121 protein-coding genes and 2 pseudogenes (1 of these 123 only partly in view) are annotated in these 109533 nt (G+C 63.8%); 87 read left to right on the forward strand and 36 right to left on the reverse strand.

Features of this window, described 5'->3' with window-relative positions; translation table 11 throughout:
- Positions 1-298 (reverse strand): helix-turn-helix domain-containing protein (locus ACTJLD_RS19735; RefSeq protein WP_440659446.1); only part of this gene is annotated, 298 nt, incomplete at its 3' end.
- A gap of 207 nt (positions 299-505) precedes the next feature.
- On the opposite strand from ACTJLD_RS19735, the gene ACTJLD_RS19740 reads away from it, so the two are divergent.
- Both ACTJLD_RS19740 and ACTJLD_RS19745 read left to right on the forward strand, forming a co-directional pair.
- Positions 506-934, forward strand: coding sequence for a hypothetical protein (locus ACTJLD_RS19740; protein WP_175898880.1), 429 nt, complete (start codon positions 506-508; stop codon positions 932-934).
- A gap of 197 nt (positions 935-1131) precedes the next feature.
- Positions 1132-1485 carry a colicin immunity protein gene (locus ACTJLD_RS19745; RefSeq protein WP_096506446.1) on the forward strand — a complete coding sequence of 118 codons (354 nt, stop codon included), beginning with the start codon at positions 1132-1134 and terminating at the stop codon, positions 1483-1485.
- A 143-nt stretch (positions 1486-1628) separates the two neighbouring features.
- Here the strand turns inward: ACTJLD_RS19745 and ACTJLD_RS19750 are convergent, their stop codons facing one another.
- A complete protein-coding gene (locus tag ACTJLD_RS19750; protein WP_226212314.1) occupies positions 1629-1925 on the reverse strand; it encodes a helix-turn-helix transcriptional regulator in 297 nt (98 codons plus the stop codon).
- A gap of 38 nt (positions 1926-1963) precedes the next feature.
- Between ACTJLD_RS19750 and ACTJLD_RS19755 the strand changes: the two genes are divergently transcribed.
- Entirely contained in the window at positions 1964-2173 is a 210-nt protein-coding gene (locus tag ACTJLD_RS19755; RefSeq protein WP_059707321.1) for a hypothetical protein, read from the forward strand.
- A gap of 121 nt (positions 2174-2294) precedes the next feature.
- Here the strand turns inward: ACTJLD_RS19755 and ACTJLD_RS19760 are convergent, their stop codons facing one another.
- From ACTJLD_RS19760 to ACTJLD_RS19770, 3 genes are read right to left on the reverse strand one after another with little or no spacing between them, the layout of a single operon-like run.
- Positions 2295-2771, reverse strand: a complete 477-nt coding sequence (locus ACTJLD_RS19760; RefSeq protein WP_440659447.1) for a hypothetical protein — start codon at positions 2769-2771, stop codon at positions 2295-2297.
- Positions 2771-3208 carry a hypothetical protein gene (locus tag ACTJLD_RS19765; RefSeq protein WP_440659448.1) on the reverse strand — a complete coding sequence of 146 codons (438 nt, stop codon included), beginning with the start codon at positions 3206-3208 and terminating at the stop codon, positions 2771-2773. Before ACTJLD_RS19765 ends, ACTJLD_RS19760 begins: the two co-directional genes overlap by 1 nt.
- Before the next feature lie 10 nt (positions 3209-3218).
- Positions 3219-3806 carry a hypothetical protein gene (locus ACTJLD_RS19770; protein WP_440659449.1) on the reverse strand — a complete coding sequence of 196 codons (588 nt, stop codon included), beginning with the start codon at positions 3804-3806 and terminating at the stop codon, positions 3219-3221.
- Positions 3807-4047: 241 nt separating this feature from the next.
- Between ACTJLD_RS19770 and ACTJLD_RS19775 the strand changes: the two genes are divergently transcribed.
- The gene (locus tag ACTJLD_RS19775; RefSeq protein WP_440659450.1) at positions 4048-4677 is read left to right on the forward strand and encodes a hypothetical protein; all 630 of its coding nucleotides are present in this window, start codon (positions 4048-4050) and stop codon (positions 4675-4677) included.
- Positions 4678-4701: 24 nt separating this feature from the next.
- Here ACTJLD_RS19775 and ACTJLD_RS19780 read toward each other — a convergent pair whose 3' ends face one another.
- Both ACTJLD_RS19780 and ACTJLD_RS19785 read right to left on the reverse strand, forming a co-directional pair.
- The gene (locus ACTJLD_RS19780) at positions 4702-4824 is read right to left on the reverse strand and encodes a hypothetical protein (protein WP_276322721.1); all 123 of its coding nucleotides are present in this window, start codon (positions 4822-4824) and stop codon (positions 4702-4704) included.
- Positions 4825-4962: 138 nt separating this feature from the next.
- On the reverse strand, positions 4963-5256 hold the full coding sequence (locus ACTJLD_RS19785; protein WP_134256703.1) for a hypothetical protein: 294 nt from the start codon (positions 5254-5256) through the stop codon (positions 4963-4965).
- A gap of 686 nt (positions 5257-5942) precedes the next feature.
- Here ACTJLD_RS19785 and ACTJLD_RS19790 point away from each other — a divergent pair.
- A complete protein-coding gene (locus ACTJLD_RS19790) occupies positions 5943-7115 on the forward strand; it encodes a hypothetical protein (RefSeq protein WP_440659451.1) in 1173 nt (390 codons plus the stop codon).
- Between the two features lie 58 nt (positions 7116-7173).
- Here the strand turns inward: ACTJLD_RS19790 and ACTJLD_RS19795 are convergent, their stop codons facing one another.
- The 3 genes from ACTJLD_RS19795 to ACTJLD_RS19805 form a co-directional block, all read right to left on the reverse strand.
- Positions 7174-8013 carry a hypothetical protein gene (locus ACTJLD_RS19795; protein ID WP_440659452.1) on the reverse strand — a complete coding sequence of 280 codons (840 nt, stop codon included), beginning with the start codon at positions 8011-8013 and terminating at the stop codon, positions 7174-7176.
- On the reverse strand, positions 8010-8735 hold the full coding sequence (locus ACTJLD_RS19800) for a hypothetical protein (RefSeq protein WP_440659453.1): 726 nt from the start codon (positions 8733-8735) through the stop codon (positions 8010-8012). The genes ACTJLD_RS19795 and ACTJLD_RS19800 overlap by 4 nt, the downstream gene beginning before the upstream one ends.
- Before the next feature lie 478 nt (positions 8736-9213).
- Positions 9214-9780, reverse strand: a complete 567-nt coding sequence (locus tag ACTJLD_RS19805) for a hypothetical protein (protein WP_440659454.1) — start codon at positions 9778-9780, stop codon at positions 9214-9216.
- A 34-nt stretch (positions 9781-9814) separates the two neighbouring features.
- Between ACTJLD_RS19805 and ACTJLD_RS19810 the strand changes: the two genes are divergently transcribed.
- Positions 9815-10021 carry a transcriptional regulator gene (locus ACTJLD_RS19810; protein ID WP_440659549.1) on the forward strand — a complete coding sequence of 69 codons (207 nt, stop codon included), beginning with the start codon at positions 9815-9817 and terminating at the stop codon, positions 10019-10021.
- 165 nt (positions 10022-10186) lie between these two features.
- On the opposite strand, the gene ACTJLD_RS19815 is transcribed toward ACTJLD_RS19810, so the two are convergent.
- Positions 10187-10438, reverse strand: a complete 252-nt coding sequence (locus ACTJLD_RS19815; protein WP_060052466.1) for a hypothetical protein — start codon at positions 10436-10438, stop codon at positions 10187-10189.
- A 143-nt stretch (positions 10439-10581) separates the two neighbouring features.
- Here ACTJLD_RS19815 and ACTJLD_RS19820 point away from each other — a divergent pair, with 143 nt between their 5' ends.
- The 40 genes from ACTJLD_RS19820 to ACTJLD_RS20015 all read left to right on the forward strand — a co-directional run bounded on the left by ACTJLD_RS19820 (position 10582) and on the right by ACTJLD_RS20015 (position 43063).
- On the forward strand, positions 10582-10899 hold the full coding sequence (locus tag ACTJLD_RS19820) for a hypothetical protein (RefSeq protein ID WP_063807456.1): 318 nt from the start codon (positions 10582-10584) through the stop codon (positions 10897-10899).
- A gap of 572 nt (positions 10900-11471) precedes the next feature.
- Complete coding sequence (locus ACTJLD_RS19825; protein WP_060052468.1) at positions 11472-12326, forward strand: ParB/RepB/Spo0J family partition protein; 855 nt, start codon at positions 11472-11474, stop codon at positions 12324-12326.
- On the forward strand, positions 12323-13330 hold the full coding sequence (locus tag ACTJLD_RS19830) for a helix-turn-helix domain-containing protein (protein ID WP_440659455.1): 1008 nt from the start codon (positions 12323-12325) through the stop codon (positions 13328-13330). The genes ACTJLD_RS19825 and ACTJLD_RS19830 overlap by 4 nt, the downstream gene beginning before the upstream one ends.
- A gap of 20 nt (positions 13331-13350) precedes the next feature.
- Complete coding sequence (locus tag ACTJLD_RS19835) at positions 13351-13884, forward strand: DUF1064 domain-containing protein (RefSeq protein WP_230962743.1); 534 nt, start codon at positions 13351-13353, stop codon at positions 13882-13884.
- Positions 13884-14285: a hypothetical protein gene (locus ACTJLD_RS19840; RefSeq protein WP_059668027.1), complete on the forward strand. Its 402-nt coding sequence runs from the start codon at positions 13884-13886 to the stop codon at positions 14283-14285. Before ACTJLD_RS19835 ends, ACTJLD_RS19840 begins: the two co-directional genes overlap by 1 nt.
- Entirely contained in the window at positions 14282-14719 is a 438-nt protein-coding gene (locus ACTJLD_RS19845; RefSeq protein WP_440659456.1) for a hypothetical protein, read from the forward strand. Before ACTJLD_RS19840 ends, ACTJLD_RS19845 begins: the two co-directional genes overlap by 4 nt.
- On the forward strand, positions 14605-15054 hold the full coding sequence (locus ACTJLD_RS19850) for a hypothetical protein (protein ID WP_354007049.1): 450 nt from the start codon (positions 14605-14607) through the stop codon (positions 15052-15054). The genes ACTJLD_RS19845 and ACTJLD_RS19850 overlap by 115 nt, the downstream gene beginning before the upstream one ends.
- Complete coding sequence (locus ACTJLD_RS19855; RefSeq protein ID WP_440659457.1) at positions 15051-15569, forward strand: hypothetical protein; 519 nt, start codon at positions 15051-15053, stop codon at positions 15567-15569. Before ACTJLD_RS19850 ends, ACTJLD_RS19855 begins: the two co-directional genes overlap by 4 nt.
- Positions 15566-15814, forward strand: a complete 249-nt coding sequence (locus tag ACTJLD_RS19860; protein ID WP_334070301.1) for a hypothetical protein — start codon at positions 15566-15568, stop codon at positions 15812-15814. Before ACTJLD_RS19855 ends, ACTJLD_RS19860 begins: the two co-directional genes overlap by 4 nt.
- Entirely contained in the window at positions 15811-16059 is a 249-nt protein-coding gene (locus ACTJLD_RS19865) for a phage portal protein (RefSeq protein WP_440659458.1), read from the forward strand. The genes ACTJLD_RS19860 and ACTJLD_RS19865 overlap by 4 nt, the downstream gene beginning before the upstream one ends.
- 45 nt (positions 16060-16104) lie before the next feature.
- Positions 16105-16530 (forward strand): hypothetical protein, encoded by a 426-nt coding sequence (locus tag ACTJLD_RS19870; protein WP_440659459.1) that lies wholly within the window; start codon positions 16105-16107, stop codon positions 16528-16530.
- 312 nt (positions 16531-16842) lie between these two features.
- Positions 16843-18306: a hypothetical protein gene (locus tag ACTJLD_RS19875; RefSeq protein ID WP_440659460.1), complete on the forward strand. Its 1464-nt coding sequence runs from the start codon at positions 16843-16845 to the stop codon at positions 18304-18306.
- Between the two features lie 433 nt (positions 18307-18739).
- Positions 18740-19006: a hypothetical protein gene (locus ACTJLD_RS19880; RefSeq protein ID WP_134256719.1), complete on the forward strand. Its 267-nt coding sequence runs from the start codon at positions 18740-18742 to the stop codon at positions 19004-19006.
- 87 nt (positions 19007-19093) lie between these two features.
- The gene (locus tag ACTJLD_RS19885) at positions 19094-19450 is read left to right on the forward strand and encodes an HNH endonuclease (RefSeq protein WP_081081301.1); all 357 of its coding nucleotides are present in this window, start codon (positions 19094-19096) and stop codon (positions 19448-19450) included.
- A 121-nt stretch (positions 19451-19571) separates the two neighbouring features.
- A complete protein-coding gene (locus tag ACTJLD_RS19890; RefSeq protein WP_059652952.1) occupies positions 19572-20057 on the forward strand; it encodes a phage terminase small subunit P27 family in 486 nt (161 codons plus the stop codon).
- Between the two features lie 9 nt (positions 20058-20066).
- The gene (locus tag ACTJLD_RS19895; RefSeq protein WP_440659461.1) at positions 20067-21779 is read left to right on the forward strand and encodes a terminase large subunit; all 1713 of its coding nucleotides are present in this window, start codon (positions 20067-20069) and stop codon (positions 21777-21779) included.
- A complete protein-coding gene (locus ACTJLD_RS19900) occupies positions 21776-21961 on the forward strand; it encodes a hypothetical protein (RefSeq protein WP_014899207.1) in 186 nt (61 codons plus the stop codon). Before ACTJLD_RS19895 ends, ACTJLD_RS19900 begins: the two co-directional genes overlap by 4 nt.
- 4 nt (positions 21962-21965) lie before the next feature.
- Positions 21966-23225, forward strand: a complete 1260-nt coding sequence (locus ACTJLD_RS19905; RefSeq protein ID WP_440659462.1) for a phage portal protein — start codon at positions 21966-21968, stop codon at positions 23223-23225.
- Positions 23222-24190 (forward strand): S49 family peptidase, encoded by a 969-nt coding sequence (locus ACTJLD_RS19910; protein ID WP_440659463.1) that lies wholly within the window; start codon positions 23222-23224, stop codon positions 24188-24190. Before ACTJLD_RS19905 ends, ACTJLD_RS19910 begins: the two co-directional genes overlap by 4 nt.
- Positions 24191-24293: 103 nt before the next feature.
- On the forward strand, positions 24294-25601 hold the full coding sequence (locus ACTJLD_RS19915) for a phage major capsid protein (RefSeq protein ID WP_134256721.1): 1308 nt from the start codon (positions 24294-24296) through the stop codon (positions 25599-25601).
- Positions 25602-25660: 59 nt separating this feature from the next.
- The gene (locus tag ACTJLD_RS19920) at positions 25661-25843 is read left to right on the forward strand and encodes a hypothetical protein (protein WP_226286483.1); all 183 of its coding nucleotides are present in this window, start codon (positions 25661-25663) and stop codon (positions 25841-25843) included.
- Between the two features lie 6 nt (positions 25844-25849).
- Complete coding sequence (locus ACTJLD_RS19925) at positions 25850-26416, forward strand: head-tail connector protein (RefSeq protein ID WP_440659464.1); 567 nt, start codon at positions 25850-25852, stop codon at positions 26414-26416.
- Positions 26416-26742: a phage head closure protein gene (locus ACTJLD_RS19930; RefSeq protein ID WP_440659465.1), complete on the forward strand. Its 327-nt coding sequence runs from the start codon at positions 26416-26418 to the stop codon at positions 26740-26742. Before ACTJLD_RS19925 ends, ACTJLD_RS19930 begins: the two co-directional genes overlap by 1 nt.
- Positions 26735-27157, forward strand: a complete 423-nt coding sequence (locus ACTJLD_RS19935; protein WP_440659466.1) for an HK97-gp10 family putative phage morphogenesis protein — start codon at positions 26735-26737, stop codon at positions 27155-27157. The genes ACTJLD_RS19930 and ACTJLD_RS19935 overlap by 8 nt, the downstream gene beginning before the upstream one ends.
- Complete coding sequence (locus ACTJLD_RS19940; RefSeq protein WP_134256724.1) at positions 27154-27498, forward strand: DUF3168 domain-containing protein; 345 nt, start codon at positions 27154-27156, stop codon at positions 27496-27498. The genes ACTJLD_RS19935 and ACTJLD_RS19940 overlap by 4 nt, the downstream gene beginning before the upstream one ends.
- A 57-nt stretch (positions 27499-27555) precedes the next feature.
- The gene (locus tag ACTJLD_RS19945; RefSeq protein WP_440659467.1) at positions 27556-28014 is read left to right on the forward strand and encodes a phage tail tube protein; all 459 of its coding nucleotides are present in this window, start codon (positions 27556-27558) and stop codon (positions 28012-28014) included.
- 28 nt (positions 28015-28042) lie between these two features.
- Positions 28043-28510, forward strand: a complete 468-nt coding sequence (locus ACTJLD_RS19950; RefSeq protein WP_440659468.1) for a phage tail assembly chaperone — start codon at positions 28043-28045, stop codon at positions 28508-28510.
- Positions 28511-28557: 47 nt separating this feature from the next.
- On the forward strand, positions 28558-28785 hold the full coding sequence (locus ACTJLD_RS19955; protein ID WP_440659469.1) for a phage tail assembly protein T: 228 nt from the start codon (positions 28558-28560) through the stop codon (positions 28783-28785).
- 13 nt (positions 28786-28798) lie between these two features.
- Positions 28799-32899, forward strand: coding sequence for a tape measure protein (locus ACTJLD_RS19960; RefSeq protein ID WP_440659470.1), 4101 nt, complete (start codon positions 28799-28801; stop codon positions 32897-32899).
- Complete coding sequence (locus ACTJLD_RS19965; RefSeq protein ID WP_059652991.1) at positions 32899-33237, forward strand: phage tail protein; 339 nt, start codon at positions 32899-32901, stop codon at positions 33235-33237. Before ACTJLD_RS19960 ends, ACTJLD_RS19965 begins: the two co-directional genes overlap by 1 nt.
- 8 nt (positions 33238-33245) lie before the next feature.
- On the forward strand, positions 33246-34955 hold the full coding sequence (locus ACTJLD_RS19970) for a tail fiber domain-containing protein (protein ID WP_440659471.1): 1710 nt from the start codon (positions 33246-33248) through the stop codon (positions 34953-34955).
- 7 nt (positions 34956-34962) lie between these two features.
- Positions 34963-35646 carry a phage minor tail protein L gene (locus ACTJLD_RS19975; protein WP_440659472.1) on the forward strand — a complete coding sequence of 228 codons (684 nt, stop codon included), beginning with the start codon at positions 34963-34965 and terminating at the stop codon, positions 35644-35646.
- 49 nt (positions 35647-35695) lie between these two features.
- The gene (locus tag ACTJLD_RS19980; RefSeq protein ID WP_334002380.1) at positions 35696-36448 is read left to right on the forward strand and encodes a C40 family peptidase; all 753 of its coding nucleotides are present in this window, start codon (positions 35696-35698) and stop codon (positions 36446-36448) included.
- Positions 36445-37008, forward strand: coding sequence for a tail assembly protein (locus ACTJLD_RS19985; RefSeq protein WP_440659473.1), 564 nt, complete (start codon positions 36445-36447; stop codon positions 37006-37008). The genes ACTJLD_RS19980 and ACTJLD_RS19985 overlap by 4 nt, the downstream gene beginning before the upstream one ends.
- The gene (locus ACTJLD_RS19990; RefSeq protein WP_440659474.1) at positions 37005-40817 is read left to right on the forward strand and encodes a phage tail protein; all 3813 of its coding nucleotides are present in this window, start codon (positions 37005-37007) and stop codon (positions 40815-40817) included. The genes ACTJLD_RS19985 and ACTJLD_RS19990 overlap by 4 nt, the downstream gene beginning before the upstream one ends.
- Complete coding sequence (locus ACTJLD_RS19995; RefSeq protein ID WP_134256752.1) at positions 40817-41125, forward strand: hypothetical protein; 309 nt, start codon at positions 40817-40819, stop codon at positions 41123-41125. Before ACTJLD_RS19990 ends, ACTJLD_RS19995 begins: the two co-directional genes overlap by 1 nt.
- Positions 41125-41841 (forward strand): hypothetical protein, encoded by a 717-nt coding sequence (locus tag ACTJLD_RS20000; RefSeq protein ID WP_440659475.1) that lies wholly within the window; start codon positions 41125-41127, stop codon positions 41839-41841. The genes ACTJLD_RS19995 and ACTJLD_RS20000 overlap by 1 nt, the downstream gene beginning before the upstream one ends.
- Positions 41842-41884: 43 nt before the next feature.
- Positions 41885-42097, forward strand: coding sequence for an HP1 family phage holin (locus ACTJLD_RS20005; RefSeq protein ID WP_134256734.1), 213 nt, complete (start codon positions 41885-41887; stop codon positions 42095-42097).
- Positions 42090-42587 (forward strand): lysozyme, encoded by a 498-nt coding sequence (locus ACTJLD_RS20010; RefSeq protein ID WP_440659476.1) that lies wholly within the window; start codon positions 42090-42092, stop codon positions 42585-42587. The genes ACTJLD_RS20005 and ACTJLD_RS20010 overlap by 8 nt, the downstream gene beginning before the upstream one ends.
- Positions 42587-43063 carry a DUF2514 family protein gene (locus tag ACTJLD_RS20015; RefSeq protein ID WP_440659477.1) on the forward strand — a complete coding sequence of 159 codons (477 nt, stop codon included), beginning with the start codon at positions 42587-42589 and terminating at the stop codon, positions 43061-43063. Before ACTJLD_RS20010 ends, ACTJLD_RS20015 begins: the two co-directional genes overlap by 1 nt.
- Before the next feature lie 43 nt (positions 43064-43106).
- Here ACTJLD_RS20015 and ACTJLD_RS20020 read toward each other — a convergent pair whose 3' ends face one another.
- Positions 43107-43598 carry a hypothetical protein gene (locus ACTJLD_RS20020; RefSeq protein WP_440659478.1) on the reverse strand — a complete coding sequence of 164 codons (492 nt, stop codon included), beginning with the start codon at positions 43596-43598 and terminating at the stop codon, positions 43107-43109.
- Positions 43599-43651: 53 nt separating this feature from the next.
- On the opposite strand from ACTJLD_RS20020, the gene ACTJLD_RS20025 reads away from it, so the two are divergent.
- A complete protein-coding gene (locus ACTJLD_RS20025) occupies positions 43652-44356 on the forward strand; it encodes an SOS response-associated peptidase family protein (protein ID WP_440659479.1) in 705 nt (234 codons plus the stop codon).
- A gap of 178 nt (positions 44357-44534) precedes the next feature.
- On the opposite strand, the gene ACTJLD_RS20030 is transcribed toward ACTJLD_RS20025, so the two are convergent.
- Together ACTJLD_RS20030 and ACTJLD_RS20035 are read right to left on the reverse strand one after the other, a co-directional pair.
- The gene (locus tag ACTJLD_RS20030) at positions 44535-45008 is read right to left on the reverse strand and encodes a hypothetical protein (RefSeq protein ID WP_440659480.1); all 474 of its coding nucleotides are present in this window, start codon (positions 45006-45008) and stop codon (positions 44535-44537) included.
- A 66-nt stretch (positions 45009-45074) separates the two neighbouring features.
- A complete protein-coding gene (locus tag ACTJLD_RS20035) occupies positions 45075-45719 on the reverse strand; it encodes a hypothetical protein (RefSeq protein WP_440659481.1) in 645 nt (214 codons plus the stop codon).
- 766 nt (positions 45720-46485) lie between these two features.
- Between ACTJLD_RS20035 and ACTJLD_RS20040 the strand changes: the two genes are divergently transcribed.
- The gene (locus ACTJLD_RS20040; protein ID WP_440659482.1) at positions 46486-47052 is read left to right on the forward strand and encodes a GNAT family N-acetyltransferase; all 567 of its coding nucleotides are present in this window, start codon (positions 46486-46488) and stop codon (positions 47050-47052) included.
- 21 nt (positions 47053-47073) lie between these two features.
- Here the strand turns inward: ACTJLD_RS20040 and ACTJLD_RS20045 are convergent, their stop codons facing one another.
- The 4 genes from ACTJLD_RS20045 to ACTJLD_RS20060 form a co-directional block, all read right to left on the reverse strand.
- Entirely contained in the window at positions 47074-47460 is a 387-nt protein-coding gene (locus ACTJLD_RS20045) for a VOC family protein (RefSeq protein ID WP_021162343.1), read from the reverse strand.
- A gap of 257 nt (positions 47461-47717) precedes the next feature.
- A complete protein-coding gene (locus ACTJLD_RS20050) occupies positions 47718-48482 on the reverse strand; it encodes a hypothetical protein (protein ID WP_063807584.1) in 765 nt (254 codons plus the stop codon).
- Positions 48483-48533: 51 nt separating this feature from the next.
- On the reverse strand, positions 48534-49142 hold the full coding sequence (locus ACTJLD_RS20055; RefSeq protein WP_027789397.1) for an acyl-homoserine-lactone synthase: 609 nt from the start codon (positions 49140-49142) through the stop codon (positions 48534-48536).
- A 210-nt stretch (positions 49143-49352) separates the two neighbouring features.
- Positions 49353-49796: a DUF4902 domain-containing protein gene (locus ACTJLD_RS20060; RefSeq protein ID WP_440659483.1), complete on the reverse strand. Its 444-nt coding sequence runs from the start codon at positions 49794-49796 to the stop codon at positions 49353-49355.
- Positions 49797-49869: 73 nt separating this feature from the next.
- On the opposite strand from ACTJLD_RS20060, the gene ACTJLD_RS20065 reads away from it, so the two are divergent.
- Positions 49870-50589: an autoinducer binding domain-containing protein gene (locus tag ACTJLD_RS20065; RefSeq protein ID WP_027789395.1), complete on the forward strand. Its 720-nt coding sequence runs from the start codon at positions 49870-49872 to the stop codon at positions 50587-50589.
- Positions 50590-50639: 50 nt separating this feature from the next.
- Here the strand turns inward: ACTJLD_RS20065 and ACTJLD_RS20070 are convergent, their stop codons facing one another.
- The 5 genes from ACTJLD_RS20070 to ACTJLD_RS20090 form a co-directional block, all read right to left on the reverse strand.
- Complete coding sequence (locus ACTJLD_RS20070) at positions 50640-51347, reverse strand: MgtC/SapB family protein (RefSeq protein WP_021162348.1); 708 nt, start codon at positions 51345-51347, stop codon at positions 50640-50642.
- 305 nt (positions 51348-51652) lie between these two features.
- Complete coding sequence (locus ACTJLD_RS20075; protein ID WP_440659484.1) at positions 51653-53197, reverse strand: TolC family protein; 1545 nt, start codon at positions 53195-53197, stop codon at positions 51653-51655.
- Positions 53184-55256 carry an FUSC family protein gene (locus ACTJLD_RS20080; RefSeq protein WP_440659485.1) on the reverse strand — a complete coding sequence of 691 codons (2073 nt, stop codon included), beginning with the start codon at positions 55254-55256 and terminating at the stop codon, positions 53184-53186. The genes ACTJLD_RS20075 and ACTJLD_RS20080 overlap by 14 nt, the downstream gene beginning before the upstream one ends.
- Positions 55237-56286 carry a multidrug transporter subunit MdtN gene (gene mdtN, locus ACTJLD_RS20085; RefSeq protein WP_124531692.1) on the reverse strand — a complete coding sequence of 350 codons (1050 nt, stop codon included), beginning with the start codon at positions 56284-56286 and terminating at the stop codon, positions 55237-55239. The genes ACTJLD_RS20080 and mdtN overlap by 20 nt, the downstream gene beginning before the upstream one ends.
- A complete protein-coding gene (locus ACTJLD_RS20090) occupies positions 56283-56576 on the reverse strand; it encodes a hypothetical protein (protein ID WP_011354664.1) in 294 nt (97 codons plus the stop codon). The genes mdtN and ACTJLD_RS20090 overlap by 4 nt, the downstream gene beginning before the upstream one ends.
- A 567-nt stretch (positions 56577-57143) precedes the next feature.
- Between ACTJLD_RS20090 and ACTJLD_RS20095 the strand changes: the two genes are divergently transcribed.
- The 7 genes from ACTJLD_RS20095 (at position 57144) to ACTJLD_RS20125 (ending at position 62102) form a co-directional block, all read left to right on the forward strand.
- The gene (locus ACTJLD_RS20095; RefSeq protein ID WP_321838971.1) at positions 57144-58292 is read left to right on the forward strand and encodes a metallophosphoesterase; all 1149 of its coding nucleotides are present in this window, start codon (positions 57144-57146) and stop codon (positions 58290-58292) included.
- A 179-nt stretch (positions 58293-58471) separates the two neighbouring features.
- Positions 58472-59077, forward strand: a complete 606-nt coding sequence (locus ACTJLD_RS20100) for an alpha-ketoglutarate-dependent dioxygenase AlkB family protein (RefSeq protein WP_230948734.1) — start codon at positions 58472-58474, stop codon at positions 59075-59077.
- A 342-nt stretch (positions 59078-59419) separates the two neighbouring features.
- Entirely contained in the window at positions 59420-59626 is a 207-nt protein-coding gene (locus ACTJLD_RS20105) for a hypothetical protein (RefSeq protein WP_027789389.1), read from the forward strand.
- A gap of 319 nt (positions 59627-59945) precedes the next feature.
- Positions 59946-60110, forward strand: coding sequence for a PulJ/GspJ family protein (locus tag ACTJLD_RS20110; protein ID WP_260435251.1), 165 nt, complete (start codon positions 59946-59948; stop codon positions 60108-60110).
- A gap of 27 nt (positions 60111-60137) precedes the next feature.
- On the forward strand, positions 60138-60359 hold the full coding sequence (locus ACTJLD_RS20115) for a hypothetical protein (protein WP_440659486.1): 222 nt from the start codon (positions 60138-60140) through the stop codon (positions 60357-60359).
- A gap of 101 nt (positions 60360-60460) precedes the next feature.
- Positions 60461-60940 carry a type 6 secretion system effector deamidase TecA gene (tecA, locus tag ACTJLD_RS20120; RefSeq protein WP_021161519.1) on the forward strand — a complete coding sequence of 160 codons (480 nt, stop codon included), beginning with the start codon at positions 60461-60463 and terminating at the stop codon, positions 60938-60940.
- A gap of 268 nt (positions 60941-61208) precedes the next feature.
- Complete coding sequence (locus ACTJLD_RS20125) at positions 61209-62102, forward strand: IclR family transcriptional regulator (protein WP_119337281.1); 894 nt, start codon at positions 61209-61211, stop codon at positions 62100-62102.
- A 103-nt stretch (positions 62103-62205) separates the two neighbouring features.
- Here the strand turns inward: ACTJLD_RS20125 and ACTJLD_RS20130 are convergent, their stop codons facing one another.
- On the reverse strand, positions 62206-63285 hold the full coding sequence (locus tag ACTJLD_RS20130; RefSeq protein ID WP_060083660.1) for a porin: 1080 nt from the start codon (positions 63283-63285) through the stop codon (positions 62206-62208).
- Positions 63286-63730: 445 nt separating this feature from the next.
- Between ACTJLD_RS20130 and ACTJLD_RS20135 the strand changes: the two genes are divergently transcribed.
- From ACTJLD_RS20135 to ACTJLD_RS20205, 15 genes are all read left to right on the forward strand, one after another.
- Positions 63731-64048 carry a non-heme iron oxygenase ferredoxin subunit gene (locus ACTJLD_RS20135; protein ID WP_027789384.1) on the forward strand — a complete coding sequence of 106 codons (318 nt, stop codon included), beginning with the start codon at positions 63731-63733 and terminating at the stop codon, positions 64046-64048.
- A gap of 3 nt (positions 64049-64051) precedes the next feature.
- On the forward strand, positions 64052-64363 hold the full coding sequence (locus tag ACTJLD_RS20140; RefSeq protein ID WP_027789383.1) for a recombinase-like helix-turn-helix domain-containing protein: 312 nt from the start codon (positions 64052-64054) through the stop codon (positions 64361-64363).
- 54 nt (positions 64364-64417) lie between these two features.
- Positions 64418-65488 carry an aromatic ring-hydroxylating dioxygenase subunit alpha gene (locus ACTJLD_RS20145; protein ID WP_059697603.1) on the forward strand — a complete coding sequence of 357 codons (1071 nt, stop codon included), beginning with the start codon at positions 64418-64420 and terminating at the stop codon, positions 65486-65488.
- Positions 65481-66251 (forward strand): SDR family oxidoreductase, encoded by a 771-nt coding sequence (locus tag ACTJLD_RS20150; protein WP_440659487.1) that lies wholly within the window; start codon positions 65481-65483, stop codon positions 66249-66251. Before ACTJLD_RS20145 ends, ACTJLD_RS20150 begins: the two co-directional genes overlap by 8 nt.
- A 33-nt stretch (positions 66252-66284) precedes the next feature.
- Entirely contained in the window at positions 66285-66812 is a 528-nt protein-coding gene (locus ACTJLD_RS20155) for a cupin domain-containing protein (RefSeq protein WP_021161513.1), read from the forward strand.
- A gap of 18 nt (positions 66813-66830) precedes the next feature.
- Positions 66831-67727, forward strand: a complete 897-nt coding sequence (locus ACTJLD_RS20160) for an alpha/beta fold hydrolase (protein ID WP_440659488.1) — start codon at positions 66831-66833, stop codon at positions 67725-67727.
- Positions 67724-68581: an IclR family transcriptional regulator gene (locus ACTJLD_RS20165; RefSeq protein ID WP_027789379.1), complete on the forward strand. Its 858-nt coding sequence runs from the start codon at positions 67724-67726 to the stop codon at positions 68579-68581. The genes ACTJLD_RS20160 and ACTJLD_RS20165 overlap by 4 nt, the downstream gene beginning before the upstream one ends.
- Positions 68578-69375 (forward strand): SDR family oxidoreductase, encoded by a 798-nt coding sequence (locus ACTJLD_RS20170; protein ID WP_048022634.1) that lies wholly within the window; start codon positions 68578-68580, stop codon positions 69373-69375. The genes ACTJLD_RS20165 and ACTJLD_RS20170 overlap by 4 nt, the downstream gene beginning before the upstream one ends.
- The gene (locus tag ACTJLD_RS20175) at positions 69368-71035 is read left to right on the forward strand and encodes a thiamine pyrophosphate-binding protein (protein WP_059697595.1); all 1668 of its coding nucleotides are present in this window, start codon (positions 69368-69370) and stop codon (positions 71033-71035) included. The genes ACTJLD_RS20170 and ACTJLD_RS20175 overlap by 8 nt, the downstream gene beginning before the upstream one ends.
- The gene (locus ACTJLD_RS20180; protein WP_440659489.1) at positions 71028-71855 is read left to right on the forward strand and encodes an aspartate dehydrogenase; all 828 of its coding nucleotides are present in this window, start codon (positions 71028-71030) and stop codon (positions 71853-71855) included. Before ACTJLD_RS20175 ends, ACTJLD_RS20180 begins: the two co-directional genes overlap by 8 nt.
- Before the next feature lie 72 nt (positions 71856-71927).
- Positions 71928-73418 carry an aldehyde dehydrogenase gene (locus ACTJLD_RS20185; RefSeq protein WP_440659490.1) on the forward strand — a complete coding sequence of 497 codons (1491 nt, stop codon included), beginning with the start codon at positions 71928-71930 and terminating at the stop codon, positions 73416-73418.
- Positions 73419-73436: 18 nt separating this feature from the next.
- Positions 73437-74399, forward strand: a complete 963-nt coding sequence (locus tag ACTJLD_RS20190) for a VOC family protein (RefSeq protein WP_027789374.1) — start codon at positions 73437-73439, stop codon at positions 74397-74399.
- Positions 74396-75640, forward strand: a complete 1245-nt coding sequence (locus ACTJLD_RS20195) for an NAD(P)/FAD-dependent oxidoreductase (RefSeq protein WP_027789373.1) — start codon at positions 74396-74398, stop codon at positions 75638-75640. The genes ACTJLD_RS20190 and ACTJLD_RS20195 overlap by 4 nt, the downstream gene beginning before the upstream one ends.
- A gap of 30 nt (positions 75641-75670) precedes the next feature.
- Complete coding sequence (locus tag ACTJLD_RS20200) at positions 75671-77071, forward strand: MFS transporter (RefSeq protein ID WP_060173492.1); 1401 nt, start codon at positions 75671-75673, stop codon at positions 77069-77071.
- A 174-nt stretch (positions 77072-77245) separates the two neighbouring features.
- On the forward strand, positions 77246-77797 hold the full coding sequence (locus ACTJLD_RS20205) for a GNAT family N-acetyltransferase (RefSeq protein WP_124673953.1): 552 nt from the start codon (positions 77246-77248) through the stop codon (positions 77795-77797).
- Between the two features lie 142 nt (positions 77798-77939).
- Here ACTJLD_RS20205 and ACTJLD_RS20210 read toward each other — a convergent pair whose 3' ends face one another.
- Positions 77940-78866, reverse strand: coding sequence for an ADP-ribosylglycohydrolase family protein (locus ACTJLD_RS20210; RefSeq protein ID WP_060173490.1), 927 nt, complete (start codon positions 78864-78866; stop codon positions 77940-77942).
- Between the two features lie 180 nt (positions 78867-79046).
- Here ACTJLD_RS20210 and ACTJLD_RS20215 point away from each other — a divergent pair, with 180 nt between their 5' ends.
- Positions 79047-79430 (forward strand): hypothetical protein, encoded by a 384-nt coding sequence (locus tag ACTJLD_RS20215; protein WP_226253642.1) that lies wholly within the window; start codon positions 79047-79049, stop codon positions 79428-79430.
- An 84-nt stretch (positions 79431-79514) separates the two neighbouring features.
- Positions 79515-79928, forward strand: coding sequence for a PPC domain-containing DNA-binding protein (locus tag ACTJLD_RS20220; RefSeq protein WP_027789368.1), 414 nt, complete (start codon positions 79515-79517; stop codon positions 79926-79928).
- 86 nt (positions 79929-80014) lie between these two features.
- Here ACTJLD_RS20220 and acnB read toward each other — a convergent pair whose 3' ends face one another.
- Positions 80015-82600, reverse strand: a complete 2586-nt coding sequence (acnB, locus tag ACTJLD_RS20225; protein WP_027789367.1) for a bifunctional aconitate hydratase 2/2-methylisocitrate dehydratase — start codon at positions 82598-82600, stop codon at positions 80015-80017.
- 597 nt (positions 82601-83197) lie between these two features.
- On the opposite strand from acnB, the gene ACTJLD_RS20230 reads away from it, so the two are divergent.
- On the forward strand, positions 83198-83953 hold the full coding sequence (locus ACTJLD_RS20230) for a BPL-N domain-containing protein (protein ID WP_060313015.1): 756 nt from the start codon (positions 83198-83200) through the stop codon (positions 83951-83953).
- An 11-nt stretch (positions 83954-83964) separates the two neighbouring features.
- Here ACTJLD_RS20230 and ACTJLD_RS20235 read toward each other — a convergent pair whose 3' ends face one another.
- The 3 genes from ACTJLD_RS20235 to ACTJLD_RS20245 all read right to left on the reverse strand — a co-directional run bounded on the left by ACTJLD_RS20235 (position 83965) and on the right by ACTJLD_RS20245 (position 86058).
- Positions 83965-84438, reverse strand: a complete 474-nt coding sequence (locus ACTJLD_RS20235; protein ID WP_048022623.1) for a nuclear transport factor 2 family protein — start codon at positions 84436-84438, stop codon at positions 83965-83967.
- Positions 84439-84742: 304 nt separating this feature from the next.
- Positions 84743-84991: a hypothetical protein gene (locus tag ACTJLD_RS20240; RefSeq protein ID WP_021161497.1), complete on the reverse strand. Its 249-nt coding sequence runs from the start codon at positions 84989-84991 to the stop codon at positions 84743-84745.
- A gap of 632 nt (positions 84992-85623) precedes the next feature.
- Entirely contained in the window at positions 85624-86058 is a 435-nt protein-coding gene (locus ACTJLD_RS20245; RefSeq protein WP_060083682.1) for a universal stress protein, read from the reverse strand.
- A gap of 368 nt (positions 86059-86426) precedes the next feature.
- On the opposite strand from ACTJLD_RS20245, the gene ACTJLD_RS20250 reads away from it, so the two are divergent.
- The 6 genes from ACTJLD_RS20250 to ACTJLD_RS20275 all read left to right on the forward strand — a co-directional run bounded on the left by ACTJLD_RS20250 (position 86427) and on the right by ACTJLD_RS20275 (position 91632).
- A complete protein-coding gene (locus tag ACTJLD_RS20250) occupies positions 86427-87911 on the forward strand; it encodes an amidase (RefSeq protein WP_440659491.1) in 1485 nt (494 codons plus the stop codon).
- Positions 87912-88511: 600 nt separating this feature from the next.
- Positions 88512-89198 carry a hypothetical protein gene (locus ACTJLD_RS20255; protein WP_153489298.1) on the forward strand — a complete coding sequence of 229 codons (687 nt, stop codon included), beginning with the start codon at positions 88512-88514 and terminating at the stop codon, positions 89196-89198.
- A gap of 119 nt (positions 89199-89317) precedes the next feature.
- Complete coding sequence (locus tag ACTJLD_RS20260; protein WP_060349802.1) at positions 89318-90148, forward strand: arylamine N-acetyltransferase family protein; 831 nt, start codon at positions 89318-89320, stop codon at positions 90146-90148.
- An 87-nt stretch (positions 90149-90235) separates the two neighbouring features.
- A complete protein-coding gene (locus tag ACTJLD_RS20265) occupies positions 90236-90412 on the forward strand; it encodes a ribbon-helix-helix protein, CopG family (protein ID WP_021161490.1) in 177 nt (58 codons plus the stop codon).
- A 1-nt stretch (position 90413) separates the two neighbouring features.
- Positions 90414-90764: a VOC family protein gene (locus ACTJLD_RS20270; protein ID WP_027789359.1), complete on the forward strand. Its 351-nt coding sequence runs from the start codon at positions 90414-90416 to the stop codon at positions 90762-90764.
- Positions 90765-90771: 7 nt separating this feature from the next.
- The gene (locus tag ACTJLD_RS20275) at positions 90772-91632 is read left to right on the forward strand and encodes a class I SAM-dependent methyltransferase (protein ID WP_027789358.1); all 861 of its coding nucleotides are present in this window, start codon (positions 90772-90774) and stop codon (positions 91630-91632) included.
- Between the two features lie 65 nt (positions 91633-91697).
- On the opposite strand, the gene ACTJLD_RS20280 is transcribed toward ACTJLD_RS20275, so the two are convergent.
- The 4 genes from ACTJLD_RS20280 to ACTJLD_RS20295 form a co-directional block, all read right to left on the reverse strand.
- On the reverse strand, positions 91698-96539 hold the full coding sequence (locus ACTJLD_RS20280) for an NAD-glutamate dehydrogenase (RefSeq protein WP_440659492.1): 4842 nt from the start codon (positions 96537-96539) through the stop codon (positions 91698-91700).
- Positions 96540-96734: 195 nt separating this feature from the next.
- Complete coding sequence (locus ACTJLD_RS20285; protein ID WP_027789356.1) at positions 96735-96923, reverse strand: 4-oxalocrotonate tautomerase; 189 nt, start codon at positions 96921-96923, stop codon at positions 96735-96737.
- A gap of 59 nt (positions 96924-96982) precedes the next feature.
- The gene (locus tag ACTJLD_RS20290; RefSeq protein ID WP_440659493.1) at positions 96983-97759 is read right to left on the reverse strand and encodes a class II aldolase/adducin family protein; all 777 of its coding nucleotides are present in this window, start codon (positions 97757-97759) and stop codon (positions 96983-96985) included.
- On the reverse strand, positions 97734-98627 hold the full coding sequence (locus ACTJLD_RS20295; RefSeq protein ID WP_124545527.1) for an urea transporter: 894 nt from the start codon (positions 98625-98627) through the stop codon (positions 97734-97736). The genes ACTJLD_RS20290 and ACTJLD_RS20295 overlap by 26 nt, the downstream gene beginning before the upstream one ends.
- Before the next feature lie 257 nt (positions 98628-98884).
- Here ACTJLD_RS20295 and ACTJLD_RS20300 point away from each other — a divergent pair, with 257 nt between their 5' ends.
- The 6 genes and pseudogenes from ACTJLD_RS20300 (at position 98885) to ACTJLD_RS20325 (ending at position 107168) form a co-directional block, all read left to right on the forward strand.
- The gene (locus ACTJLD_RS20300) at positions 98885-99445 is read left to right on the forward strand and encodes a putative glycolipid-binding domain-containing protein (protein ID WP_060173480.1); all 561 of its coding nucleotides are present in this window, start codon (positions 98885-98887) and stop codon (positions 99443-99445) included.
- Between the two features lie 9 nt (positions 99446-99454).
- Positions 99455-99889: pseudogene (locus ACTJLD_RS20305) on the forward strand (sodium:solute symporter family transporter); the annotation flags it as partial.
- Between the two features lie 269 nt (positions 99890-100158).
- Positions 100159-102282 (forward strand): type VI secretion system Vgr family protein, encoded by a 2124-nt coding sequence (locus ACTJLD_RS20310; protein WP_440659494.1) that lies wholly within the window; start codon positions 100159-100161, stop codon positions 102280-102282.
- The gene (locus ACTJLD_RS20315) at positions 102282-103211 is read left to right on the forward strand and encodes a hypothetical protein (RefSeq protein ID WP_334066726.1); all 930 of its coding nucleotides are present in this window, start codon (positions 102282-102284) and stop codon (positions 103209-103211) included. The genes ACTJLD_RS20310 and ACTJLD_RS20315 overlap by 1 nt, the downstream gene beginning before the upstream one ends.
- A 10-nt stretch (positions 103212-103221) precedes the next feature.
- A complete protein-coding gene (locus tag ACTJLD_RS20320; RefSeq protein ID WP_334066727.1) occupies positions 103222-106281 on the forward strand; it encodes a toxin VasX in 3060 nt (1019 codons plus the stop codon).
- Positions 106281-107168: a hypothetical protein gene (locus tag ACTJLD_RS20325; protein WP_143066071.1), complete on the forward strand. Its 888-nt coding sequence runs from the start codon at positions 106281-106283 to the stop codon at positions 107166-107168. Before ACTJLD_RS20320 ends, ACTJLD_RS20325 begins: the two co-directional genes overlap by 1 nt.
- A 110-nt stretch (positions 107169-107278) precedes the next feature.
- Here the strand turns inward: ACTJLD_RS20325 and ACTJLD_RS20330 are convergent, their stop codons facing one another.
- On the reverse strand, positions 107279-107710 hold the full coding sequence (locus ACTJLD_RS20330; protein ID WP_185735754.1) for a hypothetical protein: 432 nt from the start codon (positions 107708-107710) through the stop codon (positions 107279-107281).
- Between ACTJLD_RS20330 and ACTJLD_RS20335 the strand changes: the two are divergent.
- Positions 107676-107777 (forward strand): annotated as a pseudogene (locus ACTJLD_RS20335) (putative glycolipid-binding domain-containing protein); the annotation flags it as partial. The gene ACTJLD_RS20330 and the pseudogene ACTJLD_RS20335 overlap by 35 nt on opposite strands.
- On the opposite strand, the gene ACTJLD_RS20340 reads toward ACTJLD_RS20335, so the two are convergent.
- Entirely contained in the window at positions 107735-108643 is a 909-nt protein-coding gene (locus tag ACTJLD_RS20340) for an alpha/beta fold hydrolase (protein ID WP_440659495.1), read from the reverse strand. The pseudogene ACTJLD_RS20335 and the gene ACTJLD_RS20340 sit on opposite strands and share 43 nt — an antisense overlap.
- 4 nt (positions 108644-108647) lie before the next feature.
- Positions 108648-109533, reverse strand: partial view of a metal-dependent hydrolase gene (locus ACTJLD_RS20345; RefSeq protein ID WP_027789351.1) — the 3' portion only. The gene runs 20 nt beyond the window's last position; only the last 886 of its 906 coding nucleotides appear in the window; the start codon falls outside the window, past its right edge; it ends in the stop codon at positions 108648-108650.

The following is a 109533-nucleotide window of genomic DNA, read 5'->3' on the forward strand; positions in this document are numbered from 1 at the left end:
GCACTTCGCGGCTGATAGTAGATGGCGCACGTCCTAACCGCGCCGCTATCGATCGAATCGACTGGCCGGCGACGACTGCGCGCGAGATTTCCTCGCGTTCGGCAAGCGTCAAGGCCAGCTTTGAACGGTGTCGAGGCGCTGGCTGTATTCCGCCAGTCCTGACGAGAATCCCCTGAATAGAGGAATGGTGGCGATCGAACAGTTGGGCAATCTGATGAAGCGTGTCACCCTTGCGCCACCGCTCCCACATCAGGGCCTTTTGAGTCTCGGTGTAGTAGATCCTGCGTCGCTGTTTCATTTGCAACACCTCCACTGCATACGCAGCGTCTAGTGTGTTGCATCGACCGGTTGAATCCACCGCCAGGAAGGGACACTCGACTGGGCAGCCTACATCGTTGACAATCAAGCACTGCGTATGGACGATTTGCAGGCACGTCGAGGAGAGGAATGGATATCTTATCGACAATCCCAAGCGCACCCTTCGAACGCCCAACTTTGATTAAATATGAGTGAACTCCAGCAAGAAGTGCAACGCCTCGCAGCACAAGCGCTGGCCGATTTCAACGACCGTGCTGAGGGGAAGCTAGATTTTTCGGAAGCAAGCCTACAGGTTGTTGAAGAGATGCTTGCAGAGGCTTCGATGTACCGAAATGACCTGCCATCTGAGACGGTTGAGGGGATCGTGACGCGATTCGGTTGTTACGTTCTGGAGGTCGGTCGCCAGCAGTTCGGCGGCACGTATTCCTGGCTCGAAGAGCGAAATCAGCCCGTGCTTGTTGTCGGTAATCCACAAAATCACACCGCTCTCGGAACTTGGGACAAGGTGCGTGGCCGCTTATCCGGGGACACCGGCGACAACGTTCCTTTTTTCTTTGAAGGCTTTGCAGAACGTGTGCGAACGTCGTCCGGTGGGGGGCGAGCTCTTTACATTTGAAGCCACCGTGGGAATGTCCGCTCGGAGTGAAGTCAAGGACCGCTCCGGGTCGGCTACAGTCGAACGCATCGGGCGGCATCCGGCCAGGAGCGGACTAGTCGACAACCGTTACACAAAGCGGCCATTGGCGTCGTCCGCAATCGCGAAGGACGATCTAAAATGAACTTCTGGCGGTCGGATTGTATTGAAACCACCCAATGAACATCGATCGTTCTCGCGTCTACGATTCGTCGGATGACTTTTTTTCCCTCGATGGAAGCATTGTGATGAAGCTTTCTACCGACGCGGCAATTGCAGTTTGTGAGCGGGCGGCCCAACACGGCTTGGTTGTCGCTCGAATCGAAGGCGGCATATGGCATTTCCCTGGATTCGAAGCGAGGGTCGATTGCATTTGGGATGGCGCTGATCCTCCTATTGATCTGGAGGCTGCGGAACGCAATAACCAAAGGGCAGCCGAGTTCATTAGATCGGAGAGCCCTCCGCACGATGTTTTCTTGATGACGGCCCCGCCGATGACAGGCTGGAAATCCAGACGGCCACGAGGCTTTTGACGCCCCCATGATGCATCTCGACCACCCGGATTTACACCCAGGTCACGGCCCCGCTCATTTCACGGTAAACGTCCGCTTTGCCAAGACGTCAAGGTCCGCAACGGGTCGATGACTGCCCTTGAAGAGGTGACGGCGATGTCAACTTAGATGTGATCTGATGCTGACCGAGAGTTCAGGTGTTGGCTTGCGCAAGTGACCTTGCGGCGCCGGTTGCTATGGCCGGTATTGGGAGGAGGCGCGAGATCCGATTCCGGGCATGCCTCTGCCCAGGCTTCAACCTCGCGCGTCAGCCATGCCACCCGGCGGTCGGAAAGCAGGCGGGGCTTCGGAAATTTTCTCTCGCGTACCAGTTTCTGGACGGTCGCTTCCGATAGCGAAAGCGCGATCGCCACTGCAGGCAAGTCGAGGTAGAGCGGTTTTATGGTGGTTGATGCGGGCATGCTACGATCCCTCAGTCTCAAAAAGATTTACTGATGCGATGCAAAAGAAATTTGTGATGCGTGGGTACGAGATGAACTGCGAACCGCGCGTGACGGAGGACGGCAAATTCGCCGCCCAGGTAGAGGTAACGAAGTTGGGGTACAGCCGGGAAGCAGCATTCCGGAATCTCGGCGAGTTCGACACCGAGTCCGGGGCCGTCGAGTACGCGAAGAAGTTTTCGGGCGAGTGGCTTAGCCGGTACGCGTGATGACTGAAACTCCATGCATCGCCTGCATCGCAATGCATGGTGAATCTGCCGATACTGAGCCGCAACATCTGGAGCTGGTCGGGGTTGTCACGCGGAACGGAAGCCCGTTCGAAGAACACTATCAGTGCCCGGAGTGCGGTGCTTCCCTGGTACGTGCGGTGGCGTCCGTGTCAGAGGCGCGCGTTTGGTTCGTGGTCGATGGTTTGCGGCACTGAGCGCATGTCCCTTCCGCTTCCGTCTCAGTGGCAGATGCGGCGCGGGCCTTGTCTTCCTTGAACGCTTCGGCGTCGCGAAGTAGGTCCTGACAGTGGACGTGCGCCGCACGCATCCGCTTGATGGCGTCAACCACGATTGCCTCTGCACGGTCGAGGAGTGCCGCCCGCTCGTGCGCCGTCTCGCCGACCTTGCTTTCCGCCGGGCTTGTCCTATGGTTCATTTCCTGTCCTTCCGACCGCTCGGGGCCGCTATGAATTGGGTATGCATCAAGTGCCATCGGGAAGTGCCGCTGGAATCGGGTGAGCCGAATGTCGACTCGTTCGGCATCTACTTCATTTGTCCGTACTGCCGCCGCCGCAATCAGCTTGAGAGCCTGGGGCATCAGCGGGGCGCGCTTGTGCTTCGGCAGACGGGGAAGTAGCGGGCGAGCGGGAGAGGATGGCGCCGATTCGCTGCACCGCGTCCTCGATGCCTTCGCCCGGCGGGCGCGAGTTGCGCCGCCGACCAGACTTCGTGCGCGAGCCCGTCCACACCTTCCGCCCGCTCGTCCTCCGGCGCGGGGGCGGCTTCGGTCGGGACGGTGGTGGACCCATCGACGAAGAGCGCACCTTCCTCGGGGTACTCCGTAAGCCAGCAATACATGCCATTGCCCGCGTGGCCTTCGCCGCGCCGGAACGTTAGTTCGCTTTCAAGCTGGTCGCGATCGCGATCTGGCGCCAGGAAGTCGAGCGCTTCGAGCAGCTGCGCGCCGGACAGAGTCAGCGATTCGCCGCGGAATGTGATGGTTTTGTCGCCGCGCGACGCGTTGTCGGTGGTCATGGTGTGGTCCTCAGCTGGTCAGTTGCTTCACGTTCGCCGCGAACACCGCGCGCGCGAACCCCATCGGCGTAGCCGAGCGGATGTCGCCGCGGTCGTCGGATGGGGGGGCAGCGTGGATCCGGTTGTCGGGCACGCCGAGACCTCCCGCGCGGTTCGGCGGCGGCATCGCGAAATCGCCGCCCGCCCAAATGCACGTCTTCTTCGTATAGTTGTCGGACAGCTCGAAGCCGGTGAACTCGTACGGGTGAAACGTGTAGTCCGGCCTGCGCCAATGAGTCGAGATCACGCTCACGGGGTTCTCGATGCCGTACGGCACGCCGAGGCCGCTCAGGAACTCGTCGGCGACTGCTACCATCTCGATCGCTTGGGCGAGCCGGCGCAGTCCCTTGTCCTTGAACCAGCGCGCACCGCTCACCGCGAGATCGGTGCATGGCGGAAACGCGAAACCGAACACCGCGGTCGAGTCAGCCGGAAGCGTTGGCGCACCGAGCAACGCGTCCCAGTGCTGGAAAATGATCCCGTCTCGAACCACGCGGCCGGCGTGCTGCACGTCGAAGCAGATACAGCGGTATCCGGCATCTGCCCATGGCCTAGCCATGTTGCCGGTCCTGTCGAACAGGAAAACTGCGGTGGGTACGCTCATCGCATCCTCAAATCAGAAAAGAAGCGGGCGCCACAGGGGGCGCCCGCAAAGTGCTACTGCCAGGGGAAAAACGAAAAGAGCGGGCGCTATACAAGCCGCCCACAAGAAAAAGCCGCGCGGCCGAGGCAGCGGAATTTGCGCGGCTCGGAGAAGGGGACATGCTAGGATTCGCGCTTCATTTCACAACGAGGACGCGATGAGGCAATGGAATGCGGTGTTCGGAATTCTTGGTGGAATTGCGATCGTGATTATGGTTTCTTTGTTCGGCGCGACATCAGCTGGAACGGAAACCTACAAACCAGATTTCATGGCGTCGTGGGTGCAAGCAACCGGGGGAATAGTTGCTATCTTTGCTTCGGCTGTAATGGTTAAATGGCAGTTCGATAAGCAAAGACTGCAGCAAGAAAACGACCAGAAAGAAAGCATTCGCAAGCGCGCGATGTATCTTCGCCAGGTTGCGAGCGAGGCAAGCGCGATGGCCGATCAGCTCTTGACCAATCTTCGAGATTCCGAGAGCACATTCGAATACCTTCAGAACTTGTACGATCCGAATCGCCTTGAAGTAGTCGGTGTGGCTCTCCGTGAAATTCCTGTATTAGAGCTGCCGTCACCAGAATTCGTTATGCCAATCATCGCGATTCGAACTGCATGCGAGCGCATTGCGGATGCTGCTCGCGTACTTGAGGACGCGAAAGCGCCTGGGTTAAGCGCGTATCCGAATGTCTTTCAGATGCCGGAGCACGCGGTTGTTGTGTTGCAAGCCAGATATATCAAGTATTCGATGGAATTGATCGACAGCTTGATATGGACTCACCACCTGGAATGAAGACGTCGCTGCCACGTGATTTGACTAAGTGCAGTAGGTTGCCGCACAGCGTGCTGTTTCGTCCCATTGTTGCGTGGTGGCGAGAACCAGGATGGAGACAATCAACACGCCAATACTCTTGAGCCACAGGATCAGAAGGGCTTTCACGACCACACTCCTATCAGTGCTTCGATCGGGGGAGCGACGGCGCCGGCAAGCAGGTAGAAGCCGGCGATCACGCACAGCGGAATCCAATCTCGATTCATGGTCATCTCACTTTGCTGTTTTGGCTTGGTGTAACCGGTATCAGAGGATGGCGGTCAGCGTTGTGCTGCCGTCGCTATGCTCAGTGCGAAGCATCAACGGTGCTCCGCCGAAAAGCTCAGGGCGAAGTTCGCGCAACGCGTTGCTGAAGTTCTTCGGAGCCTCGAAGCCGTTGCCGAGCAGTGCGGTCGTGACTGCGAGCTCGGGATCGTCGTCGCTGGGAGTAAAGAACGACGCAACGATCGGGATCTTGTGCTCCTTGCAGATGGCGATGATCTGGGTCATGAGCGGCGAGATCTGCTCGTCATAGATTTGTTCCTTGGTGACGGTGGTCATATGTGCCTCTCCAATATGATTAGAAATCCGAAATGACAACAACGCTCAACGAGCGACACTGATCTCCAATGTCGTCCGATCAACGCTGTCGAAGCATTCAAGGGCGCGCACTCGGTCATAGGATGCGAACAATCCGCGGGCCGAACGCGCGTCGTTCAAAGCTCCGGCATTCCAACAACGTTCAGGGAGGGCGCCTCGATACCACTACGGGGTGTCGAGAGATACGGGCTATTTAGAGCCGCCGCGCCGGCTTGAGGCGCCCTCACTGAAAGCTGTTGAGCGGTGTCGGGCGCTACCCCGTTTCTCGGCTACACCGTTGAGCCGGCCGGTTGCTCCCCGTACTGCGGTCCCGGCGCACTAGCACTCTTAAAGATCGACCGCTAGGAGCGGAGCGCAGCATTAGTTGCGGCGTTGGAGACAATATTACCCGCGGGTAAGTTGGTTTGCAATACCTGCGGGTAAATTCGATGGGGCGGTGTCTTGGGGTGTTCGATCAGTTCGAAGAGTGGACGAGGGAGCGCCATCGTGATAGTCGCGATCTGGCATAATCGGGACACTTCTAAATAAGGACTGTAACGTGATACAGGCGTCGGTCGCGGCTGCACCCGAACTGGGATTGGCGGCGAGGCCTGTACGGCAGTATGCGCTGCACCCGATACGCGATACTGATTGCGAGTAGTGTGAAAATGAAAAAACAGTGGCAACCACCTAAACATTGGCAAGATCTTGAGGAAATGAGCCATCACCTCCTCAGGCGAGAGCATGGGGCAGCTCAAAGCTATCTGTATGGACGCCGTGGACAAGCGCAATTCGGGGTCGACATTGCATTACACAAGCCCGGGGCCAGTCACTGGACGGGGGTTCAGTGCAAACTAAAAACTGAAATCCTGGGAAGTGAATTGTCCGAGCAGGAATTGCTGAGCGCTTATAAGCAATCCTGTCTTTTTTCCGGTGGCCTTGAAGAACTCTTCGTTGTTACTACCTGCGAGCGCGATCGTCAGGTGCAAGATCGTGCGCGCGTGATTTCCGAAAGTTGGCAGGCGCGGCATCCTATCACGGTTCTATTTTGGGATGACGTTGAGGATCTGCTCGAGAAGCATTCGCAAATTGCGAGTTGTTATTATCCTGAAGCCTTTGCGCCAGAAAATTCGTTGAACGAGACCTTGGGCGGTGACCTAAATATCGCTCTTACATCAAGAGATTATTCAAGGCGTCTTGCTTTGTTTTTCGGGCACGAAAATTTCAAGGCTACAACGGGGCTTCACCAACCTGCGGTTATGACGATAGTTTCTGAGATAGTGGATAACTTGTTCGCGGCGGGAAAAGGTGGGGCGCAGCGCGTGCGAGTGGCACTTTCGGGTCGATTTCTGACAATTACGGACGACGGTGTATCGTTTGATAGCTTTGCGGCTCCTTTGCCAGAAGGTGATGGCGGTGGTCTAAAAGCTTTGCGTGGCGCAATCTCAGCATCGGGCAATCAATTGATTGGTCGCTATGTAGCGAAAGATGCAGATGTCGTCTACAACGCAACAACTCTTGAAATTGTGCGAACATTATCTGGCGAGGCGCTACCGTGTAGTGCCGCAGGCCCGGTCGAATACTTGCTAAATCGCGACGATGCAAGTCGCTTTGTCCGCAATCTTCATATTTCAGAAGAATGTGAATCTTTCACTCTGCGCCTTTATTCGACGAATACCTACGCAAATAAATCGGCGGGGTCTCAGTTGATTCGTGATTTGCGGATGCGACTCAATGGTAGGCAACTTATCATAAAGATCGGTCATGACTGTGCTCGTTTCTTGCCGTATCTTGAATATGATGCCAGGTCATACGACGATGTCTCGGTTGAGTACGTTTGACCTTTAATTGCAGCAGTGTGCTGCTGCAATTAAAGAAATGCTTTACTCCTTGGCGTGACTACGCATATTCAAGCACTGTATCTGCGCCTGCTTGAGCCGTTGTCACGGAAAAAAAGCGCATTTGATATGTGTCGGCCTCTTGCTCAAGTTCCTTGAGATTCCTGCGCAATGCGTCGATCTGTCTATTGGAAAGTGTGGGGTCGTCATCGCTTGGAACGCCGAAGATCAACCCGGAGAGTGGGATTTGGGAGTATTGCTGCGCGCGATGTAGTTCCCATAGCCTAGCTCTTGCATCTCGTAGCCCTGACGGTTGTCGCACTGGCGAAAGCACGCCGAAATGAAGGATCGAGCGAGGGCTCACATAGCCAAATCGTGTTTGTTCCCCTCCCTCGATCAACACTGCGGACCGCCCAAAATATTGGGCCAACTCGGGTCTGCTCGCGATAACCTTTTCCCTAACGTCGGTGGTGAATCGACGATTTCCTTCCTCTTGGCTCGGCGCGTCAACCTCTTCGAGGTCGTCGAGTTTGTCGAGATTCGTGAGACTGGAGTAGAGAAGCGCTGCTGTACGCAACGCGTCTGCTAGGTTCTTTGCATGAGTGTGTCGCAACGGACCAACCTCAAGCCCACACAGTGAGGGTATGGAGTCTTGCTTGAGCGCCCCTTGTGAGCTGATTGCGCAAAGTGCCTGCAGCCCCGTTTCTATGAGCGTCTTTGCCCCTGATGCTGCTTTCCCATAGAGGCAGTCCAAAACATCATTGCGGATAAATCGATGCCAACTGGTGCGCCCCTCCCATTCGACCACTGCACCCACCATCAGCCGTTCGCCCGTGCCGGTTACTGGTTCCCAGAATACGGGGCGCCAGTAAACGTTCGGCAAGAGTGCTTCAATGCTCATGATCCGTCGATTCCTGATAGGAGGTCTGTAGGTTTCGGAAAACGCGCGAGCACGCGACCTGCTAGTCCTTGCAATTGTCGCTCAACGTAGGCCACGAAGGTAGAGAAATCAACGTTCTCAGGCGGAGTGATTCTAGTGGGTGCAGAGGCATCGAGCACAAGGGCGGCTGCAACGCCTGCGCGCTCAATCTCGTCTGCCTTTCCGGCGAACTTTGCTAACTCGGCAATGATATTGGCATCTTGAGGGTAAAGACCGAGAGTTCGCTCGTGATCGATGTAGGCGTGGTCGGTTCCGTCCCAAAGGAAATTACCTAGATTGCGGTCAGCGTTTGCAATGGCTTCGTCTGCAGCCATGGCTTGTGCTGAATCCGTCCAGCCACAGACAATGTCCGCACAGAACTTTAAAAGTGCCTGCTGTTGACTCTCTGGGATTTGATCGTTCCATCCCAAGCGCTTTTTCAGATTGGGATATCCGGCGTCCATACTGGCAAACAGCACGTCGCCATTGTCTTGAATCAAAATTGGCTCAGGTGTGGGGAGACCCCAGATACGGAACAGCAACCCACAGAAACATTCCGCGAGAACGGCTTGCAGGGGAATGCGCTTCACGATCGCAAGATGTGAAACCCCGTCAACTCTGATGACAGCTCTCACGGCTGCGTTGACGCCATCCCCGACCGGCGTTTCAGTATTCGGAACCAACGTTCCTGCTCTTAATTTCATTTTTTGCCTCTGATTCGCGATTCCGGGCTGGCGGCTCGCCGGAATCGCTTTCCCCGTCCGTGCGCGCCTTCTACACGGTTGGTCGATTATACCGGTCTGTTTAGATCGTTGTCTCCAGAGGGGCGTGCTCTCTATCTCGAAAAATAGGCTGCCGAATGATGTTGAAAGGATCCTGTTTATGCGGCTAAACTACTGTACATGCATACAGTAGTTCGGTCGATTAGCAACGGGGGCTTGGTGGAACGAGAGACGAGGGGAAACGGACTGCGATGTCAGCCAGGGGATCTTGCGATCGTAACGAAGTGCGGGGTGGAGGAGCGGATTGGGCTATTGGTGCGTGTGTTAGAGCGTTGTCTCGACGGATCTCACGACTGGTTGACTGAGCTTCAGGGACCTGGAATTGTGGCGCGCGGCATGAAGACCGGGACAGTCAGTCGTCGCCGCCGAGCGCTCATGTACGACTGGAACCTCACGCCGATCACTGGGATGGATCTTCAACGTCGAACGGTTCGGTGTCTTGGGGATGAGCACCTTTCCCAAGCAATCGAAGCATTTCCTTTAGCGCGTTGAAGGCCTCGGCAGACAGGCCGCGCTTGTCGGCTTCAAGGACGGCCGCGATTAGTGATTCGGCTGCTATGGAAACTTTGCTCGGCCGCGCGGTAGCTGCGCGGTCGGTTAACGTTCGATGCGAGACGTCGCGCGCAGTCCCGTCAGGGGATTCAAGCAGGGTGAATGACACGGTCGAGTCCATCCATCCTCGAGCGAAGGGAAACGCAGCCTCGATTACGTCGACCATGTCTTCCGCAATACGCTTTTTCCCTGCCTTTCCTTCAGGGTACAACATGCGCGCTACATAGGATGCGCTACGCCCAATCCTATTGGCGAGCGTGGCGATCGACCCGTCGCAATAACGATCGCGAGCCGTGAGAAGCCGCATGCGGCGATGTTCGTACTTGTCCATCTCTGAATTGAACCCCATCGTTACCACTGGGTAAATTCCCCGCAGGTATTGACGCAAATTTACCTGTGGGTAAAATGTGCTCATGAACAAACTTCGTGCTTACCTTAATCGACTGAACATGGCCCAACGGGAGCAGTTTTGCTTCGAGTGTCAGACTTCACTGGGCTACCTACGAAAGGCACTGAGCGCCAAGCATCGTCTTGGTCCCGCATTGTGTACAGCCGTTGAGCGCGCAACGCGCGGTGACGTGACCCGTCGCGACCTCCGCCCTGACGACTGGCATGTGATCTGGCCAGAGCTTGCCCAACAAAAGGAGACCGCATGAAGCGCCTGTACGCACGTCTGATTCGGTGGCTCGCGCTCCGAAATTCGAAACACCGTCAGCAGACTCCCGTCGGGACCATTCGATTCGTTGCGTCAGAAATGTCCGGAATCGACCCGGCAACCGGCCGGGTCATGTGGCGCATCTCGAAGGACGGCTTTCGCGTCTTTACTCCCGACGTAACACTGCCTTCAAAAGATCGGTGCGATCCGCCAGCAGCGCCCTGAGAGGGCTTTCGAACGACTCTTGGTCGCCAGACGACGGCGGAGCTGCCAAGAAGTAGGAAACGCTGTCTTCCAGCGCAGTTTGGTTGAAGCCGGGTGAGTCTTGAATCGACGCCTTGAGCGCCGTCAGTGCGGCGAGTACGCCGTAGCGGAAGCTGTCGAGTTCGTGAAGCAGTTGCTCGTTTGATGTGGTCATGCGAACCCCGTTGTGTGGTTGTTGAAGAAGTCAGAGCCTTCGATTCTCGCATAGTGGTGGTTCGCATTCAGTTGTGATGTACGCAGTCTAGAGATAGTGGTGTTCCGGGGCATTCCCGGATTTTTGAATGACGGGGAATAGCGATGAACGTAGTAGCACAACCGATTTCGTTTTCAGGCTCGCGCAGCACGCCGATCGTCGAGCGTCTGTTGAGGGAGGCGATGGCGGACCCGAAGGCGAAGGCCGCGATCCTCGAGGCGACCGGCTGGGACGCTTCGATGCCGTCGAAGGTGTTGAGCAATGGCGCCGGCATCACGCTCGAGCACCTGAATACTGTTTTCACGGCGCTCGGCCTGGTCGTGACGACGAAGGGTTACATGGACTATCTCGCAAAGGGGAACGTGATCGGCAGCAACTGCCACTGCGCGCGCGAGGGGTTCGGGGAGTGCGGCGGCCGCTAATCTAGAGGGGGGACCTCGCCAAAAGCGTTTTCGACGGAGAGCTCTTTTGTCAGGGTTTAGCAATCCTAAAAATTTACAAATTATGGAAACGAAACAGACCAACCAATCGGCCGATACGCGACAGCGAAATCTGGCCATGTCCGAAGAGGTGAAGCGCATCGTGCGCGACACCAACCAACACCCGACGTATCCGCGCAAGTGCCTGTCGTGCGGTGCAGTCGAATCTCTCGACGGCTCGGTGCCGTGCGGTCACTGAAATGGCCCGCTTCCATTGCCGCTGCCGGCACTGCGAGACGCGCCGGGTGCTGAAGAAGCGTCCTGACGAGTACGTACGGCAGCCGCAATGCAACGTCTGTGGCCGGCGCGATTTCCGAGTTGATGCGTGGATGCAGAAGCGGAATGCGCGCCTGATGGCTTGCACGTGCGCTGGTTACTGGTTCTGGCATCGGCGAGGTTCGCTGTACTGCTGGCACCGAGAGGATGGCTCGACCCGATCACCTGGCGATCCCGATTTTGCGGATCGCAATCCGCCGCCCGACGCGTTGGCGGCCTGAATCTCTTCTGGAGGAAACGTGGCAAAAAGCTCCGTTGAAGCATATGGCGCGAAGAGCAAGGTAACTGCGCTCGCGATGGACCCGAATGACCTCGAGCTCGTTGTCGACTCTTCGCATCCGCTGTACGACCGTCGCGTGCATCAAGAGCCGAACCCGAAGACGGTACTGAACTACCGCGCGATCGGTGTGCGCGAGCCGGTGCTGTTCTACAAGGATCCGGAAACCGGCAAGAACTTGGTTATCGATGGCCGGACGCGCGTTATCAATGCCCGTGAGCTAAATCGACAGCTGATTGCCGCTGGCGAACCGCCGATCACGATTCCTGCGATTCCGCAGAAGGTCATCAACGACGGTGGAAAGTCATTCACTGCCGTGATGGTCAGCGCGAATGAGATCCGCCATGAAGACTCGCCGATCAACCGCGCGGAGAAGATGGCCCGCATGCTCGACGTCGGCCATACGGAAGAAACCGTCGCCGTTCACTTCGGCGTCGAGATCCCGACCGTTCGTCAGCAGTTGAAGCTGCTCGACTGCACGGCTGCAGTGCGTGATGCACTCGAAGCGGATCAGATCACCGTGTCGAACGCGCTGAAGCTCGCGAAGCTTACGCCGGAGCAGCAGCGCGAGAAGGTGAAGGCGGTCATCGCTGCAGCTGACGGCAAGGACGGGCACGAGCGCTCGCGCGCGCAGAAGGCGGCGCTGACGGGCGATGCCGCCCCGCGTATGCGTACTCGCAAGCAGATTGCGGCCGAATTGACGAACGCCACTGGTGAGCGTGCAGAGGCTCTGCGGTGGGTTCTCAACCTGGCAGATAGTGAGCCGGGCGCGGAAGAGGCCGATCCGCGTCAGTTGTCGATCGACGAGGCTGCATGAGCATCAAGGTCCAAACGATGGTGTGGGACCGCTATCCGGGCGAGGACCATGAGCTATTGCTCGCCCTGAAGCTGGCCGACTACTGCGACGACAACGGGGAGCACATCTTCCCGAGCATCGAAACCATGGCCGAAAAGACGCGCAGGTCGGCGCGCGCAGTGCAGTACCAGATCAAGAACATGGTCAAGCGCGGCTGGCTCATTCTCGTTGCGAACGCGAGCGGTGGTCGTGGTCGTGCCTGCGAATACCGCATCAATCCTGACTGGATAAACGGTGCAGAGATTGCACCCATTTCCGCTGGCTCAAAGGGTGCAACGGATGCACCCATCGGAAAGGGTGCAACGAGCAGCAAAAAGGGTGCAACGGACGACGGAAAGGGTGCAATGGGTTTCGCAAAAGGGTGCAATGGGTTGCACCCGATTCACCATGAACCACCACAGGAACCGTCAGAGAACCACCAAGGCGCACGGCGTGCGCCCCGAGTTACGTTGCATGCCGAGCTGCGTTCGATCGAACTGCCGGACTGGCTGGTGTTCGAGGACTGGGACATGTGGTGCGAACACCGCGAGGCGAAGCACAAGGACGCGCCGTGGACTCGCCCGGCGGCAACCGTATCGATCCGGAAGCTGACGAAGCTGCGTTCGCTGGGGCAAGACCCGAAGGCATGTATCGAGGAGGCCGTGCTGCGCGGCTGGACGGGCCTGTTCCCGCTGGAGGGCGATGTGGCTGCAACGTCGTCGGGCTCCGACACCGCGATCGCTCCGGACTGGTGGAAGACGGCACCAGGCATTCGCAAGCTCGGTAAGCAGCTTGGCATCGAAGAGAAGCCGAACCAGGTCTTCGAGCAGTACAAGGCAAAGGTGTTCAAGGCGGCCGGCCCGGGCGAATGGATGGAAGACATGCTGAGCACGGTCAGCCGCGAAAGCGAAGAACGCTACGAGGCGCTGTACGCCTACTTCAACGACATTCCGCGTGATCAGGGCGCGCAGCAGGTGGGCGCATGACGAAACGAACATCTTGGCCAATGCGAATCGACGCAGATGCAACGACCGTGGGAACGGCTCGCGTGCGAGATAGCTGGGCCGTCGGCCGTAGCTCTGCTGCGCGACAAATCGCCGAGCATACGGGCGTTCAGCCGCCGTCGGATTTCGACGACATCGCGAGCGGGTTTAATCCCGGCGCTCCGGTGCCACAGTCGATGCAGAAGCCGAAGCATCCGCCGAAATACCGCAACAGGAAATGCGAGCACGAAGGCATCCGATTCGACAGCGAGAAAGAGCGCGCGCGGTATTTCGATCTCGTTCGAATGCAAGCGGCCAGCCTGATCCGGGATTTGCGGCTTCAGGTGCCGTTCGTACTGACCGAGCGCATGCAGCGCGACGACGGGACATGGGAGCGCGCGTCGAAATACGTGGCGGATTTCGTCTACATCGACTGCAAGACGGGAAAGCAGGTGGTCGAGGACGTGAAGTCGCCGATCACCCGGAAAAACCCAACGTACATCCAGAAGCGGAAAACCATGTTGGCGGTGCGCGGGATCACGATCAAGGAGGTGTGATGGCTGTTGAAAAGGTGGGGAAGGTTGGGCCGGCCTCGAAAAAGATCATCGATTGCGTGAAGGCAAACCCGGGTATCCATGCCGCTCGGGCCGCGCGAACACTGGGCGTCACCCCGGGTGGTGGATTCCGGTCGACCGTTCGGAAGCTGATTTCGGACGGCTATCTCTCCAGGGTAGAAGTGGATGGCGTTCCGCACGGCCTGTTTCACACGGCTCTGCCGCTCAAGTACACCGGCAAGCCCTACGAGGGGATCAACGAAGGTCGCTTCTCGAAGCGTTCGCGGCAAATTCAAGAGCGAATCGCGGCACAGATCGAGAGGGAACAGCGACTGGCCGAATCGACTGCGTGGGCCGGGAAGGCAATTCGCGCAATGGTTGACGCAGGACGAGCGGCAGCATGAAACGATCCGGATTCAAGCCGCGTGCAAAGCCAATGTCGCGCGGATCGTGGTCTCGTAAAAGCTCACCACTTCCCGAGGAGGCCCCACGGAAAGCCGCGATGAGACGTCGCCGAAAGCGACCGACCGTTGCTGAAGGGGCGAAGTATCTGGCCGCCTGCCGAGGCGAGCCGTGCTACCTGCGTGTGCCGACTGTCTGCCGCCTCGATCCGCGCGACGAAACGGTCGTGCCGTGTCACGACAACAGCCTCGCGGCGGGCAAGGGGATGGGAATCAAGGCGAGCCATGAGCGGACGGTGCCCGGTTGTTTCTGGTGCCATGCATGGCTCGATCAGGGGAAGGCTCCACGCTGGCAGAAATCGAACGTGTTTTTCGGGGCATACAACGAATGGGCGCCAGTGCGAGCCCGAAAGATGGGAGAAGCAAATTGCCAGTGAGATTGTGGGTTGAGATCCCGGACGGCGTGTATAGCGCGCCTCGACGCCGTGGCTCGGGCGGAATCGTTTTTCATGAGCACACACGCGAAATCGACGCGACCGTGTTTCGCATCGCCCGAATCGCGACTGTCAAACGCCAACTGATCACGGCCGTCGAGGTGGACGCGTTTATTCCCGAAATGTGGCGGGCGCGTATGCCGAAGGCCGATTGGCGATGGGTGGAACCGGGTGTGTTCAGGACGAAGGCATACGTTTATCGCAACCAGAAGTCGCGCGAGCTGGGGCAGTTCCTGGCGAGCGGTGCGTTGGTACTGGACTTGAGGGAGACGCGATGACGCCGACTGCACAGAGGAAGCGCTTGGAAGGTCAGGCGACGATCGCAAAGAAGGTGTTCGAGGCAGTTCCGATTCGTTCCGCATGGTCGATCCACCAAATGATGTCGCACCTGACGAAGATCACGAAGAGCCACATCGACTACCGGGTGATGCAAGGCTGCTTGAACGCCCTAAAGGATTCCGGGTTGGTCAGGGAGCCGGAGCGGGGATGCTTCCAGCGCGTCGAGGTGCGCGAGGAAGCAGCGAAAACCGAATTGAATGGAGAAATTGAAGTGCCGAACCAGAAGACCGAATCGAAATCGGCCGCACCGGCCACGACGGGATCGCCGATCGACGTACTGGATGGGATTGCAGGCCGCCTGCGCCAGTTGCGAGATGACGCGGACACTCTGGCCTCCGACATCGAGACGGCGGCACTCGTCATCGCGGAGCAAGGGGCGGAGACACAGGCGGCCGTAATGAAGGCTCGCCAACTGCAGCAGCTCTTGCAGGAGTTGGGAGGTATCCGGGTATGAGCGACATCAAGATTAGCGTTGCCCGCTCGAACACGACGACGCATCGGGCGGTGCTGGATGAGCGAGAGATCAAACGGATTCTTGCCGAAAAGGTGTGTGGACTCGTGGGCGTTGCGAGCGTTGCGGATGCTGTGGAGGTGAGGATCTACCTGTCGAGTCGGATGGGTAGCGGTGGGTCGGAGCATTCGGCAACCGTGGAGGTGACGATCGACCACGACAAGATCGCAAGCGCGGGTGAAGCATGAGCGCCGCCGCATGCATCTTGTACAGCGATGTACCCGAACGGCTGTTGATTTCAGCGATTCGCCACCGTGACGGCGTAACCGAAGCGGATCTCATCGCGTTCGACGAATGCCCGTTTTCGGGGGAGATCACCGAGACGGAGCACGGCACGCAGATCGCGTTTCCGTGGCCGCGCAACCGGACGATGCGCCATGCGATCGGCGATTGGCTTACGCACTACGGAATCAACTTCACGGTCGTCATGTAACGACGAAACCCCCGCCTCTCAAGCAAATCGAAAAACAGGAACAACATGACGATCGACGAAAGCAACCAGATCGAAGAACTGCTCGGCGAATGGTACGACTGGCAGGCAGGTTATGTGCCTAGCCTTGGCTATGGGCGCGTCGATCCGTCGTGCCGTGGCTTCTCCGAAGACGAACGGACGCAGACGTCCGACGAGCGCTCGGAAGAGGCGGATCGGAAGGCGGCGAAGAAGCGGGTGGAACAGGTTGACGTGTGCGTTGACGCTCTGACGTGGCAGGAGCGCGCAGCAATCCAGCGACACATGAAGGCGAAGCGAATCGGAACAATGAACGACGCATGCGGCGCAAACGTCTGGAGCAATCCACGCGGATTCGACCAGCCGGACGCACATGCGAGCTATCAGACCGCTAAGGACGCCCTGTATCTGCGCGTGAGGGCGCGTGGTCTGTTGACTTGTCCGCATTCGGCCTAAAGCGCGAGGCTAGACTCGATCGCTCTGTCGGCGGTATATCATTAAGAGCCGAGATTGCTCTTTGCAGACCTTGCAACAGGCATGACTAACGCAGCTCTGAGCCCTACGTTGCGCGATTGTGAGTATGGCGTGGCTTGCGGACACGTAGTATGTGCGCGAGTCCGCTGGTCAGCGGCCTTCCGTATGTCGCACGGCCATTTGCACGTGGTATCCCTAAATCACGGGTTGCGTCAGAATGGCATTTCCGAGCCCGCCAGCAGCCAGACGAGAGCTTGTGATGATCGACAACTCGACTATTGAACCGACCGGTGATTGATGCCGCTTCCATTTATGCCGCCAGCACAAGAGAATCACGCAAACGACATCGACGTCGCGCTCCGACATATCTTGTTTTGCTCCCTTAGAGAAAGGTCGGGCGATGATTTTGCTATCAAGGCTGCGTTTGATAGCGCGATTCGCATCATATTATCAGCGGAATACTTATTCCAACCGGTTCCAGTCCACTTGCATACGGCCGGTGACTGTGAGCCGACCCTAGATTATCCTGGGCATGAGAATGTGGATCGCGATTTTCGGTTGGGTAACATGTTTTTCCCTGAGAAGGGCGTGTTGCTAATCGATAAACTCCGCGCTAAGGCTGGCAAGGCCTTCAGATCAATATACAGGGCTGCGGGGGAGCGTTTATACCTCTTTCAGGACGGGACACTCATACCTCTCTATCCGTATGCCGAGGTCGCACACGGTGAACTCGGTTTGCGATGCGAGCTGTCGCACGGGACTTGGGATTCGTTTAAGGTCGAACCCGACGAACTTCGTCTGTATATTTTTAACATCTTGGGAGACCCGAATCAGCCGACCCACCGTTTTATATGTCGAGATATTATTGCGATGCTATCTGGAATCAAGGAGCCATTTCGACGCGACTACGCGTTAGAGTATTTGATGCTTCCGCCTGATGTTGATTTGCTTTCAAATTTCTCGATCGATATCAAACATCGTTTGTGGAATATTTGCCTTAGTGGCGAGTTTATAAGCGAAGCTGGCGTTGAAGGCCAAGAACAGTGTATGAGCATGTTGCTCGATGCGGGTAGCGCTCCAACCCCCGGGCAATTGGTCGCGTATCTAGCCAATTCAGGTGGTGGAGAAGGCATTGCAGAGGTGCTGCGGCGCATCACGCAACTCGAACATGCCATTGAGGGGTATCACAACGACGTTTCTGGCGTCGTTGAAACCTATGTTAGGCAAACAGCCAATCTCCAACTTCAGCGACCCCTTGATGCAATTTCCCTGTTCAGAACTGTCCAAGTCATTGTTGCGAAATTTCAGGATCTGGTCGAAAAGAATGGCCTATGGAAAGAGTTATGGCATGGTGCAGACGCGCGTGGCGAAAAATCATTGCAGCGACTGTTCTATACCTTCGCCCATAGCTTTTGCGAAGCGCACGACTTAGATCTGACACCCGAGGCCGATGCGGGAAATGGACCTGTTGACTTTAAGCTCTCCGTGGGAGCGCGGGCCAAGGTCCTAGTCGAGTTAAAACTATCTACGAACCCGCAAGTAGTGCATGGATACCGTACGCAACTCGAAATCTATAAGAACGCAGATGCGACCCGGTACGCCATCTATGTCCTTGTCGACGTAGGTAGCTTGGGGGAAAAGCTTCAGAAATTGGAGAGTTTGCGTAACGAAGCTATCCAACAAGGTCGAATTGCATCTGACGTTGTCTATATCGACGGTCGCAAGAAGCTGTCCGCCAGCAGGCGTGAGGGTTCGTGACAGGATTCCGTTGAGCATAGTCTTTGCATAAGGCCCGACCATCTTGGCACAATTATCAATCCGCCCAATTCAGCGGGCTGGCGTCAAACGTCGTTAACTGACATCTTTATAGCGAGCCGCCGAGCGCTGTTCCAAAGTGTTACTCCGGCCTGCGGCTAGTGCCAGAAACTGTGTTGGCCGTCAGTCAATATTGCTAAAAAAAGGAGGCTCAACGATCGACACGGAACCTTTGCCATCAGAGAGCGAATGCCCGTTCCTGGCGAACTGAGCCAGTCGAACTGACGCTGCCTACATGTATTGCCTGATGCAGCTTCATACGCAAAAAGTACTTGTAAACCTTCTCTTGTTTCGCTATATTGACGACGTCGGGCGCGAGGTGCGTCCAAACGAAGCCCGCCGGATGCCCGCGCGGGCTTTTTGATTGGAGTGCACTATGCCAAAATTGGCAATCGCCATTACCGTGCTGGTGTTGCTGGCTGCATGTACCAGCAAAGAAGATGCGGCGTGGTTACTCCGTGGTTATCCAATTCACGACGTTCAGATTGGCGGATACGTGCCCTTTGCATGCGATGGGGCAAAGCGAATGGGGCGCCGCTACTCTGCGACGGACAATGAAACAGGGGCTCGCGTTGAAGGCGTACTATGCGTCAACCTGTTCAACAACATTACCGTAATAACTGAGGTCGAGCAAAGCAAGTGACCGCTCTAGCCATATGATTGCGAGCCCGCAAGGTAAAAACCTTGCGGGCTTTTTCATTTGCTTGCTGCATCTGAAAAGAGGTTTTATATGCCGGCTCGGCCAAAGAAGCCCTGTAAGCACCGCGGCTGTGGGGAGCTCGTCGCGGACGGCAAGACGCACTGTGACCAGCACGCGCACGAGGCTGTTAACTGGAAGCCCGACGCCATTCGCGGCAATCGCCATGCGCGCGGATACGGAAGCGCCTGGGAACGCATCAGATTGCGTATTCTGCGCCGCGACAGGGGCCTCTGTCAGCCCTGTTTGCAAGCCGGACGCGTAACGGTAGCCGTTGCGGTTGACCACGTCATTTCGAAGGCGCGGGGCGGCACCGACCGCGACGAGAACCTGCAAGCGATCTGCCGTGACTGTCACGCGACGAAGACGGCGCGCGAGCGGTTGCGGTGACGCGGGGGCATCCGCGCCGGGCGGGGAGAGGGGGGTAAAAAGTCTGGGAGGCGTCGCCTCCGGGACCGCCCGCTTCGTCGAATTTTTACGCCCGCGAAATTAAAAATTCAGGAGTTGGCCAGTGGGAGGAATCGCGTCAGTGCCGGGGCGGGGCAGAAAACCCAAGCCGACCGCACGGAAAATCGCTGCGGGAAATCCCGGCAAACGTGCGCTGAATAAGGACGAGCCTGATTTCGGCTTGGTCACGAACATCGAGCCACCGGAGTGGATTGCCGGTGAGGCGCGTGACATGTGGGAGCGCGTTGTTCCGCTGCTTTGCGGGCAAAAAATCTTGCAAGTGACCGACCTGCACATTGTCGAAATCTTCTGTGCAGCCTACGGCAACTGGCGCACTGCTCAGGACGAGTTGACTCGCAACGGCCCTGTCGTCGACAGCTCGCAAGGCAGTCCGATGAAGAATCCGGCCGCGACCGTTGTGAAGGAGGCGGCGGCGCAAATGGCGAGCTTCGGCGCAATGCTGGGGCTCGACCCGGCGAGCAGGCAGCGCCTGGTCGGCGCGAAGCCGAAAACACCCGACAACCCTTTCGCGAAGCTGCTCGGCAAATGATTGGAAGACATGGCGACGAATTTCCCGCGCGTAGAGCAGGGGCTCAAGTTCGCGCGAGAAGTCGTTCGTGGCAAGCGCATCGCTTGCCGGTATGTGCAACTTGCTTGCAAGCGCCACCTTGACGACCTTGCGGCGAGCCGAAAGAGGGATTTCCGGTGGAAGTTCGATCCGGAAGCCGCTGAGCGAAAGCTCGCGCTCGTTGAACTGCTGCCGCACACGAAGGGCGAGTGGGCGTTCAAGGGGCAACTGGTAACGCTTGAGCCCTGGCAGAAGTTCGGCCTGATGGCGACCTTCGGATGGGTCAACAAGCGCACCGGCAAGCGCCGGTTTCGCGAGAGCTACTGGGAGGTGCCGAGAAAGAACGGCAAATCGGTGATCGCGGCCGGCGTCGGTATCGGGATGTTCGTGCTCGATGACGAGTTTGGCGCGGAGGTTTATTCGGGCGCGACGTCGGAAAAGCAGGCGTGGGAAGTTTTTCGCCCAGCTCAGTTGATGGTCAAGCGCTCACCGATGCTGGTCGATTCGGCTGGAATCGAGGTCAACGCCTCGAACATGAACAAGCCGGCCGACGGGAGTCGATTCGAGCCGATCATCGGCAACCCCGGCGATGGCGCTTCGCCTTCGTGCGCAATCGTGGACGAGTATCACGAGCACGATAGCGCCGCACTGTACGAAACGATGCTGACCGGTATGGGCGCGCGTCGTCAGCCGCTCATGTTCATCATCACGACGGCAGGCGCGAACATCGAAGGTCCGTGTTTCGACAAGCGCCGGCAGGTGATCGAAATGCTCGAGGGGACGGTTCCCGACGACGAGCTTTTCGGCTGGATCTGGACGATCGACGAAGGGGATGATTGGACTGATCCGCATGTGCTGGCGAAGGCCAATCCGAATATCGGAATCTCGGTCTATCAGGAGTATCTGGAGAGCCAGCAGCAGCGCGCGATCAAGTCGGCACGCTTCACAAACACGTTCAAGACGAAGCACTTGAACGTGTGGACCTCGGCGAAGGCGGGCTATTTCAACCTCGAAGACTGGAAGGCATGCGAGGACCGCTCGCTGACGCTTGAACAGTTCGAGGGGCAAGACAGCGTGCTCGCGCTCGATATGGCGCGCAAGCTCGACTTGAACAGCATGGCTCGCCTTTTTTGGCGCGACATCGACGGGAGACGGCATTACTTCTGCGTTGCGCCGAGATTTTGGGTTCCCGAAGACACGGTGTGCAATACCGAGAACCGCCGTATGGCGGAGCGGTATCAGGCGTGGGTCAATCAGGGCTTTCTGCTTGAAACGGATGGCGCGGAGATTGACTATCGCGACATTCTCGAAGAGGCAAAGGATGCGAACCGAATATGCCCGGTGCAATGCACGCCACTGGACCCGCACGGCGCGACGAACCTCTCGCATCAGCTCGAAGACGAAGGGCTGACGCCAGTCACGATCGTTCAAAACTACACGAACATGTCGGACCCGATGAAGGAGCTCGAGGCGGCGATTACGTCGGGCCGGTTTCATCACGACGGCAACCCGATCATGACCTGGTGCGTTAGCAACGTGATCGGCAAGAATCTGCCGGGAAATGATGACGTGGTACGCCCGATCAAGCAGGGCAACGACAACAAAATCGACGGCGCAGTGGCGCTGATCATGGCGATAGGTCGAGCCATGCTGGCCGATCGAGTCAATTCTGAGTCGATCTACGATCAAGGAGTGGGTGTTTGAAATCAATTGCTATTGCGGCCTGGGTGGCCGGCCTGCTCGGTTTTGCGCTGCTGGTCACGGGGGTAGTGCTGATCAGCCTGCCGATCGGCCTGATTGTTGCGGGTGTCCTGCTTCTGTTGTGGGCGCTCTTGGCGGATATGGCCGCGGCTCGTGCGCAACGAGTCGGGCAGCCGAAGGAGTAGCCCGATGTTCTTCAGTAGGCAATTGCTGTCCAATTCCGGTCAAACCCAAACGGGTTCTGGCGGTTGGTTGTCGGCGCTGTTGGGAAGCGCACGATCGGAAGCAGGTCAGGTCGTTACGCCCGCGAGCGCGCTCTCGCTGACGGTCCTGCAAAACTGCGTCACGCTGCTGTCGGAGAGCATCGCTCAACTGCCGATCGAGCTGTATGAGCGCGCTGGCGACGACAGGAAGCCGGCGACTGACCATCCGCTGTATTCGATCCTGAAATACCAGCCGAATCCGTGGCAGACGCCGTTTGAGTATCAAGAGCAGTCGCAGGTTGCTGTCGGCCTTCGCGGCAACAGCTACAGCTTCATCGATCGCGATCAGGACGGCGTGATTCTCGGGCTGTATCCGCTGGATAACGAGGCAGTGACGGTGATGAAGGGTTCTGACCTCATGCCGGTCTATCGGATCTACGGGGCCGAACCGATGCCGCAACGGTTGGTGCATCACGTTCGCTGGATGTCGATCAATGGCTATACCGGGCTTTCGCCGGTCATGCTTCACGCGAACGCAATCGGGCATGCGCAGGCGATCCAGCAGTACGCCGGGAAGTCATTCATGAATGGCACGGCCCTGTCGGGCGTGATCGAGCGGCCGAAGGATGCTCCGGCGCTGAAGGATCAGGCGAGCGTCGATCGAATCACGGACGGTTGGAATGCGAAATTCGGTGGGTCGGGTAACGCGAAGAAGGTCGCGTTGTTGCAGGAGGGTATGACGTTCAGGCCGTTGTCGATGACGAATGTCGACGCAGCGCTGATTGATGCGCTTCGTCTTTCCTCGCTCGACATCGCGCGAATCTACAAGATTCCGGCTCACATGGTGAACGAGCTGGAGCGGGCGACGTTCAGCAATATCGAGCATCAGTCGCTCCAGTTCGTCATCTACACGCTGTTGCCGTGGGTCAAGCGGCACGAGCAGGCGAAGACGCGCGATCTGCTGTTGCCGTCCGAACGGAAGCAGTACTTCATCGAATACAACCTTTCGGGGCTGCTGCGAGGCGATCAGTCGTCGCGCTACGCCGCTTATGCGGTCGGGCGCCAGTGGGGCTGGCTTTCGATCAACGATATTCGCCGGCTCGAAAACATGCCGCCGGTCAAGGGCGGCGACGTCTACCTGAGTCCGATGAACATGGTTGACGCGTCGAAGCCGCAGCAAGTAGCTGCCGTGAAGACCGAGCCGACGAAAGCCCAAATCGGCGAAATTGAGAGGATCCTATCTTGAAACCGCACCTCAGACTTGCAAGTCTGATTTTCAACCAGCCGCAGCTCGTCACGGACCCGATGATGTCGCTCGCGGTTCAGTGGGCGAACCAGGCGCTGAACCTCAACATCGTCGACCTGACCGTGAACGGCGTACAGCCGAAGATCATGGAGGACGACGAGTTCGACAGTGGTGCACAGATGGCTGCGGCGTCGGAGCGTCGCCGTGTCCTGGTGGCCGATACCGGTATGGACATCATTCCGGTGTCGGGAATCCTGGTGTCCCGCTCGGCGCACATGAATCCATGCGAGCCGATGACCAGCTACGAGAGTTTGCGTACTGCCGTGAATCAGGCGGCTGCGGATCCGGCAGTCGAACATATTGTCCTCGACGTCGACAGCAACGGCGGCAGTGCAACCGGTGCGTTCGAGCTGGCGGATGATATTCGCGCCGTATCGTTGATCAAGCCGATCACTGCGATCGTCAATTTCTCGGCATTTTCGGGGGGCTACTTGATCGCTGCGGCGGCGTCGAACGTGATCGTCAGCCGCACGTCAGGCGTTGGCTCGATCGGGGTGATCGCGAATCACCTGGACGTGTCGAAGCGCGACGAACAGCAGGGCGTGAAGGTGACGTCGGTATTCGCCGGCAATCACAAGAACGACCTCACGCCGCATGAACCGTTGAGCGACCAGTCGATGCGTTTTCTCAAAGACATGGTGCAAAACAGCTACAAGCAGTTTGTCGACGCGATCGCGAACTTCCGTGGCTTGAGCACGCAAGCGGTGAAGGACACGCAGGCGGGCATCTTCTTCGGGCAGCAAGGCGTCGACGCTGGGCTTGCGGACAGCATCGAGACGCCGCAGGCAGCGATCAACCGGATTGCTGCCGAAGTGCGCGCATCGCGAGCCGAGCGTCAGAGCGGGAGCGCTCGACGCAGCGTGTCGGCACGTGCTGCGGCAATGAACATGCAATCCATGATTTAACCAGTCGCAATAAATCGAATTCCCACGATCAACATCAGAGCACGTTCGCGTCTCAGTTGAGCACTGCCACCTCCGGGTGGCATTTTTTTTAGGAGAAGGGTAAGTGAACATCAATGAACTCCGCCGCGAACGCGCTGCCATCAACCAGCGCGTTCAGGCGCTGGCCCAGATCGAGTTGGGCGGTACCGCGTTGTCGGGCGAACAGCAAGCCGAGTTTGACCAGCTCAGCTCGAAATTCAACGATCTGACCGCGCAAATCGAGCGTGCGGAAGCCGCGGAGCGTATGGCTGCCGCCGCCGCAGTGCCGGTCGATCCGGCGCCGGCTGCGGTTACTGCGCCGGCTGCGGCGTCCGTGCCCGCACAGCCGAAGGTTCCGGAAGTGAAGGGCGCGAAGATGGCGCGTATGGTTCGCGCACTCGCGGCAGCGCGTGGTGACACGCAGCTCGCGTCGAAGATCGCGATCGAGCGGGGTTTCGGCGAAGACGTTGCTATGTCGCTCAATACGCTTTCGTCGAGCGCGGGCGGCGTTCTGGTGCCCGAGAACCTGTCGAGCGAGGTCATCGAGCTGCTGCGTCCGAAGTCCGTTGTTCGCAAGCTCGGCGCTCGTACGCTGCCGCTGTCGAACGGAAACATCACCATCCCGCGCCTGAAGGGCGGTGCCATCGTCGGTTACATCGGCGCAGACACCGATATTCCGACGACGCAACAACAGTTCGATGATCTGAAGCTCACGGCGAAGAAGATGGCCGCCCTGGTGCCGATCGCGAACGACCTCATCAAGTATTCCGGCGTGAATCCGAACGTCGATCAGATCGTGGTCGGCGATCTGACAGCCGCGATCGGTGCACGCGAAGACAAGGCGTTCATTCGCGACGATGGCACGGCGAACACCCCGAAGGGCCTGCGCTTTTGGGCGATTCCCAGCAACGTCATCACCGCGAGCGATGGCTCGACGCTGCAGAAGATCGAAACGGATCTCGGCAAGGCCATTCTCGCGCTCGAAAACGCCGACGCGAATCTGACGCAGCCCGGCTGGATCATGGCCCCGCGTACGTTTCGCTTCCTCGAAGGTCTGCGCGACGGGAACGGCAACAAGGTCTATCCGGAACTCGCAAACGGCATGCTCAAGGGCTATCCGGTCGGCAAGACGACGCAGGTGCCGATCAATCTCGGTGACGCCGGCAAGGAGTCGGAAATCTACTTCACCGACTTCGGCGATGTGTTCATCGGCGAGGAAGAAACGCTCGAAATCGACTACAGCAAGGAGGCGACCTACAAGGACGCCGACGGCAACATGATCAGCGCATTCCAGCGAGATCAGACGCTGATTCGTGTGATCGCGAAGAACGACTTCGGTCCGCGTCACGTCGAGTCGATTTCGGTGCTGGCCGGCGTGACCTGGGGCGCGTAAGCGAACTCGTAACCGTGCGGCTCGATCCGTCGTGATCGGGCCGCCGTTCGGAGAAAAACATGAAGGTAGTCAAGTTCAAGCGGCATTACGCGCAATACACGCCTGGCGATATCGCGGGTTTCGAGGACGCGCACGCAGACCGGCTCGTCGACGCCGAAATCGCGGAGGCATCTGTGTCGGAGCCGAAGGAGGCGAAAGCCTCGCAGAAGGTCGACACGGGTAAGCCCGCGGCAAAGGGGTAATGCCAGATGGCCGCTGTTCTCATCGAATACCTGGACGACGCGGAGCCGCTTACCTTCGAGGATGTTGCAATTCAATGTCGAATCGATGGCGACGAAGAACGGGAGTTCATAGAGCACACGGTGATTCCCAGCGCGCGTCAGGCGGCCGAGCGCAAGTCTGGGGCCGCGATCCGAAAGGCGCGCTATTTCGAGCGGCTGGCGGGCTTCCCGAGGGGGGACTTCCCGTTGTCGATCGGGCAAGTTCTGAGCGTCGACAGCATCGAGATTCGCGATGCAACAGGCGCTGCCTCGACACTCGACCCGAAAGGGTATGAGCTCGTCCAACTGGGGCGAGAAGCGTTGTGCGCGGTTCTTGGCTCCGCTGACTGGCCGCACGCTCGAGCAGTGACGATCACGTATCAGGCTGGCGTCGACATCGACAAGCATCCGTCGGTACGGTCGTGGATGTTGCTTGCGGCTGCATGGGCCTACGACCATCGTGAACTTTTCTCGGAGGGGCAAGGAGTCGCGCAGATGCCGGAAGGTTATTCGGACCTCCTGCTCGATTCGATCACCGTTCCGACGAGGTTCTGATGAAGGCCGGAAAACTGAAAGAGCGAATCGTCATCGAGCGGCCCAGCGGGGAAGAAAACGAGAACGGCGAACCGCTGCCGGGGGCGTGGGTGGCGCATGCGCGGCCGTGGGCTGACGTGTTGTTCGTGAACGGAAAGGAGCACGTTGTCTCCGGAGCGATTCGCGGCGCCACTGTCGCCAGCATGCGCATTCGCTATCGGGCAGGGATCGATGAGCAGATGCGAGTGCGTTACGACGGTAGGCTGTACGACATCACGGCGGTGCTGCCCGCTCGGACGCGTGGGTATCTCGACCTGTCGGTAAAGGTGGGAGAGAAGTATGTCTAGTGTCCAGATTCTTGGGCTGGCGGATCTGCTGGCCGATTTCGCCAAGCTCGCGAAGGCACAGTCGACGAAGGCACTTCGACGCGCGACGTTGGTGGGCGCCAAGGTGATCCGAGACGAAGCTCGTGCGCGAGCGCCGAAGAAGACCGGGAAGCTAAAGCGGAACATTGTTTCGGCATCGCTGCGACAGAAGGAATCGCCTGGTGTGGCGACTGCGGGCGTTCGGGTTCGATCGAAGGGCAAGGAAGATTCGCCGACCAACGCGTTTTACTGGCGATTCGTCGAACTTGGCACGCAGAACATGAAGGCTGATCCATTCATGCGTCCGGCCTTCGACGCAGCGATTGCGCAGGCCGAGGGCGCGATTCGAACCGAGATCGCACGTGCGATTGATACGGTGATCGGAGGTGGATTATGAGCGCACTGATCATTCGCGACGCGATCGGGGTTGTGGGTGCCGCGAAGGGCTATGTCACGGTAGCCGGGTCGAAGGCGCAATCGCCGTACTACGTCGTGTCGCGCGTCAGTGGTGGGCGCGATATGGCACTTGGCGGAGCGACCGGCGGCAAGTCGGGCATGTATCAGATCGACGTGTACGCGAGCACCTATACGGAGGCCGATGCGATCGCCGATCAGGTGATCGACAGGGCGTCGTCGAGCGGGAAGTTCGCGGTTGGTGGCATCAGTGAGTTGCCCGACGACTTTTCGAGCGATACCGGAGATTTTCGGGTGAGCCTCGAAATATCCGTCCAGTTCTAACGGATTCCGATGTGTGTGTGGCCCGCCGCGTGCGGGCCTTTTTCATTTGAGGGGCATATGGCTGAGAAAAGCAAGCGCACGAAGGCGCAGGGCACGAAGGTCGAGGTGTCGAAAACCGCTTCGACGGACTACGACGACAAAGCGTTGGTCTTCGTCGACCTGAACACGACGACCAAGCAGGTCCAGTGGCAGGGCGGCCAGTCGGCGGAAATCGACGCGACCACGTTCGCCTGCGACGAGAAGGAAACCGAACTCGGCCTGGCCGATCCGGGCGAATTCTCCGTAGAGGGAAACTATGCGCCGGACGACGACGGGCAATCGCTCCTGTTCGATGCGCATTCGACGAAGGAAAAGCACGTGTTCCGTGTGACGTTCGCCAACGGGTGGCAGTTTCTGTTCATCGGCATGGTGCGGCAGTTCTCGTGGGGCGCGCAGGTCGACGGCCTGGTGACGTCGAGCTACAGCGTGCGCGTCAGCGGCAAGCCGAAGCGCGTTCCGCCGGCTCCGGCAGGCTAATCGCTCGACCGAATAAAGGGGAAAGAGTATGACCGAAAAAGCTAAGGCGGCAGCCTCGTTGCGTGCCGCGATTCTCAACCCGCTCGCCGGCTGGCGGCATGAGCTGGTCCCGATGCCGGAATGGGGCGACGTGACGGTCGCGGTGCGCGAACCGCTGCTCGAAGACCGCGCATTCTGGCTTGAGTCGCTTCGCATCGTTGCCGGCGTCGAGCCGGGCGACGACGAAGAAACGGCCCGAGCCAAGTATGCAGCGGTCCGTCCGGACGAGCACGTGCTCGCATCGGCGCGTCTGTTCGTGCGCGTGCTCTATGTCAAGACGTCGGCTGGCTGGCGCCGTGAATTCAATGACAGTGACGCGCGCGAAGTCGCGTCGGCATTTGGTGCCGCGCACGAGCGCATCGTCAGTACGGCGCTCGAGCTCGGCAACATGAAAGTCGACGCGGAGGACGATGCAAAAAAGCCCTCCGCCGAAACTCCGATCTCCGACTCGAACTGACGCTGGCGCTACGGCTCGGCAGGACGCTTGCCGAGCTGCGCGCGGAAATGTCTACCGCGGAGTTCGCCTTGTGGCAGGCATTCGATGCCGAGTCGCCGATCGCCGATGATCGTTACGACCTTCACGCTGCGATGATTGCGTCGGCGGTGTTTCAGGCGCAGGGAGCGAAGGTCAAAGTAGCCGACATGATGCCGAACTGGTCAGGCGAGTCGGCGGAAGCGCAGGAGGTCGAGGACGATCCTTTCTTCGCAGGCCTAATGAGATTGGTAAAGTAGGCGGATAGGAAATATGGGAACGAGTCTCCGCGAGCTGATCGTCAGCGTTACCGCGAATACGACCCAGTACGATCGACGCATGCAGCAGCTTGGGTCGACGGCCAGCGGCTATTTCAATGCGGTCCGGGATGGGGGCCGGGCCGCCGATGCGGCGTTTGCGTCCAACGCGTCGAGCGTGCAGGTGACGGTGCGCGCGATCGAGGCCGCGCGCGGATCGCTCACGGCATATGCTCAGGCTGCGGCCGCGGCGTTCGGCGTGCACCAGCTGGTCGAGTATGCCGACGAGTGGACGAACCTGAGCAACCGACTCAAGATCGTTACGCGGGATCAGATCGATTTCGCGGTCGCGCAAAACGATGTGCTTCGCATCGCACAGGCAACACGGCAGCCGCTCGACGCGACGGCCGAGCTGTATCAGCGGATCGCGAACAACACGTCGCACCTCGGCCTGTCGATTAAACAGGTCGGCCCGCTGGTCGAAACGATCAGTAAGGCGGTTGCGCTCTCGGGTGTGTCCGCCGATACGGCGCGGCTCGGTATCGTGCAGCTGGGTCAGGCGTTCGCGTCCGGCCAGCTGCGCGGGCAGGATCTGAAGAGCGTGCTGGAGGAATTGCCGGGCGTTGCTGACGCGATCGCCCGCGGCATGGGTAAGGGCACGTCCGAGCTGAAGTCGCTGGCCGAGGACGGCAAGCTGACCGTCGAGAACCTGATCGACGCGCTGAAGAACGCCGGGTCGAGCACGGACGCACTGTTCGGTAAGGTGGACATGACCGTCGGGCAGGCGATGACGCGCCTGCAAACGGAAATCGTCGCGTACGTCGGGCATGCGAACGAGGCGACAGGTGCGAGCGCGAAGCTGGCGCAGAGCGTGGTCTACGTTGCGGATCACCTCGACGAGATTGTCACGATCAGCGCATCGCTCGCGGCCGGCCGGCTCGGCGTGTATTTCGCGCAGACCACGGTGGCCGTCAGTAAGTCGGCCATCGCGTGGAACGCGGAGCGGCAGGCGCTGCTCGCGAAGGCGCAGGCCGAAAACGCGGCTGCGCTCATCACGATCACGAAGGCGCAGAGCGACCGCGATGCGGCAGCGGCGAAGCTGCAGAACGCGCAGGCGGCAGAAGTCGCCGCGGCTGCCGAGCTGGCCGGCATGCGCGCGATGCGCGAAAGCCTGGCGATGCAGTCGGCGCTGACGGCCGGTTCGATCCAGTACACGCAGGCGAAGCTCGCCGAGGCGCGTGCGATCGAGGCGAGCGCTGCGGCGCAGGTTGCGACAGCGCGGTCGAATCTGGCGAATAGCCAGGAGATCGGCACGCGGATCGCCGGCACGCCGTACGCGGCGGTGATTGCGCGCGAAACGGCGGCGGCGCAGGGCGAGCTTGAGCGGGCTGAGGCATCCCTCGCGCTGGCGCAGCAGCGCCGTGTGGCGCTGGAGGCTGCGGCGGCCAAGGGTACGGTCGACCAGACACGATACGCGGCGGCGCTGGCCGAAACCGAGAAGGGGCTCGCGGTCGCCGAGCGCGAGGTCGCGGCGGCGACGATTGCCCGCGAGCGGGCCGAGCGCGGGGCGACGGCCGCGACTGCGGGTCTGGCCGCCGCGACCGAGCGCGCGGCGGTGGCGCAGACTGCTGCCGCGCGAGCTGGCTCGTTGATGCGCACGGTAGGTTCCGGATTGCTGTCGGTGATGGGTGGCTTGCCCGGCATCATCGCGACGGTTGGCACGGTGGCGCTCGGCGCCGCGGTGAACTGGCTGGTATTCCGCGATCACGCGAGCAGTGCGACGTCGAGCCTGCTCGACATGCAGGCGCCGCTCGACCAGATCATCGAGAAGTATCGGCAGTTGTCGCCGTTGCTGCAGGAGGTCGAGCGCAATCGCGCGAAGCAGGCGCAGACCGCGGCACGCAGCGATGTAGCGGACGCATACGCGGGCCTTGCGGCGCGCGCGTCGCAGAGCGTCATCGTACCGGGCATTGGAGACAGCGCGCCGATCATCACGGACGAGAATCAGGTCGCGCTCGATCGGTTCATTGAAGGGCTGAACCGGATCAAGACTGAGAACCTCGGCGTCGACGAGAAGTCGCGCGAGCTTGCGTCGCTGGTCGGCGTGTTTATCGATGCGACGAAGGGCGGTGACGAGCTTCGCGCCGAGCTGGTGCAGGCCGCGTCGGCGATCGACACGGCCGGCGCCGCGGCGGACAAGGGCACGCGCACGCTGGCCGCGATGGATGCGGCCGCGCGCGGTGCGGCCGACGGCATTCGGCTGCTCACGGAAGAAAACAATTTCTTCGCGGGCGGCATGGCGGCCGAGGCCTGGAACAAGTACGTCGAGAAGCTGAAAGAGGCCTCCGACGTCATCGGCATGACCGCGCAGCAGCGCGCCGAATACGAAGCGAAAACGAAGGGCGCGAACACAGCGGAGGCGCGGCAGGCCGGTTTGATCGCCGGCCGCGCGGACGCGTACAAATCGCTCGAAAAGGCGATCCAGGACAAAGACGCGAAGGCCGAGGCCGGCGCGCGGCGGAACATCGACAATCTGACGCGCGAGCTCGCGCTGATGAATCAGCAGATGGTCGTCGCCGCGGCACTGGCTGAGTTTCAGGCGGATCTCGTCAGCAAGAAATTCGAGAAATTCGGGTTCAACGCTGACGCGGCGCTCGCGGCCGCTGCGGCGCGCGGCAAAAAGGCTTTCGACGATACGGTGTCGGAATCGGCCGGCCAGGTCGCGCGCATCGGCGTGAACGCGCCGGCGCTCGCGCACAAGAGCCGGGCCGGCGCGTCGCGTGCCGAGCCGGAAAGCCAGCGCATGCTCGACAACATCGCGCAGCGCATTGCGCAGCTGCGCGTCGAAGCGGTCGCAACCGACAAGCTCACGCAGTCGGAGAAGGATCGGATCGGGTTCGACCAGAAGCTGACCGATCTGGCCGCGAAGCGCACGAAGCTGACCGACGGCGACAAGAGCTTGATTCGTGATCAGGCTGCAATTCGCGCGGCGTACGACCGCGCGGTGCAGCTGGAGAAGGAGGTGCGCTATCACGAAGCGGTCAACAAGCTGAAGGAGCGCAGCGCGCAAATCGATGCGGAGCTGGCCGACTACGCGTCGGAGCGTCAACGCGAGGTCGAGCGCGAGCTCGCAGCGATGCCGATGGGCGACAACGCGCGCGAGCTGAACCAGGCGACGAGCCGCGTCGGCGATGAATTTCGGCGCCGGCGCGACGATTTCACGAAGGGCGCTCGGAAGGACGGCACGCTCGGCTCGCCGGAGTATCTGGCCGAGATTGACCGGATTAACCGGGCTGAAGCCGAACAGGTCGAGCGCGAACGTGGGTATGTCGAGCAGCGGCTCGCGGTGCAGCGCGACTGGCGCGTCGGTGCAAGCCGCGCAGTGGCGCTGTATCAGGAATCGGCGGAAAACGCGGCTGGTCGATCCGAGGAAGCGTTCACGAGTGCATTCAGAAACATGGAGGACGCGGCCGCGTCGTTCGCGACGTCGGGCAAGGTGAATTTCCGAGGACTCGTCGACAGCATGATCGCGGATCTTGCGCGCTTTTATACGCGAGCGGGATTGTCCGCTGTTATCGGTTGGGGAAGCTCGGCGCTCGGCCTCGATACGGGAGGCTCGGGCGGATTCAGCTCGTCGTCGTTGCTCGGCGGTGTGATGGGCGGTCTGTCCAATGGTTTTGGGGCGGGCGGCGGCAACGCGTATCAATTTCACCTCGCTGGCGGTGGGCGGGTAAGTGGGCCGGGTACGTCGACGAGCGACAGCATTCCAGCATGGCTTTCTGACCAGGAGTTTGTGGTGAAGGCTGCTGCGGTGCGCAAACCCGGGGTGCTTCGGCTGCTGGAGGCGATCAACAGCGGACAGGATCTCGGTTTCGCGAAGTTTGCAAATGGCGGACTGGTCGGCGGCGGATCGGCCGGCGGGGGCGGCCTCGGCGCGCAGGGCGGAGGGATCGAGCTGAATATCCCAGTGACGATTGACGGTGGCACGGGCAACGCGGCGCAGATGATGGCGAGCGCCGAGTTCGTGAAGAAGCTCACGCAGATGGTGCAGGGACTGATCGCGGTCGAGAGTCGTCAGGGTGGCGCGCTCTGGAAACTGAAAAATGGGATGGGGTGATGACCGACACGTTTAACTGGTCGCCGACGGTTGAGGGTTTCGGCGGCGACACAACGTTGCGCGTGCGAAAGGCGCCCTTCGGCGATGGGTACACGCAGCGCGCGGCCGACGGTCTCAACAACCGTGTGCCGTCGTACAGCCTTCGATTCGTGGGGAAGGCCGAGAAGATCTCGGCCATCCTCGAGTTCCTCGATAAGCATGCCGGCGCGGTGTCATTTTTCTGGACGCCGCCGCTTAGGCCGCAGGGGCTATTCGTGTGTGAGAAGTACACGGAGCCGGTGAAAAACGGCAACGTGTACACGATCACAGCGCAGTTTGAGCAGACGTTTGCACCATAGGGTTAGAGATGCCAGCACTACAAAAAGCAAACCTCGGAGTAGCGCCAAACGGCGCGGGCGGCGATGATCAGCGCACCGCAAATATGCGGTTCAATGCCAATGTCGATGTCTTGTCCGCGATCCTTGCGCTCGGATACAACATTCTCAGCGACAACTGGACACTCGTGCCTAGCAACGTCGGTACGCGGTTCGGATTGAATATGGGTGCTGGTGGAAAAGTGGTGAAGCTGCCGCTTGCGTCATCGGTGTCCGTAAATGCGTGCGTGCATTTCTTCAACGTCGGGCCGCCAGTGACGATTGGCTTCCAGGGTAATGATGGATCGCAAGTCAATCTGCTAAATACCGGGGATTGGGCGACATACATTGCGGACGGCGGCACCTACTGGCATGTCGCCGAGCGCGGCAAGATGCTGCCGGACGAGATCGTAAGCGGATTCCTGACGGTTGCGAAAGGGCTTACGGTTGGCGGCGACCTCGTAGTAAAGGGGAGCGTAGCTGGAGACCTTATCGCGTCCGGAAAGCTTTCAGGAGTAAACAGTCCGAACCTCTTAATCAATGGGTCTGGCGAACTCGGCAACACCGGTTGGAACGGCACTAATTTCACGGCCACGCCGGGGAATTTTGGTGAAGGGTCTCTCTTCTTAAATGCCGGTGCAATCAATACCGGAACCTGGGTGGTTGATGCGTCGAACGATATCCCGTGCGGCCCCGGCGTCCCACTTGCGCTCTCTGCTGAATTTTATTCGATGGGTCTTAACGCCGGGCGCGTGTATGTGAAATGCGAGGCGTTCAAAGCTGACGGCACGTTCATCGGAACCGTTACCGGGACGCCGGGGATTACAACCAAGCTGGGCTATACGTTCCGAAGTGCTGCGGGTGTGACGCCCGACGGAACGGCGGCTGTGCGTGTAAGCAAGGTTGCTGACGCTGCACCGAACATTTCGGCATTCGGCGTTGCGTTTCGCAGAATCAAGTTGGAGAGAAACAACGGGGCGACGCTGTATTCCCAGGAGGCAACCATTGCCTATCTGGGAGGTGCTCCGACGTTTTCCGGCGTGCCGTACTTCGGCCGGTTTGTGCCGTGGCACAGCGGAAATCTGATTGCGCCGATGACGCTGGACGGCGAGCAAACGGTTTCGGGTATCAAACGCTTCACGGCCGCAACCTCCTTTAGTGCGAATACGTACTATGCAAAGCAAGTAACGATCAACGCGAGTGCGCCCGATGGACTCTGGTCGAATGCACCATTGGTAATTGCGGGCTATCCCGGCGTTGGCTCGATCGGGATCGGAAGTAATAACGGGGCAATCAACCTGAGATGCTCGGCCAACAGTGGAACACTGGACGTTGTGTCCTCCACGTCTGCCGCGTTTGCTCCGGTCTCGGCGTCAGCATTCAATGTCAACTCGGATGTAGCAATCAAGGCCGAGGTTGAAACGATTGAGAACGCGATGGAGAAGCTCAAGAGGCTCCGTGGCGTGACGTACGTCATGAAGTCGGACGAAACTCACGCGCGGCAGTTGGGGGTCATCGCGCAGGAGGTCGCGAAAGAGTTTCCGGAAGCTGTCACCGAAACGAGCATGCAAATCGATGAATCCGGTGTGATGGTTACGGAAGGAGGCCGGCCCATGCTCGCGGTCAACTATTCGGCACTGATCGGACCATTGCTTCAGGCATTCATCGAACTGGAGGCGCGAGTGTCGGCGCTTGAGGGGTGATTCGCATATGGGGATCAATTCCGATATTCAGCAGCTGGAACCGGGGCATCGTATCGAGCTGTTCGAGGTCAACTGCACGGAGATTGGCGGAGACGCGTTGCGCTTCCACGGGCATCTGCAGTCGACGTCGATCGTGTGGCAGGGCCTGGAATACAAACCGTGGCCGATCCAGGCGGCCGGCTTTGAGCGGACATCGGACGCGCGGCAGCCCGCGCCGACTCTGACGGTAGGCGATATCAACGGCACGATCACCGCACTGTGTGTCGCGCTCGATGATCTAGTCGGCGCGAAGGTGATCCGCCGGCGCACGCTGGCGAAGTACCTCGACGCGTTGAATTTCCCGAACGGCAACCCGACCGCAGACCCGAATGAGCAATGGCCGCCCGAGCAGTGGCGTATCGAGCAGAAAAGCGACGAGCAGCCCGGCGTGCAGGTGGAATTCACGCTGTCGTCGCCGCTCGATTTCGGTGGGCAGCAGGTGCCGGCGCGACAGATTGTCGGCATGTGCCAGTGGCGCTATCGCGGGCCCGTATGCGGATATGCCGGCGTGGCGTTCTTCGACAAGAACGACAGGCCGGTGAGCGATCCGGCGCTCGACCGCTGCAGCCAGAAAGTCAGCGGATGCGAATGCCGGTACGGCGTGAACAACCCGCTGCCGCACGGCGGATTTTTGTGCGACACCCTCGCGTAGACCTTCGCTAAACCTCTCTTCATGGACCCGCCACCCGGCGGGTTTTTTTATGGACGAACGAATCAAGCAGGCGATCGCGGAGCACGCGCTCGCCGAGTACCCGCGCGAGTGCTGCGGGCTCATCGTCGGCACGGCGGCCGGCGACGTGTACGTGCCCGGCCGCAACATCGCGGCTGTGCCCACTGAGCAATTCGGGCTCGCGGCCGAAGATTACGCGGATGCGGAGGACATGGGCGAAATCCTCGCGTTCGTGCACTCACATCCGAACGGACGGGCACAGCCGAGCATGGCGGACCGCACAGTATGCGAGCGCTCCGGCATCCCGCTGTGGGTGATCGTCTCGCTTGGCGTGCAGGCCGACGGCGCGATCGGTGTCGACGACTGGTGCGAGTTCGGCCCGAGCGGATACGTTGCGCCGCTCTATGGCCGGGAGTTCCTGCACGGCGTGCTTGACTGCTATTCGCTGGTGCGCGATTGGTACCTCGCCGAGCGTGGCGTCGTACTGCCGGATTTCGAGCGTGAAGATGGCTGGTGGGACGACGGTCGCTCCAATCTGTATATCGCGCACTACCAGGATGCCGGCTTTCTCGACGTCGGGATCGACGTACAGCTCGAGCCAGGTGACGTTCTGCTGATGCAGATCCGAAGCAAGAACGGCGTGCCGAATCATGCGGGCGTGTATCTCGGCGACGGCATGTTCGGGCATCACGTGCACGGGCGACTGTCGTGCCGCGCGGTGTGGGGCTCGATGTGGCGCGACAGCTGTACGACGGTGTTGAGGCACATCGGGGGCGCGAAGTGATGGAAAAGCTGCGCGAGGTGAGGCTTTACGGGATCGCGGGCGCGCGGTTCGGTCGGGTGCATCGCCTGGCCGTCTCGTCGACCGCGGAGGCGGTGCGCGCGCTTTCGGTGCTGATCCTGGGCTTCCAGAAGTTCCTGCTCGACGCGCGCGACAACGGGTTGACGTTTGCGGTGTTCAACGGCCGCCGAAACCTGAGCGAAGGCGATCTGGGTGCGCCGGTCGGCGGCGAAGCGATCCGGATTGCGCCGGTGATCATCGGCAGCAAGAGCGGTGGTCTGTTCCAGACGATTCTCGGTGCGGCGCTGGCCGTGGCTGGCTTCGTGTTCAGTCAGCCGACGCTGATCGGCCTGGGCGTATCAATGGCGCTCGGTGGCATCACGCAGATGCTGAGCCCGCAGCAGGCCGGGCTCGCCGGTGCTGCCGACAACGGCACGTCGTACTACTTCAACGGAGCAGTGAATAGCGCCGCTGAAGGCGAGCCGGTGCCACCCGTCTATGGCGAAATGGTCGTTGGATCGAAAGTCGGTAGTTCTGGCATCTACACAGAGGATCAGGTGTGAATAAGGTCTATGCGGAATCGGGGCTGAAGCGCATCAGCGGGGCGAAGGGAGGCGGTGGCGGCGGTAGTGGTGGCGGTGAATCTCCGGACAATCTGCACTCGATCGCGCGCGCGAAGGTGCTGGACATCATTTCCGAAGGCCCGATCGTCGGTCTGGTGAGGGGCATGCAGTCGGTGTTCCTTGACGGCACGCCGATCCAGAATTCCGACGGGTCGGTCAACTTCCAGAATTACAGCGTCGACGTTCGCACGGGCACGCTCGACCAGGAATTCATGCCGGGCTTTCCGGCGGTCGAGCGCGAATCGGCCGTAGGCGTGCCGCTGACTTCCGATGCACCGTGGGTGCGCCAGGTGCAAAACACGCAGCTGTCGGCAGTCCGTGTTCGCTTCGGCGTGCCGGCGCTGCAAAAGAGCGATCCGGCGACCGGCGTGTTCGGCTATCGCGTGGAGTATGCGATCGATCTGTCGGTCGACGGAGGCTCGTACGCACAGGTGCTGTCGTCGGCATTCGATGGCAAAACGACGTCACTTTACGAGCGCTCGCACCGGATCGAGTTGCCGCGTGCGACAACGGGCTGGTTGGTCCGCGTGCGCCGCATCACGCCGAACGCACACAGTTCGCTGATCGCGGACACGGTGAATATCGAAGCGATCACGGAGGTGATCGACCGCAAGCTGCGGTATCCGATGACGGCGCTCGTTGGCATGACGTTCGACGCGCGATCGTTCTCGCAGGTGCCGGTGCGGTCGTACCACATTCGCGGCCTGATCGTTCGTGTGCCGTCGAACTACGATCCCGAGACGCGCACGTATTCGGGGCCATGGAACGGGACGTTCAAACCGGCGTGGACGAACAACCCGGCGTGGATTTTCTACGACCTACTGCTGAACGATCGCTACGGGCTTGGCAAGACGGTCGACGCGTCGATGATCGATAAGTGGGGGCTGTACGAGATCGCGCGCTATTGCGACGTCATGGTGTCGGATGGGCGGGGCGGTGTCGAGCCACGCTTCACGTGCAATTGCGTGATCCAGTCGGCGGCCGACGCGTACAAGGTTCTGCAGGATATCGCCAGCGTGTTCCGTGGCATTTCGTACTGGGGGCCGGGCGCGGTGGTCGCGTCTGCGGACATGCCGTCCGATCCGGTCTACGTGTACACCGCGGCGAATGTAATCGACGGTGCGTTCCGGTACGTCGGTAGCGAGCGCAAAACGCGATACACGGTCGCGCTTGTCAGCTACAACGATCCGTCGAACCAGTACAAACAGGCGGTCGAGTATGTGCCGGACGACGACGGCATCGCGCGGTACGGCGTTATCAAGACGCAGGTGACTGCGTTCGGCTGTACGTCACAGGCGCAAGCGCACCGGCTCGGGCGATGGCTTCTCCTGACGTCCCGCTACGAGTCGGGCACTGTGTCATTCAAGGTCGGGATGGATGGCGTGCTGGTCGGCCCGGGGCAGGTGATCGCGATCGCCGATCCGCGAAAGGCTGGCCGACGCATCGGCGGGCGCATTCGAGCGGCGGCCGGCAACATCGTCACGCTCGACAAGGCGCCTACCGTGGCGCCAGGCGATCGCTTCACGGCGATTCTGCCGTCGGGTGTCGCGCAGTACCGTGCCGTGAAGTCCGTCAACGGCGACGTGCTCACGCTGGCCGATCGCTTCGACGCGGATCCCGTGCCCGGTGCGGTGTGGATGCTGGAAAACGCGGAGGTCGCGGCGCAGCTCTATCGCGTCGTGAGCGTTCAGGAAGGCGACGACGACGGACGCATCGAGTACACGATCACGGCGACGATGCACGAGCCGGGGAAGTACGCGGCAATCGACGACGGCGCACAGATTCAGCAGAGGCCGGTGACGGTCGTGCCGCCGTCTGTGCAGGCGCCGCCGGCCAACGTTCGGATTACCACGTATTCGGCGGTCGACCAGGGCATTTCGAAAACGACGATGGTCATCGCGTGGGACGCCGCGAATAACGCTGTGACATACCTGCCGGAGTGGCGGAAGGATAACGGCGAGTGGGTGAGCGTGCCGCGTACGGGCGGGCTGCAAGTCGAGGTGCCCGGGATTTATCAGGGGCGGTACGTTGCGCGCGTGCGTGCACAAAACGTGATGAACGTCACGTCGCTGCCGGCCACCAGTGTGGAAACGCAACTGAAGGGAAAAACGAGCCTTCCGCCGGCGGTCGTGTCGCTCAAAGCGGCGGGCGTGGTCTACGGCATCAACCTCGACTGGGCGTTTCCCGGCGATGGTACTGCCGGCGACACGCAACGCACGGAACTCTGGTACAGCCGCACGCCGAGCCGTGCCGACGCGATCAAGCTGTCGGATTACGCGTTCCCGCAAGCGTCGACGTCCATGCAGGGGCTCGCGGTCGGCCAGGTGTTCTATTTCTGGGCGCGGCTCGTCGACACGACTGGGAATATCGGCCCGTGGTTTCCGGCGAATGGTTCTGGTGTGCAGGGTCAGCCGTCGACGAACCAAAGCGAGTACGAGAAATATTTTTCTGGCCAGATCTCGCACTCGGCACTCGGCGAGGATCTGAAAAAGCCGATCGACGCGATTCCCGGGATTCAGCAGGGCGTTACGGATAACGCGGCGGCGATCGCGAAGGAGGTGAAGGATCGCACCGATGCGATCACGAAAGAGGCGAAGGATCGAGCCGATGCGGTGGCCGAAGAAGCGCGCCAGCGTGGTGCGGCTGTGGCGTCCGAGCAGCAGGCGCGGCAGTCGGCCGATAGTTCGCTCGGGCAGCGGATCGATACCGTGACGGCGAGCGTCGGAGACGCGGCGGCCGCAGTGAAGCGAGAGGAAGCTGCGCGTATCGATGCAGACGGTGCTCTTGGCAAGCGCGTCGACACAGTCGTCGTGAAGGTTGGCGAAGCAACGACGTCGATTCAATCGGAAGTACAAGCGCGTCAGGATGGCGACGGCGCGCTCGGGAAGCGAATCGACGCTGTAAGTGTCGCTGTTGGGGAGAACAAGGCGGACATCATCACCGAGCAGCAGGTTCGCCAAAAGGCGGACTCCGCACTGGCCAGCCGTATTGACTCCGTGTCGGCACAGATCAATGTTCCGATGGCAGGTGACAGCGGCCAGGCGGCCGGATCGACGCAGGTAATGGCCGGCGTCTATTCGGAGCAATCGGCGCGTGCCGAGGTCGATATGGCGTTGGGCCAACGGCTCGACACTGTTTCCGCGCAGATGCAGGTAGGGCAGGCGTCGTTGCGTGCGGACATTCGTACGGAGTCGAAAGCGCGTGTGGATGCGATCAGCGCACAGGCCGAGCAGATCACGACGATACGCGCGCAGGCCAACGAGAATGCCGCGGCAGTCCAGACGGTCGCGCAGTCGTACGCGGATCTGAACGGACGCGTTTCGGCGTCGTACCAGATCAAGACGCAGATCACGTCAGACGGTCGCACATACATCGCCGGTATCGGGATCGGCATCAACAACGACAGCGGCATTGTCGAGTCACAGGTGTTGGTGTCGGCGCAGCGCTTCGCGGTCGTCGACCCGAACAACGGCGGTTCGTCGATCGTGCCGTTCGTGGTGCAGGGCGGGCAGGTGTTCTTGCGTCAGGCGCTCATCGGCGCCGGCTGGATCACGAACGCGATGATTGGCAGCTATATCCAGTCCGACAATTATGTCGCGGGAAAGCAGGGCTGGCGGCTCGATAAGAGCGGTTGGTTTGAAATCAACTCGACTGATGGTCGCGGTAACCGGACGGTGATCGATAGTAATGGCGGGCGCGTGTACGACGCAAACGGCGTTCTGCGTGTTCGATGGGGGGTATGGGAGTAATGGCAGCGGGGTTTTGGGTATGGGATGGTGCGGGGCGCTTGGTGCTCGACGGTACGTCGCGGGCCGGGCGGATCGTTGGGATCGTGTACACGGGAGGCGGTGCTGGGTCCAATCCGGCTGACTTGTCAGGGGGCGCGCCGTTCTGGGCGTTCATGCCGCAGTGGATTTTTCGCCGAGTCGGAGGTGCGGAGCCTACGCCGCTTGTCGCGATCGACGCATTTGGAATCAGTTGGTCATACAGCGGCAATAGCAGCGGTTCGAATGCTTATTCGCCTGTGCCTGGCTGGCTTGTTTTCGGGGTGTATTGATGGATGCAGGATTTCAAGCATTTACGAATAGCGGCCTTTACCAAATTGATGGAAGGACACCGAACTATCAGCTCGTGAGATCGATGTCAGGGCAGACGGTAGACACGTCGTTACCGCTCGCGGTCAACGATGCGGGGATGCCGTTTGGGGCGACGGTTCCGAGCATCGCATTTTCGTTCAACGCGACGGCTGGGCCGATGTATGGCGTGTATGCATCTGACGGCGTTGGGATCTCGGTTTGGAACGTGAGTGTCGATGGTGGCGTGTACACGATTCGTTTCGTAACGGAGCGCCCGTGCGCTGTCTACTTCTTTTTGTTCGATCGCACGCCTCCTGCGACTAGTGGCTTCGGGCTTCAAGTATTTGGGCCAGATACGAAACTCATCGCGGACACGTCGGTGCCTTTCCTTCGTGTGCTCGATGTGATTACCGACCACTACGTGCCAGGCACGGGGTTCGTGACGATCGGCGCGCCTTGGCCGCCGTGGCAGTCGCGGTCGTACGGCCGGCCAGTGTTGATTTCGGCTATTGCACCTGTGCATGTCGGTTGGAGTTATGACCCAGCCGGCCTGGAGATGACGTCGATTCGTGTGACGGGCGACACGATTGCATGGGGAACATCGATGTGGGGAGGCGGGAAGAAGCCAAACTTTACGGGATTTAAAGAGCAGTGGCATCACATGTTTATGGTGCTAGATGCGACGGGGATTGTGTGATGGGCCGCCAATTTTGAGCGGCCCTTTTCTTTACGGGGAACAGATGCGAGCGAGTCCAACCGAGGTGGCGAGCTACGTGGGGAGCGTTACTGCTGTGGCGTCGTCGCTGACGCTGACCGACATCGGGGTGATCGTCGGTATTTTGACGGCGTTCGCGACGTTCGCACTCAATTTCTTTTTTATGTGGCGGAAAGATCGCCGGGAACAGCGCGAGTCGGATATGCGCATCATGGAGATGGAGAGGCACGATGGCTGATTTGCCGAAGAAGACGCTTGTTGGTGTTGTGGGGGCTGCTGCGGCAGCCCTTCTTTTTTCCGCAGTGCCGAAGTTCGAGGGCGAGGTGTTGGTCGCTGCGCCGGACCCTATCGGGATTGTTACCGGATGCTTCGGCGATACGAAGGACGTGAAGCTTGGCCAGCGCTTCACGCACGACGAATGTATCGCTCGGCTCGAGCAGCGTCTTATCGAGCATGCGGAGCCGACGCTGAAATGCACGCCCGGTCTGAAAGGGCATCCGTATCAGCTCGCAGCGGGCGTGAGCTTTGCCTATAACGTCGGTGCAGGCGCCTACTGCCGCAGCACGACGGCAAAGCGGTTCAACGCGGGAGACTGGAAGGGGGCATGCCGCGCGATGAATGAGTCGGACAGTGGCAAGCCGCAGTGGGTATATGGCGGTGGCCGCGTGCTGCCGGGGCTGGTGAAACGGCGCGCGTTTGAGCGCTCGTTATGCGAACGGGGGCTGTGATGGTGAAAGCCTTATTGCCGTATCTGCTGACTATTCTGGCGGGCTTCTTGGCCGGCGCCTATGTTGTTCACGCGACCAGTTCTCGCGAGATCGCGGGCATGCGCGCCGATGCCGCTAAGGATCGAGTGATGGCCGTCGAGGCTGCCCGCAATGAGGAACAACGCCGCACTGCGGCGCAATCGGAGATCGCAAAAGATGCGAACAAACAAAGAACGGATGCGCTTGCGGATGCTTTTGCTGCTCGTGCTGCCGCTGGCAGCTTGCAGCAGCGCGTCGATCAGCTCGTCGCAGCCGCCCGCCATTCCGCCGCTGCCACCGGAAGCCCGGCAGCCGGCGACGCCCTCGATCTGCTTGCCGACGTGCTCGGCCGCGCTGACCAGCGCGCGGGCGATCTGGCAGAGTACGCTGACCGAGCCCGCATCGCCGGCCAGCATTGTGAGCGCGACTACGACGCCCTGACGGCAGCCGCGCGCTGAAACCTTCCACATTTGACGGGCACGCAGCCATGGCTCCTGCGCGTCACATCATCCCAGCGCGCCCCTTTTCATTCCGGAGAAGGTGGCGCAGCGCCTGAAACTGCCCATTCCCACCGCTCAGCTCCCCGCGGTCGGGGATGTTCTTGTCGACGTAGTCGAACCACTCTTGGATCCTGTCCAGCGATTTTCGAAGAGCAAGAATCTCGAGGATTAGCCAGCGCACCTGAAGGTCGGTGTACTCGCGCCAGAGGGCTCGCAGCTCCGCATCGGACGGGGCATCAAATTCCGGCATCTTAGGCTTCAACTTGAAGCGTGGATCCGTGAGCGGCACGCGGTTGCGATCAATCCTCGTTGCTTCGATCGGCGTGCACGAACTCAGGAACGTCGACCTCTCGTCCTGATCAATCCACAGTTCAAATTCCTGCTTCGTGAGCTCGATAGGCGTCCTCCGGCGCATCTTGTCGCCTTGGAATCCGTACTCCCAGATGTAAGCCCACTGCGGCTTGATCACGTCGCCACCACTGTATAAAAACACAGTGTATCCCGGGGTAAGATGGGGCCGTCAAGAGCGAAAATAGGGGACGGCTGATGTGCACCAGCTACTATGCGCCGGGCGAGGATCCGGGTCTCAGCGAGCTCAAAATCGACAACTTCCACGACCTGTACCGCTGGACGCCGTGGAAGCCCGAGATCTACCAGGACTACGACGCGCCGATCGTGGGCAATGTCGACGGGCAGTTCAAGGCCTTGATCGCTGGTTTTGGCTTCTGGCCGCGCGCGCTTCAGAAGGCCAATATCGAGAAGGCGAAGGAGCAGGGCCGGAAGCCGCCGTTCATTCGCAGCACGATGAACGTGCGCGACGATAACCTCGGGAAGTCGCCGTTGTACGGGCCCGCCTGGCGCGCCGGCCGGCGTTGCCTGATTCCAGCCCGATCCGTCATCGAGCCGTCCTATCCTGACGCGAGCCAGGAAGCGAATGGCGACTGGGTGCTCGGGCCGTGCGTATGGCAGAAAATCGGCGTGGTCGACAGGCCGACGATGTGCGTCGCCGGCATCTGGCGCACGCTGACGAACCAGGGCGGCTCCGAGCATCACGTGATGTCGATGATTACCGTCAACGCCGACGGCCACCCACTGATGTCGCGCATGCACAAGCCGGCAGATGAGAAGCGGTCGGTCGTGATCCTGCGGCCCGACGACTGGGAGGAATGGCTGACGACATCGAACATTGAGGCCGCGCGCGCGATGCTGCAGCTCTATCCGGCCGACGAGATGTACGCCAAGGCGAAGTAATTCGGCGTTACGCCAAATTTACGCCAAATTCGCCGATGAGGCTTGCTGCATAAGGCTTGGATGGGGTGTCACTGGTCCCCCCGACAGGGGGCGAGTTGTCGGCGGTCGGGCTTGCGAACCTTTCTGAACCACGCAACTTCTCGGTTATCGGACCGTGCTTGACGGCGACAAGCATGACTCATGGAAAGTATGGCGCCGTGGAGAGATTCAGTTTTTTGTTGATTTCCGGTATGAGTTCATTGATTGCCAGTTCAGGATTGGCTTGAAATGAACGGAGTGCACGATACAGCAAATGGTGCAGGTAGGTGGAGCATGACATATGATGTTCCATCGCCATTTTTGCTTCATAGGCGGGTAAGCCAATTCCGACGCCCCGGAAGATACCCTTGTATCTAATGATGTTGCTTGGCTGATGGTAGTCTAGATTAGATTCAAACAGATATGTTGCGTTGATGTAATTTATAAGCTCTAAGATTCGCTGTGGAGGCGCGCTGTGAATCTGTGCAATATATGAATAAAAACGCAAGACCGCTGCATTTCGATGCGAGAAAATGAAAAATGTCCAAGAGCCGCTTTCCGAATCGCCAAATGAGAGCGATGTCGTATCGGACCCTCCCACCCCAGCAGCCACAGCTGGGGGGGTGGAGAACATAAACCCTCCCTCAGTGAGCATTTCTCGAACTAGTCGGGTATTTGTATATTCGCCCATGACAATTAATTAGTGAAGGTATGGAGGGCGTGTCGCATCATCGTTCGGCACCCATTGATTTAGCTCGCGTTCATCTGGGGCAGGCAAATGATCGACATTGGGGGCATCAGAAAACTCGACTTTATAGGAGTATCGGAATATCACCCCCGCGCGGCCGCGAATATGGAAGGGCTCTGTTTCCTCTATTGCAGCCGCGGGCAAGTCCTGCGGAGGATCGGTCGCTTCGTTGGGTGAATCAAGAACGAAAACCGGTTCATTCATCCGTGCCGCTTCCAGTTCTGCGGAAAGCAATGTCCCCTCTACCGGTTTGAAACCATCGGGAACAGCATTCAGGCCGGCGTCGATATACCAGGCAGCTCGTATGACGCCGTCAAATGCTTGATCAACTGCATGCAGCCACGGTTGCCTAAGCACGTCGCACAGCGTCAAATCGCCGGCTTTCAAGTTTTCAACAATCTGCCGGCTTACGGGGACGACGAGCAATCGCACGTACTCGTCGCGCTCGCTAATGTCGCTCACGTATACAAATAGCGGTCGCCCGCTGTCGTAGGCGATATAAATTTGTGGCCCTTCGAAATCGTAAAGGACTTCTACTGGGGCAAGATCACCAAAGGGCACTACCGGAACCGGTGTACCGTCGACCGTCCAACTCATTTCTGTTCTCCTTCACCTTCACTGGATATGAAGAGAGATGCACGCGGAACCTCGGTGAAGGGCCACCAAGTATGATGTTGTGGATTCCTGTTGCTCGGCGTTTCCGCGATTAGACCGTGGTCCGGTGTCAGCGTTGCCTTGACGATGTGAGGGCCGAGCTGCGGGCGGGCACGTAGCAAATGCTCACACGACTTGTAGTTCGGAAACACCGATAGTCCGTGACGCGTGCACAGCTGCTCACCGTCCACATTCCTTGCCTGATTTCGCTCGGCTTGGGACATAAATTGTTCCGCAGTGCAGGGTAGCGTCCGGCACAGCATATACACCTCGCCGTTACATGGAACTGCGCGCGGCAACGGGCAGTCGGCAGGCAGGTAGCTTGGGAGGGTCCCCATTTTTTTGATTTTGGATAGATATTGTCATGTTCAACGCACTATACCACGCGCCAAGCATGCCAATTTTTCAGCTGATTTCGGGGTAAGATCGCCTGTCGGTGCGAACTCATCACTCAGCACTGCGCTCGGTCATGCTTCAATGATGGCGTAACTTTTGGCGTAGCTTTTTGTCATCGTCCAGAGCTGGCCTTGTAAAATATTACTTCGAAGAAAACGAGTAATCCCCGCGGGCGCGCCGGCGCCCGTTTCTCGTCATCAGTTCCCGCGATCGTCGCCGGCGGACGCGACGATCACGATTTCCCCCTTCGTCCTCTCTGCCTTCGGGTTGGTGACGACACTCGCGTCACGCCGCCTGAACGATCCTGTTCCCCATGCCCGCACCGTCGAAAATCGAAACCGCGCGTCTGACGCTGCGTCTCTGGCAGCCGGTGGATGCGGGCGGGCTGTCGGCGCTGCATGCGGATCCGGACGTGACCGCGTGGCTCGCGCGCGGCCCGATGTCCGTTGACGAGGCGAGCGACGTCATCGCGCGCTTCGACGCGCATTTCGATGCGTACGGCTTCGGCCCGTGGGCGGTCGAGCGCCGCGCCGACGGGATGTTGATCGGGGTGTGCGGCCTGTCGCACGAGGTGCGCGCAACGCACCCGATGGCGCCGTGCGTCGAGATCATGTGGCGGCAGGCTCGCCACGCATGGGGACATGGCTACGTCGCCGAAGCGGCTGCCGCCGCGTTGGCCGACGGGTTCGAGCGGATCGGGCTCGGCGAGATTCTCGCGTGGACCGCCGACACTAATCTACGATCGCAGCACGTGATGCAGCGGCTCGGCATGCACCATCAGCCCGCGCGCGATTTCGACCATCCTGCGTTGCCGGAAGGGCACGCGCTGCGTCGGCACGTCGTGTATGCCGCCCGCGCCGCCGGCCTGGCCGGCGCGTAACGACTCACGCGGATTCGCTCGTCAGCGCCACGTACCGTTCTGCAGCACGATCCGGTAGCCGTCGGCATCCTCGAAGGTCTGGCCGGATATTTCCCAGTACGGATTGAACGACGTCACGGGCATGAAGCCGTGCGCCGTGGCGCGCGCGCAGGCGGCTTCCCATTCCGGCCGATCGGGCAGGTAGAACACGATCAGGTCTTCCGGCGTCGGCGACGGCGCGATCGGATGGTCGGGGCAGTGCGTGAATTCGAAGTGATAGTCGAGGCCGTCGCGTCCGAGCATCACGCCGGAAAAGCCGTCGTGATCCTCAAAGCGTGCGAGAACGGACAGGTCGAGAGCGTCGCGATACATGCGCTCGGTTCGGGCGAGGTTGCTGACCGGGCGGGCAATGCGCAGATGGGCGTGCAAGATGGCCTCGGGGGAACGTGGCAGACCCGCCGATGATAATCGATCCGGATTGTGGCGCGTCGGAATGCCCGGGCAGGCAATCGATGAAGGAGGGCGGTGGTATGGCCCCGCAATTCGAGCAGGCAAGAAAAAGCCCGCTACATTGAGCGGGCTGAATCCATGTTTGGAGACATGGAGGAGACAGACGTGAATTTAAGGGAAAACCCGAGGCATGGCAAGCCCTAGTTGTATCGATACAACTTTCTGTTGTGCCGCGTTCACATACCGCCGGCCCGCGCATGCGCCGCAAACGCGCTGAACCGCTCCTGCGCGACCGGCAGCGCGAACTTGTCGCGCATCTCCGTCTCGATCCATGCACAGGCCTCGCGTGCGCAGTCGGTCAGCGCGTGGCGTGTCGCATGCCCGTCGATGTCATAGACGAAGCGCACGCCGACCTCGTCGTCGGCGACCTGTCGCTCGAGCTGGTTGAGCTGCAGTTGCGGCCCGTGCTGCTGCGAAAGCGCGCGCAATTCGTCGAAGTGATATTCGAGCCAGTCGGCAAAGAACAGCGCGTCGCTGTGGCACGGCAGCCGGAAGGCCGCGCTGCGCGACGGACGCGGCCCGGCTTCACCGGCCGGTGCGTGCGATTCGCCGTCGGTGGCGATGGACATGTCGACAGGGGCGAGCGGATGCTGAAGCCGGCGGTAGGGCTCGCGATCGCGCAGCGCATGCCACAGCAATTCGTCACCGGCGGCGCCGGACGGCTGCATCGTCAGGTCATGCCGGCCTTCGCCGGCCGGGGCGATGTCGCGGATCACGAGGCGCAGCGAGCAGAGCGGTTCGTCCGCGACCAGCAACGTCGCCGCACGCGGCAGCCCGCAGACCAGCGGCGCCGCGCCGGGGGCACGGAACACGAGGCCGCGCCGGTCGAGCCGCACGAGCGGCAGCGGCCGTGGAAACGACGGGTAGGCGACCGCGATGCGGGCGCCGCCGGCGCTCGTCAACCCGGGCATCATCGCGCGAAAGACCTGAGACTGGTCCACGTTGATTCTCCTTCGTTACGATGCCGCCCGGACAGGAACGCGCGTTCCGGGTCAGGCGGCGATGGCTTGCCGGGCGGCCTGCCCCGGCTCGATTCCTAGCGCGGCAAACGTTTGCGGATCGATGTCGATCCAGCACGCGACCACCAGACGCCCATCTACCTGCTTCGGCGGGCCTGCGCGGTGCGCGTGTATGCCGATCCGGCGGAACAACCGCTCCATGCTCGCGAACGTCACGCCGATCAACTGCCGCGCGCCGAGCTGCGCCGCGCACTCGACGACGGCCGCGAGCATCGGGCGCACGGCCCATTCGGCGTTGCCCGGCCCGCCTTCGTCGTCGGTCGCCGCGAACCGGGACAGCTCCCAGACAGCGGCCGATTGCGGCAGCGGCATGTCTTCGGCGATCAGGTCGGCGAACAGCGACTTCAGCAGATACGGGCGCGTCGTCGGCAGCAGGCGTGCACATCCGCACATGTCGCCGCCGGCGTTTCGCGCGAACACATAGACGGTATCGTCGCGATCGAACTGGTCGCGCTCGAAGCTTTCGTTCGCCGACGGGAGCGCCCAACCGAGCTGTTCGACGAACACACGGCGCCGATAGCGCCCGAGATCCGCTGCAAGTTCGTGTGGCAACCGCCCTTCCTCGTGAACGAAGGTCCGCATGGTGTCCTCGGATTTGTGCTTTTGTATGTGCGCATTACATCGCGCCGCACGAGGGGGCTGTAACTGGTAACTCTTACAGGGTGACGATGGAATGACGCCGATCAGGACGTGGTAACGGTTTCTTGATCAACGGGATTGAAAACCGGGCCGCTTTTGCTTATAAAGAGCGCCAGCACTGCGGAAATTGTCAGAGGAATGCGGGGCCAGTTGTCACTGGAGCGTCGGACCGGCATGATAGGCGTCGTTGTGCCCGAGCAGGGCCGACGCGACCGCTGCGGGCCAGTCGATGCACGCGAGCCGCGCGGCAAGCGCGGCGGCCGTGCGGAACATGCCTATGTCGGCACCCGTGGCGTCGACGGCCATCACGTTGCTGCGGACGTCGCCGCCCGCGATCACGAAGATGCCCGTCGCGCGTTCGAGGTACCAGTCCCAGCCGACCGTCACGTAAGCGACGCCGGCACTGGCCGGGCGATGCCATTCGGTATAACCGGCGAGGCGTGCGTCGATTGCGCTGTCGCGCAGTTCCGCACGCAGCGATGCGTCGAGGCCGCTTGCGACATGGTCGAGCGCGAGCACGGCCAGTGCGCTTTCTGACAGGCGTACGTAGCCGTCCGGGGACGGGCCGGGGACCGGGTGCAGCAAAGGTGAAGTCATGCGCGGAATGTATCAGCGTCGAACGGGTGCTGGAACCTGACAAGTATGACAGCGTGACGTTGTCGGAGAATGAATGGAACTGCGCTGGCAGGATGCCTATCAACAATTCAGTGCCGCGGAAGACGAGCAGCAACTCTTCCAGCGGATTGCCGCCTATTCCAAACGGCTGGGATTCGAATACTGCTGTTATGGCATTCGCGTGCCGCTGCCGGTATCGAAGCCGTCGGTAGCCATCTTCGATACCTATCCCGACGGCTGGATGGCACACTATCAGGCGCACAACTACATCGAGATCGATTCGACGGTTCGTGACGGCGCGCTCAGCACCAACATGATCGTCTGGCCGGACGTCGACCAGATCGAACCGTGCCCGCTGTGGCAGGACGCGCGTGATTTCGGGCTGTCGGTGGGCGTCGCGCAATCGAGCTGGGCGGCCCGCGGCGCGTTCGGCCTGCTGAGCATCGCACGCCATGCGGACCGCCTGACGCCGGCCGAAATCAACATGCTGACGCTGCAGACGAACTGGCTCGCGAACCTGTCGCATTCGCTGATGAGCCGCTTCATGGTGCCGAAGCTGTCGCCGGCGGCGGGCGTCACGCTGACCGCGCGCGAGCGCGAGGTGCTGTGCTGGACGGCCGAGGGCAAGACCGCGTGCGAAATCGGCCAGATCCTCAGCATCTCGGAGCGAACGGTCAACTTCCATGTCAACAACATCCTCGAGAAGCTGGGTGCGACGAACAAGGTCCAGGCGGTCGTCAAGGCAATCTCGGCCGGGCTGATCGAGGCGCCCTGACCTCGAACGAGGGCGGGCGGCAGCGCGAAATGCCGCTGCCGCCAGGCCGCTCACTCCATCATCGGCTCCGCTTCCTTCGCGGTCCAGCTCACGCTGGAAATGCTCTTCTCCATGCTCATCCGGCTCGCGATCTGCTCGAGCTTCTGCTGATCCTTCGGATGCAGCTTCAGTGTCGCGGTCACCTTCAGCCGGTCCGGCTGGTCGGGCACGTCCTCGCTCGTGAGGCTCTGGAACGACAGCGGCTTCGCATACATCGAGTTCGACAGCAGCGTGCGGATGTGCACTTCGTCGGCGGTCAGGCAGATCACGGTGATCTGGTATTCGCGCACGAGATCGGCGTTCGACACCGGGGTTGCGTTGATCGCCTGGCTGACGCCGCGCAGCACCGTATTGGTGAGGAGTACGACGCCCGTGCCGGCAAGCGCGGGCACGTAATGACCGGAGCCGGCCAGTACGCCGACGGCGGCCGAGCACCACAGTGTCGCGGCCGTGTTGATGCCCTGGATCGAGCCCTTGTCGCGCATGATCACGCCGCCGCCGAGAAAGCCGACGCCCGATACGACGTATGCGGCGATCTGCGTGACGCCCGCGACACCGTTGCCGGTCAGCACGCCGAGCGTGACGAACAGGCACGCGCCGCTCGCGACGAGCGTGATCGTGCGCAGGCCGGCCGTGCGCTGGCGCATCTGGCGCTCGAGGCCGATGGCGACGCCGCAGGCGAACGCGGTGAAAAGGCGGAGTGCGAAATCGAAAGTCATGGTTGTCCTGCCGTGCAAGAAGCGCGTGCCGTCGCGCGTCGCTGCGGCGCAAGGCCGAAGGCGACACGACGATAGCCGTCATCGCGCGGTACTGTACCGCGCGAATGCGTCATTCAGTGTGAAACGGTGGGCGTGCGGCTCGCGGAACGCGAGCCGGGCAGGAGAACTGCGTCGGACAGGCGTTCAGGCGGCAAGCGGCGCACGCAACGGAGTGCTGCAACTGTCCACGATGGTTCCTGAAGGAAGAATGGGCGGCATTCTAGTGGGCGGCGCGCGCATGCGTCAACCGCCTCGCGGCGGTCGTGCTACTGCGCCGAGCCGATCGTCCCCGTCGCGAGCGCGAGCGCGGCGGCGGCGGACAGCGCACCGGCATAGCTGTCGACCTCCGCGTTGCGCGCGGCGAGCAACTGGCTTTGCGCGATCGTCGCATCGGTGACCGAACCGACGCCGTTCCGGTACGCGGTCAGCGCCGCGTCGTAGCTCGTCTGCGCGGCATCGACGAGCGCCTTCGCGGCGTCGTGCGACGCAAGGCTCGTCTGCACCGCGTTCTGCGCGGCGACCACCTGGCGGACGGCTTCCTCCTTGGTCCGCGTGAGTCGCGCGGATGCGCTTTCCGCGTCGTTGCGCGCCTGCATCAGCACGGCCGAGCGCATGCCGCCGTCGTACAGCGGGATCGTCACGCCGAGGAACACGCCGCCGCCGTAGCGGCTGCCGTTCAGGTTGACGGTCGGTGACTGGTCGCCGATCGCGGGCAGCGCGGAGATGGACGTGCCGCCGCTCGCGTACGACGTCGACGCAGACAGGAAGATCTTCGGCATGAACGCGGCTTCCGCGGCCTTGATCTTCGCGCGATTGGCTTTTTCAAGCGCGAACGCGCCCTGAAGGTCGGGGCGGCGCGCAATAGCGTCCGACACGATCGCGTCGACCGACGAGCCGAGTGCGGGCGGCAGCGGCCGCTTCGGCAGCGCGGCGATGGTCGGCTTCGACAGCGGCGAGATGCCGAGCGCGGAGACGAGGGCGAGGTAGCTGTCGCTCTCCGCGCCGTTCGCCTGCACGAGCGCGAGGTTTGCCTGCGCGCGGTTCTGCGTCGCCTGCGCGAGCTCGACGACCGTGCCGACGCCGTGCTTGAGCCGCGCGCGGGAGGCCGCGAGGATCGCGTCCGCGTTCGCGAGGCCCTGCTGCGCGCTGAGGGCGCGCGAGCGCGCGGCTTCGTAGCGGTAGTACGCGACGGTCACGTCGTGGATCACCTGCTGATGCACGGCCGTGAACGCGACGTTCGACGCGATCGACGCCTGCTCGGCCGCCTCGACGCGCGCCGCGCGGCCGCCGAAATCGAACAGCAGCCATTGCAGCGACAGCGCCGAGATCGTGCCGTGAACGGTGGTGTCGCTCGACGAGTCGCCGAGGATCGTCGACGTCGAGCCGTGGTTGGCCTGGTACGCGCCCATGGCCGTCGCCGACAACCTCGGCAGGTAGGCGGCCTTGGCCAGGCCGACCGCGAGCGCCGCGTTGCGCGCGTCGTTCCAGGCGATGCGGGTCAGCGGGTTCGTCGACTCGGCGAGATCGATCAGTTCGGGCAGCGTGTACGCGTGCGCGGCATCGAGCGCAGCCGGCGGCGAGACCGACGCGAGCGCGGGCGACGCGGGCAGCGTGTAGTCGTGCGAACCTTGCGCGGACGCGCGCGGCGGGCCCGGCACGATGTCGCCGGCAGCCGACGTTTGCGGTTGCCATGGGCGGTCGGACGCCTCCGGCGCCAGATCGATCGACGACGTCGCGCAGCCGGCCAGCGCGACGGCGGTCGCGAGGGCGGCGGCGGCGATCGAGGCGGCCGGCGGTTCAGGTAGGCGCATGGGGGGCAGGCTCCTTCGGTGTGGCTTGACGGGCGGCGTCGGCGATGTGCGCGAGCCGCTTGTCGATCAGGTTCAGCAGCGCGTCGCGCGCAGGGTCAGCAGGGGCAAGGCCCGGCGCGGTGGCCGGCGGTGCGGGCGAATCCGCGTGACGCGCGGTTTCGTCGTCGCGCGGGTCGGTCACGCGCGCGAGCTGCGCGGCGATCGCCGCGTCGCCGGGCTTGCGTTCGGCGAGCAGGAACAGCGGGCCTTCGAGCGCGCCGAGTTCCGCGAGCGCGCGCCGCCGCGTGGCAAGCCACGTGGCGGCCGGTCGCACCCACGACGGTTCGTAGTGAAGCAGCCCGAGCGCCTGCGCGATCGCGCCGTGGCGGGCGAACGCGTCGGCCGCGAGCGCGCGCCGCTCGGCCGGCTGCGCGACCTGCGCGAGGCGCCGCCACTGGTCCGTCAGCGCGGCGAGCCCGGCGTCGATCTGCTTGCCGATGCTGACGGGCCAGATGCGCGTGAACACGAGATACACGACGACGTTGCCGAGCAGGATGCCGATCGTGCGGTCGCGCGCGATCGTCAGGTCGAAACCGGGGCCGGCGCCCTGGATCACGCACAGGAAAAACGCGAACGCGATCTGGAAGCCCGCGTACGCGATGCGCGGCGAGCCGAATGCGACCCACGCGGCGAGCCACCCGCCGGCGAACACCAGCGCCATCAGATGGCCGACCGACGACAGCGACGGCACGACGAACACGAGCGCGGCGGTGCCGAGCAGCGCGCCGACGATGCAGCCGAGAATCCGCAGCGTGAGCTTCTCGACCGTCTCGGCCGTCGAACCGAGCGACACGATGTAGCAGGTGACGACGCACGTATGGATGCCCGACCAGTCGAGCTGCGAATACAGCAGATAGCAGAAGATCGCCGCGGCGGTCGTTTTCAGCGCGTAGCGGATGTGGTCGGGATTGGTGCGCGCGTCGGGCAGGAAGAAGCCGCCGCGCGGTGCGGGCGGTGCGGCGGCTTCCGCGGCGGCAGGCGTTCCGGGCGCGGCCGCCGGCGTGTTGGCCGCGGCCGCCGGTGCATCCGTCGCGGCTTCGGCCGCTGCGACCGGTTCCGCGAAGCGCGTGATCGCCGCATGGATATCCGTGACGGCGACGCGCGCGAGCGGCGGCAATGTGTCGGCCGGCGGCAGCGTGAGCGTCACGTCGACGGGGTAGCCGCCCTGATCGAGGATGTCGGCCATCTCGTCGAGCGTCGCGGCGATCGGGGTGGCGTACGTGTCGGGCAGGCGCGCGCCCGGTTCGCGATCGGCCAGCGCGACGCCGACGAGCAGCGCGGTGCTCGATGCCACGGCCTGCCGCAACGCCGCGAAGTCGGCGGCGGACGACGAGCCTTCGAGCGTCGACAGCTTGAGCCACGTGAGCAGCTGCTTGTCGCCTTCGTGAAGGCTGGCATCGAATGCGTCGCGCGCCGCATCGTCGCCGCGCAGCCGCTGCGCGGCGAGCCGCAGGCGCTTCGCGAGCTGCGCGTGCGCGAGCTTGCGCGGCGACGGCGCGATCAGCAGGTTGACGACGATCGCGACACCGGCCGGGATCGCGATCGTCAGCCAGATGTACAGCAGCGCACGTGTCGCGGCTTCGCCGAACGGCGCGAGGCCGAGCTGGTCGAGCCCGAAGCCGACGATCATCGCGAGGATCGCGCCCACCGGGCGCAGCTTGCTGGCGGAAGTCAGGTACAGGAGCGCGACCGACAGCACGGCCATGCACGCGACCCGCAGGATCGAATAGTCGATGCTGAAGATCGCGATGCCAAGCACGAGCCCGATCACGATCGTGACGATCAGCAGCAGCGCGGCCGCGAGCACGACGCTCGTCACGCGGTCGGCACGGATCATGAAGAACACGACGTACGCGGACAGCGCGGCTTCGGGCGTGCCGTATGCGGCCGTCACGAACGCGGTCAGCGCGCAGATCAGTGCGACCCGCGCGGCAATCGACGCGCGCCCCGGAAACGGTGCGAGCAGCCGCAGGACTTCGCGCGGGCCCGGCGAGCGAACCTCAGCGGCAGGCAGTGCCATGCCGGACCTCGACGATCGCGCTGGCGCCGACGCGCACGAGCGTGCCGTCGGGTTCGTCGAGCTTCACGCGCACCGGGAAGCGCTGCGCGACGTGCACCCAGTTCACCGAGTTCTGCACGATCGGCAGCGAGCGCGGCAGGTTGATGCGCGCGCTGTCGGCGATGCCGGCGCCGATGCCGACGACCTTGCCCGTCAGCGGGCGGCTGCGGTCGATCATCGAATAGACGGTCGCGCAGTCGCCGACCGCGATGCGGCTCAGCGCCGTCTCGCGGAAATTGCCGACCGCGAACCATTCGCGTGCGTCGATCAGCGTGAAGATCGACTGGTTCGGCGCGAGGGTTTCGCCGGCGAGAACGGTCAGGCCCGTCACGAGCCCGTCGTGCGGTGCGCGCACGACGGTGTCTTCGAGCGCATGCTGCGCGCGCGCCAGCGCGGCCTCGCGCGCATGCAGCGTCGCGATCGCGTCGGCTTCGTCGCCGATCGTCTGCGCGGACGCGCGCTGCTGTTCCTGTGCCTGCGTAAGCGACACGGCTGCGTCGCGCTGGCGAACCTTCGCCTGGTCGAACTGCTGCGCGCTGACGTAGCCCTGCGCGGCGAGCGGGGCGAGCCGGTTCACGTCGCGCGTCGCGAGATCGTGGTTCTGCGTCGCGCGCTTGACCTGCTCGGCGGCCACGGCCGCGTTCGAGCGCTCGCCGATCAGCGAACGGCGGCGCGTGTCGAGCGACGCGCGCGCGAGCTCGAGGTCGGCCTGCGCCTGCGCAACGGTCAGCCGGTACGGCACGGGATCGATCACGTACAGCAGGTCGCCCTTTGCGACGCGCTGGTTTTCATGCACCGCGAGCTGCACGATGCGGCCGCCGACCGGCGACGCGACGTGCACGACGTCCGCGTCGATCGACGCGTCGTCAGTGGACGGGTAGGCCGTCGTTCGGTAGTACGCGTACGCGAGTGCGGCGATGCCGAGCGCGACGATCGCCAGTGCGATCACGCGGCCTTTGACGGAGGGGCGGGCGGTGCCGGCGGCCTTCATGCGAACGGCCCCGTGCCGGTGAGCCACACGATCACGGCGACCACGAGCCCGATCGCGGTGCAGACGGCAAGCTGGTAGGGCACCGTGGCCGCCCAGCCGGTCGCGACGAATACGCGGTGCGCGACGATCGCACCGATCACGCCGACGATCGCGCTGACGAGCCAAAGCGGGAAATATGCGCCGAACAGGACGTACGACGGTGCACCGCGCGATGCGCAGCCCGCGAGCGGCAGGGCTGGCGCAAGGACGGCGGCGACGCGCAAGGGCGCGCGCGGCGTTGTTTTTCTCATGATGTGACGAGCTCGACGGTGGGGGTGGATGCCGGGCGCGGCGCAATGTGGATCGTCGCCGCGACGACGATTCCGGGATACGGAGCCGATAATAAATCAGCGCGATGCGGATCGCCAGCCATCCTTCCTGCTCACCATGGCGGGGCGGTGGCGGTTCTGGGGGCGTGTCCGCATGGCCGGCATCGCGTGTCCGCAACCGGGGGCAACGCAGACCGGGTCGTCGCGATTCTGCCAGTGCGGGCTCGCGTAGGGTTGCTAACGGACTGTAAAGGATCGTCAGACGAACGGAGCTGGGCTGAATTTGCGATGTCGGGAGAGCGGAATCGGTGCGGAAACGGGTGATTGTCGTTCTGACGCGCGGGAATCAGGCTGACCTGGCGGGCCGATGAGGGCGCGGTCGCACGCCGTGCCGGACGGCATCGACGCCAAATCCGGCGACCGGTCGTCGCCGCCGCGATCTGTGTACCATCGTACGCATGGCGCGGCGCGCGGAACGGAGCCTCACGGCCTCGTGCAACGCACGTCGCGGAAGCGTCAAGGCCGTATCGCAACGAAGGTGAACGTTCCATGCGAAGTTTTTTTGTCCGGTTCATTGCAATCGGCGTGTTGTTCCATCTGTACGTCGGGATGCGGATCATTCCCGATGCGTTCGCGTCGCCGGTCGTGCGCACGATCGCGGCGCTCATGCTGGCGAGCTTCGTCGTGCTGATTCCGGTCGGCATGTTCTCGCGCCGCTTCGACGAAGGCTGGGCCGCGACCCTGGTCGGCTGGGCCGGCTCGGTCGTGATGGGCTTCTTCTCGTCGCTGCTTCTGCTGACGTTCCTCCGCGAATTCGTGCTGCTCGGCGTGTTTGCATGGCGGCATCTCGGGCACGACGGCGCGTGGCCCGGCGCGGCGACCGGCACGGCGCTCGGCGTGCTGGTCGGTGCGGTGTTCGTTACCGTGGTCGGGTTCGTCGGCGCGCGCCGCACGGCGGCGGTCAAGCGCGTGTCGATCCCGGTCGAGGGGCTGCCGGCGGGGCTCGACGGGCTGACGATCGTGCAACTGTCCGACATCCACGTCGGGCCGACGATCAAGCGGCCCTATGTCGAACGGATCGTGCGTGCGGTCAATGCGCTCGATGCCGACCTCGTCGTCGTGACGGGCGACGTGGTCGACGGCTCGGTCAAGCGCCTGCGCGAGCACACGGCGCCGCTCGGCCGCATGCAGTCGCGGCACGGCAGCTTCCTGGTGACGGGCAACCACGAGTATTACGCGGGCGCGCACGCGTGGATCGACGAATTCCGGCGCATCGGGCTGACGGTGCTGCTCAACGAGCACGTGCTGATCGATCACGACGGCGCGCACGCGGTGCTCGCGGGCGTCACCGACTTCACGGCGGGCGGTTTCGATCCCGCCCATCGCAGCGACCCTGAGCAGGCGCTGGCGGGTGCGCCGCGCGAGGTGGCCACGAAGATCCTGCTCGCGCACCAGCCGCGCAGCGCGGAAGCGGCCAACCGCGCGGGGTTTACCGTGCAGTTGTCGGGGCACACGCACGGCGGCCAGTTCCTGCCGTGGCCGCCGTTCGTGCGATTGCAGCAGCCGGTGATCGGCGGGCTGAGCCGCTTCGGCGATCTGTGGCTCTATACGAGCCGCGGCACCGGATACTGGGGGCCGCCGAACCGCTTCGGCGTGCCGTCCGAGATCACGCTGATCCGGCTGACGCGCGGCGGGTAGCGCACGGTTCCCGTCCGGGGGAAACCATTCGCTGGGCCGGCGCCCGCCCGTCGTCAGCGGGAACCGGGCGGGCGGCAGCCCGCCTCGTCTGCGAATGACAGCGCATGGCGGCGTGCGACGCCGTTGGCTAGTATGCAGGCATGCACCGTTCGCTCCGCTCATCGCCCGTTCCTCCCGACATGTCGACGCCCGATCTCTTTGCTGACACGCCCGCTCCCGACGTGGACTGGTACCCGGACTGGCTGGCGCCGCCCGATGCCGATCGCGCGCTGGCCGCGCTGATCGACGAGGTCGCGTGGCGTCAGGACACGATCCGCACGCCGCGCGGACGCATTCCTTTGCCGCGGCTCACCGCATGGCAGGGCGAGCCGGATGCCGTCTACGTGTATTCGGGGATCCGCAACGTGCCGGCGCCGTGGACGCCGGCCGTGTTCGACCTGAAGCGCGCGGTCGAGGCGACGTGCGGCGCGCGTTTCAACAGCGTGCTGCTCAACCGCTACCGCAACGGGCTGGACAGCCTCGGCTGGCACGCGGACAACGAGCCCGAGCTTGGCGATGCGCCGGTGATCGCGTCGGTGAGCCTCGGTGCGATGCGCGTGTTCGACCTGCGTCATCGCGCGACCGGTGTCACGCATGCGTATCGCCTCGTGCACGGCAGCCTGCTCGTGATGCGCGGGCGCACGCAGGCCGAATGGCAGCATCGCGTGCCGAAGGCGCCGGGCGTGCAGGGCGAGCGCGTGAACCTGACGTTCCGGCGCGTGATGCCGGCTGGTACGGGCCGGTAACGATCCTCGTCGCCGAGGTGCCCGGATCGCCGGGCGATTCGCGCCCCGGTTCTTTGCGGGGCACGGGCGACCGACACACGCAAGCGGTCGCGTGTGCGGCACGTTGCCGCACGAATGTCGCGCCGTGCGCCGTGAAACGGCGCTGAGCCCCATCCCATATGGGTTTCAGGTAGATTCGATCGACCGCCCGGTACCGATAGATGAGTGAAACCTCTGATGGTGCGTCGCAACAATCCTTGACTAGACTGTCGAATGGCAGAAGCGCGTCGTATCCCGGCGCGACCCTTTCGACATGCCCCGAGCGTCGCCGATGCGGCGCGCAAGGGGGCAGGAGTAAAACGCGTGACCGTAATCGACCCTTCCTTCGAACCCTCGCTGCACGTCTTTGAACAAGACGGCGGATGGCAATGGGCGCTGACGGTGAAGCGGGCGACCGGCGTCGGCGTGAAAGTCGTTGCGTTCAGCCGGGAAGGCTTTCGCGGCGAGGCCGAGGCTTATGCCGCCGGCCAGCTTGCCCGCGCCGAGTATGACGCCGCCGTGACGGCCTGACGCCGTCGCGGCGATTCCGCCCGAGGATCGCTTTCACCGCTCACCACCCGCTGCCGGGTGTTTCTTTCGATCGCTTCCCGTTTTCCATCCGTTTGCCCGCCCGCCGGGCCGCGTTGTGCCGTGCCCGTCGCGATAGCGGATGCGGCGCGCCCGGGTGCCTGTCCGTCCGGGCTGCCCGCGCCAAATGGTCCGTACCATTCGACACGTGTGTGCCATACGCGGCGCTTGACGTCCGTGCACGGCGTCCGTCGCGCCGGCGATGCGGCTGCGTGCCGCGATCGGCACGCCGGACGACGATCCATCGACAAGAATGCCGGTCATGTGCGACGACAGAACCGACTACAACCGCCATGCGCGCGGCGGATCGCGCACGGCGCGGACGCCGCAACGGGGATTCACGCTGATTGAGGTGCTGATCGCGCTGGCGCTGGGTGCCGTGATGCGCGCGATCAACTGCACCGCTATCTCGAGGCGCGCGTGCTGAACGCGAGCGCCGCTGCCCGCGATCGTCGTGCGCCCGTGGATCGGCCCGAACGGCGCCGTCACGCGTGTCGAATTCGCGTCGCTCGGCGATCCCGATGCAGACGCGACACTGCGGCAACTGCTTACGGCCGGCCCGCTGGCGGAACTGCCGCCGCCCGACATGCTGCAGCCGTTGCGCGTGCGCCTGCGGCTCGCGCCGAATCCCGATGCGGCCGCTGCCGCGTCGGCATCGGCCGCCCGCATGCCGTGACGCCCGGGCCGGAATGCGGGCGTGGCCGGATATCGTAATAACATATGACGTTATTGCGTCGGCAGGACGATGACGTCCTGCTTCTTCACGAGGAGCCACCCATGCAACTGAGCCAGTTAGGCGGGCACGTCGCCCAATCCGGTTTCGCCGAACGGCAGAAGCACGCGCAGGCGCTGATGTTCGGCATGGCCGACATCAACGAATACGTGTCCGGCGGCGTCTGCTATGACGCCGCGGCCTATGTCCGGTATCTGCTGCGCAGTGACGCGATGATCGCGCCCGGTGCGCTGCTCGACACGATCGGCCAGCACTGGCGGACCCGCTTCAACTTCGAGACCGGCGGCGAGTGGGACGGGCGCGCGAGCATTCCGGCCGGAACCGCGGTCGGCTTCTCGCGGGGCGGCACCGTTTTTCATGCCGCGATCGCCGTCGGCGGCAGCCGGATCCGGGCGATCAACGGGGGCCGCCTGGGCAGCGGCTGGATGTACGCGGTCGACCTTGCGCGGGTGCTCGAGCCGGACGCGGCCGGCGGATTCACGTATGACCGCGCGAACATCCGGGTTCACCTGTCGCGCCTGTAGGCGGCGCGGCTTCGGCTGCCACGCCGGCCGCCGCTCGCCGCGCCCACGGCCGCCATCGCGTCGTCCGGCGATTTCCGCATGGCGCCGCGCTGTCCATCGCTGCTATCCTCTCGACCGTGAATGACTATTCGTGGGGCCGTGGAAGCGCATGCCGCGCCGCGGCGATTCACGCGGGTGCGAGCCCGCGTGCGCGCCGGGCTCGCATGGCCGCCTGTCCACGACGATCCATGACCCGTTTCGTGATTGATTTCCTTCCGTCCATGTCCACATGGCCAAGACAACGATGAGCGACGCGCCTGAATCCGCGGCGCCCGGCGACGACGAATCGTCCGGCGGCGCATCGTCCTACCTGGTGCCGGGGCTCGAACGCGGGCTGCGGATCCTCGCCGAATTCTCCGCGCGCGAGCCCGTGCTCGGCGCGCCCGAGTTGTCGAAGCGCATCGGCATTCCGCGCACGACCACGTTCCGCCTGCTGCAGACGCTCGAAGCGCTCGGTTTCCTCGAGCGCGTGAACGGCGACCGTTATTTCCGGCTCGGCGTCGGCGTGCTGCGGCTCGGCTTCGAATACCTGAATTCGCTCGAACTGACCGATCTCGGCACGCCCGTGCTCGAGCGGCTGCGTGATACGACGGGGCTGTCGACGCATCTGCTGATCCGCGACCAGCGCGACGTCGTGTTCGTCGCGAAGGCGCAGAGCAATGCGTCAATGTTCGGTTCGGTGAAGGTGCACGTCGGCACGCGTCTGCCCGCGCATGCGACCGTGCATGGCCACGTGTTGATGGGCGACCTGACGCGCGACGCACTGCGCCAGCTCTATCCGGAAAAGCGGCTCGAGCAGTTCACCGAGCGCACGCCGGGCACCGTCGACGAACTGTACGAGCGCGTGCGCCATTACGCGCGGCTCGGTTATGCGGTCAGCGAGGCGGCGTTCGAGAGCGGCATTTCGGCGGTCACGGCGCCCGTGCGCGATCACTCGGGCTCGATCGTCGCGGCGATCACCGCGACGGTGCCGCGCTCGGAGATCGGCGAGGCCGGCGAGAAGGAACGGCTCGTCGAAGCCGTGTGCGGCGCGGCGGTCGACCTGTCCCAGCGCCTGAACTATCGTCCGCTCGAAAGCGACCCGACGTTCGCGCACGCGCGCCACAAGGTCGCGATGTTCTGACGCCGACTTGTCGGGCGGGCCGCCGCACGCGGCACCGCAATCAAAAAAACGAGGGGCCCGCGGGCCCCTCATTTCATTTCAGGCACCGGCTGCCCGGCGCCGTTCAGAACGAGTGGTGGATCCCGGTGAGCACGACCACCTGGTTCGCGGTGCTCGACACGCCGGCCGTGAAGAACGCGGCCTTTGCGCCGCCCGAACCGTGCTCGTACAGCACGTTCGCATAGAGTTGCGTGCGCTTCGACAGCGAATAGATGTCGCCGAGTTCGACCTGCGTCCAGCGGCGGCCGGCCAGCGTCGTGGTTGCCGCGCCGCCCGCGATCGTGTTGAACGCGCTGCTGCGGTAGTTCACGCCCGCGTCGTAGCTCTGGAACGTGTCCGAATAGCCGTTCGACTGCATTTTCGTGCGCGTGTACAGGCCATGCACGAGGAAGTCGCCGAACTGGTAGGACGCGCCCGCGCCGATGTTCTCGACCTTGTTCGCGATGTAGCCGTTCGCGGTGTTCTGCCCCTGGAAGGACGTGATGCCGGTCGTGCCGATCAGGATCGAGCGGTCGTGCTCGTTCGAGTACACGGCCGACGCCTTGAACGGCCCGTTCGCATAGTTCAGCGCGACGCCGACCGACTTGCCGGTCGAGAAGTTCGTCGTGTTGCCGAGCGCCATCGTCGCCGCGGCCGAGAAGCCCGCGAAGGTCGGCGAACGATACTTGACCGCGTTGTTGTACGGCACGTTGCCGGTCGCGGCGAGCCCGTCGATGTTGCCGGGGTGGAACGCATACCAGCTCATCGCGAGGTAGGCCGTGCTGAGCGGATCGAGATAGTCGAACGACAGCGGCGTCTGTCGGCCGAGCGTCAGCGTGCCGTAGCGTTCCGAGCTGAGGCCGACGAAGGCCGCGCGGTTCCAGATCGTGTTCGCGGTCGCGAACTGGCCGTTGTTCGTATAGAAGCCGTTTTCGAGCTGGAAGATCGCCGACAGGCCGTCGCCGAGGTCTTCCTTGCCCTTCAGGCCCCACCGGTCGGGCTGCGTATTGCCCTGGATCATCGCCCATTTCGCATGGCCGCCGACGTTGTTCACGTACGCGACCCCCGCATCCATGCTGCCGTACAGCACCACGCTGCTCTGCGCCCACGCGCCCGACACGGCGCCCAATCCGATCACTGTTGCTGCTACCGCATGCTTGACCATTTGATCTCCTGAATCTCCAACCTGATGAAAACGTGCCGTGGCGGCCTGCGCGGGAACGGCCTGCCGTTGCGCGTCTTCGCCATCGAGCGGGCATTTTTTATGTTCCATACAAGGAACAACGTGCCTCTGATGGAATGGAGTATAGGGGCGCCGAGCGCCGTATCAAAAATAATTTTTTCGGGACGGATGGAATCCGTGCCGCTGCCCGGTTGCGGTGCACGACGCCCGAAAAAAGGCCGTAAATGCCCGCTACACAACAAAAAATTACATTTGGCAAGGCAGGCGGAAGCGACTGCCGACCCGATGGTCGGTGTTTTCCCTAGGGCGTGCAGCTTTTTGTTTTACTCGTGAAAAGTCGCTCCTATAATCACCATCCATAAACTGCTGTTCCGGGTATGGAACAAATCGGAACAAACTGAGAGTCGATCAGAAGGAAGGGTGTGAGATGTCTGAACAATGGATTTGCGCCGGGCACGCCGGCGCGCTGTCGGAAGACACGCCGATCGAGTTCAAGCGGACCGACGGCGTCGAAATCGGGATCTACCGCGTCGGCGACGACGTGTATGCGCTCGAGAACGTGTGCCCGCATGCGTACGCGCTGCTGACGCAGGGGTTCGTCGACGAAGGCACGGTCGAATGCCCGCTGCACGAGGCCGTGTTCGACATCAGGACGGGCGAATGCCTGAAGGGTCCGGGCGGGCGCGCGCTGAAGCAGTACGCGGTGCGCCTTGCCGGCGAGGAAATCCAGATCAAGGTGGAGTAACCGATGAAAGAAGCGACCGTCAACTTCAATCCCTTCCTGAAGCCGTGGGTGGCGCCGCAGCCGAACAACGTCGCGGGCAAGGGGCAGATCGAGATCCCCGGCCAGGTCGAGAACCAGGTCTGGCAGAACCGCAAGGCCGCCCCGACCCAGTACGAAAACGACCTCGGCGATGCGCTCGAACGCGTGTTCGAAGCCGGCGCGACCGAGCTGGACGATGTCGTCGCGGGCCTGAACCGCATCGGCTTCCGCGCACCGGACGGCACCGCGTGGACCGCCGAGCGTTTCCGCGCCGAAATGGCCTCGCTCGCGGAATGACCGCGCCGAGCGCGTGACCGCCGACCCGACGACAACCGCATCCGGAGCACACTGATGACGTCCCCCGTACAACACGCAGTCCAACACGACCCGGTCCGTGACTATCTCGACCGTGGCATCAAGAACTACTGGTATCCCGTCGCGCCGAGCTGGCAGGTGTCGAACGCACCCGTCGGCCTCACGCGCCTGTCCGAGCAGATCGTGCTGTGGCGCGATCACGAGGGCAAGGTTCACGCACTCGAAGATCGCTGCCCGCACCGCGGCGCACGCCTGTCGCTCGGCTGGAACCTCGGCGGCAACATCGCGTGCTGGTATCACGGCATCGAAGTCGACGGCGGCGGCACGGTCAACCGCGTGCCGGCCGTGTCGAACTGTCCGCTCGAAGGCACGAAGTGCGTGAAGTCCTATCCGGTCGAGGAGAAGGCCGGCGCGATCTTCCTGTGGTTCGGCGACGAAGCGCACGGCGAGCCGGCGCCGCTGAACCTGCCGGAAGAACTGGTCGCCGACGAATACGGCCACTTCCTGTGCGTGTCGAACTGGAAGTGCAATTACCAGTACGCGATCGACAACGTGATGGACCCGATGCACGGCGCGTACCTGCACGCGACGTCGCATTCGATGGCCGAAGGCGACAAGCAGGCCGACATGCGCGTGCGCAAGACGGAAACGGGCCTGATGTTCGAGAAGATCGGCCAGCGCGACGTGAACTTCGACTGGGTCGAGCTCGGCGAAACGGGCTGCCTGTGGATGCGCCTCGCGATTCCGTACAAGCAGAAGTTCGGCCCCGGCGGCAACTTCGGGATCATCGGCTTCGCGACGCCGGTCGACGGCGACAACTGCCAGGTCTATTTCTGGCGCACGCGCAAGGTCAGCGGCTGGCAGCGCGACGTGTGGCGCTTCATGTACCGCAACCGCCTCGAGGGCCTGCACTGGGACGTGCTCGAGCAGGACCGCTACGTCCTCGAAAGCCTCGCGCCGCACGCGCGCGATCACGAATACCTGTACCAGCACGACGTCGGCATCACGCGCGTGCGCCGGATGCTGCGCCAGCGTGCGCAGGAGCATCTTTCCGCGCTCGACGCGCATCGCGCGGCGCAGGCCGCGGCGGAGCCCTCGAATGGCTGAGCTCGCTCCGGTCGTGTCGCTGCCGGGGCACCGCGTGCTCGTCACGGGCGGCGCGCGCGGGCTGGGCGCGGCGTTCGTGAAGGCGCTGGTCGCGGCGGGTGCGCAGGTCGCGTTCGGCGACGTGCTCGCCGAAGAGGGCCGCGCGCTGGCCGCGCAGCTCACGCAAGCCGGTCACATCGCGCATTTCTTCACGCTCGACCTGGCCGATCCGGCGAGCGTCGACGCGTTCGTCGCGCAGGGCGCGGCGGCGCTCGGCGGCATCGATGCGCTGATCAACAACGCGGCGATCACGAACTCGGGCGGCAAATTGTCGACGGAGCTCGACGTGTCGACCTGGGACGCGGTGATGAACGTGAACGTGCGCGGCGTGTGGCTCGTCAGCAATGCGGCGTTGCCGCACCTCGCGCAGTCGGGGCGCGGCGCGATCGTGAACCTCGCATCGGACACCGCGCTGTGGGGCGCGCCGAAGCTGCTCGCGTACGTCGCGAGCAAGGGCGCGGTGATCGCGATGACGCATGCGCAGGCGCGCGAGTTCGGCGCGCACGGCGTGACGGTCAATGCGATCGCGCCGGGGCTGACGGAAGTCGAGGCGACGGCCTACGTGCCGGCCGAGCGCCACGCGTTCTACATGCAGGGCCGCGCGCTGACGCGCGCGCAGGTGCCCGACGACGTAACGGGCCCCGTGCTGTTCCTGCTGTCGGACGGCGCGCGCTTCGTGACGGGTCAATTGCTGCCGGTGAACGGCGGCTTCGTAATGAATTGAATTGAAGTTTTCACTCTGATGAAGGAGAGGACGATGGCGGACGCCGATCTCGAACGCAAGTCGTGGGACCAGCCGGAAGGCGCAAGCTTCAACGACTGGATGGAAGGGCGCGTTGCTCGCTACGCGACGCGGCGCTACGACTGGGACGCACTGAAGTTCCAGGCCGACTACGACCCGAAGTACCGCCGCGCGCAGATGCGCTACGTCGGCACGGGCGGCACGGGCGTCGCGAAGGACGTCAACACGGTGCCGGCCGGCAACTTCACGTTCTCGACGATGGTCATCCCGGCCGGCAACATCGGCCCGAGCCACATCCACATCGACGTCGAGGAAATCTTCTTCGTGCTGCGCGGCAAGATGAAGGTGATCTGCGAGCGCGACGGCGAGACGTGGGAAGCGATCCTCGGCGAGCGCGACCTGATCTCGGTGCCGCCGGGCGTGTATCGCACGGAAATCAACATCGGCGAGGAAGATGCGCTGATGTGCGTGATGCTCGGTTCGCCGAAGCCGGTCACGCCGACATATCCGCCCGATTCGCCGCTCGCGAAGATCAAGCGCTGAGACGGGACGGGTGAAGCAATGAGTGTCATCGACAAACGTGAGCGCGAGCGCACCGCGGCGTTCGCCGCGCTGCTCGGGCAGTTTCCCGAGCAGCGTTGCGCGGCCGGCGCGGCGGGCACGATCGGCTACCGTGAGGCCGGCGCGCAGCACGCGGGCCGTGCGCTGCCCGTCGTGCTGCTGCACGGCATCGGCTCGGGCGCCGCATCGTGGGTTCGCCAGCTCGACACGCTCGGCGCGTCGCGGCGCGTGCTCGCGTGGGACGCGCCCGGTTACGGCGTGTCGACGCCCGTGCACGGCGCGTCGCCGGCCGCCGCCGATTACGCGGCCTCGCTGAACGCGTGGCTCGAGGCACTCGGCATCGAACGCTGCGTGCTGGTCGGCCATTCGCTCGGCGCGATCGTCGCGGGCGGTCTCGCCCGCGTGATGCCCGCGCGGATCGCCGGCCTGCTGCTGGTGTCGCCCGCGGGCGGCTACGGCAGTGCACCGGCCGAAACACGCGAATCGCGCCGCGACGCACGGCTCGCGATGCTCGCCGAACTCGGCCCGGCCGGGCTCGCCGAGCAGCGCAGCGGCAACATGCTGTCCGGTTTCGCGAACGAGGAGGCACGTGCGTGGGTGCGCTGGAACATGGCGCGCATCGTGCCGTCCGGCTACGCGCAGGCCACGCATCTGCTCGCGAACGCCGATCTCGCGGCCGACCTCGCCGGCTTTCGCGGTCGCACGGCCGTGGCCGTCGGCGCGAACGACGCGATCACGCCGCCCGCCGCGTGCGAGCGGATCGCCGCGGCCGCGCACGTCGGGCTGCAGGTGATTCCGCAAGCCGGTCATGCCGGTTATGTCGAGGCTCCGGCCGTCTATTCCGCACTGATCGACTCGTTCTGCCGTCAGTGCGACCAACAGCGGGGGCTGGCATGAACGAACCGCTGCAACGACCCGAACCCGAAAACGACAAGGCCGAAGCCAGCTACGTGGTGCCGGGCCTCGAACGCGGACTGCGGATCCTCGCCGAATTCTCGCCGCGCGAGCCCGTTCTCGGCGCGCCCGAGCTGTCGAAGCGGCTCGGCATTCCGCGCACGACGGTGTTCCGCCTGCTGCAGACGCTCGAATCGCTCGGCTTCCTCGAGCGCGCGGACAAGGATCGCAACTACAAGCTCGGCATCGCCGTGCTGCGGCTCGGCTTCGAATACCTGAGCTCGCTGGAGCTGACCGATCTCGGCCTGCCCGTGATCGAGAGCCTGCGCGACGCCACCGGCTTCACGACGCACATCGTGATCCGCGACGGCCGCGACGTGGTGTTCGTCGCGAAGGCGCAGAGCCAGTCGCCGGTGTTCAGCTCGATCCGCGTGAACGTCGGCACGCGCTTGCCCGCGCATGCGACGACGCACGGCCACGTGCTGATGGGCGACCTGTCGCTGAAGGAACTGCATGCGCTGTATCCGGAAGGCACGCTGAACCGGATGACGAACGCGACACCGGAAACGGTCGACGCACTGTACGAAGTGATCCGCGAGGATGCGCTGCGCGGCTACGGCGTCAGCAATTCGTCGTTCGAGCGCGGCATCTCGGTGGTCACGGCGCCGGTGCGCAACGAGACGCAGAAGATCGTCGCGTGCATCACGGTGACGGTGCCGCGGCCGGAAATCGACGCGGCGCTGATCGCCGACGGGCTGATCGACAAGGTGCAGCGCGCGGCGGCGGAACTGTCGCGGCGGCTCAATTACCGCTCGGATGACGAGCACACGTTTATGAAAGCATTAGGACTCCGATGATCCAGATCGATCTGACCGGGCAGGTGGCGGTGGTGACGGGCGGTTCGTCCGGCATCGGCCTCGCGACCGCCGAACGGTTCCTGCAGGCAGGCGCATCGGTCGCGATTTGCGGCCGCGACGGCGAGCGCCTGGCGCGCGCCGAGGCGATGCTCAACGAAAAATACCCGGGCGCGCAACTGCTCGCCGCCCGCTGCAACGTGCTCGACGAGCATGACGTCGCCGCGTTCGCGCAAGCGGTGTCCGCGCGCTTCGGCCGCGCCGACATGCTGGTCAACAACGCCGGCCAGGGTCGCGTGTCGACCTTCGCGGACACGACCGACGATGCGTGGCGCGACGAGCTCGAACTGAAGTATTTCAGCATCATCCGCCCGACGCGCGCGTTCCTGCCGCTGCTGCGCGATGCGCAGGCGCCGACGATCACCTGCGTGAACTCGCTGCTCGCCCTGCAGCCGGAGCCGCACATGGTCGCGACGTCGTCGGCGCGCGCGGGCGTGCTGAGCCTCGTGAAGTCGCTCGCGAACGAACTCGCGCCGCAGCGCATCCGCGTGAACTCGATCCTGATCGGCATCGTCGAGTCGGGCCAGTGGCGCCGCCGTTACGAAGCGCAGGCACAGGCCGGCGAAAGCTGGGAGGACTGGACGGGCGCGATCGCCCGCACGAAGCACATTCCGCTGAACCGCTTCGGCAAGCCCGACGAGGCAGCCTGGGCACTTTTTTATCTCGCAACGCATCTGTCGTCCTACACGACGGGCAGCCATATCGACGTTTCTGGAGGCTTTGCACGCCATGTCTGAAAAAACCACGGTTGGCGAGCTGATTGCCGCCTTTCTCGAGCAGTGCGGCGTGAAGACCGCATTCGGTGTCATCTCGATCCACAACATGCCGATCCTCGACGCGATCAACTCGCGCGGCAACATCCGGTACGTCGGCGCACGCGGCGAAGCCGGCGCATTGAACATGGCCGACGGCCTGGCCCGCGTGTCGGGCGGCCTCGGCGTCGCGTTCACGAGCACGGGGACGGCGGCAGGCAACGCGGCGGGCGCGATGGTCGAGGCGCTGACGGCAGGCACCGCGCTGCTGCACATCACGGGGCAGATCGAGACGCCGTATCTCGACCAGGATCTCGCGTATATCCACGAAGCGCCGGATCAACTGTCGATGCTGGACTCGATCTCGAAGGCCGCGTTCCGCGTGCGCACCGTCGAAACCGTGCTGCCGACGATCCGCGAAGCCGTGCGCGTCGCGCAGACGGCGCCGACGGGCCCGGTGTCGGTCGAGATTCCGATCGACATCCAGGCAGCTGAAATCGAATGGCCCGAAGACCTCGCACCGGCGCACGTCACGGTGCGCGAGCACGATTCCGCACGCGTCGCGAAGCTCGCCGACGCCCTCGCGGCGAAGCGCCGCCCGCTGCTGTGGCTCGGCGGCGGCGCGCGCCATGCACGCGCGGAAGTCGAGCGCCTCGTGAAGCTCGGCTTCGGCGTCGTGACGAGCGTGCAGGGCCGTGGCGTGCTGCCGGAGGATCACCCGGCGACGCTCGGCGCGTTCAACGTGCACGCGTCCGTCGAAGCGTTCTACAAGACTTGCGACGCGCTCGTCGTCGTCGGTTCGCGCCTGCGCGGCAACGAAACGCTGAAGTACAAGCTCGCGCTGCCGCAGCCGCTGTTCCGCGTCGATGCCGAGGCACTCGCCGACAACCGCGGCTATCGCAACGAGCTGTTCGTGCATGGCGATTCGAAGCGCGTGCTGGCCGAGCTGGCCGACCGGCTCGAAGGCCGCCTGTCGGTCGATCCGCAGTTCGCGGCCGATCTCGCGGCAGCCCGCGAGCAGGCGGTGGCCGACGTGTCGAAGGGCCTCGGGCCGTACAAGAAGCTGGTCGACACGCTGCAGGGGGCGGTCGGCCGCGACTACAACTGGGTGCGCGACGTGACGATCTCGAACAGCACGTGGGGCAACCGCCTGCTGAAGATCTTCGAGCCGCGCTCGGGTGTGCATGCGCTCGGCGGCGGCATCGGCCAGGGCATCCAGATGGGCATCGGCGCGGCGCTCGCGGGCGCGGCGGCCAAGACGGTCTGCCTGGTCGGCGACGGCGGCCTGATGGTCAACGTCGGCGAGCTCGTGACGGCCGTGCAGGAAAACGCGAACGTGATGATCGTGCTGATGAACGACCAGTGCTACGGCGTGATCCGCAACATCCAGGACGCGCACTACGGCGGCCGCCGCTGCTTCGTGCAACTGCACCAGCCCGATTTCGCGCAGTTCTGCGCGAGCTTCGGCCTCACGCACTACCGGATCACGTCGCTCGACGACGCCGAGGCGATCGTGCGCGAAGGGATGGCCAAGGAAGGGCCGGTGATGGTCGAGGTCGACATGCTGTCGGTCGGCTCGTTCGCATCGCAGTTCGCGGGCCCCCCGGTGAAGAAGGAAGCGCCGACGGAGCGCCAGTATGCTTAACGGGCAAAAGCGGGCCCACGCCCCCGTCGACGTCGCGATGATCGGCTTCGGTGCGATCGGCGCGGCCGTGTACCACGCGGTCGAGCACGATGCGTCGCTGCGCATCGCACACGTGATCGTGCCGGAACACCAGCGCGCGGCGGTGCAGGGCGTGCTGGGCGGCGCGGTGGAGGTCGTGTCGTCGGTCGACGCACTGGGCCGCCGCCCCGAGTTCGCGCTCGAATGCGCGGGCCACAGCGCGCTCGTCGATCACGTCGTGCCGCTGCTGAAGGCCGGCACCGACTGCGCGGTCGCGTCGATCGGCGCGTTGTCCGACCTCGCGCTGCTCGACGTGCTCGCGCAGGCGGCCGACGAAGGCGACGCGACGGTCACGCTGCTGTCCGGCGCGATCGGCGGCATCGACGCGCTGGCCTCCGCGAAGCAGGGCGGCCTCGACGAAGTGCTGTACGTGGGCCGCAAGCCGCCGCTCGGCTGGCTCGGCACGCCCGCCGAGGAGATGTGCGACCTGCGTGCGATGACCGCGGAAAAGGTGATCTTCGAAGGCACCGCGCGCGACGCCGCGCGCCTGTATCCGAAGAACGCGAACGTCGCGGCCACCGTGGCGCTCGCGGGCCTCGGCCTCGACGCGACGCACGTGCGCCTGATCGCCGATCCGGCGGTCGAGCGCAACGTGCACCGCATCACCGCGCGCGGCGCATTCGGCGAGATGTCGCTGGAAATGAGCGGCAAGCCGCTGCCCGACAACCCGAAGACGTCCGCGCTGACGGCGTACAGCGCGATCCGCGCGCTGCGCAACCGCGCGGCCCGCTGCGTGATCTGACCGGGCCATTGAATGTCCGCCCGCGCCACCGCGGGGGCGGACGTGCAGAGACAGATTTGTGGGACTTGTGACATGACTCCTTTCGATACGAGCCTCGTGCCCGACGGCAACATCCTGATCGGCGGCGAATGGCGGCGCGGCCGTGGCGCGCCTTACGCGAGCATCTATCCGGCCGACCAGTCGCTGAACATGGAAGTGTCGACGGCGAACGCGGAAGACGCGGCCGAAGCCGTCGTGGCCGCCGACGCCGCCTGGCGCCGCGCCGACTGGGCCGGGCTGAAGCCGCACCTGCGCGCGCAGGTGCTGTACCGCATCGCCGACCTGATCATGCAGCGCCACGAGGCGCTCGCGAACCTGCAGCGCCGCGACAACGGCAAGCCGATCGGCGAGACGCGCGTGCTGGTGGCGAGCGCGGCGAACACGTTCCGCTATTTCGCGGCGTGCCTCGAAACGCTCGACGAGGAACTGACGCCGTCGCGCGGCGACTACCTGACGATGAGCGTGCACGAGCCGATCGGCGTGATCGCGGCGATCACGCCGTGGAATTCGCCGATCGCGTCCGACGCGCAGAAGCTCGCGCCGGCGCTTGCCGGCGGCAATGCGGTGGTGCTCAAGCCGGCCGAGGTCACGCCGCTCGTGTCGCTCGCGCTGGCCCGCATCTGCGAGGAGGCGGGCGTGCCGAAGGGCGTGCTGAGCGTGCTGCCGGGCAAGGGCTCGGTGATCGGCGACGTGCTCGTGCGCCATCCGCTCGTGAAGAAGGTGTCGTTCACGGGCGGCACGGAAGTCGGGCGCGGCATCGCGCGCATCGCGGCGGAAAAGCTGATGCCCGTGTCGCTCGAACTCGGCGGCAAGTCGCCGACGATCGTATGCGACGACGCCGATCTCGATCATGCAGTGAACGGCGTGCTGTACGGCATCTTCAGCTCGTCGGGCGAAGCGTGCATCGCGGGTTCGCGGCTGTTCGTGCAGCGCGCGGTGTACGACGAATTCATGCAGCGCCTGGTCGCGGGCGCACGCAAGCTGCGCGTGGGCGACCCGACGCGCCCCGACACGCAGATGGGGCCGCTGATCACCGCGAAGCATCGCGAGTCGGTGGAGCGTTACGTGGCGCTCGGCCTCGAGGAAGGCGGCCGCCTGCTGTGCGGCGGCGAGCGGCCGTCGGGCGACGTTCGCGAGAACGGCTTCTTCTATCAGCCGACGATTCTCGAAGGCCTGCCGAACAGCGCGCGCATCTGCCAGGAAGAAATCTTCGGCCCCGTGCTCGTCGCGATGCCGTTCGACGACGAAGCGTCGCTGATCGCGCAGGCGAACGACAGCGTGTTCGGCCTGGCAGCCGGCATCTGGACGCGCGACTACAAGCGCGCATGGCGCATCGCGCGCGCGCTGGAGACGGGCACCGTCTGGATCAACACGTACAAGCTGTTCTCGATCTCCACGCCGTTCTCGGGCTGGAAGGAGAGCGGGATGGGCCGCGAGAAGGGGCGTCTCGGCATCCGCGAGTACATGCAGCAGAAGAGCCTCTACTGGGGCTTGAACGACGCGCCGCTGCCGTGGGCGAACTGAGCGAAGGGGAAAAACGCAATGAGCATTCTGGGAATCGAGCAGATCACGTACGGGGTCGACGATCTCGCCACCTGCCGGCGCTTTTTCGCCGACTGGGGGCTGAAGGAAGTCGAGCACGACGACACGCAGGCGCGCTTCGAGACGTTGAACGGCTGCACCGTGCTGGTCGTCAAGGCCGACGACCCGGCGCTGCCGCCCGCGTTCGAAGCGGGCCCGACGCTGCGTGAAGTCACGTGGGGCGTCGCGACGCAGCAGGAACTCGACGCGCTGCGCGGCAAGTTTGCAGGCCAGCCCGGCTTTTATGCGCGGAAGGATGCGTTCGGTTGCACCGACCCGAACGGGATGGCGATCCGCATCGAAGTCACGCGCAAGCGCGCACTCGACATCACGGGCTCGCCGTCGAACGTGTGGGGCCGGACGCTGCGCGTCGACCAGCCGAGCCCGATCTATGCGCGTGCGGAGCCGGTCGAGGTCGGGCATGTCGTGTTCTTCACGAACTGCCTCGACGCGCAGGAAAAGTTCTATCACGAGCTGTTGGGCTTCGAGACGTCGGACCGCTACCCGGGCCGCGGCGCGTTCATGCGCTGCGCGCCGCACGGCGGCCACCACGACCTGTTCCTGCTCGCGCTGCCGAACGGAAAACGCGGCCTGAACCACGTCGCGTTCACCGTGCGCGACATCCACGAAGTGTTCGGCGGCGGCCTGCACATCGACCGCTGCGGCTGGGAAACGCAACTCGGCCCGGGGCGTCATCCGGTGTCGTCCGCGTACTTCTGGTACTTCCAGAACCCGGCCGGCGGCCTGATCGAGTACTACGCGGACGAAGACATGCTGACGCCCGAGTGGCAGCCGCGCGAATTCGAACCGGGCCCGACCGTGTTCGCCGAATGGGCCGTCGACGGCGGCCTCGACGGCAACACGCGCCGGCAGAAGCACGCGAAGGCGCCGGAAGGCAAGTTCATGACGGAGCGCAAATCGTGAGCGAAGAGAACGCACAGGCGCACGCCGCGCCGGGCACGGTCGTCGTGATCGGCGGCGGCCAGGCCGCCGGCTGGGTGCTGAAGACGCTGCGCGCGGAAGGTTTTGCGGGCCGTCTCGTGATGATCGCCGACGAGCCGCATCTGCCGTACGAGCGGCCGCCGCTGTCGAAGGCCGTGCTGGCCGGCGACGCCGACATCGAAACCGTGCGCGTCGTGCGTCCCGACGAGTTCGACGCGCTGAACGTCGAGGCGTGGCAGCCGGAACGCGCCGCATCGATCGACCGTGCGCGCCGCGTGGTGCGTACCGAAAGCGGCCGCGAGATCGAATACGACCGCCTCGTGATCGCGACCGGCGGCACGTCGCGCCGCCTGCCGGACGCGCTCGTGAAGACGCCGAACCTGCATTACCTGCGCACGCTCGACGAAGCGGCCGCACTCGGCGAGAAGCTGCGCGCGAGCCGGCGCGTGCTCGTGATCGGCGGCGGCTGGATCGGCCTCGAAGTCGCGGCGACCGCGCGCAAGCTCGGCGTCGAGGCGGTCGTGGTCGAAGGCGCGCCGCGGCTGTGCGGCCGCTCGGTGCCGCAGATCGTGTCGGATTTCCTGCTCGACCTGCATCGCGCGAACGGCGTCGACGTCCGGCTCGGCGCGGCGCTCGCGTCGCTCGACGCCCAGCCGGACGACGCGTCGAAGGTACGCGCGACGCTCGCCGACGGCACGACGATCGACGCCGATTTCGCGGTGGCCGGCATCGGCCTCGCGCTGAACGCGTCGCTCGCGAGCGACGCGGGGCTGGCGATCGACGACGGCATCGTCGTCGACGAATTCGGCGCGACGAGCGACCCGGCGATCTTCGCGTGCGGCGACGTCGCGAACCATCACAACGGCTGGCTGAAGCGGCGCGTGCGGCTCGAATCGTGGGCCAATGCGCAGAACCAGGCGATCGCGGCCGCGAAGGCCGTGCTGGGCGTGCGCGCACCGTACGCAGAGATTCCGTGGTTCTGGTCGGATCAGTACGACGTGAACCTGCAGATCCTCGGCGATCTGCCGGCCGATGCGCAGCTCGTCGTGCGCGGCGAGCTTGCCGCGCGACGCGCGACGCTGTTTTTCGTGGGCGAAGGGCATGTGAGAGGTGTCATCGCCGTGAACAACGCGCGTGAGCTGAAGCTCGCGCGCAAGTGGATGAACCAGGGCCGGGCAGTGGATACGGAAGCGCTGGCAGACACGAGCAAGACACTGGCCTGACCGGGCGACGAAACCCAGGAGATCCTCCGCATGAGCACTTTCGACAATGTCGTGGCCGGTCGCGCCACGATGGAAGCTGCCGCCTCCACGCCCGGCGCGATCATCGCGCGGCTCGAGCGGCTTCCGGCCAACGCAATGCAGATCCGCGCCCGCGTGCTGATCGGCACCGCGACGTTCTTCGACGGCTTCGACGTGATCACGATCGCGGCCACGCTGCCGCTGCTGATTCACAAATGGGGGCTGTCGCCGACCCAGATCGGCCTGCTGATCGCGTCCGGCGCGATCGGCCAGCTGATCGGCGCATTCCTGTTTCCCGCGCTGGCGGAGAAGCACGGCCGCGTGAAGGCGATCGCGTGGAGCTCGGCCGTGATCGGCATCACGAGCATCGCGTGCGGCTTCGCGCCGACGTTCGAAGTGTTTGTGCTGCTGCGGATACTGCAGGGGCTCGGGCTTGGCGGCGAGCTGCCGGTCGCCGCGACGTACATCAACGAGATCACGCGCGCACATGGCCGCGGCCGCTTCGTGCTGCTGTACGAGATCGTGTTCCCGATCGGCCTGCTCGTGTCGATGGCGCTCGGCGCGTGGCTCGTGCCGCGCTTCGGCTGGGAGATCATGTACTTCGTCGGTGGGCTGCCGCTGATCCTGTCGCTCGTGCTGACGCGCCTCGTGCCGGAATCGCCGCGCTGGCTCGCATCGCGCGGGCGGCTCGCGGAAGCCGGGCGGGCGACGAGCGCGTTCGAAGCGTCGGTGCGCGGCGAACTGCCGCCCGTCACGCAGGTGGCCGCGTTCGACGAGATGGTGCGCCAGCACCCGAAGCGCCGGATGAGCGACCTGTTCAGCGCCGCGTATCGCAAGCGCACGCTCGCGGTGGCAACGTTGTGGGCGACCTGCGGGTTCATCCAGTACGGGCTGTCGACGTGGCTGCCGACGATCTACAAGAACTTCTATCACGCGCCGCTGCAGCTCGCGCTGAACCTCGCGGTGATCGGCTCGGTGATGGGCGTGCTCGGGTCGCTGGCGTCGGCGCTGCTCGTCGACAAGCTCGGCCGCAAGCCGGTGATCGTGTGGTCGTTCGTGCTGTGCGCGCTGTCGCTGGCGTTCGCGGGTGTCTATCACGCGTCGTCGGTGTATGTCGTCTCGATCTTCTGCTCGCTGTCGCTCGGGTTGATGGCGTCGGGGTTCATCACCGCGTACGTCTATACGCCGGAGCAGTATCCGACGAGCATCCGCGCGTCGGGCTGCGGGCTCGGCAGCGCGTGGCTGAAGATCGCGTCGTTCGTCGCGCCGATGGTGGTGCCGCACGCGATCATCGGCGGGAATCTCGCGCCCGCGTTCTACCTGATCGGCATCGTGCCGCTGATTGCGGCGGTGACCGTGCACTTCGTCGGGATCGAGACGAAGGGGAAGGTGCTCGAAGCGCTTGAAGCGTAAGCGCGGCCGGCGGCGGTAACGGATGACGTGGTGAGGCCCGGGCGATGCCCGGGCTTTTTGTTTTTCACGGCGATCCGGTTGGCGTGGCGGGGCGGGCCGTGCGAACGCGCGGCGTGGCCGACTCGAGGCTTGCGTGTTCTAATTCACGCTCCCGTTTTTCGATCGAGTGTTGTCATGCCCCTGTTCGAACCCGTCACGCTGGAAACATCCCGCCTCGTCCTGCGGCCGCTGCGCGAAGCCGACGCGCACGCCTTCTTCGAGATCTGGTCGGATGCGGAAGCGATGCGCTATTTCTCGTTCTCGCCGATGACGCACATCGAACAGGCCGTCGAGCGCGTCGCGCGCAACCTGAAGACGTCCGCGAGCGGGCAGGACCTGATCTGCGTGCTCGAACTGCGGGAAACCGGTGAAGCACTCGGCGAATGCGTGCTGTTCCATGCGAACGAGCAATGCCGGCGTGCCGAGATCGGCTTCAGCCTGCGGCGCCGGTACTGGCGCGGCGGTTACATGCGCGAGGCGGCGTCGGCCGTGATCGATCACGCGTTCGGCACGCTGCGGCTGAACCGGATCGAAGCCGATATCGATCCGCGCAACGTCGCGTCGGCGCGGCTGCTCGAACGGCTCGGCTTCGCGCGGGAAGGGTTGCTGCGCGAACGCTGGATCGTCGGCGACGAAGTGTCGGACAGCGCGCTGTACGGGTTGCTGGCGAGCGACCGGCGCGCGTGAGGCGGCCGGGCCGGCGATGGCCCGGTCAGGTCAATTCCGGCGGCTGTTTTCCATGTCGGTCACGCGTCGGTTGTACCCGTTCGCGTCTGCGTACTCTCCCGTCCGGTCTCTCTGTTGTCGGCCGCGCATTCTGTTCGAACGCTCACGATTTCGCGAGCAGGCCCTCGACCTGTTCTTTCCCGCGCAGTGCCGCGACCCACCGGTCGGGTAACGCGTGCTCGCCGTACAGCGCGCCGGCGAGGCTGCCGGCGATGGCCGCCGTCGTGTCCGTGTCGTTGCCGAGCGCGATCGCGCGCTTCACGCAGTCTTCGTAGCTGCGCGTCGACAACAGGCAATGGATCGACGACCAGAAGCTGTCGACCACGTAACCGGACCCTTGCGGCGCGTCGAAGCGGCCATCGAGCACGATCTTCAGTTCGACTTCGTCTGCGGTGCCCGCGTAGCGTGTGAGCAGCTCGTCCTCGGCCGCGCGCACCGCATCCGGCGCCGGCTTGCCTTTGACGATGCCCCATGCCGTCAGGCCATAAAGCGCACAGCACAGCTGCGAGCGCACGTGGCCGTGCGTGACGACGCTCTGCTTGCACGCAAGCCGGATCGCGTCGTCGCGCGAGGCGGCGACCATCACCACCGGGAAGCAGCGCATCAGCGAGCCGTTGCCGTTGTCGCGCTCGCCGTCAGGGCCGGCAACGGCGGGCGCCGCGCCGGCCGCCAGCGCATGGAACGCACGCTGCGTCTGCAGGCCGACATCGAACACGCGGCCGTCCGGCGTGAAGGCGCCGCGATGAAACCAGTCCTGCAGGTTGCGGGCGAACGTGTCGAGATTGAGGTCGCGGTCATCCGCGAGCGCGTCGAGCAGCGCGAGCGCCTGCGCGCCGTCGTCGCTCCAGGTGCCGGGCGGCACGCCGTCGTGTGCGCGCGCAAAGCCGGGCGGCGGCGTCATGTCGATCGCGGCGGGCGGCGGGATCGACGCGGCGTCGTGGAATTCGTACGGCACGCCCAGTGCGTCGCCGATCAGCAGGCCAAGCAGGCCGCCGCGCAGGCGGGATTGTCGGTTCGGAAGGGTCGTCATCGGAGGAAGTTGGGGTTGGCGGCTCGCGTTGCAGATTAGACCAATCGCATTCGCGTGCCTAGCCGGCGCATGCTGGCGGGCCGGATGCGGTGCGCGCGAATCGCCGGAGTATGCTTGCGAGTCAGGACCGGATTCGCTGACCGACCGCGGAGCGGGTGGCGTCGAGTATGGAGCAACGACATGAAACAGATCGTGGTAACCCGCGTCGCAGCGTATTCCGTCGACAGTGAATGCGCGGAAGTGACGCTATCCTGCGGCGAGCACGAGATCACGGTGTTCTCGTTCGGCGGCACGGCGCGCGTGAACGACATCGTGCGAACGCCGGTGTCGGCGGTCGACTGCGATGTGCGCGCGGCCTGTCTTGACGATTGGCCGGACGATGCAAAGCGGGCGGCCAGCCGGCAATGGATCGGGAAAACCGCAAACCCGTATGGTTATCGCGGATGTGCGCAGGTCGTCGACCGGGAGCAGGGGTTGATCGACGTGGTCGGCTTCGTGATCGACGTGGGCGAGTTGCCATGCGGTGGCGCGGTCGAATTCGAGTGTCTGCGGCTCGACCTCTGAGCGGCCGATCGACTGACGGCCTTGCCGGGTTGCCGGCGCAAACTTACGCTTGGCCGGCACCCCGGCCCACGAACAGGATCGACCATGCAAGCCCATCCTCTGCGTCTTTCCCCCGGCGACGATCTGCGCCGGTCGATCGAGAAAGCATTGCGCCCGCTCGGTGCGCACGCGGCCTTCGTGATCCAGGGCATCGGCAGCCTGAGCGTCGCGCAATTGCGCTTCGCCGGCGTCGACCAGCCGACCGAATTGCGCGGCGACCTCGAAATTCTGACGCTGGCCGGTTCGGTGTCGCCGGACGGCGCGCACCTGCATATGGCCGTTTCCGATGCGAGCGGCCGCGTGTCGGGCGGCCATGTGGCGAGCGGTTGCGTGGTGCGCACGACCGCCGAGATCCTGCTCGCGCTGCTGCCCGCACATCGTTTCTCTCGCGAACCCGATGCGGGCACCGGCTTCAACGAACTGGTGATCCGGCGAGAGCCGGGCGGCGAAACGGCATAAAAAAAGCGCCGCAGGCCTTTCAGCCTGCGGCGCCATGGCGTGGTGCCGCGACGTGTCAACCGCCCGTCGCAGCCCGTCGCGCGTGCTTACATCTGCACGGTGTCGGCCACTTCCTTGAAGTCTTCGATCTGGTCGAAGTTCATGTACTTGTAGATCTTGTCGCCGTTGGCGCTGAGCACGCCCATGTCCGCCATGTACTCTTCCTTGGTCGGGATCTTGCCCAGACGCGAGCAGATGGCCGCCAGTTCCGCCGAGCCGAGATACACGTTCGTGTTCTTGCCGAGACGGTTCGGGAAGTTGCGGGTCGACGTCGACATGACCGTCGCGCCTTCGCGCACCTGAGCCTGGTTACCCATGCACAGCGAGCAGCCCGGCATTTCGGTACGCGCACCGGCCGTGCCGAACACGCCGTAGTGGCCTTCTTCCGTCAGCTGCTTCTGGTCCATCTTGGTCGGCGGCGCGACCCACAGCTTGACCGGGATGTCGCGCTTGCCTTCGAGCAGCTTCGACGCGGCGCGGAAGTGACCGATGTTGGTCATGCACGAGCCGATGAACACTTCGTCGATCTTGGCGCCGGCGACGTCCGACAGCGTCTTCACGTCGTCCGGGTCGTTCGGGCAGGCGACGATCGGCTCGTGGATGTCGGCGAGGTCGATCTCGATGACGGCCGCGTACTCGGCGTCGGCATCCGGCGACAGCAGTTGCGGGTCGGCCAGCCACTGCTCCATCGCCGCGATACGGCGCTGCAGGCTGCGCGGATCCTGGTAGCCCTGCGCGATCATCCACTTCAGCAGCGTGATGTTGCTGTTCAGGTATTCGATGATCGGTTCCTTGTTCAGGCGCACCGAGCAACCGGCGGCCGAACGCTCGGCGGACGCATCCGACAGCTCGAACGCTTGCTCGACCTTCAGGTCGGGCAGGCCTTCGATTTCGAGGATGCGGCCCGAGAAGATGTTCTTCTTGCCTTGCTTGGCGACCGTCAGCATGCCTTGCTTGATCGCGTACAGCGGGATCGCGTTGACGAGGTCACGCAGCGTGACGCCCGGCTGCATCTTGCCCTTGAAGCGGACCAGCACCGATTCCGGCATGTCCAGCGGCATCGTGCCGGTGGCGGCCGCGAACGCGACCAGGCCCGAACCTGCCGGGAAGCTGATGCCGATCGGGAAACGCGTGTGCGAATCGCCGCCGGTGCCGACGGTGTCGGGCAGCAGCATGCGGTTCAGCCACGAGTGGATCACGCCGTCGCCCGGGCGCAGCGCGATACCGCCGCGCGTGCTGATGAAGTTCGGCAGCGTCTGGTGCGTCTTCACGTCGACCGGCTTCGGATACGCGGCGGTGTGGCAGAACGACTGCATCACGAGGTCGGCCGAGAAGCCGAGGCAGGCGAGATCCTTCAGTTCGTCGCGGGTCATCGGGCCCGTGGTGTCCTGCGAGCCGACCGAGGTCATCTTCGGTTCGCAGTACGTGCCCGGGCGCACGCCCTGGCCTTCCGGCAGACCGCATGCGCGACCGACCATCTTCTGCGCGAGCGAGAAGCCCTTGCCGCTGTCGGCCGGCTGGTGCGGCAGGCGGAACAGCGTCGACGGCGCGAGGCCCAGCGCTTCACGCGCCTTCGCGGTCAGGCCGCGGCCGATGATCAGCGGAATGCGGCCGCCGGCGCGCACTTCGTCGAACAGCACGTCGGACTTGACCTGGAATTCGGCGATCACGTTGCCGTCCTTCAGCGCCTTGCCTTCATACGGGCGCAGTTCGACCACGTCGCCCATTTCCATCTGCGACACGTCGAGCTCGATCGGCAGCGCGCCGGCGTCTTCCATCGTGTTGTAGAAGATCGGGGCGATCTTGCCGCCGAGGCACACGCCGCCGAAGCGCTTGTTCGGCACGAACGGGATGTCTTCGCCGGTGAACCACAGCACCGAGTTGGTGGCCGACTTGCGCGAGGAGCCGGTGCCGACCACGTCGCCCACGTAGGCGACCAGGTGACCCTTTTCCTTCAGCGATTCGATGAACTTGACCGGGCCGCGCTTGCCGTCTTCTTCCGGCGTGATGCCCGGGCGTGCGTTCTTCAGCATCGCCAGCGCGTGCATCGGGATGTCCGGGCGGGTGGTGGCGTCCGGGGCCGGCGACAGGTCGTCGGTGTTCGTTTCGCCCGTCACCTTGAACACGGTGATGGTCAGGCTTTGCGGCACTTCCGGACGGCTCGTGAACCATTCGGCGTCGGCCCAGCTTTGCAGCACGGCCTTCGCGTGCGCGTTGCCCTTGTCGGCGAGTTCCTTGACGTCATGGAACTGGTCGAACATCAGCAGGGTTTTCTTCAGTGCGTCAGCGGCGACGGCAGCGACTGCTTCGTCGGACAGCAGTTCGATCAGCGGCTGGATGTTGTAACCGCCCAGCATCGTGCCGAGCAGTTCGGTGGCGCGTTCGCGCGAGATCAGCGGGCAGGCGGTCTCGCCCTTGGCCACGGCGGCCAGGAAGCCGGCCTTCACGCGGGCGGCTTCGTCGACGCCGGCCGGCACGCGATGGGTGATCAGGTCGACGAGCGTCTGCTCTTCGCCGGCGGGCGGGTTGGTCAGCAGTTCCACCAGTTCGGCGGTCTGCTGAGCCGTCAGCGGCAGGGGAGGAATACCGAGCGCGGCGCGGGCGGCCACGTGAGCACGAAAGTTTTCAAGCATGGGGAGACCTGCTGATATTGCGTTTGAGGGGAAGGCCTTGCCGGCACTCCGGGGCTGTTCCAGGCACTGCTTTGAGCGGGATTCTAATCTCAATGATCTGTAACGTCAAATGTCTTATGTCTTATATAAGAGTTGAGACTTGGGGCATGGAAAAGTGCGGTGGCGCGGGGGAGCCGGTGTTTGCGGATGTGCTTCGGCGGCTCGCCGGGGCATGCCTGCAGGCGCTGTCTCGGGTGTTCCGGCTGTTGATGGGAGGAACTGGGGCGGCGGTGTGCGTGACCGGGATCCGGGGTCGCCCGTCTGTGTCGGGTCGCCCGCGGCGCGGCGCCGAACGCTGTCGTGTGAACAGGCAAGGGGCGCCCGAGGCTGCGGCCCGCGCGGGGCGCTACCGGTTACGAAGCCCGGGAGTCCGGTTGCCGGCGGCGCACATTTCTGCACAAGCACGCAGGAAACGGCACACACATACCGCTTTCGGGCGCCTACGCTGTATTTCACGTGCCTTTCAGCGAGATTTCAAAAAAACGGGGCATTGGCGCGTGCCGGCCGCTTCGTCGCGAACGGCCGGCCGCGAACCCTCAAGTCCCGTCAATCCGGAACATGCGATCCAGAGAATCGATTTTCGTTGTCCTGTCGCTCGTCGCGTCGTCGCTCGTTCATGCGGCGGCGGCCGACGACGAAACGCGCGGCTTCGACAGCCGTCCCGTCGCACTGGTCTATCGCGGCCCGGCCGCATGCGACGGTTGCCCCGAGACGATTGCGAGGCGCCTGCGGGAATCGGAGCACAAGTTCCGGGTGTTTTACGTCGGGCCGGCGGAAAAACGCCGGATCACGCCTGCCGTCCTGGCCGGCGCCGCGCTGTATGTCCAGCCCGGCGGCGGGCAGGACATCCCCGGCGCGGCGGCCAGCATCGGGAAAGACTCGATCGAGGCCGTGCGGCACTACGTGTCGAACGGCGGGCGCTATCTGGGCATCTGCATGGGCGCCTACCTGGCGGGCGACCCGGGTTTCGGGCTGGTCGCGGGCGAGATCGACTCGGAGGTCGACCGGCCGCGCTCGACGCTTCACGGTATCGCGGACACGGTGACGCCGGTGGTATGGCGCGGGAAGAAACGCTGGATCTACTTCCAGGACGGCGCGATGCTCCCGGCCGCCCCCGGCGCGGCCGTGCTGGCGACCTATCCGAACCGCGATATCGCAGCCGCGACCTATCGCTACGGCAAAGGGCGCGTCGGGCTCGTCGGTCCGCATCCCGAAGCCGACGAAAGCTGGTATCGCGAGTACGGTCTCCGGAATCCGGACGGCGTTCTACCGGACATGGCGTACGACCTGATCAACGCGACGATGAAGCCATGACGGTGCGCGAGCTAATTCCGCCGTGCGCGATACGCGTCGAGGTTCTTCCGCGCCTGTGCGCGGATCGCGCGTTGCACGAAAGGCGTCCAGCCGAGCAGCGCGCCTTTCAGTCCGAGCGCCTGACGCGCCCAGCGCCACAGGTCGAAGCTGTCGCGATGCTCGACGATGCGCCCGTCGCGAAACCGGAACCGCGCGTCGATCCGGTTGACCACCATCCGGCCGGTCGTGGTGAACCGGTAATGGGCGATCCATTCGGCGCGTCCGGCCTGCTGATCCGCGGCGACGTCGCTGAACGTCAAGGAAAAGTCCTGCGCACGCGCGACCAGCATGCGCCACATATCGCGTGCGAGGTCGCCGCGCAGCTCGCCGAACGCGGGATCGCTGAAGACGACGTCATCGGCATAGCAGGCGAGCATCGCGTCGATGTCGCGCTGCTGGAACGCCGTGTAGAAGCGCTGGATCAACTCGGTGTGCGGATGGCTCATCGTTGGGTGGGGTGTCGTTGCAGATGAAACGGAGTCTGGCCGCGGCGGCCGGACGTTCGAGCGGTTGATCGACGGGGGCGCGCCATACGGCAGGAATGCCCCGATCGAGCGGATGTCGACGTGTCTTCCACGCGACGATGCGGGTCACGCACGGCCGTTCGGCATGACCGCCGCCCTGAACGTGACATGCGTCGCGACATGTCGCGATATCGATCGAAACAAGCGGGAAGGGATGAGGGCGTGCGCGGCTCCTCCGGTTCAGCCCTCGTGACCCGAACCCGGCCGGAGCGTCGGCGAATGCACGTCAGCGGTTCGCCAGCGCAACGTCCTGGTTGCCGCGCCCCGTCACCAGGCAGCCCGACATGAATGCCTCGCCCTGGCTGCTGGCCGCTGCTTCGCCGAAGCCGCGGCCGAGCGCGTCGACCTTCACTTGCGCGGCGCCCTGTTCGCATGCGAGCGGGCTGGTGTCGCGGCCCTGCGCATGCAGGATCGCGCGATCGCCGATGAGATATGCCAGCAGCGCGAAAACAGCGATATGTACGGCTCGTCTCATGGTTCGTCTCCTCGTCGCACAAGCGTAACGCGGACACGTTCGACGAAGCACTTGGGGGTTCCCCCGGTAAACGTCTGCTGAAACCGGGGGCGGGCGGGGTGATCGTGTCCCGTTTTTCGCGTGTTGCGTGGGGAACGAAGGCGCCGCTTCCATGCGGCCGGCGGGCGAAACCGGACGTGCGGCGATGCATTCGCGCGACGGTTTTCAGCGCGACAGGCCCGCGATTCGCGCGAGTTTGACGAATGTCAGGAGACGGGCGGGAGGGGGCGGTCGGACGACCGTTCAGAGCGATAGCATGAACGCATGATTTGACGGAACGCGATCGCGGAGGAATGCATCGGTTCCGGCAAGCAGGTGCGAGTTGAACATCGCTGTCGAAATAGTGAGGAATCCAAATGCTTAACGTCTCTTCCGTCCTGATCAGCCTCGCTCCGATGTGGGCCATCCTGCTCGTTGCGTCTTCGGCAGCCGCCTATTTCGTGTTCTGGCGCAAGGTCATCAAGTAAGCGCGGCGGGAACGCCGGTGCGTGCGTGGGCGGTAACGCTGAACGCGCCCGGGTGCCGCACCGCTCGCTGCAAACCTGCGGTCCGTCAGCGAACGGCCGCCGTCGCGTTGCCGCGCGTCGTCGCCGTCATTGCACGGCCGTGACCGGCACGTTCGAAATCCGCACCAGCCGGCTCATCACGCTGCGGCGGAACACCGACATCAGCGCATGCAACGGATCGTGCCGCGGCGCGACGACCACGATCTCGTCGCACCCCGTCTCCGCCGCCACGGCCGCGATCGTATCGGCCACCGGGCCGACCTTCATCACGATGCTGTACTTGACGCCGGCTTCCCGCAGGATCCGCTCGGCCATGGCCAGATCGGCGGACGCGAACTTCTCCTCGATCGAACGCAGCCGCGACAGCGGATGGTAGGCCTCGAGCCGCGTCGATTCGAGCGGCGCCTGAACGTTGATCAGCACGATTTCCGACGCGCACCGTTCGCGATACAGGAATGTCGCGTGGCGAACTGCCTGAAGCGAGCGGGGAGAGTGGCCGACCGGAACCAGCAGCTTGAGCATGAACGTTGTCCAGGAAACGAGATGATTCCAGCGTAGCGTGCCGCCGGGACGAACGATCTAAAGAGAACGGGCGACCGCGTAAAAATGTCGTTAACGCGCGCCGTCTCCTGATGCGCCTGATAGAAATATAAGAAATTTAAGTTTATGCGCATAAACGATTTCATCCGCGAGGGCGGCGCGTGCGAAGCGTGGCCTGTCGCCCCGATTTAGTCGGAACCGCAATGAATCGCGGCGGAAAATATCGGAGGTTGCCGATCCGGCGTCGCGTAGAGTAGTGCATCGGCCGCGGCGCGGCCCCGCCCGGCCGTTTCGGGGGGCGTCCGCCGCCATGCGGCCCGCCATCCCGTTCCGATTCCAGGAGACTCCGCATGCCGCACGGCGCCCCGCAGCATCTCGCTCCCGCTTCCATCCCCGTCGACCCGATCGTGCGCCTGTCGGCCGGCGAACTCGCGTCGGCGATTCGCGGCAAGGCCGTGTCGTGCGTCGAGACGATGCGCGCGTATCTCGATCACGTCGAGCGCGTGAACGGCGCGGTCAACGCGATCGTCGCGCTGCGCGATCGCGACGCGCTGCTCGCCGAAGCCGCGGAAAAGGATGCCGCACTGGCGCGTGGCGAGTACCACGGCTGGATGCACGGGATGCCGCAGGCGCCGAAGGACCTTGCGATGACGAAGGGGCTGCGGACGACCTACGGCTCGCCGATCTTCCGCGAAAACGTGCCGCAGGCCGATTCCGTGTGCGTCGCGCGGATGCGCGCGGCCGGCGCGATCTTCATCGGCAAGACCAACACGCCCGAATTCGGGCTCGGCTCGCACACGTTCAACGAAGTCTACGGCGCGACGCGCAACCCGTACGACCTGACGAAGAGCGCGGGCGGCAGCAGCGGCGGCACGGCGGCGGCGCTCGCGTCGCGGATGCTGCCGGTCGCGGACGGCAGCGATTTCGGCGGTTCGCTGCGCAATCCGGCCGCGTTCTGCAACATCTACGGCTTCCGCCCGTCGCAGGGCCGCGTGCCGCGCTGGCCGGGCGTCGACGTGTTCGTGCAGCAGCTCGGCATCGAAGGGCCGATGGGCCGCACGGTCGGCGACGTCGCGCAGCTGCTCGCGATCCAGGCCGGCTACGACCGCAACGATCCGCTGTCGCTCGCGGAGGATCCGGCCGTGTTCGCGCGGCCGCTCGACACCGACCTGCGCGGCAAGCGCATCGCGTGGGTCGGCGACTGGAACGGCTATCTCGCGACCGAGGCCGGCGTGCTCGCGCTGTGCGAGCAGGGGCTGGCGACGCTGCGCGAGATCGGCTGCGACGTCGATGCCGCACTGCCGGCGTTCGCGCCCGACCGGATCTGGCGCCTGTGGCTCGCGCACCGGCACTTGTTGTCCGGCGGCGGGCTGCTGGCGCACTATCGCGACCCGGCGCGGCGCGCGTTGCTGAAGCCCGAGGCGATCTACGAGGTCGAAGGGCTGCTCGAGATGCAGGGCGCGGCCGTGTTCGAGGCGAGCGTCGAGCGCACCGCGTGGCATCAGGCCGTGCTGAGCTTCTTCGACCGCTACGACTTCATCGCGGCGCCGACCGCGCAGGTGTTCCCGTTCGACGTCGACCAGCGCTGGCCGACGGAGATCGCGGGCCGTGCGATGGATACCTACCACCGCTGGATGGAAACGGTCGTGCCGTGGACGCTGGCCGGCTGCCCGGTGATCAGTGTGCCGGTCGGCTTCAACGACGCGGGGCTGCCGATGGGGATGCAACTGATCGGGCGCCCGCGCGGCGATCTCGCCGTGTTGCAGCTCGCGCGCGGCTACGAGCAGGCGGCCGGCTGGGTGGACGGGCGGCTGCCGGCGTGGATGGCGGGGTGACGCGGCGGCCGGGCGATAGCCGCTGGCGGAGGGGGCCAAGCGGGCGGGGCAAGCCGCTCGTTTTGCTTTTGTTTCCGAACGTGTTGCCGGGGCATGTCACGCCGAGCCCGTGGCGCGGGCGCGTTGCGCGACGGCATGAAGTCACGCCAATGACGCGGCACGGAACGTTCTGCGTCACGCCGCGCCGTGCTGTTCGTCGGCGCGCGTCACGCCGGATCCCGGCACGGGCGCATTTGCGCGACGGTGTGGCGTCATGTGATTGACGCGGTCCGGCACGTTCCGCGTCACATGCCGCCGGTCGATGTTGAATCCGACGTGCGGTTCAAGACGTGCGACGGCTGCAGGCCACCGGCCGCGTCACCGTGCGGACGCCGACATTCGCCGCTATTCGCCGCCATTGATGCGGCTCGAGAACGAATGTCGGGACACGCGGGATATCGCGCGGCAAACCCGGATGAATCCGCTCGAGCGCGTGCGCCGGCCGCGGAATTACAAGCCTTCGCGTCTCATGATTTCGTTTCGATGTGTTTCAGTCGTTGCGGCGGCGCGCGGCGCGCTTCGACAATATTGGCCTCGATCATTCCGGCACGAGGAACACACATGAAACACATTCGCGCGACGGGCCGGTACCTGGCCTCGGCAGGCATCGCGTTCGGCATCCTGGCAAGCGGCGCCGCGCACGCGCAGCTCGACCTGCAGTCGCTCGGCGCGTCGCTGCTCGGCGGCGGGCAGCAGCAGGCGGCGCCCGCGCAGGGCGGCGTTTCGCAATTGCTGCAGGCTTACGTCGGCGCGAACCAGCAGGTGCTGACCGGCCAGTCTTCGCTCGCGTCGGCGATGGGCCTGACTGGCGCGGCCGGGCAGGCGCAGCAGGCCGCGAGCCAGCTGGCCGGCGGCGATGCGCTGACGCCCGCCACGCTGTCGCAGATGGGCGGCGCGCAGCAATCGGTGTCGCAGGCGCTCGGCCAGGCGTTCGCGAGCGGCGGCGCGACGCACGGGCCGATCGACAAGCAGGCCTTCAGCAACGGCCTCGCGTCGCTCGGGCAGGGGCTCACGCAGTATTCGCAGCTGCAGTCGGGGCTCGGCAATCTCGGCTCGACGAGCGCGGCGTCGCTGTTGCAGTCGGGCCTGAATCCGCAGAACATGCAGGCTGCGTCATATATCGCGCAAAGTGCGCCGGGCCAGCTGCAGTCGCTCGCGGCGACGCTCAGCCAGGCCGTGCAGTTCGCGACGAGCCAGGGCATTTCGGTGCCGTCGGTCGCGTCGTCCGCGCTGAAGCTGCTGCCGTAACGTTGCGCAGGGCCGCGCGATGCTGTGCCGGCATCGCGCGCGACGACGAAGATCGCCCCGCACAACATGGGGATTTCGCGCGATGTTATCGTGGCGTGTCCCTTTTTCGGTGCAGGTTCATGACTGACTCGTTCGACCTCTCGCGCTATTTCTCCCGCATCGGCTACGACGGCCCGGTCGAGCCGACGCTCGACGTGCTGCGCCGGCTCCACCTGCTGCACCCGCAAGCGATTCCGTTCGAAAACCTCAATCCGCTGACCGGCGCGCGCGTCGCGCTCGACCTGCCCGCGATCGTCGACAAGGTGATCGAACGCCGCCGCGGCGGCTACTGCTTCGAACTCAACAAGCTGTTCTACACCGCGCTCACGACGATCGGCTTTCGCGTGACGCCGATGATCGCGCGCGTGCGCTGGATGCAGCCGCCGGAAGTCGCCACCGCGCATACGCACATGCTGCTGCGCATCGATCTCGACGGCGCGGCCTGGCTCGCCGACATCGGCTTCGGCAGCGCCACGCTGACCGCGCCGCTACGTTTCGTGCCGGACGAGCGGCAATTGACGCCGCACGGCGCGTTCCGCGTCGTCGCCGCGCCGGTCGACGGTGAATTCGAGATGCAGATCGAGACGCCTGACGGCTGGCAGACCACCTACCGCTTCCAGCCGAAGCGGGTCGAATGGATCGATTACGACGCCGCGAACTGGTTTACTTCGACGTATCCCGAATCGATCTTCCTGCACAACCTGATCGCATGCCGCGTGCTGCCGGACGGCCGCGCTGCGCTGCGCAACACCACGCTGACGATCCGCGATGCGGCGGGCGCCGGGCACTCCGTCACGTTCGACGATGCGGCCGCATGGGGCGCGTGCCTGCGCGACACGATCGGCATCGATACGACGGGATTCGATCTCGACGCGCTGTTCGCGCGGCTGGCGGCGCGCGCTGCGGCCTAGCGCGGGCTCACGATACCTGATCGCGGCTCGCGCAAATGGGCTGCATTCGCACTTGATTTTTACTAGATTGCTAGCATACTAGATCCCATGACCGACGAAGAAGTGAAGCAATTCAACGTGTACCTGCCGCTGAGCCTGATCCGGCAGGTCAAGCATCGCGCCATCGAAACGGAGCAGTCGCTGTCCGCGCTGGTGGCCGATGCATTGCGCGCGTACCTGGCCGCGCCGCAGCCGGGCGCGGGGCCGTCCATCGAGGAGGAGTGACATGTCATCCGAGCGAATCGAAGCCGTGTACCTGACGACGCACAACTGGGGCAAGTCGGCGAAGTTTTTCCAGGCGCTGGGCTTCACGCTGGAGTTCGAAACCGATCACAACTCGGGCCAGCTGCGTCATGGCGACGGCCCCTTCCTGTTCATCGCCGAAGTGCCGCCGGGCGAAACGCCGGACATGCAGGTCGTGCTCAAGGTGCCGAATGAACAGGCGGTGCAGCCGCAGCCGATCGTCGACGTCGTCACGCCGTTCGAGGATACGCACTGGGGCACGCGCGACATGACCGTACGCGATCCGGACGGTCGCGTGTGGCGCCTGCAGGCGCCAGCGCAGCAGGGTGCGTGAGGCCGACATGACCGAACCCCGCGAAAGCGCCCCCGACAGCACCGCCGCGCGCGTCGCGCTGTGGCGTGCGCTGCACGTCGAACTCGATGCGCCGCCGCATGTGCTCGCCGACGAAGTCGGGCGGCAATTGCTCGCACCGGAACCCGGCTGGCAGCAGCGCGGTGACATGGATCCGCAGTTCACGCGGCCGTTTCGCGCGTCGATCGTCGCGCGGGCGCGCTTCATCGAGGATCTCGTGGTGGAGCAGGCCGCGCGCGGCGTGAGCCAGTACGTGATCCTCGGCGCAGGGCTCGACAGCTTCGTGCAGCGTCGGCCCGACATGGCGTCGCGTGTGACCGTCTTCGAGGTCGACCAGCCGGCGCCGCAGCGCTGGAAGCAACGGCGCCTCGTCGAGCTGGGCTTCGGCGTGCCCGACTGGCTGCGTTTCGTGCCGGTCGATTTCGAGGCGAAACAATCGTGGCGCGCGGCGCTCGTCGGTGCGGGCTTCGATGCCGGCAAGCCGGCGGTCGTCGTGTCCACCGGCGTCAGCATGTACCTGACGCTTGAGGCGAACGCGGCCGCGTTGCGCGAAGTCGCCTCGCTCGCGCCGGGCTCGACGCTCGCGATGACGTTCCTGCTGCCGCTGGAACATGCGGATCCGGACGTGCGCCCGGGGCTGGAAATGGCCGCGAAGGGCGCGCGCGCGAGCGGCACGCCGTTCATCAGCTTCTTCATGCCGGCACAGATGCAGGCGCTCGCGCGGGAGGCCGGCTTCACGAAGACCGAGCACGTTTCGGCTGCCGAACTGACGCGCCGCTATTTCGCGGATCGTGCGGACGGACTCAGGCCGCCGAACAACGCGGAGGAACTGCTGGTCGCGACGGTCTAGCCTCGCGCGTACGCAGGCATGCCGGCAGCGCGCCGGTTCCGGTCACGCGGAACCGGCCAGCCGGGTCACGCGCGTTCGAGCACCGCCATTTCCCGCACGACCACGAGCAGCACCGCGAGGCTCGCGCCGCCGGACGCGCGCAAGTCGGCGAGCAGGTGCTCGTAGCGTGCGAGCGCAGTTTCGCGGCGCGCGCGCCACGCGCCGACGATCGTCTCCGGCGCGGTCGAATCCGGCGATTCGGCAAGCGCGCTCGCCGCGAGCGTGCGCTTGAGGCGCGCGACTTCCGCGAGCGCGGCCGCGCGCGCCAGCATGTCCCAGTGCGTCGGGGTCGGCAGCGTCGCCGCGCGCTCGCCGATCCAGCTGTAATTGAGCAGCGTGCCGAGCGAGAAATACACGCCCGCGACGAGTTCGAGGCTGCGGTTGCTGGTCGCGGCCACTTCGGCGATGTCGAGCAGCGCGGCCGAGATGTCGCCGCTCGCGACGCGCACCGCGAGCGCGCTGTCGACGCCGGCTTCCACCAGCACGCGCTGCCGCTCGGACAGCGCTTCGAGATCGTCGGCCGGCAACAGCGACGGCAGTTGCGGCGCAAGCCGCTCGGCCGCGTCGCGGCAGCGCGCGATCAGCTCGGCGACGCCGCCGTCGGCCACCGCGCCGGATTGCAGATGCCGCAGGAACCACAGCGCCGCGCGTTCCAGCAGCCGTGCGACGTCGACGAACATGCGCGCCTGCACGTCGTCGGCGACGCGGTTGTCGAGCGCATCGATGTCGCGCCATACCGCATCGAGGTCGAACACGTCGCGCGCCATGATGCACGCCCGCACGATGTCGCCGGGCTTCGCGTCGGTTTCCTCCATCAGCCGGTGCACGAATGCGCAGCCGACGCGGTTCACGAGCGCGTTGGTCAGATGCGTCGCGAGGATCTCGCGGCGCAGCGGATGGCGGCGCATCGGTTCGCTGAAGCGCTGCTGCAGCGGCTTGGGGAAGTAGTCGACGAGCATCGCGGCAACCAGCGGATCCTCGGGCACGTCGGATTCGAGCAGCGCGTCGTACAGCCACATCTTGCTGTACGCGAGCAGCACCGCGCGTTCCGGCGACGTGAGGCCGAGCTTCGCGGCTTGCCGTTCGGCGACTTCGTCGTCGGTCGGCAGGAATTCGATCACGCGGTTCAGGCGGCCCGCGCGTTCGAGCCAGCGCATCAGGCGCGTCTCGGCATCGAGCAGCTCGACCGCATAACGGCCGGCGATCGACAGCGCCTGCGTCTGGTAGTAGTTGTCGCGCAGCACGAGCAGCCCGACTTCGTCGGTCATCTCCGCGAGCAGGGCGTTGCGCTGCTTCCCGGTCATCTCGCCGTCGGACACGACGAGCCCGAGCAGGATCTTGATGTTGACTTCGTGATCCGAACAATCGACGCCGGCCGAGTTGTCGATCGCGTCGGTGTTGATGCGGCCGCCGCGCTGCGCGAACTCGATCCGGCCAAATTGCGTGCAGCCGAGGTTGCCGCCTTCGCCGACGACCTTGCAGCGCAGGTCCGCGCCGTTCACGCGCACCGCGTCGTTCGCGCGGTCGCCCACTTGCAGGTGGGTTTCGCGCGCCGCCTTCACGTAGGTGCCGATGCCACCGTTGTACAGCAGGTCGACCGGCGCCTGCAGGATCGCGCGGATCAGCTCGGCCGGCGGCAGCGCGTGCGCGTCGATGCCGAGCGCGGCCTGCACGGCGGGCGACAGCGGGATCGTCTTCGCGGTGCGCGGATAGACGCCGCCGCCCGCCGAGATCGCGGCCGGATCGTAGTCGGCCCAGCTCGAGCGTTCGAGCGCGAACATGCGTGCGCGCTCCGCGAAGCTCGTCGCGGGATCGGGGTTCGGGTCGAGGAACACGTGCCGGTGATCGAACGCGGCGACGAGCCGGATATGCGGCGACAGCAGCATCCCGTTGCCGAACACGTCGCCCGACATGTCGCCGACGCCGACCACCGTGAAGTCGGTCGTCTGCGTATCGATGCCCATCTCGCGGAAGTGGCGCTTGACCGATTCCCACGCGCCGCGCGCGGTGATCGCCATCTTCTTGTGGTCGTAGCCGACCGAGCCGCCGGACGCGAACGCGTCGTCGAGCCAGAAGCCGTATTCGTGCGAGATCGCGTTCGCGTAGTCGGAGAAGGTGGCCGTTCCCTTGTCGGCGGCGACCACCAGGTACGGATCGTCGGGATCGTGCCGCACCACGTCGGGCGGCGGCACGATCGCGTTGCCGGCCAGGTTGTCGGTCAGGTCGAGCAGGCCGCGCAGGAAGGTCTGGTAACACGCGATGCCTTCGCGCATCCACGCTTCGCGATCGCTCGGCGGCGGCGGGTTCTTCACGACGAAGCCGCCTTTCGAGCCGACCGGCACGATCACGACGTTCTTCACCATCTGCGCCTTCATCAGCCCGAGCACTTCGGTGCGGAAATCCTCGCGGCGATCCGACCAGCGCAGGCCGCCGCGCGCGACGCGGCCGCCGCGCAGGTGCACGCCCTCGACGCGCGGCGAATACACCCAGATCTCGAACATCGGCTTCGGCTCGGGCAGCCCGGGCACCTTCGCCGGATTGAACTTGAACGACAGGTACGGTTTCGATTCGCCGTTTGCGTCGACGAGGAAGTAGTTCGTGCGCTCGGTCGCGTTGATCACGCCGAGGAACTGCCGCAGGATGCGGTCTTCGTCGAGGTTCGGCACCTGGTCGAGCGCGCCTTCGATCGCCTTCAGCAGCCGCTCGGCCTGCACGTCGCGCGTGTCGCCGGTGGCCGGGTCGAAGCGCAGCAGGAACAGCTCGACGAACTGCCGTGCGATCGCCGGGTTGCCGGTCAACGCGCGCTCGATATACGCGTCGCTGAAGGTCGAGCCGACTTGCCGCAGATACTTCGCATACGCGCGCAGGATCGTCACTTCGCGCGCACTCAGATGGGCGCGCAGCACGAGGCGGTTGAAGTCGTCGTTCTCGATCCGGCCGCTCCAGATCTGGTCGAACGCATCCTCGAACAGGCCTTTCACGCGCTCGATGTCGAATTCGGTGTCGTCTGCGAGCTCGAGGCCGAAGTCGTGCACCCACGCATGCGCGGCGTCCTGCGTCTGGATCCGGTACGGCCGCTCCTCGTCCACGCGCACGCCGAGATGCTCGAGCATCGGCAGGCTGCGCGACAGCGCGATCGGGTCGCCCGCGCGATAGACCTTGAAGCGGAACGCACGCGCTTCCGCCTCGATCGGCCGGTACAGGTTCATCGCGAGCTGCCCCGAATCCTTCACTCGTTCGATCAGCTCGATGTCGCGCACGGCCGTGCGCGCCGGATAGTCGTCGCGGTAGCCGGCCGGGAACGAATCGGCATAGCGCTGCAGCAGCCGGTTGCCTTGCTCTTCGCCGAAGGCGTCGAGCAGCGCGTCGGCGAGATCGTCCTGCCAGCGGCGCGTGACCTGCACGAGCCGCGTTTCGAGCTCGCGCGTGTCGACGTCGGGCATCGTGCCCGGTTCCGCATGCACGACGAAATGAATGCGCGCGATCGCCGATTCCGACAGCAGCGGCGTGAATTCGACGGTCACGCCGTTGTACGCATCGACGAGCAGCTTCGCGATGCGCCGGCGCAGGTCGGTGTTGTACTTGTCGCGCGGCACGAACACGAGGCACGACACGAAGCGGTCGAAGCGGTCGCGCCGCACGAACAGGCGCGTGCGCTGGTGTTCCTGCAGCCGCAGGATGCCGAGCGCGATGTCGTAGAGCTGGTCTTCGTCGGCCTGGAACAGTTCGTCGCGCGGATAGGTTTCGAGCACCGTCACGAGCGACTTGCCGAGATGCCCCTTCGGCAGGAAGCCCGCGCGCCGCACGATGTTCGCGCACTTGCGGCGCACGATCGGGATCTCGGTATACGAACCGAAATAGGAGGTCGACGTGTAGAGCCCGATGAAGCGGCGCTCGCCGGTGACCTTGCCGTCGGCGCCGACGAGTTTCACGCCGACGTAGTCGAGATAGCCGGGCCGGTGCACGGTCGCGCGCGAATTCGCCTTGGTCAGGAAGATCGGCCAGGCGCCGGTGATGATGTCGGCGGCGGCCTGCGGCAGCGGCGTGACGTCGGGGGCGCCGGACGTGCGCAGCGATTCGCGCAGGATGCCGAAGCCGGTGCCCTCGATGCCGCGCAGCCCGAAGCCCGTGCCGTCGGACACGAGCGCGTAGTCGCGCTGGCCGAGGAACGTGAAGTGATCGGCGGCCATCCATTCGAGGAACGCGCGCGCCTCGATGTCTTCCGCGGTCGATTCGCGCGCCTTCATCTCCTTGATCGTCGCGCGGGCGATGTCGACGATCTTCGGCCAGTCTTCCACCGATGCGCGCACGTCGCCGAGCACGTGCGCGATGTCGTTGCGCAAGGTGTTGAGCAGCGCGGCATCGCCGCAGCGATCGACTTCGAAATGGATGAACGACGCGAGCTGCGACTGGCCGTCGCCGGGCGTCGCGCCGCCCGCATCGACGCGCTCGATGCCGCCGTCGGCGCCGCGCCAGATGCGGAACACCGGGTGCAGTGCCGAATGCAGCGCGAGCCCGAGGCGGTTGACGGCCATCGTCACCGAATCGACGAGGAACGGCATGTCGTCGTTGACGATCTCGATGACCGTGTGGTCGGAATGCCAGCCGTGCTGTTCGAGGATCGGGTTGTACACGCGCAGCCGTTCGCTGCCGGGCACGAATTTCTGGGCGGTCTGCCAGTGCGCCATCGCGGCGCCGTAGAGATCGGCGATGCTGCGGCTCTGCAGATCGTCGGCATCGGCGAAATCGTAGTAATGACGCAGGAAGGGTTCGACGATCCGGAACGTGGCTTCGGGCAGGCGCCCGCGCGCGAATTCGACGACGTCCGAGAGCAGATGTGCGACGACTTCCTCGTGCTTCGCTTCCATGGCGGTCTCCTCGTCGGGTGGCCATCGGCTGCTGCGTCTGAGCCGCATTATATGCACCGATCGCGTGACAATGCGATGTGCGCGCGCACATCGGGAGGCGGAGAAGGAAGCCGCCTGCAGCGCCGCCGGGCGGGCGCCGCAGGTGATGAATCAGTGCGATGCAGGCGGGCGTTCAAGCATCGCCGGGTGTGACGTTCAGCGCTCGTCGCTCCACAGCTTCCCGGCCGTCGCCCAGTTCTCCTTCTTCACGTCGGTGAGAATAATGTCGACCGAGCCCGGCTCGCAGCCGAGCGTCTCGCAGGTGACGCGCGTGATTGCTTCGACGAATTCGCGCTTCTGTTCGACGGTGCGGCCTTCGAAGAGCTGGATATTGAAAGTCGGCATGACAAGTGCTCCGGTTGAGTGTGTCGGGTTCGGCCGCGATCGCGGCCAGGGATGCGGCGTCAGTCGCGATACGACGGATCGATCCGGTCGAGCCGGCGCAGCAGCGCCGGCCATTCCAGTTCGCCTTCGATCGCACCGCCGTCGCGCAGTTGTTCGGCGGTGCGGTCGGCCACCGCCGGGTCGGGCAGCACGAGCGGCCCGCCGCCGGCCTGCGCGCGCACCTGGATATCGCAGGCCTTGATCAGCGTGTCCATCAGCACATAGGCTTCGGCGACGGTGCGGCCGACCGTCAGCGTGCCGTGGTTGCGCAGCAGCATCGCGGATTTCGCGCCGAGGCTCGCAGTCAGCCGCGCGCCTTCGGCCGGCGAGAACGCGAGTGCCTCGTAGTCGTGGTACGCGAGGTCGCCGTGAAAGCGCAGCGCGTGCTGCGACGCGGGCAGCAGCCCGTCGCGCTGAATCGATACGGCGATGCCGGCCGTATTGTGCAGATGCATCACGCAGACGGCGTCGGCGCGGGCGGCATGCACGGCCGCGTGCAGCGCGAAGCCCGTCACGTTGACCGCGTGCTCGCCGGCGCCGATCCGGTTGCCGGCCAGGTCGATCTTCACGAGGTTCGATGCGCGGACCTCGTCGAACGTCAGGCCGAACGGATTGATCAGGAAGTGGTCGGGCTCGCCGGGCACGGTCGCGGAAAGATGCGTGTAGATCAGGTCGTCCCAGCCGTTCAGCGCGACGAGCCGGTAGGCGGCAGCGAGGTCGACGCGCAGCCGGCGTTCGGCGTCCGAGATCGGGCCGCCGGGTTTCACGGCATCAGGACGGTGTGCGAATGACGACATCGGGTTCTCCGAAGGTGAGGCGGCGCGCGACGGCTACGGTCACCCACGATGCAAGGGCGAAAGGCGCCGTGAACACGGGGATGCCGGCGCGCATCGCGAGCCACTGGATCAGCGCGGCGAGTGCGGCGGCTGCAAGTGCCGCGCGCGGGCCGCGCGACATCAGCGCCAGTGCGGCGAGCGCGCCGTTGAAGCCGAGCAGGCCGTCGGCGAACAGCGCACCGTTCGCGCCGAGCATGAGCAGCAGCACGGTCGACACGATCGCGCCGCCGAGCGCGAACGCGGCCGCGCGGCGCGACGCGACGGCGAGGCCCGCGACGATCAGCGCGCCGGCCCATGCGCCTTGCGCGAAGGTGGTCTGAGCAACACCCGACAGCAATGCGTCGGTGACGGACGGCGGCGTCAGTGCCACGCTGGCTGTCGCATCGGCCGCGTGTTGCGGTGCGGCAAACGGCAGCCACAGCGCGGTGACGGCGAGGCACGGGCTCGAATACGGGCACTGGCGCCAGCGGGCGAGCGGCGTGCGCATCGCGCGCTGCACGAGCGCCGCGCCGATCGCGGCCAGCGGCGCCAGCGCGACGGCTGCAAGGGACGCGGGCGCGAACAGCGCCGCGATCAGCGCGGCGAGCGCGCCGTTGAAGCCGTGCAGCCCCTGTTCGACGTCGTGGCGCGCGGCGCCCGTCAGCACGGCGGTCATGCTGGCGGCGGCCGAGCCGAGCAGCGCCGCGCATGCCAGCCGCAGGTCGGTCAGCGCCAGCGCGGCGAGCAGCAGCGCGCCGGTGAGCGCGTTCGCCTGCAGTACGATCTGACCGATGCCGCGCAGCAGAATGCGCAGGTCGATCGACGGCGAGGCGGAGCGGGCGGTAGGCATGATGGCGGCGGAACAGGACGAGCCGCGAGCATAGGACACAATCCGATGCACCGGAATAGGGAATTCTGGATAGTCAGGATTTGTCGGCGCTGCCCCGAAATGGGGAATGCGGGCGGCCGGCCATGTCCTGGCGGGCGTTGCATTGGCGTTTTTCGGGGCGAACGTTTCGTGGTGAGGGAATTCAGGCATCCGCCGGCGTTTTCGTCGGTGGATTCGTGCGACAGTGTCCCGCAGCGGGGAAACCGGGAGGGGGAACGATGCGTGAAGTGCGATGGGCGTCGCTCGAAGGCGACGGGGTCGAACATCTGGCGTTCGACCGGAGCGGCGGCGGGATCGTCGTCGAAAGCGCGGTGGTCGGCCAGCGGTACGGCCGTGCGTACGGGCTCGCGTATCGCGTCGAGTGCGACGCGCACTGGCGCGTGACGTATGCGGTGTTGAAGGTGATGGGCGGCGGCACGCTCGAACTGCGCGGCGACGGCGAAGGCCACTGGCGCGACGGCGCGGGCCGTGCGCTGCCCGAACTCGACGGCTGCATCGACATCGACATCGCGGCGACGCCGTTCACGAACGCGCTGCCGATCGGTCGCCTTGGGCTCGCGCGCGGCGAGCGGCGGCCGATCGACGTCGCGTACATCTCGACGCCGGACCTGAAGGTCACGCCGGTCAAGCAGGCTTACGCGTGCATCGAGCCGGGCCGGCGCTACCGCTACGAAGGCATCTTCCGGAATTTCACCGCCGAGATGGACATCGACGAAGACGGGCTCGTGATCGACTACGAGACGCTGTTCAGACGCCTGCCGGCGCTGACGGGCCGCTGAACCGCGGCGTTCGCGACGGTCCTCGCGGTGGTCGCGGGACTCACGCTCGCCGGCGCGACGACGATCTCGCATGATCTTTACGCGCAGATGTGGGCGCGCGGCAAGCCCGACGAGTGCCTCGAGATGCGCGTCTCGCGCGCGGCGGCGATCGCGTTGTCGATCCTGTTCAAGCACGTGAACGTCGCGTTCATGGTCGGCCTCGTGTCGGCGGTCACGCTCACGGTGCTGTCGAAGTCGGTGTGGGTCGACGTGCTGCATCACGCGCACGCGGCGGTGTTCCTCGACAACCCCGCGCTCGTGTCGGTGCCGCTCGCGTTCGTCGGGATCGTCGTCGGCTCGCTCGCGGACCGCGGCGAGCGTGCGCGGCGCGAGCGCGCTGCGTTCGCGCAGCAGGAGTTCTACGCGCAGACGGGGGTGCTAGCGGGCGAGGCCGTGCGGCACTGATTCGTGGTTGAGGGCAGTGAAACTCCGAGGATCGAGATCTTTCGGAGTTTCGCTTTTTTGGGGCGAGGCGCAGAGGTAATCGCCAGTAGAGGCGGAATTTGCGACAAGGTGGCCGGGGCAGTCTGGCTCGGTCGCGGATAGGACCAAGGTAACCCACGGATATGGTGGGGGCCAGGTCGGGGGAAAGCGCTATTTTCAGATTCGTCCAATAGACGGGGATCTCGCAATAGTTAATCGTTGCCGCTGGACGTTCAGCGAGCAGCTTAACTATGGCTATCCAATCTGACCTGCGCTTTACCTTCACCGCGGGCAACGAATCATTCGAGGTCGTCGAGTTCACCCTGCACGAGGGCCTGTCCGAGACCTTTCTCTTGCAGGTTGAATTGGCCAGCGCGAATCCCGCCATCGACTTTGGCGAGGTGCTCGACCGCAATGGCCTGCTCACGATTTGGCAGGGCGGGCAGCCGGTGCGTTACGTGCATGGCGCCATCTCGTCGTTCGTTCAGCGTGACACGGGCTTTCGACGTACTCGCTATTCCGCGGTGGTCGAGCCGCGTTTGGCGCGTCTGAAGCTGTCCTCCGACTGGCGCATCTTCCAGACTTTGAGCGTGCCCGAAATCGCCACGGCCGTGCTCAAGGCACACCATCAAACGCTGGACTACGAGCAGCGTGTCACCAGCGAGCATCTGGCGCGCGAGTATTGCGTGCAGGCAGGCGACACCGACTACGAGTTCATCGAACGTATCTTGCGCGAGGAAGGCTTCTTCTACGCCTTCCAGCACAAGGCCGACGGTTATCGGTTGATCCACTGCGATCGGCTGTTTATCTTCGGCCGTCAGCAGGGCGAGCCGGTGATCTACAACCCGACGCCCGGCGGCGACCAGCCGCAGCCCAGTTTGCGCACCTTCGCCTATACGGAGAACGTGCGCACCGCGCGCCAGGTGCAGCGCGACTACACGTTCAAGAGCCCACGCTTTCCGCACGAGTACCCGCGCGAAGGCACTGACCTCGATCACCAGGGCCGTGGCTACGCGCGCTACGACTACCCGGGCCGCTACAAGCACGAGGGCAGTGGCAAGGCGTTTACGCAGGACCGCCTGCGTGGTCACCGTCGCGATGCGCGTATCGCGCGGGTGAACGGCGATGATGCGCGCCTGCAACCCGGCATCGCGTTCGACCTCACCGGCCACCCGCGCGAGGACATGAACCGCGGCTGGCGCCCGGTGAGCCTCGTGCATCACGGCAAGCAATACACCAGTCAGGCGGAAGAGAGCGCAGACGCACAACAAGGTACGCACTACCGCTACGAAGCGGTGCTGGTGCCCGACGATGCCGAATGGCGCGCCGAGCCGCTGCCGCGCCCGCGCATTGACGGCCCGCAGCCGGCAACCGTGGTGGGTCCGGAAGGCGAAGAGATCTACACCGACGCGTACGGCCGGGTGAAGGTTCAGTTCCCGTGGGATCGCGAGGGCAAGTACGACGAGCACAGCTCGTGCTGGATCCAGGTCGCACAGAACTGGGCCGGCGCGACTTGGGGCCACATGGCGATCCCGCGCATCGGGCAGGAAGTGATCGTGGTCAACTTGGATGGCGATCCGGACCAGCCTCTCATCATCGGGCGGGCGTACAACCGCTTGCAGTTGCCGCCGTACGAACTGCCGCGGCACAAGACGCGGATGACGATCAAGAGCCAGACGCACAAGGGCGAGGGCTACAACGAACTGCGCTTCGAGGACGAGAAGGATCAAGAGGAAATCTACGTCCACGCGCAGAAGGACCAGAACATCCACGTCAATCACGACGAAACCACCTTCGTGGGCAACGACCGCAGCGAGCAGGTCGAACACGACGAAACCATCGCCATCGGTAACGATCGCAAAGAGACCGTGGGGCGCGACGAGCAGGTCACCATCGGCCAGGACCGCCGCCACGACATCGGGCAGGACGACTTCCTGAGCATTGGTCGCAACCACACGATCCACACGGGCAAGGACCGTACCGAGGAAGTCGGCAACCATCGTCGCGACAAGACGGCGGCTAACCACACGATGGATATCGGCGGACATCTGACGCAGCGCGTGCAGGGGCATGCCGAGCTGGAGGCGGGGCAGGCCATTCGGCAACGCACCAAGGTCTATGAAATCCAAGCTGCCGAGCTGCTGGAAGTCAAAGGCCCCGGTGGCACCGTGCGCATCGACAACGGCGGCATCACGCTGGAAGGCGTGGCGATTCGTGTGAAAGGGCCGATGACCCAGAACAGCGGGGGAGCGCAAAACGCACTCGCGTTGCCTGCAGCGCCCCGTACGGGACAAGGCATGGACCGCGCCTGCGCGATGCGTGCCGACGGTTCCTGCCCACGCAAGCCGTGTCCCTGCGGCAAGGGGGCAGTGTGATGAACGCGACGATCGATCGACCCCAATGGTCGCGTCAGGTGGTGAACACACTGCCTCGTACGAGGTGGGCGACGCTGGAGCAGGGGCCGCGCCCTTGGCTTTGGTTAAGCGGCGCACACAGCGAAACGCTCGAAGAAGAAGTGCAGGCGATCACTAACGGCTTTGACTATCGCTGGGTCTGGCGCAACACGGCCTGGGAGTACGGCTCCCCAGGCTATCGCCAGGGCCCACTGCTGGTGCCGCTCAATGAGTCGGTGTATGTCCACGCCCTCGACCACTGGCTAACTCAACAAGCCGGACTGATCCTGCTGGGCCCCGACGATGGCGACAACCTGGTGCTTCACCTCCAACGATTGCGCCAGTTGACGGCATCCGACGGATTTCCGCTCGGCTTCAGCCTGAATGCTGCACGGCAGCTCGAAGAACTCTGCGAAGCCTTGCCGAGCGAATGCCTGTCCGAACTGTTCGGTCCCATCCAGCGGTTCATCTGGTACGCCGGTGATGAGCGGACGGGGGAATGGTTGTTTGCCGATTCACCCTCGACCGACCATCCTGCGTCGGTAACCAATGAGCCCATCGCTTTGTCCTTGGACGACGAGGCCGCGCTCGATCGGGCCAGTCTCGCATGGTTCATGCGCGACTGTGCGCGCGAGTTCCGTCAACGCTTTCCGGCCTACGGTCACCCGGAAAACGAGCCGGCGCTTTGGCGGCATCTGAACCACTTCGCCAATGAAGCGACTGATCAGCTGGCGCTCACTACGGAGCGTGACGTGCGCCACTACATGGAACTGCGTTTCCAGTACCCGCATGATTTCTTTGCCATGGACGCCACCTTGCGTGACATCTTGCTCCAGCGGCAGGTGAAGGGAAAGCAGCGATTGTTCGACGCCGAGGCGCGATTGGTGGCTCGGGCCGCCGCAACGTCCTGAAGGAAACACTATGGAAACCACCTGTAAAAAGGCCCTATGCCCCGACCGTCCCGGTGAGAAAAAAATCGGCCAAGCTACCTCGGCACCGCCGTGCGAGAGGGGCGTGCCCATCTACCCGTTGCGCTATGGCATCGCGGATAGAGTTTTGGAAAAAAAGGTGTTTCCGACGCTCAGCACGGATGGCTATCCCGCCCTCACAGGTGGCAAAGCTTACGGTTTGCGCGTGCTGCGTCCAGGCACCTACGTCTACCTCTGCTATTTCGAGAACGGCCGCATGTGGACGCAACACTACCAAGTCACCGACGACATGCGCTTTGCTCGCATTTGGTGGACTCGTGCCGATGACAACGACGCCACACCAGGTCGGCTCGCACGCCCCGATATGGCCGGCGCCAAACCATTCCTACTTGCTCCGGAGAGCAAAACCGCAGAGATCGTTTACCTGATGGTTAGCGAAACAATGCTAACCCACGCAAGGCTGTGGAATATCGAGATTGATAAAGGTGGCATCCGCACCAAGCTGGCGACAAAGGTGAAACCATCCGGTGGCATCGAACAAACGCACGCATTTAATATCGCACTGGTCGCATCCGCCGCACCGGAGCTCGTAAGGCCGACTTTGAATGGAAAATCGGGGTACTACAAATGGAGCGAAATAGCGGAGCCAGAAAAGTATGCGACCTACGACGTGGTGATTGCGGGTGCACATATGGCGCTTGCTCCGACAAAGGGCGTTGTTCCCTTGGCTGTGGTGCTGCACGATCCGATCGGCATCACCAGTGAATTGGCACATCTTGCTGCTGTTGCCGCAGCCGATCGTCAAGTGTACGAAGCTGACAACAATCATGCATACACCAGCGCGACGATGATCAAACAGTATTTGCAAAGCCTCCAGAAGCATGCAGGTGTGGAGGCCTATGCAAAGCGACAGAAGCTGGTTCGCTATTACGCGAACGATAATGCAGATCGCGCTCATGGGAATGCTATACCGTTCATGTTTTCATATGAACGCACGATAAAGACCAAGCAAGCCGATATAGAGAAGCGAGTGAGCGATCTTGAGCGTTGGGTCAGAACGGCCGGCAGCGCAATGGGCAAGGATTGGCACGATGATTGGCTAAGCAGAGTTTTTGCTTGTTTCGATTTAGGTGCAAAGGAAAACGCGCAAGACTATGAGCGTGTCGTCACGCTATGCGTGGGCGGTCTGACTCATAGTGAAGCTGGCCGCGCTGCGTACAAGGACCTCCTCTTGGCGGCCCCTGAAAAGAGCCCAGTATGGCTTTCTTTGGCGCACGGTATACCTGAACTTCACCAGCATTTCGCCAATCCCGATCTGCTAAAGAATGTGCTTGATATAGGTGTTGCAGGATTTGCGCCCATCTTTCAGTTCAATATCGATCGACCGGCAACGCCGTATTCCGGAATACTAGTCAATTTGATGATACCGCTGCTCGCTGATAAGGCCTTGCCTAATCCCAAGGCGGATGTGATTACACGGCGCCTGCGTCTATTTGCAGAAATTCGCGTGGGCGAAACCCTGGTCACATACCGAGTTAGCAGTGCCGAAGCCACAAAGCAATATTCTCAGTTCCGTGGCGAACAGATCATGAGCCAAAAACAACTGAGAAAATGGGGCATTACTCTCGCGAGGCCGTTGCGCAATCTGTCGGCCAAGGTGACGCTGTTCGAGGTGGTCTCCAAGGGGGCTGGCAAAGACTACATCAGTCCGTCTCCCGCAGGTGCGGAGCAGAAGTTCAAGCTGGAGGGTAATGTGTTCCAGCGGATGCTAAAGAAAATGCAGGCAAGTCACGGTTATGCTACTGCCCAGCGAGGTATCGTTGGCGGGGAGTATGCGATCACCGGATTGGCCGCGGTGTCAGCGGTGATGGCCTTGCGTGCGTCAACGAGTGATCTTATGCAGGATGGATTTTTGTCAAAGGATTTGCAATCAAGAACCATGTCCGCCGCTACGTTTCTGTCTGCAATATCTTCAGTCCTTAGTGCAGGCTACTACATAAAAGGCGACTTGCTACAACTCCGTCAACTGGCGAGTGGGGCAACACTAAAAGCGTCGAGACTCGGCGGCGCACTAGCGGCGCGAACAGTGGCTACCCGTTTCGGTGCGGGAGCGGCTGCACTGGGCGCTGTAGCTGATGTCGTACGGTCCGCGCGGGCATTCGGCGCTGCCCAGAATAATGAAGCTGGACGAATATATCTGGCTTCAGCGGGTTTCGGCGCACTTGCCGCAGCCAGTATGTTTTTTAGCACGACATCTGTGACGGCAGTCGTGGGTGGATTGGGCATCGCGGGACCAGTAGGTTGGCTAATTCTTGCCGCCCTAGCGACAGGAGCAGTCGTCTACTTTTCCTATCGAGCGTTAGCTGCAAAGTTCCAGCCCGATGAAGTATGGCTTGCACACAGCTTCTGGAGCCGGGGTGATGCTCGTTACCGTTTTCGAACCCTTCAGGAAGAATTGGCGGCCTTCCATGGGGCGGTCTATGGAGCTCGTGTGGTTGCGGAGTGGGAAGATCCGAAGAGTGCTGTGCCACTCACGCTTAGCAATTTAGCTTGGCGCTCTTTTGTCCCCTTCTATGGGATGTGGCAAGACGCCAAGGCGCTTCATCGAGAGATAACCGCCGACGGCGTCGGTACTCTGGTTCTTTCGATCGTATTGCCCGGTTATCCGAATGATAGCGAAAAGGTCTCTACGCAAGATTTTGAAATTTCCGCTCCATTCCTTCACCGCTTGCGCGTACATCGCAACGGTAAGTCCTTGAAGCAGGTGGACGGACCGCTTTTCGTGCCCCTGGACTATCGATTTCCCTACGATGATGCGTTTATGTTTACTGGTACTGATGTCACACAGAACGGGGCTCGCGTACTGACGTGGCGCATTACCATGCGTGCTGACGCAAAAGTCGAGTTGGACTACTGCTACCGTCCAGATCCGGGCGGGCAACCTGAATTAGCATTATTGCCGCAACGCCAACCTTTGATATTTACCCGGGGAACCTGGCTAACCGAGCCTATTTCGCCTAGCTTGCTCGATCCGGTAAAGGAGCCACAATAATGGCTGCGCCGAGGACACGGCGGTTGCCAAAGTTATCTGAAATTCAGGCACGCTGGAACTCGTTCCGGTCTGCATGTGATCTGCTGCCGCACGAAATTGATAGTTCCGCTAAAGCTAGTATTTCCATCTTGCGTCAAAGTGGCCATTGTGTCGAAATCACGTCTGATACTTTGCAGCGTGAAAATAGCACATTTGAAATCATAATTTGGTCTTTAGTTGTTTATGTAATATTGATTATTTTTTGGGTTTTGATTTTTAGTGGAATTGCCGTATATTTGTTTTTTTTGTTTTTGCCGGCTTCTTATGTTGTGGGAATTTTGTCTTCTCGGATGCTGGGGGCGAGATATCGTCGTCGGTCATCTCGTGTGAGAATTGATCGGCTAGAGCGAAAAGTTTACTACGTCTCATGCGGTGACGATGGGCGAGACACGCTTTGGGTGCTTGATTGGGATGATTTGCTTTGCATCGACTATTATCACGGCAGGGGGCAAGGCTATCTCTATCTAGTGGGATATCCATCAAATCTGACGGGCGAAAAACTCGTTCGAATTCCCATCATTGGCTTACGCATTGGATATAGCAATGCCTCAACATGGGTATGGCTGCAGCGCTACATGGCAGGAGACACAGGCCTTCCGGCCCCCACGATTGAATCGCCGCCTCGTACTTGGCGCGATGTTCTACAGCGTTGCGGGGGGCGCTGGGTGCTGGAATCCTTCACCGATACGAAGCGCCGCTGGTGGCTTCTGCTGACGATCTGGGTGGACCTGGTCATCGTACTGCTGATCATGCCGGTGATGGCGCTGCCTCAACTGGTCATACTGACGTATTCAGAACCTCAGTTCCCTCCCGATAACGACCGGCTCTGCGGTTTTGCGTTGAATTGACCGACGTACTGACGCTCAAGCTTCTGCGTCAGTTGCGCGGTCACGCCGGTATCGGGTGGTGTCAGCAAGAGGTAACGTGATTGTTCACGAGCACGTAGGCGTGAAGAAGGCTACCCGTGTGCAGCACGCATCGCGGAGCAGATGCAGATAACGCTGCCGGTCGGAGTCATCGAGAAAGCAGGGGAGGCGATTGTTACCCCGCTGATGTGCTGAGGAATGCCGGGCAAATCGAGTCGAGGAAGTCGGGCCATGAAGCCAATGTGGCGACACACCCAAGCTACCGGAGTCATCGTGGATGTGCGGATCGTATCAGTCTTCGGCATGCTGTTGCGCCAGAAGTAAACCTGCCCCCGTTCTTCAAGGCGAATCAGGCGATGTTTGGTCCGATTGAGATTTGGTTGAACCACGGCGCTTGAGGTGAAGCCAGCAAGCACTACTCGTCGAGTCAAGAACTCGAAGCGTGGTACAGCCTGCACTATCGTCCGCGTGTCGCCGCCAGCCTGGTTTGGCATCTTCCGGAATTTCACCGCCGAGATGGACATCGACGAAGACGGGCTCGTGATCGACTACGAGACGCTGTTCAGACGCCTGCCGGCGCTGACGGGCTGAACCGCGGCGTTCGCGACGGCCGGCCGCTCTTGCGCGGACGCGAAGCGGTCGATCCGCGACGCGATGATGTCGGGGTGGCGCAGCACGACCCAGTGGCTGCCGTCGATTTCCTCGCGCACGTGGTCGCCGAGCCAGCGGTCGAGGTCGACCGACATTTCGGGTGTCACGTAGCGGTCGCGCACCGGCACGAGGATCTGCACCGGCGCCTGCGCATACCGTTCGCGCGGTTTGCGCGCCCGCGCAAGGAAGTTCGCGCGGTAAAGCTGCATGCCGTTCAGCGCATTCTTCAGTTGCACGGGATCGCGCTCGGCACGCACGCGTTCGGTGATCTGCAGCCAGCGCGGCCACAGCGCCGCGCCGCCGAGCCGCCACACCAGCGACGGCACGACCGGCAAGTGGAAGAACGCGATGTACCACGACTTCAGGCTCTGCTTGAGCCGCATCTTCGCGCGGAACACGTGATCGAGGCATGGGCCCGAGATCGACGTGTACGACGCGATCCGGCCGCGGAACGCGGGGTCGGTCACGGCCTCCCAGCACTGGATCGAGCCCCAGTCGTGACCGACGAGATGGAACGGCCGGTCGCCGCAGGTCGCGTCGGCCACCGCTTTCAGGTCGCCGGCGAGCCGTTCGAGCGTGTAGTCGGCGCGGCGGCGCGGCGCGTCTGACGCGCCGGCGCCGCGCACGTCGTACGCGATCACGCGGTAGCGCTTCGCGAGCCGCGCGCGGATCGGCGCCCACACGGCCGCCGAATCGGGGTAGCCGTGCACGAGAATCAGCGGCGGGGCGCGACGCGACCCGCTCACGTAGACGGCGAGTTTCACGTCGCCGGACTGGACGGTCAGCATCTCGTGGGCGCGCGCCATGGCGTCATGCCTGCGCAACCGGGTGCAGCGGCACGCGGCGCGGGGCGGCTTGCGCGGCGTAGCGCGCGTTGGTCGCGTCGATGTTCTCGAGCAGCGTGTCGAGCCCCTGCAGGTACTGGTGGTTGTCGTGGTCCCACGGGTGGAAGCCGGGGCGGAAGTAGTCGAGCCATTCGCGCGCGATGCTCGGGAACACGCCGTGTTTCGGGCTGTACAGGTACTTCACGAGCCGCCACATGCCGCCGAACTTGCCGTGTTCGCGACGGTGCGCACGCATCAGGCGCACGTGGAAGTCGAACACGATCGTCCAGAAGAACACGGTCGTGGTCAGCATCGTGCCCGTGCGCAGCAGGTAGCTGCCGAGGCCCGGCTTCATCACGGTGGTCCATACGTCGTACGACACGGCCTTGTGCTCGGTTTCCTCCATCGCATGCCACATCCACATCTGCTGGTAGCCTTCGACCGAGCCGTCGATCCGGTGCTCGTGGCCCGACAGCAACTGGTTCGCGAGGATCGCCGTGTAGTGCTCGAGCGCGATCGTGATCGCGAGCTGCATCGAATGCGGCAGCACCTTCTTGAACCAGCCGAGGATCGTCCACAGGCGCTTGTCGAGCTTGTGCGCGGGCAGGCCGGACGACTGCAGCAGGTCGTTGTATTCGATGTGCTCGCGCGTGTGCATCGCCTCCTGGCCGATGAAGCCGAGTACCTGCTTCTTCAGTTCGGGATCCTCGATCCGGTCGCGATAGTTGCGCACCGAATCCATGAAGAAGCGTTCGCCGGCCGGGAACAGCAGCGACAGCGCGTTCATGAAGTGCGTGACCGGCACGCCCTGCACGTGCCAGTCCTTCGCGCGTTCCGGCGGCAGCGCGAAACGGATGTCGCGCCGCACCGGC

The organism is Burkholderia sp. 22088, from assembly GCF_052045915.1.
Taxonomy (GTDB): Bacteria; Pseudomonadota; Gammaproteobacteria; order Burkholderiales; family Burkholderiaceae; genus Burkholderia; species Burkholderia cepacia.

Excerpts from the sequence above, each read along its gene's own strand:
- ACTJLD_RS20100 (WP_230948734.1), top strand. The coding sequence starts at position 58,472 with ATGTCGACGCCCGATCTCTTTGCTGACACGCCCGCTCCCGACGTGGAC.
- ACTJLD_RS19965 (WP_059652991.1), top strand. The coding sequence starts at position 32,899 with ATGACCGACACGTTTAACTGGTCGCCGACGGTTGAGGGTTTCGGCGGC.
- ACTJLD_RS20065 (WP_027789395.1), top strand. The coding sequence starts at position 49,870 with ATGGAACTGCGCTGGCAGGATGCCTATCAACAATTCAGTGCCGCGGAA.
- ACTJLD_RS20095 (WP_321838971.1), top strand. The coding sequence starts at position 57,144 with ATGCGAAGTTTTTTTGTCCGGTTCATTGCAATCGGCGTGTTGTTCCAT.
- ACTJLD_RS20210 (WP_060173490.1), bottom strand. The coding sequence starts at position 78,866 with ATGACGACCCTTCCGAACCGACAATCCCGCCTGCGCGGCGGCCTGCTT.
- ACTJLD_RS20035 (WP_440659481.1), bottom strand. The coding sequence starts at position 45,719 with ATGAGTTGGACGGTCGACGGTACACCGGTTCCGGTAGTGCCCTTTGGT.
- ACTJLD_RS19865 (WP_440659458.1), top strand. The coding sequence starts at position 15,811 with ATGAGCGCCGCCGCATGCATCTTGTACAGCGATGTACCCGAACGGCTG.
- ACTJLD_RS19885 (WP_081081301.1), top strand. The coding sequence starts at position 19,094 with ATGCCGGCTCGGCCAAAGAAGCCCTGTAAGCACCGCGGCTGTGGGGAG.
- ACTJLD_RS20190 (WP_027789374.1), top strand. The coding sequence starts at position 73,437 with ATGAGCATTCTGGGAATCGAGCAGATCACGTACGGGGTCGACGATCTC.
- ACTJLD_RS19955 (WP_440659469.1), top strand. The coding sequence starts at position 28,558 with ATGTCTACCGCGGAGTTCGCCTTGTGGCAGGCATTCGATGCCGAGTCG.
- ACTJLD_RS20310 (WP_440659494.1), top strand. The coding sequence starts at position 100,159 with ATGGCTATCCAATCTGACCTGCGCTTTACCTTCACCGCGGGCAACGAA.
- ACTJLD_RS20215 (WP_226253642.1), top strand. The coding sequence starts at position 79,047 with ATGAAACAGATCGTGGTAACCCGCGTCGCAGCGTATTCCGTCGACAGT.
- ACTJLD_RS20180 (WP_440659489.1), top strand. The coding sequence starts at position 71,028 with ATGCTTAACGGGCAAAAGCGGGCCCACGCCCCCGTCGACGTCGCGATG.
- ACTJLD_RS20005 (WP_134256734.1), top strand. The coding sequence starts at position 41,885 with ATGCGAGCGAGTCCAACCGAGGTGGCGAGCTACGTGGGGAGCGTTACT.
- ACTJLD_RS20230 (WP_060313015.1), top strand. The coding sequence starts at position 83,198 with ATGCGATCCAGAGAATCGATTTTCGTTGTCCTGTCGCTCGTCGCGTCG.
- ACTJLD_RS19870 (WP_440659459.1), top strand. The coding sequence starts at position 16,105 with ATGACGATCGACGAAAGCAACCAGATCGAAGAACTGCTCGGCGAATGG.
- ACTJLD_RS19960 (WP_440659470.1), top strand. The coding sequence starts at position 28,799 with ATGGGAACGAGTCTCCGCGAGCTGATCGTCAGCGTTACCGCGAATACG.
- ACTJLD_RS19795 (WP_440659452.1), bottom strand. The coding sequence starts at position 8,013 with ATGAGCATTGAAGCACTCTTGCCGAACGTTTACTGGCGCCCCGTATTC.
- ACTJLD_RS19820 (WP_063807456.1), top strand. The coding sequence starts at position 10,582 with ATGAACGTAGTAGCACAACCGATTTCGTTTTCAGGCTCGCGCAGCACG.
- ACTJLD_RS20235 (WP_048022623.1), bottom strand. The coding sequence starts at position 84,438 with ATGAGCCATCCGCACACCGAGTTGATCCAGCGCTTCTACACGGCGTTC.
- ACTJLD_RS20060 (WP_440659483.1), bottom strand. The coding sequence starts at position 49,796 with ATGACTTCACCTTTGCTGCACCCGGTCCCCGGCCCGTCCCCGGACGGC.
- ACTJLD_RS19800 (WP_440659453.1), bottom strand. The coding sequence starts at position 8,735 with ATGAAATTAAGAGCAGGAACGTTGGTTCCGAATACTGAAACGCCGGTC.
- ACTJLD_RS20155 (WP_021161513.1), top strand. The coding sequence starts at position 66,285 with ATGGCGGACGCCGATCTCGAACGCAAGTCGTGGGACCAGCCGGAAGGC.
- ACTJLD_RS20250 (WP_440659491.1), top strand. The coding sequence starts at position 86,427 with ATGCCGCACGGCGCCCCGCAGCATCTCGCTCCCGCTTCCATCCCCGTC.
- ACTJLD_RS19770 (WP_440659449.1), bottom strand. The coding sequence starts at position 3,806 with ATGGCTAGGCCATGGGCAGATGCCGGATACCGCTGTATCTGCTTCGAC.
- ACTJLD_RS20030 (WP_440659480.1), bottom strand. The coding sequence starts at position 45,008 with ATGTTCTCCACCCCCCCAGCTGTGGCTGCTGGGGTGGGAGGGTCCGAT.
- ACTJLD_RS20320 (WP_334066727.1), top strand. The coding sequence starts at position 103,222 with ATGGAAACCACCTGTAAAAAGGCCCTATGCCCCGACCGTCCCGGTGAG.
- ACTJLD_RS20130 (WP_060083660.1), bottom strand. The coding sequence starts at position 63,285 with ATGGTCAAGCATGCGGTAGCAGCAACAGTGATCGGATTGGGCGCCGTG.
- ACTJLD_RS19760 (WP_440659447.1), bottom strand. The coding sequence starts at position 2,771 with ATGCCCCAGGCTCTCAAGCTGATTGCGGCGGCGGCAGTACGGACAAAT.
- ACTJLD_RS20075 (WP_440659484.1), bottom strand. The coding sequence starts at position 53,197 with ATGCGCCTACCTGAACCGCCGGCCGCCTCGATCGCCGCCGCCGCCCTC.
- ACTJLD_RS19750 (WP_226212314.1), bottom strand. The coding sequence starts at position 1,925 with ATGCCCGCATCAACCACCATAAAACCGCTCTACCTCGACTTGCCTGCA.
- ACTJLD_RS20285 (WP_027789356.1), bottom strand. The coding sequence starts at position 96,923 with ATGCCGACTTTCAATATCCAGCTCTTCGAAGGCCGCACCGTCGAACAG.
- ACTJLD_RS20175 (WP_059697595.1), top strand. The coding sequence starts at position 69,368 with ATGTCTGAAAAAACCACGGTTGGCGAGCTGATTGCCGCCTTTCTCGAG.
- mdtN (WP_124531692.1), bottom strand. The coding sequence starts at position 56,286 with ATGAAGGCCGCCGGCACCGCCCGCCCCTCCGTCAAAGGCCGCGTGATC.
- ACTJLD_RS19835 (WP_230962743.1), top strand. The coding sequence starts at position 13,351 with ATGCGAATCGACGCAGATGCAACGACCGTGGGAACGGCTCGCGTGCGA.
- ACTJLD_RS19975 (WP_440659472.1), top strand. The coding sequence starts at position 34,963 with ATGGGGATCAATTCCGATATTCAGCAGCTGGAACCGGGGCATCGTATC.
- ACTJLD_RS20140 (WP_027789383.1), top strand. The coding sequence starts at position 64,052 with ATGAAAGAAGCGACCGTCAACTTCAATCCCTTCCTGAAGCCGTGGGTG.
- ACTJLD_RS20295 (WP_124545527.1), bottom strand. The coding sequence starts at position 98,627 with ATGCCTACCGCCCGCTCCGCCTCGCCGTCGATCGACCTGCGCATTCTG.
- ACTJLD_RS20170 (WP_048022634.1), top strand. The coding sequence starts at position 68,578 with ATGATCCAGATCGATCTGACCGGGCAGGTGGCGGTGGTGACGGGCGGT.
- ACTJLD_RS20165 (WP_027789379.1), top strand. The coding sequence starts at position 67,724 with ATGAACGAACCGCTGCAACGACCCGAACCCGAAAACGACAAGGCCGAA.
- ACTJLD_RS20200 (WP_060173492.1), top strand. The coding sequence starts at position 75,671 with ATGAGCACTTTCGACAATGTCGTGGCCGGTCGCGCCACGATGGAAGCT.
- ACTJLD_RS20110 (WP_260435251.1), top strand. The coding sequence starts at position 59,946 with ATGTGCGACGACAGAACCGACTACAACCGCCATGCGCGCGGCGGATCG.
- ACTJLD_RS19970 (WP_440659471.1), top strand. The coding sequence starts at position 33,246 with ATGCCAGCACTACAAAAAGCAAACCTCGGAGTAGCGCCAAACGGCGCG.
- ACTJLD_RS19980 (WP_334002380.1), top strand. The coding sequence starts at position 35,696 with ATGGACGAACGAATCAAGCAGGCGATCGCGGAGCACGCGCTCGCCGAG.
- ACTJLD_RS19895 (WP_440659461.1), top strand. The coding sequence starts at position 20,067 with ATGGCGACGAATTTCCCGCGCGTAGAGCAGGGGCTCAAGTTCGCGCGA.
- ACTJLD_RS19995 (WP_134256752.1), top strand. The coding sequence starts at position 40,817 with ATGGCAGCGGGGTTTTGGGTATGGGATGGTGCGGGGCGCTTGGTGCTC.
- ACTJLD_RS19925 (WP_440659464.1), top strand. The coding sequence starts at position 25,850 with ATGGCCGCTGTTCTCATCGAATACCTGGACGACGCGGAGCCGCTTACC.
- tecA (WP_021161519.1), top strand. The coding sequence starts at position 60,461 with ATGCAACTGAGCCAGTTAGGCGGGCACGTCGCCCAATCCGGTTTCGCC.
- ACTJLD_RS20040 (WP_440659482.1), top strand. The coding sequence starts at position 46,486 with ATGCCCGCACCGTCGAAAATCGAAACCGCGCGTCTGACGCTGCGTCTC.
- ACTJLD_RS20325 (WP_143066071.1), top strand. The coding sequence starts at position 106,281 with ATGGCTGCGCCGAGGACACGGCGGTTGCCAAAGTTATCTGAAATTCAG.
- ACTJLD_RS19775 (WP_440659450.1), top strand. The coding sequence starts at position 4,048 with ATGAGGCAATGGAATGCGGTGTTCGGAATTCTTGGTGGAATTGCGATC.
- ACTJLD_RS19830 (WP_440659455.1), top strand. The coding sequence starts at position 12,323 with ATGAGCATCAAGGTCCAAACGATGGTGTGGGACCGCTATCCGGGCGAG.
- ACTJLD_RS19840 (WP_059668027.1), top strand. The coding sequence starts at position 13,884 with ATGGCTGTTGAAAAGGTGGGGAAGGTTGGGCCGGCCTCGAAAAAGATC.
- ACTJLD_RS20010 (WP_440659476.1), top strand. The coding sequence starts at position 42,090 with ATGGCTGATTTGCCGAAGAAGACGCTTGTTGGTGTTGTGGGGGCTGCT.
- ACTJLD_RS19935 (WP_440659466.1), top strand. The coding sequence starts at position 26,735 with ATGTCTAGTGTCCAGATTCTTGGGCTGGCGGATCTGCTGGCCGATTTC.
- ACTJLD_RS19945 (WP_440659467.1), top strand. The coding sequence starts at position 27,556 with ATGGCTGAGAAAAGCAAGCGCACGAAGGCGCAGGGCACGAAGGTCGAG.
- ACTJLD_RS19930 (WP_440659465.1), top strand. The coding sequence starts at position 26,416 with ATGAAGGCCGGAAAACTGAAAGAGCGAATCGTCATCGAGCGGCCCAGC.
- ACTJLD_RS20015 (WP_440659477.1), top strand. The coding sequence starts at position 42,587 with ATGGTGAAAGCCTTATTGCCGTATCTGCTGACTATTCTGGCGGGCTTC.
- ACTJLD_RS20265 (WP_021161490.1), top strand. The coding sequence starts at position 90,236 with ATGACCGACGAAGAAGTGAAGCAATTCAACGTGTACCTGCCGCTGAGC.
- ACTJLD_RS20315 (WP_334066726.1), top strand. The coding sequence starts at position 102,282 with ATGAACGCGACGATCGATCGACCCCAATGGTCGCGTCAGGTGGTGAAC.
- acnB (WP_027789367.1), bottom strand. The coding sequence starts at position 82,600 with ATGCTTGAAAACTTTCGTGCTCACGTGGCCGCCCGCGCCGCGCTCGGT.
- ACTJLD_RS19950 (WP_440659468.1), top strand. The coding sequence starts at position 28,043 with ATGACCGAAAAAGCTAAGGCGGCAGCCTCGTTGCGTGCCGCGATTCTC.
- ACTJLD_RS19905 (WP_440659462.1), top strand. The coding sequence starts at position 21,966 with ATGTTCTTCAGTAGGCAATTGCTGTCCAATTCCGGTCAAACCCAAACG.
- ACTJLD_RS20160 (WP_440659488.1), top strand. The coding sequence starts at position 66,831 with ATGAGTGTCATCGACAAACGTGAGCGCGAGCGCACCGCGGCGTTCGCC.
- ACTJLD_RS19805 (WP_440659454.1), bottom strand. The coding sequence starts at position 9,780 with ATGAGCACATTTTACCCACAGGTAAATTTGCGTCAATACCTGCGGGGA.
- ACTJLD_RS19765 (WP_440659448.1), bottom strand. The coding sequence starts at position 3,208 with ATGACCACCGACAACGCGTCGCGCGGCGACAAAACCATCACATTCCGC.
- ACTJLD_RS19850 (WP_354007049.1), top strand. The coding sequence starts at position 14,605 with ATGGCTCGATCAGGGGAAGGCTCCACGCTGGCAGAAATCGAACGTGTT.
- ACTJLD_RS20000 (WP_440659475.1), top strand. The coding sequence starts at position 41,125 with ATGGATGCAGGATTTCAAGCATTTACGAATAGCGGCCTTTACCAAATT.
- ACTJLD_RS19815 (WP_060052466.1), bottom strand. The coding sequence starts at position 10,438 with ATGACCACATCAAACGAGCAACTGCTTCACGAACTCGACAGCTTCCGC.
- ACTJLD_RS20290 (WP_440659493.1), bottom strand. The coding sequence starts at position 97,759 with ATGTCGTCATTCGCACACCGTCCTGATGCCGTGAAACCCGGCGGCCCG.
- ACTJLD_RS20150 (WP_440659487.1), top strand. The coding sequence starts at position 65,481 with ATGGCTGAGCTCGCTCCGGTCGTGTCGCTGCCGGGGCACCGCGTGCTC.
- ACTJLD_RS19855 (WP_440659457.1), top strand. The coding sequence starts at position 15,051 with ATGACGCCGACTGCACAGAGGAAGCGCTTGGAAGGTCAGGCGACGATC.
- ACTJLD_RS19790 (WP_440659451.1), top strand. The coding sequence starts at position 5,943 with ATGAAAAAACAGTGGCAACCACCTAAACATTGGCAAGATCTTGAGGAA.
- ACTJLD_RS20185 (WP_440659490.1), top strand. The coding sequence starts at position 71,928 with ATGACTCCTTTCGATACGAGCCTCGTGCCCGACGGCAACATCCTGATC.
- ACTJLD_RS20205 (WP_124673953.1), top strand. The coding sequence starts at position 77,246 with ATGCCCCTGTTCGAACCCGTCACGCTGGAAACATCCCGCCTCGTCCTG.
- ACTJLD_RS20070 (WP_021162348.1), bottom strand. The coding sequence starts at position 51,347 with ATGACTTTCGATTTCGCACTCCGCCTTTTCACCGCGTTCGCCTGCGGC.
- ACTJLD_RS19920 (WP_226286483.1), top strand. The coding sequence starts at position 25,661 with ATGAAGGTAGTCAAGTTCAAGCGGCATTACGCGCAATACACGCCTGGC.
- ACTJLD_RS20260 (WP_060349802.1), top strand. The coding sequence starts at position 89,318 with ATGACTGACTCGTTCGACCTCTCGCGCTATTTCTCCCGCATCGGCTAC.
- ACTJLD_RS20145 (WP_059697603.1), top strand. The coding sequence starts at position 64,418 with ATGACGTCCCCCGTACAACACGCAGTCCAACACGACCCGGTCCGTGAC.
- ACTJLD_RS20135 (WP_027789384.1), top strand. The coding sequence starts at position 63,731 with ATGTCTGAACAATGGATTTGCGCCGGGCACGCCGGCGCGCTGTCGGAA.
- ACTJLD_RS20340 (WP_440659495.1), bottom strand. The coding sequence starts at position 108,643 with ATGGCGCGCGCCCACGAGATGCTGACCGTCCAGTCCGGCGACGTGAAA.
- ACTJLD_RS20270 (WP_027789359.1), top strand. The coding sequence starts at position 90,414 with ATGTCATCCGAGCGAATCGAAGCCGTGTACCTGACGACGCACAACTGG.
- ACTJLD_RS19860 (WP_334070301.1), top strand. The coding sequence starts at position 15,566 with ATGAGCGACATCAAGATTAGCGTTGCCCGCTCGAACACGACGACGCAT.
- ACTJLD_RS20090 (WP_011354664.1), bottom strand. The coding sequence starts at position 56,576 with ATGAGAAAAACAACGCCGCGCGCGCCCTTGCGCGTCGCCGCCGTCCTT.
- ACTJLD_RS20330 (WP_185735754.1), bottom strand. The coding sequence starts at position 107,710 with ATGTCCATCTCGGCGGTGAAATTCCGGAAGATGCCAAACCAGGCTGGC.
- ACTJLD_RS20080 (WP_440659485.1), bottom strand. The coding sequence starts at position 55,256 with ATGGCACTGCCTGCCGCTGAGGTTCGCTCGCCGGGCCCGCGCGAAGTC.
- ACTJLD_RS20055 (WP_027789397.1), bottom strand. The coding sequence starts at position 49,142 with ATGCGGACCTTCGTTCACGAGGAAGGGCGGTTGCCACACGAACTTGCA.
- ACTJLD_RS20300 (WP_060173480.1), top strand. The coding sequence starts at position 98,885 with ATGCGTGAAGTGCGATGGGCGTCGCTCGAAGGCGACGGGGTCGAACAT.
- ACTJLD_RS20025 (WP_440659479.1), top strand. The coding sequence starts at position 43,652 with ATGTGCACCAGCTACTATGCGCCGGGCGAGGATCCGGGTCTCAGCGAG.
- ACTJLD_RS19845 (WP_440659456.1), top strand. The coding sequence starts at position 14,282 with ATGAAACGATCCGGATTCAAGCCGCGTGCAAAGCCAATGTCGCGCGGA.
- ACTJLD_RS20255 (WP_153489298.1), top strand. The coding sequence starts at position 88,512 with ATGAAACACATTCGCGCGACGGGCCGGTACCTGGCCTCGGCAGGCATC.
- ACTJLD_RS19755 (WP_059707321.1), top strand. The coding sequence starts at position 1,964 with ATGCAAAAGAAATTTGTGATGCGTGGGTACGAGATGAACTGCGAACCG.
- ACTJLD_RS20220 (WP_027789368.1), top strand. The coding sequence starts at position 79,515 with ATGCAAGCCCATCCTCTGCGTCTTTCCCCCGGCGACGATCTGCGCCGG.
- ACTJLD_RS19740 (WP_175898880.1), top strand. The coding sequence starts at position 506 with ATGAGTGAACTCCAGCAAGAAGTGCAACGCCTCGCAGCACAAGCGCTG.
- ACTJLD_RS20245 (WP_060083682.1), bottom strand. The coding sequence starts at position 86,058 with ATGCTCAAGCTGCTGGTTCCGGTCGGCCACTCTCCCCGCTCGCTTCAG.
- ACTJLD_RS19745 (WP_096506446.1), top strand. The coding sequence starts at position 1,132 with ATGAACATCGATCGTTCTCGCGTCTACGATTCGTCGGATGACTTTTTT.
- ACTJLD_RS20240 (WP_021161497.1), bottom strand. The coding sequence starts at position 84,991 with ATGAGACGAGCCGTACATATCGCTGTTTTCGCGCTGCTGGCATATCTC.
- ACTJLD_RS19810 (WP_440659549.1), top strand. The coding sequence starts at position 9,815 with ATGGCCCAACGGGAGCAGTTTTGCTTCGAGTGTCAGACTTCACTGGGC.
- ACTJLD_RS19785 (WP_134256703.1), bottom strand. The coding sequence starts at position 5,256 with ATGACCACCGTCACCAAGGAACAAATCTATGACGAGCAGATCTCGCCG.
- ACTJLD_RS19880 (WP_134256719.1), top strand. The coding sequence starts at position 18,740 with ATGCCAAAATTGGCAATCGCCATTACCGTGCTGGTGTTGCTGGCTGCA.
- ACTJLD_RS19940 (WP_134256724.1), top strand. The coding sequence starts at position 27,154 with ATGAGCGCACTGATCATTCGCGACGCGATCGGGGTTGTGGGTGCCGCG.
- ACTJLD_RS20275 (WP_027789358.1), top strand. The coding sequence starts at position 90,772 with ATGACCGAACCCCGCGAAAGCGCCCCCGACAGCACCGCCGCGCGCGTC.
- ACTJLD_RS20280 (WP_440659492.1), bottom strand. The coding sequence starts at position 96,539 with ATGGAAGCGAAGCACGAGGAAGTCGTCGCACATCTGCTCTCGGACGTC.
- ACTJLD_RS20125 (WP_119337281.1), top strand. The coding sequence starts at position 61,209 with ATGGCCAAGACAACGATGAGCGACGCGCCTGAATCCGCGGCGCCCGGC.